Source organism: Azonexus fungiphilus (assembly GCF_003634965.1).
Lineage (GTDB): Bacteria > Pseudomonadota > Gammaproteobacteria > Burkholderiales > Rhodocyclaceae > Azonexus > Azonexus fungiphilus.
In genome coordinates, this window is sequence record NZ_RBXP01000004.1 from 1 (window position 1) to 84386 (window position 84386).

An 84386-nucleotide genomic window follows, 5' to 3' on the forward strand; every position below is an offset into this window, starting at 1 on the left:
TGATAGTGAGCACCTCGCTCGCGAAAGTAGGTCACCGCCAGGCTCCCATTTCTCAAACCCCCTCGCACCCAGTGCCAGGGGGTTTGGCCGTTTACAAAAAAAATTTTGGCGAGTTCGGGTGCCGTGTTGAAATAGGCACATCGATCACGATTCAAGGAGCGGCGATGGCGACGGCAATTCTGGGCGGAGGATGCTTCTGGTGCCTCGATGCAGTTTTTCGCCGTCTTCACGGCGTCGACCGTGTCACTTGCGGATACGCCGGCGGGGCGCATTCGGCGCCTGATTACGAATTGGTCTGCTCCGGAACAAGTGGCCACATCGAGGTCGTGTCGATTGAGTTTCGGCCCGATCTGATCAGCTTCAGGCAACTGCTCGAAGTGTTTTTTTCAATCCATGACCCGACAACGGTGGATCGGCAAGGGAACGATATCGGCTCCCAGTACGCCTCGGTGATCTTTTACACCGAGGCGGCTCAACGATCTGAGGCCTTGATGCTGATCGCCGAACTGGATGCCGGCCAGGTCTTTCCGGGCTCTGTCGTTACTCGCTGCGAGGCGGCTCCAGTTTTTCACCCTGCCGAGTCCTATCACCAGAATTATTATTCAGCGCACCCGGAACAGGCTTACTGCCAGTTCGTGATCGCCCCGAAGCTGGCGAAGCTGCGGCACTTTCTTGCTGACCGCCTCAAGGGCGATTGAGAAAATCCAGCAGGTCGCGAGTGAAGCGTTCACGCTGCCATTGATGCGGGGAGTGATCCGTTCCCTCGTAGATGTGCAGGATGGATTCGGGAATTCTGCCGGCCACGTAGTGAGCTGTCGCCGTGCTGTAGAAATTGCTTTCACCGCCGTAGACGAGCATTGCCGGAACGTCGATACGGGCAAGTACATCACGGTAGTCGGCGGCGGTGAGGCTGGCCCAGCAGGCAATCAAGGGGCCTGCCGCCTGGTCGCGGAGCGCGCTGCGTGAGCGTTGCCATCCGGCGGCGTTGGCCAGGTACTTTTCACGAGCCCGCTGGTTGAGTCCGAACGCGGTCAATTTGAGGACAGCTTCCGCGAAGTCCTCATGCAGCGAAGCCATCATTGCTGCCGCCTTGTCGGCGTCAAAATCGCCATAGATGCCATGCGACCATTCGGCGTCGGTCATCAGTTTTGGCGACTGGTCAATGATGCAGACGCGCGACAGGCGCTCGGTGCCAAAGTCCCGGATGTACTGCCAGAGCGTGAGGGCCCCCATCGAGTGTCCGACCACCGCGGCTTTTTTCAGAGCGTAGTGATCGAGCAGGTTGGCCAGGTCGCGTGCCATGCGTGCGGCAGTGGGCGGCGCGCCATCAACGAGAGGATGGCCACCGTGGCCGCGGGCATCCCAGCGGTAGATTCGGTGCGTCGGATGCAGGCCATCGAGAAAGGGGAACCACTCTTGATGGCTGGCGGTCCAGCCGTGCAGCATGACCAGCGGATCTCCGTCGCCGGATATCTTGAGATGAATCCTGGTGCCGTCGTCGGCCTGGAAGTGGGTCATGGTGCAGCATCGAGAAGCAGAACTGGCGGCTAGTATAATCGGAGCACAATCAATACGGAGGAGTATGGCGATGTTCGATTGGCGGGATTACGGGAACGGCATCATTGCGTTCGATGCTGGCTATGTCAGGCCGATTCTGGCGGCGATCCACATGGTCGTTGACCATGGCAGGGTTGCCTTCATCGATACCGGCAGCAACGATTCGCTGCCGAACGCTATCGCAGCCTTGAAGAAGGTCGGACTTGACGAAAGTGCGGTCGATTTCGTCATCCTCACGCATATCCACCTCGATCACGCAGGCGGTGCCGGGAGCATGATGCGAGTCTTTCCCAATGCCCGCCTGGTCGTTCATCCGCGGGGCGCCAGGCACATGGCTGAGCCGTCGAAACTGGTCGCGGGGGTTTCCGCGGTCTACGGTCCGGAATACGTAAAAAACATCTACGGGGACATCCTGCCGATTCCGGCCGAGCGCATCATTGAGGCCGGTGACGGACAGGTCGTCACCGTTGGCCAACGCCCGCTGCAGTGCATTGACACTCCGGGGCACGCCCGCCATCACATCTGTATCGTTGATGCGCAGGCGCATGCCATCTTCACCGGTGACATGTTTGGCCTTTCCTACCGGGAGCTCGATGTCGATGGCCGCCCATTCATCTTCCCGACGACCACGCCGACACAGTTCGAGCCGGAGGCCATGCGCGATTCGATTGCCCGTCTGCTCGCCTTCGAGCCTGAAGCGATGTACCTGACCCACTACAGCCGTGTGCCCGATGTTGCTGACCGCGGCCGCGATCTGCTGCGTCACCTCGACGTCCTGGTCGGCATTGCCGAGCGTGAGGCGAATGCCGGTGAGGCCCGGCATGACAGGATCAAGCAAGCGATGACCGAGTACCTGTTCGGTGAGATTCGTACGCACGGCTGCCAGCTACCGGAAGCGAGCCTGCAGGAAATCTGGGCCACCGATCTCGAGCTCAACGCCCAGGGACTTGGCGTCTGGCTCGATCAGCGTGCTTCCTGACGCCTAGCTGCCTGCAATAATCCGGCGGATGGCCTCGCTGGCCGCGGCCATCCCGAAGACCGAGGTGACGCAGACCGAGGAACCGAAACCGGCGCAGTTGAGACCGCTTGGTGCGGCATCGACCGTGCAGCTGTTGTCCTTGGCCGGATAGCGCAGAGGCTCGGTCGAATAAACAGCCGTGACCCCGAACTTGCCCTGGCGCGGGAATCCGTGGTCGCGCCGCAGGCTGGCGCGGACCTTGGCGAGCAAGGGATCCTGGACGGTCTGGCTGAGGTCGGCGAGCCGAACCTGGGTCGGGTCGGTCTGGCCGCCAGCGGCGCCGGCGACGATGATCGGCAGGCGCCGCCGCTTGCAGTAGGCAATCATCGCCACCTTGACCCTGGCCTGGTCGATGGCATCGATGACGAAATCAAAGTTGTCGCCAAGCGTCGTCTCCAGGTTGTCCGGGGTGACGAAATCCTCGATGCAGCGCACCGTGCAGTCCGGGTTGATCTGTGCAATCCGTTCGGCCATGGCGTCGACCTTGGCTTTGCCGTAGATGTCGCCGAGGGCATGGATCTGGCGGTTGGTGTTCGATTCGGCGACCATGTCGAGATCGATCAGCGTCAGCTGGCCGATTCCGGTACGTGCCAGTGCTTCTGCGCACCAGGAGCCGACACCACCGATGCCGACCAGGCAAACCCTGGCCTGCGTCAGGCGCTGATAGCCTGACTCGCCGTAAAGGCGTCCGACGCCGCCGAAGCGGCGATTTTCCACTGCATTCATGAATCAGTTTTCTATGGTCTTGCGGATCACTGCGTTGAACGGAGCGATCCATTCCGGCGCGAACTGCTTGTCGCAGGCGTTGATTTCGGCGATGGCGCGGAGCACCGAGCGGTTCTTGCCGCGATGGATATGCTTGAGCATGACTGCCTCGAAGGCATCGACAATCGCCAGTATCTTGGCGCCGGGACAGATTTCGGCAGCGCTCAGCTGATTCGGGTAGCCGCCGCCGTCAGGCATCTCGTGGTGCTGGGCGACCATTTCGGCGGCCGCTTGCCAGCCATGCATCCGTTGCAGCAGGCCGGCCGCGTAACCGGGGTGGTTGCGCAGCAACTGCTTGTCGGCATCGGTCATCCTGCCCACCTTGAGCCATGTGCTTTCCGGCAGCAGCATCATCCCGACATCGTGGAGGTAGACCGCCGCCTCGAGTTGCAGGGGATCGACCTGGGCGCCGCCGGCCTTGTTGGTCTCGAGGGCCAGGCGCAGGATGCGCATCGTTCTGCCCTTGAACAGAGGCGAGCGGCTTTCGAACTGCAGTGCCAGCGAACGGAAGAACTGCAGGTCATCGGTGGCGCCGGTATGTGGCGTCTTGTCGGCTGCCGATTTCGGTGCCCGCGCCGACATCCCGGTGATCACCGGCGGAAAGCCGGTGACGCTCTCGATCAGTTCGGCGCAGCTCGCATCGAGTTTTTCCGGCGCTGCGCGGGCAGTCAGTTCTAGGCCCTGAACAAGATCGAGCAGGCGCAGGTTTTCCAGCGGCTTGTGCGCTAGGACGGCGTCGGTTGCCAGCTCGAGGCGGTCGATTGCCAGCAAGATCAGTTCTGCGAGCAGGTCGGAAAAGACGATCTCGCCTTCGCGAAAGCGCGACATCATCGATTCGATCGGATGGGCGATGGCGATGCCGAGCTCGAACTTGCACAGTGCCGCATCGCCCTTGATGTTGTGGATGGCGCGGAACAGATCGGCGGTAATCTCGCGATCGCCCGGTGACTTCTTGAGGCGGGCGACATCGCGTTCGACCTCCGGCGCGCGGTCGGTCAGCGCGTCGGCGAATTCTTCCAGTGCTTCCCGATCCTGGATCGCCGGGGCAATGATCGCGCGAATGTCCATCCCTGTCTCCCTGTGCTTTTAATGGTGTCGAGTTTAGCAAAGGCACCGGGCCTCAGGGGCGCCGTTACGCCCTTTTTGGCCTTGACTGGGCACCGCCCGGCACCTAAGATTCCGCGCTTCTTCCCGAGATCGACCACCGTGACCCTGGAACAGCTATACGCCCTGATCGGGCCCGATATGAAGGCCGTCGACGCGGTCATCCGCGAACGCCTGCATTCCGACGTGGTGCTGGTCCGCCAGGTAGCCGAGTACATCATCAACAGCGGTGGCAAGCGGATGCGCCCGGCGCTGGTGCTGCTCGCCGCCGGGGCCTTGGGCTACCAGGGCCGCCACCACCACGAACTGGCGGCGGTGGTCGAGTTCATCCATACCGCGACGCTGCTGCATGACGACGTGGTGGACGAATCCGAACTGCGCCGCGGGCGTGACACCGCCAACGCCGCCTTTGGCAATGCCGCCAGCGTGCTCGTCGGCGACTTCCTCTACTCGCGCGCCTTCCAGATGATGGTCGCGATCAACGACATGCGCGTCATGCAGGTGCTTTCCGATGCGACCAACGTCATCGCCGAGGGTGAAGTCCTGCAACTGATGAACTGCCACGACGCAGATGTGGACGAAGCGCGCTACATGCAGGTCATCCATTACAAGACGGCCAAGCTGTTCGAAGCCGCCGCCCAGTTGGGGGGCATCGTTGCCGGCGCGGCACCTGATGTCGAAGCCGCCTTGGCCCGCTATGGCATGCATCTGGGCACGGCTTTCCAGCTGGTGGACGACGTTCTCGACTACTCTGGCCAGGAGGCCGATACCGGCAAGCATCTTGGCGACGATCTGGCCGAGGGCAAGCCGACCTTGCCGCTGATCTATGTGATGCAGCACGGCACGCCGGCGCAGGCCGCCTGCGTGCGCAAGGCGATCGAAGAAGGCGGTCGTGACGATTTCCCTGCAGTGCTTGCCGCAATCCAGCAGAGTGGTGCCCTGGCCCATGCGCGCAAGCGTGCCGCCGAAGAGGGCGAGCTCGCCAGAGCATCAATTTCTGCGCTGGGGGATTCAATTTACAAAAAAGCTCTGCTACAATTGTCCTTCTTAGCAGTTGAGAGAAATCACTAGGTTTCTCGGATCGTCGGAGTGTAGCTCAGCCTGGTAGAGCACTGCGTTCGGGACGCAGGGGTCGCATGTTCGAATCATGTCACTCCGACCACTTAAAACCCTCGTAAATCAATCGATTGCGAGGGTTTTTTGTTTTCGGCGGCAGCGCATTGCTGCGCCATCGATTCAGCTGCGCAGGTGGCCCAGGCTGATCGCCGATGAATCCTTGATTTCCTCCATCACTGCATAGCTGTGGGTTTCCCGGATGCCGGGGACCTTGCCCAGGACTTCGCCGAGGAAAGTGCGGTAGGCGGCCATGTCGGCGACGCGGACTTTCAGCAGGTAGTCGAAGCCGCCGGCGACCATGTGGCATTCCTGGATTTCCGGGATGTTGAGCACGGCGGCGCGGAATTTTCCGAAGGTTTCTTCCGAGGTGCGTTCAAGCAGAACCTCGATGAAGGCGGTCAGCCCGAGCCCGAGTCGGGGCGCCGAGAGATGGGCCGAATAGCCGGCGATGATGCCCTCCGCTTCCAGCGACTTGACCCGCTCCAGGCAGGGCGTCGCGCTCAGGCCGACCTGTCTGGCCAGCGCCACGTTGGTCAGGCGGCCCTCCTTCTGCAGGGTCTCCAGGATGTCGATGTCGATCTGATCGAGCTTGCGCATGGGTTTTGCCACAACAAGAAAGCGTGAGCGCGGATTATCGGTGAGCGTGTTCACCTTGGCAATTTGTCCGGTATCGGCATTGTCCTCTAGTTGAATATTCTGCAGCACCGCATTTTTTCGAGTGTTTCCGGTGATTGTTCAAGGATGTGACAGCGTATTTAGTGAAATATCCTGTTCGGAAATTTTAATCTGGTTTAATGTACTGAAAATACAGTTTGTTCTGGTTGTTTGTTGTTGACTTGTTGCTTTTTTAAAGAATACCATTCCGGAAAATTCTGTTTTTCTGGTGTGGTTCTCTGGTGGAGGCGGTCAATGCAGGTCAATCATTCTGTTCTGGTGGTCGGGTGCGGCAACATGGGCGCAGCCCTGGCCGGCGGCTACGCGGCGGCGCATCCACAGGCCCGGGTCGTGGCGGTCGATCGCGAGCCGCTGCGGGCACGTTCGCTGTTGCCGGCGAACAGCGGCGTGGTGGTGCTCGATACCGTCGCGGCGCTGGCCGACTGGCAGCCCGATCTGGTCATCCTGGCGCTGAAGCCGCAGGTGCTCGGTGATGTGCTGCCCGAACTGGTCGGCCGCTGCGCTGGCGCGCTGGTTGTTTCGATTGCTGCCGGCACCAGCCTGGGCCGTCTGCGCCAGTTGCTCGGCGGGCAGCGTCGGCTGGTGCGCGCGATGCCCAACCTGGCGGTCGTCGTCGGTTGCGGCATGAGCCTGCTGCACGCTGGGCGCGACGACTTGTCGGCGGCCGATGCGGCCCTGGCCGAGGCTTTCTTCGCTACCGTCGGTGCCACTGCCTGGGTTGCCGACGAAGCGATGATCGATGCCGGGACTGCGGTTGCCGGTAGCGGTCCGGCCTATTTCTTTGCGCTGGTCGAACACCTGGCGGCGGCCGGTGTCGGCGAGGGGTTGCCGGCTGAACTGGCCGCCCGCCTGGCGCGTCAAACCTGCATCGGCGCGGCTGTCTTGCTCGCCGCTGATCCGCGTGCGCCGGGCGAACTGAAGGCGGCGGTGTGCAGCCCGCGTGGCACGACCGAGGCCGGGCTGGCGGCGATGGAAGGTGCCGGCGGCCTGCCCGCCGTGGTGGCGGCCGGCGTGGCTGCGGCGCATCGCCGGGCGCGCGAGCTGGCGGCGGACTGAAGCGAGGGAGTACGGACGATGAACGAGATTCTCAGACAAGCCATCCGCGCCGCCCACCGCCGCGATGAAAGCCAGTGCGTCGCCGCCCTGTGCGACGAAGTCCGTGCCCTGCCGCGCGATGCCGGCCAAGTCGCCGATCTCGCCCGGCAACTGGTCGAGGCCGTCCGCCGGCAGCGCCGGCATGCCAGCGGCGTCGACCACCTGATGCACGAATTCTCGCTGTCGAGCCAGGAAGGCGTCGCCCTGATGTGCCTGGCCGAGGCGCTGTTGCGGATTCCCGATGCACTGACGGTCGACCGCCTGATTCGCGACAAAATCAGCCGCGGCGACTGGGCGGCGCATCTTGGCGGCAGCCCCTCGCTGTTCGTCAATGCCGCGACCTGGGGCCTGCTGCTGACCGGCAAGCTGGTCGCCACGCACAGCGAGAACGCGCTCGCCGGCGCGCTCGGGCGGCTGATCGTCCGCGGCGGCGAGCCGCTGATCCGCAAGGGCGTCGACTTCGCGATGCGCCTGCTCGGCCAGCAGTTCGTCATGGGCGAGCAGATCGAGGCGGCGCTGCAGCGATCGGCGGCCAACGAGGCGCGTGGTTACGGCCACTCCTTCGACATGCTCGGCGAAGCCGCGTTGACCGAGGCCGACGCCCGCCGCTACGCCGATGCCTACGCCCAGGCCATCCATGCCATCGGCCGCGCCAGCGGCGGTCGCGGTCCGGTCGCCGGGCCCGGCATCTCGATCAAGCTGTCGGCGCTGCATCCGCGTTACCAGCGCAGCCAGCGCGAGCGCGTCAGCAGCGAACTGCTCGCCCGGCTGAAGGCGCTGCTGCTGCTGGCCAAGGGCTACGACATCGGCGTCAACATCGACGCCGAGGAGGCCGATCGCCTCGAACTCTCGCTCGATCTGCTCGAAGCCCTCGCCGGCGACCCCGAACTGGCCGGCTGGCACGGCCTCGGCTTCGTCGTCCAGGCTTACCAGAAGCGCTGCCCGGCGCTGATCGATGCGCTCATCGACCTCGCCCGGCGCAGCCGGCGGCGCTTGATGATCCGCCTGGTCAAGGGCGCCTACTGGGATAGCGAGATCAAGCGCGCCCAGGTCGACGGCCTGGCCGACTACCCGGTCTATACCCGCAAGACGCACAGCGATCTCGCCTATCTCGCCTGCGCCGGCCGTCTGCTGGCGGCGCCGGACGCCATCTATCCGCAATTCGCCACGCACAACGCCCACACCCTGGCCAGCATCTACCAGATGGCCGGCGCGCGCGGCGTGCGCGACTACGAGTTCCAGTGCCTGCACGGCATGGGCGAGCCGCTCTACGACAACGTCGTCGGCGCCGACAAGCTTGCCCGGCTGTGCCGCATCTATGCCCCGGTCGGCACCCACGAGACGCTGCTGCCCTACCTGGTTCGCCGCCTGCTCGAGAACGGCGCCAACAGTTCCTTCGTCAACCGCATCGTCGATGACGCGGTGTCGATCGACGAACTGGTCGAGGACCCGCTGCTCGCGGTCGCCCGCGAGGGCGGCACGCGGCACCCGGCGATCCCGCTGCCGCCGGCGCTGTACGGCGGCGAGCGGGTCAATTCGGCCGGCGTCGACCTGGCCGACGAAACGACGCTGGCCGAGCTGGCCCGCAGTTTCGCCGCCGGCGCCGGCAAGCGCTGGCAGGCCGTGCCGCTGGTCGGTGGCCACGCCGTGGTTGGCCAGCCCGGGCTGGCGGTGAGCAATCCGGCGGCGCGCGGCGAGATCGTCGGCAGCGTCGTCGAGGCCACCGTGGCCGACGTCGCGACGGCGGCGGCGATCGCCGAACAGGCCAGCGCCGGCTGGCATGCGACGGCGCCGGCGCAACGGGCGGCGATCCTGTTGCGCGCCGGCGACCTGCTCGAGGCGCGGCGCGACGAGATTCTCGCGCTGTGCATCCGCGAAGCCGGCAAGACCTGGCCGAATGCCGTCGCCGAGCTGCGCGAGGCCGTCGATTTCTGCCGCTATTACGGTCAACAGCTGAAAACCGGCAATTTCCGCGACAGCGCGACGCCGCCCGGGCCGGTGGCCTGCATCAGCCCGTGGAATTTCCCGCTGGCGATCTTCGTCGGCGAAGTCTCGGCGGCACTTGCCGCCGGCAGCCCGGTGCTTGCCAAGCCGGCCGAGCAGACGCCGCTGATCGCCGCGCTGGCAGTCGAGGTGCTGCACCAGGCCGGCGTGCCCGGCGAGGTCCTGCAGTTCCTGCCCGGTCGCGGCGACGTCGTTGGCGCCGCCCTGACTGCCGACGCGCGGGTGCGCGGCGTGGTGTTCACCGGCTCGACCGAGGTCGCCCGGCTGATCAACCGCAACCTGGCGCCGCGTCCCGGTGTCCGCCTGATCGCCGAAACCGGCGGCCAGAACGCGATGATCGTCGATTCCTCGGCGCTGCCCGAGCAGGTCGTCCAGGATGTCCTGCAGTCGGCTTTCGACAGCGCCGGCCAGCGCTGTTCGGCGCTGCGCGTGCTGTGCCTGCAGCAGGACATCGCCGGGCGCGTCAGCGAGATGCTGAAGGCGGCGATGGCCGAGCTGGTGATCGGCAATCCGGCGGCGCTCGCCACCGACGTCGGCCCGGTCATCGACGAGGCGGCACGCGCCGCGCTCTGCGCGCACATCGAGACGATGCGCCGGCGCGGCCGGCCGGTACACCAGCTGCCCCTGCCCGAGGCCTGCGCCGGCGGCTGCTTCGTGCCGCCGACGCTGATCGAGATCGAATCGCTGGCCGACCTCGAGGCCGAGGTCTTCGGTCCGGTCGTCCATTTGCTGCGCTTCGACGGCCGCCAGCTGCCGGCCCTGGTCGAGGCCATCAACGCCACCGGCTACGGCCTGACCCTGGGCATCCACAGCCGCATCGACGAAAGCATCGACGCCATCGTCGCTGCCGCCCGCGTCGGCAACATCTACGTCAACCGCAACATGGTCGGCGCCGTCGTCGGCGTCCAGCCGTTCGGCGGCGAAGGGCTCTCCGGTACCGGGCCGAAGGCCGGGGGGCCGCTTTACCTGCCGCGCCTGGCCGAGACGCCGGTGCTCAGCGCGCTCGATCTCGGCGCGCCGCCACCGCCGCTGGCCGGTGCCCTGGCCGCGCTCGCCGAGTGGGCGGTCGCTGTCGGCGACGACTTCATCGCCCGCCGTTGCCGCGAGGCCGCTGCCGACAGCCTGCTCGGCGTCAGCCTCGCCCTGCCCGGGCCGACCGGTGAAAGCAACCGCCTGTGGTTCGCGCCGCGCGGCCGGCTGCTCTGCGTTGCCGCCGGTGAGACCGGGCTGCTCGCCCAGCTGGCTGCGGTGCTGGCGACCGGCAACCGGGCGGCGCTGGTCGACGGCGATCCGGCGCGGGCGCTGCTCGCGCGCCTGCCCGAGGCCTTGCGCCAGGCGATCGAGCTGCGTGGCGAAGGCGATTTCGCCGGCCTCGCCGGCGTCCTCGTCGAACGGGGTGGGGCGGCGACGCTGGCGCCGCGCCTGGCCGCCGGCGACGGTCCGCTGCTGCCGCTGCTGGTGGAAACCGCCGAGGCTGGCCGCTACCCGCTGTACCGCCTGCTCTGCGAACGCGTGCTCAGCATCAACACCACCGCCGCCGGCGGCAATACGACGCTGATGACGCTCGGCGCCTGACGGCTATCCCTGCGCCGGCAGGCGGACGTTGGCGAGATGGCGCAGGAATTCCTGTTCGAGCGCCGGTGCGGTCGCCTCGAGCAGGAAGTTGCGGAAGCTCATGCCGGCCGGCAGCAGCCGCTTGGCGTTCATGTGCACCACGTACCAGGTACGCTCGACCGGCGTGCCGATCACGTCGAGCAGGCTGATCTCGCCGGTCTTCAGCTCGAGCGGCAGGGTGTGCAGCGACAGCAGGCTGATGCCCATGCCGGCCATCACCGCCTGCTTGATCGTCTCGTTGCTGCCCAGGCTGATCGTCCGTGCCGGCGTGAACAGGTGGTTCTTGAACATCTCCTCGGCGACCCGCCGCGATCCCGAGCCTTCCTCGCGCAGCAGGAAGGTCTCGCGGCGCAGTTCGTGCATGTCGAAGCGGCGCGCGTCGCGCAGCGGATGGTCGGCCGGCGCGATGAGCACGTAGGGGTGCTGGGCCATCGGTTCGCCGTGGGCGTCGATCTCGACCGGGATGCGGCCCATCACGGCGAGGTCGATGGCGTTGTCCTGGAGCTTCTGCAGCAGCGCGGCACGGTTGCCGACGGTGAACTGGACGTCGATGCCCGGGTGCGCCTGGGCGAACTTGGCGAGCAGGCGCGGCATGAAGTACTTGGCGGTACTGACCAGACCGACCGAGATCTGGCCGCTTTCGGCGCCGGCCAGCGAATGCAGGCTGGCCTCGGCGTCCTTGATCTCGCCGAGGATGCGCAGCGCGTGATGGACCAGCAGCTCGCCGGCACCGGTCAGTGCGACGCCGCGGCCCATGCGTTCGAACAGCGGCAGGCCGACGTTGTCCTCGAGCTGTTTCAGCTGCATCGAGACGGCCGGCGGCGTCAGGTGCAGTTCCTCGGCGGCGCGCGCGTAGCTGAGGTGACGGGCGGCGACGACGAAGATCTGCAGCTGGCGCAGCGTCAGGTTGCGGACGAAGTTCATGGTTCGCTGAATCCGGCGGGATTGAAGTGAAGTGATCGCTGACTTTAGTGTTTCGTCATCGGCGCGTCAAACCCCATGAAAAACCCCGCCGCAGCGGGGTTGACCGTCAGCGTCAGGCAGCTGGCCGCAGGACCTGGCGCCAGCCGGGATAGAGCAGGTCGGCGTCGTGCGGGAAGGACTCGAAGGCGCGGGCGAATTCGTGATGCTCACGCGCCCACTGCAGCGGATCGGCGCCGGCCTTCCAGCATTCGTAGGCCTGGCGCAGCGAACGGGCGCCGGCGGCCGGGCTGTCGAGGTGGCCGTAGGAACCGCCGCCGGCCGTGTTGATGACGTTGCCGTGGCCGAGGTTGTCGAAGAAACCGGGCAGGCGCAGCGCGTTCATGCCGCCGGAGATGATCGGCACGGTCGGTTTCATGCCGTACCAGTCCTGGGCGTAGACCGGCCCCTGGTAGCGGTCGCGCTCGATGATGTAGGCGCAGGCGCGGTCGTCCTTCTCGCCCTCCATCTTGCCGTAGCCCATGGTGCCGACGTGGATGCCGGAAGCGCCCTGCAGGCGGCTCATCTTGGCCAGCACGTAGGCGCTGTAGCCGCGCTTGCTCTGCGGGCTGGTGACGGCGCCGTGGCCGGCGCGGTGGTAGTGCAGGAACTGGTTGGCGAAATGCCGGCGCGCCGTGGTGATCATGCCCGGCCCGCCGACGTAGCCGTCGACCAGGAAGGCCACCTTGTCGGCGTCCGGCCCGAAGGTCTCGAGGATGTATTCGCCGCGCGCGATCATCTCGTAATGGTCGTCGGCGGTGATGTTGGCAGAGAACAGCTTGGCCTCGCCAGTCTCGTCCATGGCCCGCTTCATCGCGTCGTAGACGAGCGGGATGGTCTGCTTCATCGGGGCGAAGGTCTGGTTGCCCTGCGGCTCGTCGTTCTTGATGAAGTCGCCGCCCAGCCAGAACTCGTAGGCGGCGCGGGCGAAGGGCTCGGGACGCAGGCCGAGCTTGGGCTTGATGATCGTGCCGCTGATGTAGCCGCCATCGACCACCGGCCGGCCGAGCGTGCGCCAGAGGTCGGCGATGCCCCGGCTGGGGCCGTCGAACAGCTCGATGGCGCGGCGCGGCACGTGGAAATCGACCATCTTGGCGTACTCGATGTCGCCCATGCCCTGGTTGTTGCCGATCGTCAGCGTCAGGAAGGAGACCAGCATCATCCGGCCGTCGATCAGGTTGCGGTCGAACAGGTCGAGCGGATAGGCGATGCGCATGTCTTCGTTCGCCGCGTCGATGTAATAGACCAGCGCATCGACGCCGCGCGTGAAGTCGTCGGTGGTGCTGACCTCGACGTTGGTGCCGGTCGAGGACTCGGCGGCGAAGTGAGCGGCCGCTTCGAGGTAGCCGTGGCCGGCCTTGGGCTTCATCCGGTAGGCGCAGAGGATGTGCCGGCCGCCGGCGATCAGCTCGGCTTCCTTGAGGCTCAGGTCGGCATAGCGCTTCGATTGATCCATCTTTTGTCTCCTTGGTGTGTTCGCCGGGTGGCTGGAATGGAGACCATCTTAGGAAGGACAAAAGATAAATAACAGTCACGTGTTTTTATGGGATTGTTCAGCAATTTCTTATTGTTTTGCCGCCCGCAGACCGGGAACTTCCCGTCGCCAGCCGGTCTAAGCCGCTCCAATCGATCAATAACCTTTTCTGCGGGGTGTTAAATGGATGAGCTTTCCCTGATGGGCATCGGCTTTGCCGTGGCGATTTTCGGCATGGCCTGTTTCATGGCCACGAAGCTGGCGTCGAAAAAAGCCTATCACTGAAAGAAAGCCGGGGTTCCCCGGCTTTTTCACACCGTCTCGGCCGGCGGGCTGAAGAAACGGACGGTGTTGCGCCCGGCATCCTTGGCCTCGTACATCGCCAGATCGGCCTGCTTGAGAATTTCGTCGGGATCGACGCCGTTGCCGATGAAGACGCGGATCCCGATGCTCGCCGAGCAGCGGTGTTCGATTTCCTGCCCGGCCAGGCCGCCGTGCTCGACGCTCAAGCGGTAAGGCTCGGCCAGCCGGCCGCGGAGCTTCTCGGCAATCGTCGCCACCTGCTCGCGCGACACGGCGGGATCGCGATCCAGCTCGCGGATGATCACGACAAACTCGTCGCCGCCGAAGCGGGCGACCGTATCCGTTTCCCGCACCCCGGCTTTCAGGCGCCGGGCCGCTTCGATCAGCAGCAGATCGCCCGCTTCGTGGCCATGCAGATCGTTGAGCGGCTTGAAATTGTCCAGGTCGAGAAAGAGCAGCGCGCCGAAAACCCCCGTACGCCGGCTCGACGCCAGGCTCTGCCCGAGGCGATCCTCGAGCAGGCGGCGGTTGGGCAGGCCGGTCAGCGGATCGTAGAAGGCCAGCTGCTGGATCTGGTCCTGCAGCCGCTTGCGTTCGGTCGTCTCGCGGCTGATCCCGTGGTAACCGGTAATCCGCCCATGCGCGTCGCGCTCCGGCTTCGACAGCACCTCGCCCCACAGCAGCCGGCCGTCCTTGCAGCGATGCTGGACCTCGAAAGTGACCGCGCCGCTGATCGTTCCTCCCGCCTCCCTTTCCTGGCGCTGCTGGATGAGCTTGGTCACCGTTGCAATGCCCTCGTCGGTGAACATCTCGAAAACATGGTGGCCGATCACCTCGTCCGCCCTGAAACCGCGCAGTTTCTCGTCGGTCGGGTTGATGTAGGTGATGAACAGGTTCCGGTCGGCGCGCCAGATGACATCGGAGACGTCCTCGGTCAGCCGCCGGAACAGCGCTTCGCTGGCCCGCAGCGTCACCAGCTCGCGGCGCATCCGCGCCAGCGTCGCGAGCAGAAACAGCAGAACCGCAAGCAGCAGCACGCCGCCCCCGAGCACCAGCATCCCGTCCAGCATCACCAAGCAGCCTCCCTGTTTCGAACCCCGATTCCCGTCGCCCCGGCATGTCGGCAAACCGGCAGATGCCGCGAAGGTGCGCTGCACCGGGCTCGCGGGTCGAGTTTTGTGTCGGCGCATCGTACCGCAGGGAAGGGGGCGCTGGCGACTTTCGGCAAAGGACGGCGAAGCCAAGCAACCAGCCCCCGGGCTAGTCACAGTCCCCCGCGCTTGAGCGCAAACCCAGTTCCGCCAGCGAACTCCCCGCCAAGCCCTGCAACACTTGCCACGCCCCGCGGAAATCCTGGCCGCGGGTGTATTCGCTGACCGTGACGACGCAGCGCAATCCAGCGGCCAACGCCGATTTCAGGCCGATTTCCGAATCTTCGATGGCCAGGCAGGCGGATGGCGGCAGGGCGAGGCGGTCGAGGACCCACTGGTAGATGTCGGGGGCCGGCTTCTTGGCCGGGACGATGTCGCCGGCGCCGATGACGTCGAACCAGCCGGGGGCGTCGGGGCCGAGGTTGGCGCGGAGCAGCGCGTCGACGTTTTCCGGCGTGGTGGTGGTGGCGATGGCCAGGCGGAGGCCGGCCTGCCGGGCTTCACCGATCAGGCGGGCGATGCCCGGGCGCAGCGGCAGCTGGCCCTGGTCGGCCAGGCGCAGGTAGTGCGCGGTCTTGATCCTGTGCAGTTGGCCGACCAGCGCGTCGAAGTCCGGGCGGGCGGCGATGGCCGGGGCGTAGTGCGTGGCGTAGTGGCGGATGCGCTCCTTGCCGCCGGTGATGGCGAGCAGTGCGCCGTAGCGCTGTTCGTCCCAGTGCCAGGCCAGCCCGCAGTCGCGGAAGGCGGCGTTGAAGGCCGGGCGATGGCCGTCGCGCTCGGTTTCGGCGAGCGTGCCGTCGACGTCGAAGATCAGTGCTTGCAGGGTAGCCATGGCGACAGCCTAGTGCCGGCGGACGGCGGAGGCCAGTCAGGTTTTCTGACTGCCGGGATCAGTTGCGTTTAATAAAGCGTAACTTATCAACCTATTAAGAAAGTCTGACTGTCCCTTAATTATCAAGTCACTTATCTTGGCTGCCATGGCGATAAGCCAACCATGAGGGGAGAGCAGACCATGTTATTCGGACGCACCACGCTGTCGAAGTTCGTCATCGAGCAGACCCGCGGCCAGCACAGCGAGATGGGGGCGCTGCTGATCGACGTCGCGGCGGCGGTCAAGGGCATTTCGGCGCTGGTCGGCAAGGGCGCGCTGTCCGGCGTCGCCGGTTCGGCGGCGGCGATCAACGTCCAGGGCGAGGAGCAGAAGAAGATCGACGTGCTCGCCAACGAGGCCTTCCTGCGTCACTGCGAATGGGGCGGCCAGCTCGCCGGCATGGCTTCCGAGGAACTCGAGGAGCCGTTCCGGATTCCCGACGACTACCCGCGCGGCCGCTACCTGCTGGTCTTCGATCCGCTCGACGGGTCGTCGAACAGCGACGTCAATGTCTCGGTCGGCAGCATTTTTTCCATCCTCGCACGGTCGACCGCCGGCGCGGCACAAAAACCGGATTTCCTCCGCCCCGGCCATGAGCAGCTTGCCGCCGGCTACGCCATCTATGGCCCGGCGACGATGCTGGTGCTCACTGTCGGTACCGGTACGCACGGTTTCACGCTCGATCGCGAGAGCGGCAATTTCATCCTCACCCATCCGGCGATCCGGATTCCGGCGGCGACCCGCGAGTTCGCCATCAACACCTCCAACGAACGCTTCTGGGAGCCGCCGGTGCAGCGCTACGTCGGCGAATGCAAGGCCGGCAGCAGCGGCATCCGCGGCGTCGATTTCAACATGCGCTGGATCGCCTCGATGGTCGCCGAGGTGCATCGCATCCTGATGCGCGGCGGCATCTTCATGTACCCCAGGGACAACAAGGACCCGGCCAAGCCCGGTCGCCTGCGCCTGCTCTACGAGGCCAACCCGATGGCGATGCTGGTCGAGCAGGCCGGCGGGGCGGCCAGTACCGGGCGCGGGCGCATCCTCGACGTAGTGCCGGACGCGCTGCACCAGCGCCTGCCGGTGATCCTCGGCTCGCGCGAGGAGGTCGAGCGGCTCGAACGCTACCACCACGAATACGACACCGGGGCCGACCGTCCCTTCGTCTCGCCGCTGTTCGCCGAACGCTCGCTGTTCCGCGACTGAGCCGCCGCATTCCATCTTCCGGGGAGTCCCGCCATGTCCGTCAAGCATCCGATCATCGCCATCACCGGCTCCTCCGGTGCCGGTACCAGCACGGTGATGCAGAGTTTCCAGCACATCTTCCGGCGCGAGAAGATCAACGCCCAGATCGTCGAGGGCGATTCCTTCCACCGCTACGACCGGCTCGCCATGCGCGCCGAGATGCAGGCGCAGGAAGCTGCCGGCAATCTCAACTTCAGCCATTTCGGGCCGGACGCCAACCTGCTCGCCGAACTCGAGCAGCTCTTCGTCGATTACGGTCGCGCCGGCAGCGGCAAGGTGCGCAAGTACCTGCACGATGCCGGGGAAGCCGAACCCTGGGGCCAGGAGCCGGGCACCTTCACGCCCTGGCAGGAGATTCCCGGCGACACCGACCTGATGTTCTACGAAGGCCTGCACGGCGCCTGGGCCGGTGACGGCATCGACATTGCCGCGCAGGTCGACCTTTGCGTCGGCGTCGTCCCGATCATCAACCTCGAGTGGATCCAGAAGCTGCACCGCGACCAGAAGCTGCGCGGCTACTCGCAGGAGGCGGTGACCGACACCATCCTGCGCCGCATGCCCGACTACGTCAGCCACCTCTGCCCGCAGTTCAGCCGCACGCATGTCAATTTCCAGCGCGTGCCGATCGTCGATACCTCCAATCCCTTCATCGCCCGCGACATTCCCAGCGCCGACGAAAGCATGGTGGTGATCCGCTTCGCCAACCCCAAGGGCATCGACTTCCAGTACCTGCTCAACATCCTGCACGGCAGCATGCTCACCCGCCCGAACACGCTGGTCGTCCCTGGCGGCAAGATGGGCCTGGCGATGCAGATGATCTTCACGCCGATGGTCCTGCGCCTGATCGACCAGAAGCGCCGTGCCTGACCCCGAGGAGACGACCATGGAACGTGACCCGACCCCGCTCGCGCTGCGTCGCGACCTCGCCAACGCCCTGCGCTTTCTCACGGTCGACGCCGTCGAACAGGCAAAATCCGGCCATCCCGGCGCGCCGCTCGGCATGGCCGACATCGCCGAAGTGCTGTGGCGCGACCACCTCAAACACAACCCGGCCAACCCGCAGTGGCCCGACCGCGACCGCTTCGTGCTGTCGAACGGCCACGGCTCGATGCTGCTCTACGCCTTGCTGCATCTGAGCGGCTACGCGCTGGCGCTGGATGACCTGAAAGCCTTCCGCCAGTTCGCCAGCAAGACCGCCGGCCATCCCGAAGTCGGCCACACGCCGGGTGTCGAGACGACCACCGGGCCGCTCGGCCAGGGCCTGGCCAACGCGGTCGGCATGGCGCTCGCCGAGAAGCTGCTGGCGCAGCGTTACAACCGGCCGGGGCACAACATCGTCGATCACCGCAGCTGGGTCTTCCTCGGCGACGGCTGCCTGATGGAAGGGATCAGCCACGAAGCCTGCTCGCTGGCCGGCGTCTGGGGCCTCGACAAGCTGGTCGCCTTCTACGACGACAACGGGATTTCGATCGACGGCCACGTCGACGGCTGGTTCCGCGACGACACGCCGGGCCGCTTCCGCGCTTACGGCTGGCAGGTCGTCGGCCCGGTCGACGGGCACGACGCGACGGCGCTGGCGGCGGCGATTGCCGAGGCGAAAGCGGTGCGCGGCAAGCCGGTACTGATCGTCTGCCGTACCCGGATCGGCCACGGCGCGCCGAGCAAGGCCGGCACGCACGACGTGCATGGTGCGCCGCTCGGCGCCGGCGAGATCGCCGCGATGCGCGCCGCGCTGAACTGGCCGCATCCGCCCTTCGTCGTGCCGGAGGCCCTGCGCGCCGCCTGGGACGCCCGTGCCGTCGGCGATCGCGCCGAAAGCGCCTGGCGCGCAAGCTTTGCCGCCTACCGCCGGCAGTATCCGGAACTCGCCGCCGAGTTCGAGCGCACCCAGGCCGGCGGCCTCCCCGAAAGCTGGCCGGAAATCCGCGGCGAACTGCTGGCGGGCGCAGCAGCCAAAAGCGGCGGCATCGCCAGCCGCAAGTCCTCGCAAAATTGCCTCGATTTCCTGGTCGACCGTCTCCCCGAACTGCTCGGCGGCTCGGCCGACCTGACCGGCTCCAACCTCACCGCCGGCCGGGGCAGCGTCGCCTGGCACGCGGCCGGCGAGCGGACGCCCAACTACCTGTCCTACGGCGTGCGCGAATTCGGCATGAGCGCGGTGATGAACGGCGTCGCCCTGCACGGCGGCCTGATTCCCTACGGCGGCACCTTCGCCGTGTTCTCCGACTACGCCCGCAACGCCATCCGCATGAGTGCGCTGATGCAGCAGCGCGTCGTCCATGTGCTGACGCACGACTCGATCGGCCTCGGCGAGGACGGCCCGACGCACCAGCCGGTCGAGCACCTCGGCAGCCTGCGCCTGATTCCCGGGCTCGACGTCTGGCGCCCGTGCGACGAACTGGAAACGGCGGTCGCCTGGGCCGAGTCGCTGCAGCGCGGCGACGGCCCGAGTGCGCTCTTCCTGTCGCGCCAGAACCTCGACCAGTGCGGCGGGGATCCCGGCCGCGCCGAGGCCATCGCGCGCGGCGGCTACATCCTGCGCGAGGCCGACGGGCCGCTGCAGGCGGTGATCATCGCCACCGGCTCGGAAATCGGCATTGCCCTGGCGGCGCAGCGCGAACTGGCGGCGCAGGGCGTTGCCGTGCGCGTCGTCTCGATGCCCTGCTGCGAACGCTTCGACCGCCAGCCGGGCGCCTGGAAGCGCAGCGTCCTGCCGCCGGAGGTGGTCCGCGTCGCGATCGAGGCGGCGCATCCCGACCCCTGGCGCAAGTATGTCGGGCTGGCCGGCGAGGTTCTCGGCATCGACGGCTTCGGCGCCTCGGCCCCGGCCGCCGATCTCTACCGGCATTTCGGCCTGACCGCCGCCCGCCTGACCAGCGTCGTGGTCGAGACGATCGCCCGCGAGAGCGCCAGCGACGGCGATTTCTGACGCTGACGGTCGACCCCAGTTTTTTCGCAAAAATCAGGAGACAACCATGCCCATCCGGGTGGCAATCAACGGCTTCGGCCGTATCGGGCGAATGGCCTTGCGCGCCATCGCCGCCGAGGCGGAATTCGCCGATCTCGAAGTGGTCGCGATCAACGACCTGCTCGAGCCCGACTACCTCGCCTATCTGCTGACGCACGATTCGGTGCACGGCCGTTTTGCCGGCGACGTCAGCGTCGACCGTGACACGCTGGTGGTCGACGGCCGGCGCATCCGGCTCAGCGCCGAGCGCGATCCGGCGGCACTGGACTGGGGCGGCGTCGGCGTCGACCTGGTGATCGAGGCCACCGGCTTCTTCCTGACCGAAGAAAGCTGCCGCGCCCATCTGAAGGCCGGCGCCCGCCAGGTGGTGCAGTCGGCGCCGGCCAGGGACGACACGCCGATGTTCGTCTATGGCGTCAATCACGCCGACTACGCCGGCCAGCCGATCGTCTCGGCGGCGTCGTGCACGACCAACGGCCTGGCGCCGGTAGCCAAGGTGCTCAACGACCGTTTCGGCATCCGCCGCGGCCTGATGAGCACGGTGCACGCCGCCACGGCCACGCAGAAGACCGTCGACGGCCCGTCCGGCAAGGACTGGCGCGGCGGGCGCGGCATCCTGGAAAACATCATTCCGTCCGCGACCGGCGCGGCCAAGGCGGTCGGCAAGGTGATCCCGGCGCTGAACGGCCGGCTGACCGGCATGGCTTTCCGCGTGCCGACTTCCGACGTCTCGGTGGTCGACCTGACCGTCGAACTGAGCCGCGAGGCGAGCTACGCGGAGATCTGCGCAGCGATGCGCGAGGCCGCCGGCGGTGCGCTCAAGGGCGTGCTCGCCTATACCGATGCAGCGGTGGTCTCGACCGATTTCCGTGGCTGCCCGCAGCCCTCGGTGTTCGACGCCGGCGCCGGCATCGCGCTGGATGCGAGCTTCGTCAAGGTCGTCGCCTGGTACGACAACGAGTACGGCTATACCTGCAACCTGCTGCGCCTGGCTCGCCACATCAGCCAGCCGGCGCTGCACTGAGGAGACGACGATGGCCCTGATTTCCCTGCGCCAGTTGCTCGACGACGCCGCCGAGCACGCTTACGGTCTACCCGCGTTCAACGTCAATAATCTCGAGCAGATCCAGGCGATCATGCAGGCCGCCGAGGCCTGCGACAGCCCGGTCATCCTGCAGGCCTCGGCCGGCGCCCGCAAGTACGCCGGCGAGCCTTTCCTGCGCAAGCTCGTCGAAGCCGCCATCGAGCAGTACCCGGAGATTCCCGTCTGCCTGCATCAGGACCACGGCGCCTCGCCGGCGGTCTGCCAGCAGGCGATGCGCAGCGGCTTTTCCAGCGTGATGATGGACGGTTCGCTGGGCGAGGACGGCAAGACGCCGACCAGCTATGCCTACAACGTCGCGACGACCGCCAGGGTGGTCGAGATGGCGCACGCCATCGGCGTCTCGGTCGAGGGCGAACTCGGCTGCCTGGGCTCGCTGGAAACCGGCGAGGCCGGCGAGGAGGACGGTGTCGGCGCCGCCGGCAAGCTCGACCACTCGCAACTCCTGACCGACCCCGACGAAGCCGCCGACTTCGTCGCCAGGACCGGCGTCGACGCGCTGGCCATCGCCATCGGCACCAGCCACGGCGCCTACAAGTTCACCCGCCCGCCGACCGGTGAAATCCTGGCCATCGACCGCATCAAGGCGATCCATGCGCGCATTCCCGATACCCATCTGGTCATGCATGGCTCGTCGTCGGTGCCGCAGGAATGGCTGGCGACCATCCGCCAGTACGGTGGCGCGATCAAGGAGACCTACGGCGTGCCGGTCGAGGAAATCGTCGAAGGCATCCGCCACGGCGTGCGCAAGGTGAACATCGACACCGACATCCGCCTGGCGATGACCGGCGCGATGCGCAAGGCGATGGCCGAGAAACCGGAGGAATTCGATCCGCGCGCCTTCCTGAAAGCCGCCGTGGCCGCCGCCCGCGACCTCTGCCGGGCGCGTTTCGAAGCCTTCGGTTCGGCCGGGCGGGCCAGCCGGATCAAGCCGCTGCCACTGGCGGCGATGGCCGGACGCTACCGCTGACGCCGCGACTGCCGATCTCTGCACGACCTCCGGTCGTTTTGCGCCCCGCCCGCCGGGGCGTCTTTTTGCCCGCCTGCGCTATCATCGTCCTCCGCCTGTCGCCTCCGCCGCCCAAGGAAACCGCATGAAATTCCGCTCCATCACCTTCGACCTCGACGGAACCCTGCTCGACACCGTTGCCGACCTGGCCGAGGCCTGCCGGCTGATGCTCGCCGAACTCGAGGCGCCGCCACGCAGCGAAGCCGAGATCCGCCGCTTCGTCGGGCGCGGCATGGTCGTTCTCGTCGAACGCTGCCTGACCTGGACAACGCCGCCCGACGCAGCGCTGCTGGCGCGCGGCATCGCTGCCTTCCAGCGCCACTATGCGACGGTCAACGGCCGCCTGGCGCAATTTTTCCCCGGCGTGCGCGAAGGCCTCGCCGCCTGGCAGGCGACCGGCCTGCCGCTGGCCGTGGTGACCAACAAGCCGGCCGCCTTCACCGGACCGCTGCTCGAACGCACCGGCATCGCCCATTACTTTTCCGCCGTCGTCTCCGGCGACACGACGCCCCACCGCAAACCGCATCCGGCACCGCTGCTGCACGCCTGCGCCGCCCTCGGCGTCGACCCGGCCGCCAACCTGCACATCGGCGATTCGAAACACGACATCGAAACCGCCCGCAACGCCGGCTGTGCCGTCTATTGCGTGCCCTACGGCTACAACGAGGGCGAGCCCCTGCGCGCCGCCGACTGCGACGCCCTCGTCGCCGACCTCGGCGTGGCGCTCAGGTTGGCGCACAGCGCCTGAGACCGGCGTCGGCAAATGAAAACAGCCACCCGCAGGTGGCTGTTGACGGTCGACCGTGAAAAAAGCCGAAAAACCGTTTATTTGACGATCTGGTTCAATTCGCCCCTGGCGTAACGCTCGGCCATCCGGTCCAGCGACAGCGGCTTGATCTTGCTCGCCTGGCCGGCGCAGCCGAAGGCTTCGAAGCGGGCGAGGCAGATCTTCTTGGCGGCTTCGCGGGCCGGCTTGAGGTAGTCGCGCGGGTCGAACTTGGACGGGTTCTCGAACAGGTAGCGACGGACCGCGCCGGTCATCGCCAGGCGGATGTCGGTGTCGATGTTGACCTTGCGCACGCCGTGCTTGATGCCCTTGACGATCTCCTCGACCGGCACGCCATAGGTTTCCTTCATGTCGCCGCCGAACTGGCGGATTTCCTCGAGCAGTTCCTGCGGCACGCTGGAGGAGCCGTGCATGACCAGGTGGGTGTTCGGGATGCGAGCGTGGATCTCGGCGATGCGGTCGATGGCGAGGATGTCGCCGGTCGGCTTCTTGGTGAACTTGTAGGCGCCGTGGCTGGTGCCGATGGCGATGGCGAGTGCGTCGCAGTTGGTCTGGCGGACGAAGTCGGCGGCCTGCTCGACGTCGGTCAGCAGCTGTTCGCGGGTCATCACGCCGTCGGCACCGTGGCCGTCTTCCTTGTCGCCCTTCATCGTTTCGAGCGAGCCGAGCACGCCCAGTTCGCCTTCGACCGAGACGCCGATGCTGTGCGCCAGTTCGGTCACCTTGCGGGTGACTTCGACGTTGTATTCATAGCTGGCGACGGTCTTGCCGTCGGCTTCCAGCGAGCCGTCCATCATCACCGACGAGAAGCCGGACTTGATCGCGGCCATGCACACCGCCGGGCTCTGGCCGTGATCCTGGTGCATCACCACCGGGATGTGCGGGTAGGCTTCGAGGGCGGCCAGGATCTGGTGGCGGAGGAAGGGTTCGCCGGCGTATTTGCGGGCGCCGGCCGAGGCCTGCATGATCACCGGGGCGTCGAGCTGGCTGGCCGCTTCCATGATCGCCCAGACCTGTTCCATGTTGTTGACGTTGAAGGCGGGCAGGCCGTAGTCGTGCTCGGCGGCATGGTCGAGCAGTTGGCGCAGGGAAACGAGCGGCATGGGAACTCCTGTGTTCGGTAAGTTTCGGGGTCAGCCCGGTATTTTATTACGGTTGGGTGCTCAGGTGATCGCCGACGCGGACGATCTTCAGGGTATTGGTACCGCCGATGCTGCCGATCGGCTCGCCGATGGTGAGCACGATCAGGTCGCCGAGTTCGACCACGCCGCGTTCGATGAGCAGGCTTTCGGCCTCGGCCAGCAGTTGCTCGCGCTCGGTGTGCTGCTGCTGCATCAGCAGCGGCCGGACTTCGCGGAACAGGGCCATGCGCGACAGCGCACCGGCATCCGGCGTCAGCGCGTAGATCGGCACGCCGCAGTTGAGCCGGCTCATCCACAGCGCGGTCGAGCCGGACTGGGTGAGCGAGGCGATGGCCTTGACCTTGAGGTGGTGCGCGGTCCAGATCGCGGCCATGGCGATCGACTGGTCGATGCGGGTGAATACGCGGTCGAGGAATTCGCGGTCGAGGGTGACCTCGCTCGAGCGTTCGGCCTCGACGCAGATGCGGGCCATCGACTCGACGGTCTCGACCGGGTACTTGCCGGCGGCGGTTTCGGCCGAGAGCATCACCGCGTCGGTGCCGTCGAGCACGGCGTTGGCCACGTCGGAGACTTCGGCGCGGGTCGGTACCGGCGAGTGGATCATCGATTCCATCATCTGCGTCGCGGTGATGGTCAGCTTGTTCTTGTCGCGCGCCATGCGGATCATCTTCTTCTGCAGCGCCGGCACGGCGGCGTCGCCGACCTCGACCGCGAGGTCGCCGCGGGCGACCATGACGCCGTCGGAGGCGTCGAGGATCTCGGCCATGTTGGTGACCGCTTCGACGCGTTCGATCTTGGCGATCAGCACCGCCTCGCTGCCGGCAGCGCGCAGCAGCTGGCGCGCCATGTACATGTCGGCGGCGCTCTTGGGGAAGGAGACGGCGACGAAATCGACGCCGATCTCGGCGGCGGTCTTGATGTCGTCCATGTCCTTGGCGGTCAGCGCCGGCGCGGTCAGGCCGCCGCCCTGGCGGTTGATCCCCTTGTTGTTCGACAGCTCGCCGCCGACCAGCACGCGGGTGTGGATTTCCGTGCCGCGGACGGCGTCGACCGTCAACTTCAGGCGGCCGTCGTCGAGCAGCAGGATGTCGCCGGGGCGGACGTCCCTGGGCAGGTCCTTGTAGTCGAGGCCGACCCGCTCCTGGTTGCCGAGCTTGCAGGCGGCGTCGAGGATGAAGGTATCGCCCTGGGCGAGCGCGATCTTGTTGTTCTCGAACTTGCCGACGCGGATCTTCGGTCCCTGCAGGTCGCCGAGGATGCCGACGACCCGGCCGTGCCTGGCGGCGGCGGCGCGGATGCCTTCGGCACGCGCCTTGTGGTCGGCGGCGCTGCCGTGCGAGAAGTTCATGCGGACGACGTCGACGCCGGCCTGGACCATGCGTTCGAGGACTTCCGGCGTCGACGACGCGGGGCCGAGGGTGGCGACGATCTTGGTATGGCGGGTCATGGTCTTTGTCTCGTGGTTTTAGGCCGGGTCGGCAGGCTCGCCGGCGTGTTTGCGAAAACGTTCTTCCATCTGCGTCAGCGGCAGGCCGAAGCGGAACTGCTGTTCGAACAGGCGCAGCAGCGGCAGCACCTGCAGGCCGGCCTGGCCCAGTTGGCCGGCTTCGCTGGCCTGGCGCAGCTGGGCCTGCAGGCGGGCGAAGGGGTCGTCGGCCGGCGGGTCGCAGGCAACGACCTGGCCGCCGGGCGTCTGCCGGGCCAGCTCGAGGCGCTGCAGCGCCAGGTTGATCAGCTGGGCGGCGCTGCGGCCGCGGTCGGCGGGCAGGCTGGCGATACCGGCGCTGACGCCGAGCTGCATGCGCTGCTCGCCGATCTGGATCGATTGCTCGCCGAGCGCCCGGCAGACGCGCTGGGCGAAGGCGGTGGCGGTGGCCAGGCTGGTGCCCGGCGAGACGATCACGTAGGCCGAGGCGCCGGCGTGGCCGATGCTGTCGTGGCGGCCGATCTTGCCGCGGACGACGCGGGCGATGCGCTCGCCGATCTCGAGCATGCTGCTTTCGCCGAAGCGCTCGCCGATGGCCTTTTCGTTCTCCAGGCCGAAGGCCAGCACGCAGGCCGGCGTCGCCTCGTCCTCGGCCATCCCGTCGCAGAGCTTGCGGCAGACCTTGGTCCGTGTCGCGAACGGCGCCGGCGGCGGGCTGCCGCCCTCGACCGGTTCGGCGATCTCGGCGGCGATGTCCCAGTTGACCAGGCGGCCGATGCGCTGGCGGATCTCGTTGCCGGCCATGCCGCGCACGATGAAGTCGCTGACGCCGCGGCCCTTGGCCTGTTCACGGTTGGGGGCGGTTTCGTCGCGCGAGATGAGGAGGAAGAAGGGAATGTCGGCGAGCCGGCGCAGGCGGTTGTCGCGCAGCCGGGAGAGCAGCTCGTAGCCGCTCGCCCGCTCCAGGTTGATGGCCGAGACGACGGCGACGATCGAGGCGTCGAGGACCAGCGTCTGCCAGGCCGATTCGCCGTCGCTTTCCTCGCGGATCTCGAAATCGTCGCGCAGGTGCTTGACCAGCGCCGTCCTCGCGACGCGCGACGGATCGGCGATCAGGATGCGCCGCTTCTCGGTCATCGGGCTCAGCTCGCGGCGCGCTCTTCGAGCACGGCGATGGCCGGCAGCGTCTTGCCCTCGAGGAATTCGAGGAAGGCACCGCCGCCGGTCGAGATGTAGCCGACATCGTCGGCGATGTGGAACTTGGCGATGGCGGCCAGGGTGTCGCCGCCGCCGGCGATCGAGAAGGCTTCCGAGTGGGCGATCGCCGAGGCCAGCATCTTGGTGCCGCCGGCGAACTGCGGCAGTTCGAAGACGCCGACCGGGCCGTTCCAGACGATGGTGCCGGCGTTGGCGACGATCTCGGCGAGCTTGACGGCGGTCTTCGGGCCGACGTCGAGGATGCGGTCGTGGGCGCCGACATCGTCGATCGAGATCTTGTTGGCGCGGGCCAGGGCCGAGACTTCGTCGGCGACGACGACGTCGGTCGGCAGTGGCACTTCGGCGCCGCGTTCCTTCATCATGTCCATGATCGCGTGCGCTTCCTTGACCAGGTCGGGCTCGGCCAGCGATTCGCCGATGCGCTTGCCGGAAGCGAGCAGGAAGGTGTTGGCGATGCCGCCACCGACGATCAGCTGGTCGACCTTGTCGGCCAGCGACTTGAGGATGGTCAGCTTGGACGACACCTTGGAACCGCCGACGATCGCCACCAGCGGCCGCTTCGGCGCGTGCAGGGCCTTGCCCAGGGCGTCGATCTCGGCGCCCATGAGCACGCCGGCGCAGGCCACCGGTGCGTACTTGGCCATGCCGTGGGTGGTCGCTTCGGCGCGGTGGGCGGTACCGAAGGCGTCATTGACGTAGATGTCGCAGAGCTTGGCCATCTTCTGGGCGAGCTCGTCGTTGTTCTTCTTCTCGCCCTTGTTGACGCGGCAGTTCTCGAGCAGGACGACCTCGCCCGGCTTGACCTCGAAGCCGCCGTCGACCCAGTCGGCGATCAGGCGCACCGGCTGGTGCAGCATCTGGCCGAGGCGCACGGCGACCGGCATCAGGCTGTCGTCGGGATTGAGCTCGCCTTCGGTCGGCCGGCCGAGGTGCGAGGTGACCATCACTGCCGCGCCCTTCTCCAGGCAGTAGCGGATCGACGGTAGCGAGGCGCGGATGCGGGTGTCTTCGGTGATGTTGCCGGCTTCGTCCTGCGGTACGTTGAGGTCGGCGCGGATGAAAACGCGTTTGCCGGATACATCGAGGTCGGTCAGCTTGATGACGTTCATGGTCTTCTCCAAGGGTTTATTGTCGGTAATCGGTCCAGCGGCTCGCCCAGTGGCCGGCAACGTCGATCAGCCGGTTGGCGAAGCCCCACTCGTTGTCGAACCAGACGAAGAGGTTGAGCAGGTGGCCGCCGGCGGCGCGCGTCTGGCTGCCGTCGACGATCGCCGAGTGCGGGTCGTGGTTGAAATCGATCGAGGCGTGTGCCGCTTCGGAATAGGCCAGCAGCCGCGCCAGCGGGCCGGCGGCAGCGTCGCGCAGGAGGCGGTTGGCGGCGGCCGCGTCGAGCGGCCGGCGGGTGGTCAGGGTCAGGTCGATGGCCGAGACGTTCAGCGTCGGCACGCGGATCGCCTTGGCGCTGACGCGCCCGGCCAGCCCCGGCAGCAGGCGTTCGACGCCGCGCGAAAGGCCGGTCGACACCGGGATGATCGACTGCATCGCCGAGCGCGTGCGGCGCAGGTCGGCGTGGTGGTAGCCGTCGATCAGCGGCTGGTCGTTCATCACCGAGTGCAGCGTCGTCAGCAGCACCTGCTCGAGGCCGCAGGCGCGGTCGAGCAGGTCGAGCACCGGCACCACCGCGTTGGTCGTGCACGAGCCGGCCGAGACCAGGCGCTCGCCGCCGTTCAGCGCGTCGAGGTTGACGCCGTTGACGATGGTCGCATCGACGTCGTCGGCCGAGTGGCCGGGGTGCGAGAGGAGCAGCCGGGGACAGCCGGCGGCGAGAAAACGCTCGAGTTCGGCGCGTCGACCGTAGACGCCCGAACATTCGACGAGCAGGTCGATGCCGAGGCTGGCCCAGTCCACGGCTTCCGGCGTCTCGGCGTGGCTGACGGCGATCTCGCGGCCGCCGACGCAAAGTCGGCCGGGGGCGGTTGAAACGCTGCCGGGAAAGCGGCCGTGGGTCGAGTCGTACTCGGTCAGGTAGGCCATGCTCGCCAGGTCGGCCGGTTCGTTGATGGCGACGACGGCGAGGCGGTCGCTGACGGTCGACGCCTGCAAAGCGCGCAAAAAGCAGCGACCGATGCGGCCATAGCCGTTGATGGCGAGACGAAGGGGCGAACGGGAGCCGGGCACGCAGTCCAACCGGAGAAGGAGAATGTCGGGATTTTACCGCGTTGCCGCCCGAAAACCGAGGGCTGGCGGCGTTGCCGACGGCATGGTCGCCGGCAATTCCTGCCGATTGCTGCCGCCATCCGCCGCCACAAGGCCGGAAATCGGCCGGCTGGGCGCGGGTACGCTCCTTGCATGATGGCGTCGTCGAAATTTTTCTGCGAGGACAGGATGAAGATCGCCAACGATTACATGGTCACCCCGGCGGGCGCGGTCGGCAGCGGCGGCGCGGCGCAGGCCGGCGATTTCGCGGCGGCGATGGCGCAGGCCCGCGCGGCCCGGCAGGCGGCCGAGGAGAGCACCGCCAGCAGCCAGGAGAAGCAGCCGCCAACCGAGGCCGAGCGCATCGCCGCGGCGCGCGAGGCACGCGCGGCGCTGCGCCAGGAGCTGGTCGATTTCCTGGAGAAACCGCTGGAGGTTCATCTGCGCGAGGCGGTGATGAAGGAAATGGGCATCACCGAGGAGGATCTCGCGGCGATGACGCCGACCGACCGCCTGGCGGCCGAGTCGATGATTGCCCAGAAGGTGCGCGAGCGGCTGCTCGAGCGCAAGGACGACGGCGAACGGGCGGCGACGGGTGAGACCACCCTGCAGGCCGGCAGCGAGGCGATCGCCGCGCCGGCGGTCGAATTCACCGCCGACCGCCTGGCCGAGATCATGACCAACAGCATGGCGATGGTCGGCCGCCAGGCCTGAAAAAGCCCCGGATCTTGCGGTCGACCGTGAAATCCGGGCAAAAATGCCGGCGCTTGCCGGTTCAGCCGCGATCGGGCGCCGCGGCCGGTTGCCGGCGCAGCTGGTGCAAGGCCTTGTCGAGCGCCGCGCGCAGGCGCGGGCTGTGCAGGCAGATACCGCCGAGGAGACCGATGACGGCGCCGAGCGTGGTGTCGAGAAAGCGCGCCTGCAGCAGCGGGCCGCTGTCGATCTGGCCGAGCTGCGCCGCTTCGGCAAGGAAGATGGTCAGCGGCGTGATGAAGATCACCGCCAGCCCGTAGTGGCGCACGACCAGGATCTCGATGGTGAAGGCCAGCAGCATCAGCAGCAAGGAAATGCGCCACGGATCGAGCGGCAGCATCAGCAGCGTCCAGGTCAGCAACAGCCCGACGGCGGTGCCGAGAATCCGGTGCACCTGTTTGCGCCAGACGGCGCGCAGGCTCATTCCCTGGATCACCGCCAGGCAGCTGACCGGCACCCAGTAAGGGCGTTCGAGTGCGAGCAGCTGGGCGGCAGCGAGCGCAAGCGCGACGAACAGCCCGATCAGGACGCTGTCGACGAGGATGCAGGCGAAGTCCGCCGGCACCGGTGTCGGGTTCGCCGGTGCTGCTTGCCGGCGCAGGCTGTGGATGGCGTGGGCGAAGGCGATCAGGCAGCCGAGCAGGCTGCCGAGCGTGATCAGGCCGACGAACAGCGGCACTTGCAGCAGGTCGATCGGGGCGTAGGCGCCGATCGCCGCGGCCATCACGAAAAACAGGCTGCCCGGAGGACCGATCCGGTAGAAGCGGCAGATCATCGTCACCAGGACGGTCAGCCCGCCGAGCAACGGCACCAGCAGGACAGGCAGGAAGTGCGCCGCCAGGCCGAAGGCGTAGCAGGCGCTGAGGCCGAAACTGCAGGCCATCAGTTGCAGCATCCGGTGCGCCAGCGCGCTGTCCGGCGCATACAGGAAGACCAGGCCGCCGAGCGAGGCCGTCAGCCCGTAATCCATGCGCCCGAACCAGGCGCCGATGAACAGTGGCAGGCCGCTGGCCAGTGCCGCACATAAAGGCATCGGCCAACGCCGGTCGCTCGGCGCGATGGCGCCGAGGTCGCGGAGTTCGGCCTGGACCCGGTGACCAATCCGCTGCCAGCGTTGTCGGTTGTGCATGCTCGATCCGTCTGCGTTAACGTAAAACCGCCGGGCAGGCCGGCGGTTTTGTCATGTCGGTCCGGGGACCGGTTTACTTGGCAGCCATCCAGGCGCGGGCGGCGTCGAGCATGCGGCAGGAGTAGCCCCACTCGTTGTCGTACCAGGCCAGCACCTTGACCAGCGTCGAGCCGTCTTCGGCCTTGAGGACGCGCGTCTGCGTCGCGTCGAAGGTCGAGGAGACGGTGGTGTGGTTGAAGTCGGACGACACCAGCGGCTCGGTATTCACCGCCATGATGCCCTTGAGCGGGCCGTTGGCCGCCTTGGTCATCAGTTCGTTGATCTCTTCCTTGGTGGTGGCGCGCTCGGCGGTGAAGGTCAGGTCAACGAGGGAGACGTTGATCGTCGGCACGCGCAGCGCGAAGCCGTCGAACTTGCCGACCAGTTGCGGCAGCACCAAGCCGACGGCCTTGGCCGCGCCGGTCTTGGTCGGGATGATGTTGGCGGCAGCGGCGCGGGCGCGGCGCAGGTCCTTGTGGCGGACGTCGACGGTGACCTGGTCGTTGGTGTAGGCGTGCACCGTGGTCATCAGGCCGGACTTGATGCCGATGGCGTCGGACAGCACCTTGGCCACCGGGGCCAGGCAGTTGGTGGTGCACGAGGCGTTGGAGACGACGCTCATGGCCTGGGTCAGGATGCCTTCGTTGACGCCCATGACGATGGTGCCGTCGACGTCGTCGCCGCCCGGGGCTGAGATCAGCACGCGCTTGGCGCCCTGTTCGAGCAGCGCCTGGGCCTTGGCCTTGGAGGTGTAGGCGCCGGTGCATTCGAGCAGGACGTCGACGCCGTGGTCGGCCCAGTTGATGTCCTTGGGGTTCTTGGTCGAGTAGAAGGCGATCTTCTTGCCGTCGATGATGATGCAGTTCTCACCTTCGGTTTCGACGGAGGTGCCGAAGCGGCCGTGCGTCGTGTCGTACTTCAGCAGGTGGGCGTTGGTCGCCAGGTCGCCGGAGGCGTTGATGGCGACGACGTCGAACTCGTTCTGCAGGCCCTGCTCGTAGATCGCGCGCAGCGTGCAGCGACCGATGCGACCGAAACCGTTGATTGCAACCTTGATAGCCATGGATGTTTTTCCTCTTTGCGTTGGTATTCGTGATCAGGACAGCAGTGCTTTCGCCGTCGCGACGACGTTGCCGACGGTGAAGCCGAACAGGTCGAACAGCTGGCCGGCCGGTGCCGATTCGCCGAAGCGGTCGATACCGATCACCGCGCCATGCAGGCCGACGTACTTGCGCCAGAAATCCGGGTGCGCCGCTTCGATGGCGATGCGCTTCTTGCAGCTGCCGAGGACCGAAGCCTTGTACTCGTCGCTCTGGCGGTCGAAGACGTTGGTGCAGGGCATCGAGACGACGCGTGCGGCGATGCCTTCGTTGGCCAGTGCGGCCTGGGCGTCGAGCGCCAGCTTGACTTCGGAGCCGGTGGCGATCAGCGTCACCTGGGCGTCGGCGTTCTCGGCCAGCACGTAGCCGCCCTTGGCGATGTCGGCGTCGGCGGCATTCTGCGTCACGGTCGGCAGGTTCTGCCGCGACAGGGCGAGCAGGCTCGGCCCGGTTTTACGGTCGACCGCGGAAATCCAGGCAATTGCGGTTTCCGTCGCGTCGGCCGGACGCCACACATCGAGGTTCGGGATGATGCGCATCGACGGGATGTGCTCGACCGGCTGGTGCGTCGGGCCGTCTTCGCCGAGGCCGATGGAGTCATGGGTGTAGACCATGATCTGGCGCTGCTTCATCAGCGCCGCCATGCGGATGCCGTTGCGCGCGTAGTCGGAGAAGACGAGGAAGGTGGCGGTGTAGGGAATCAGGCCGCCGTGCAGCGCGATGCCGTTGGCGATCGCGGTCATGCCGAATTCGCGCACGCCGTAGTAGCAGTAGTTGCCGCCTTCGGTGCGGGTGACGCCCTTGCTGCCCTTGACGAAGGTCAGGTTGGAGCCGGCCAGGTCGGCCGAGCCGCCGAAGATTTCCGGAATCGCCGGAACCAGCGCGGCGATGGCGTTCTGCGAGGCCTTGCGGGTGGCGATGTTCTCGGCCTTGTCGCGGCAGGCCTGCAGGTAGGCGGCCTTGGTCGCTGCCCAGGTGGCCGGCAATTCGCCCTTGATCACGCGGCGCTCGAATTCGGCGGCCAGTTCGGGGAATTCGGCCTGGTACTTGGCGAAACGGCGTTGCCAGTTTTCCTCGAAGGCGGCGCCGCGGACCTTGCCGTTCCAGGCGGCGTAGACCTCGCCCGGGATTTCGAAGGCCGGATGATTCCAGCCGATGTAGGCGCGGGCGGCGGCGATTTCATCCTTGCCCAGCGGCGCGCCGTGGCAGTCGTGGCTGCCCTGCTTGTTCGGCGAGCCGGCGCCGATCACGGTGCGGCAGCAGATCAGGCTGGGCTTGTCGGTCACCGCCTTGGCGGCGAGCAGGGCGCGCTCGATGGCTTCCGGGTCATGCCCGTCGACATTGGGCACGACGTGCCAGCCGTAGGCTTCGAAGCGCTTCGGCGTGTCGTCGGTGAACCAGCCTTCGACGTGGCCGTCGATCGAGATGCCGTTATCGTCCCAGAAGGCGATCAGCTTGCCCAGGCCGAGCGTGCCGGCGAGCGAGCAGGCTTCGTGCGAGACGCCTTCCATCAGGCAGCCGTCGCCGAGGAAGGTGTAGGTGTGGTGATTGACGATGTCGTGGCCGGGGCGGTTGAACTCGGCGGCGAGCACCTTCTCGGCCAGCGCGAAGCCGACGGCGTTGGTGATGCCCTGGCCGAGCGGCCCGGTGGTCGTCTCGACGCCCGGCGTGTAGCCGTACTCCGGATGGCCCGGCGTCCTGGCGTGCAGCTGGCGGAAGTTCTTCAGGTCGTCGATGCTGACGTCGTAGCCGGTCAGGTGCAGCAGCGCGTAGATCAGCATCGAGCCATGGCCGTTCGAGAGCACGAAGCGGTCGCGGTCGGGCCACGCCGGATTCGCCGGATTGTGGCGCAGGTGGCGACGCCACAGCACCTCGGCGATTTCGGCCATGCCCATCGGGGCACCCGGGTGACCGGAGTTGGCCTGTTGCACGGCATCCATGGCCAAGGCGCGGATGGCGCCGGTCAGGGGATTGAATTTGGGAGGGATGCTGACGCTCATGATCCGGAAATCCAGCCTGCTGAAAAGCTGGAATTATCGGCGAAAAGCACTGTTTTGGATAGGCTTGTGCCGCCGCCGGGCGAGTCCGGAAGACGTCCGCACCAGGCGGGGCGGACGTCTGCGCGGGCGCTCAGGCTGCGTGGTAGGCGCTGACGCGCTCGACTTCCTGTTTCGAGCCGAGGATCACCGGGACGCGCTGGTGCAGGCTGTCGGGGACGATCTCGAGGATGCGCTGGCGACCGGTGGTGGCGGCGCCGCCGGCCTGCTCGACGAGCAGTGCCATCGGGTTGGCTTCGTACATCAGGCGCAGCTTGCCGCCCTTGTCGCGGACCTTTTCGTCCATCGGGTACATGAAGATGCCGCCCCGGGTCATGATCCGGTGCACGTCGGCAACCATCGAGGCCACCCAGCGCATGTTGTAGTCCTTGCCTAGGGGGCCGGTCCGGCCGGCGACCATCTCGTCGACATAACGCTTGACCGGCGCTTCCCAGAAACGCTGGTTCGACATGTTGATTGCGAATTCCCTGGTTTCGACCGGGATCTGCACGTTTTCCTGGGTCAGCACGAACTGGCCCTGTTCGCGGTCGAGCGTGAACACTGCGACGCCGTCGCCGACGGTGAGGACGAGCAGGGTCGTCGGGCCATACACCGCGTAGCCGGCTGCGACCTGGGCGGTGCCCGGTTGCAGGAAGGCGGCTTCGGCCGCTTCGGGGGTGCTCAGGTCGGCGCCGTCCGGGCATTTCAGCACCGAGAAGATGGTCCCGATCGAAACGTTGACGTCGATGTTCGACGAGCCGTCGAGCGGGTCGAAGGTGAGCAGGTACTCGCCCTTGGGGAAGCGGTGCGGGACCAGGTGGGGCAGGTCCATTTCCTCGGAGGCCATGGCTGCCAGGTGGCCGCCCCATTCGTTGGCTTCAAGCAGGATTTCGTTGGAGAGGACGTCGAGCTTCTTCTGCGCCTCGCCCTGGACGTTGTCGCTGCCGGCTTCGCCGAGGACGCCGCCGAGGCCGCCCTTGCCGATGGCGATCGAGATCGCCTGGCAGGCGCGCGACACGACTTCGATCAGGAACTTGAGGTTGGACGGGATGCGGCCCTTGTTGCGGTGCTCTTCGGTCAGATAGCGAGCCAGCGTGCGCTGTGCCATGGAAACTCCGGACGGGAAAATGGAAAAAAGGGATTTTACTCCGCCCGCTCGGCGGCGTGCAGGAAGGCGAAGGCGCCGGCGTTGTTCAGCGGTTTGCTGAACAGGTAGCCCTGGACCTCGTCGCAGCCGTTGCTGCGCAGCAGCTCGAGCTGGTCCTCGGTCTCGACGCCTTCGGCGATGACGTTGAGGCCGAGCGAATGGGCGAGTGCGATGGTGCCGAAGGCGATCGCCCGGTCGTTGAGGTCGTGCTCGATGTCGCGGACGAAGGAGCGGTCGATCTTCAGGTGGTCGATCGGGAACAGCTTGAGGTAGGCGAGCGACGAATAGCCGGTGCCGAAGTCGTCGATCGCCAGGCTGATGCCCATGCGGCCGAGGCGCTGCAGGATGTGGATGGCTTCCTGCGGGTTTTCCATCACCGAGCTTTCGGTGATTTCGAGTTCGAGCAACTCGGCCGGCAGGCCGGATTCGGCGAGCGCGCCGGCGACCGTTTCGCAGAAATCACGGCGGCGCAACTGGCGGGCCGAGACGTTGACGGCAACGCGCAGCGGCGGCAGGCCACTGTCGATCCAGTGCTTCATCTCGCGGCAGGCGGTGAGCATGACCCAGTCGCCGATCTCGACGATCATCCCGGTTTCCTCGGCGACCGGGATGAAGCGGTCGGGCGAGATCATGCCGTCGACCGGGTGGTGCCAGCGCAGCAGGGCTTCGACGCCGGTCGGCCGCGATCCGTCGGCGCGGAACTGCGGCTGGTACACCAGGGCCAGTTCGTTGCGGCTGATCGCGTGGCGCAGCTTGCGTTCGATGTCCAGGCGCTCGGTGGCGATCTGGTTCATGTCGGCGGCGAAGAACTGGTAGTTGTTCCGGCCGGCCGACTTGGCGTGGTACATCGCGGTGTCGGCGTTCTTCAGGATGCTGTCGCCGTCGGCGCCGTCGTCGGGGAAGAGGCTGATGCCGATCGACGGGCTGGTGTGCAGTTCGTGGCCTTCGGCCTCGATCGGCGTGCTCAGCGCGTTGACGATCTTGCTGGCGACCAGCGCGGCGTCGCCCGGGTTGGCGATGCCGGGCAGGATGACGACGAACTCGTCACCGCCGAGGCGGGCCACGAAATCGGTTTCGCGGACGACGCCGGACAGCCGACAGGCGACCTCGCGCAGCATCTCGTCGCCGACCTGGTGGCCGAGCGTGTCGTTGATGATCTTGAAGCGGTCGAGGTCGATGAACATGATCCCGACCTTCCATTCGTGCCGGCGTGCTTCCGGCAGCAGCTGGCCGAGGCGCATCAGCAGCGCCAGCCGGTTGGGCAGGCCGGTCAGCGAGTCGTGCTGGGCGATGTGCTGCATCCGCGCTTCGGCTTCCTTGCGCTCGGTGATGTCGGCGAAGATCCAGATGTAGTGGCGGGGCAGGTTGTTGCCGCTGTCCTCGACGCGGTTGACGCGCAGGCTGGCGGGGAAGCTCTGGCCATCGTGGCGGCGCATCGCGATCTCGCCGCGCCAGCTGCCGTGAAGGACCAGGCTGGCGTGCAGCTGTTCGCGCTTCCACAGGTCGTCGGCCTGGATCAGGTCGAGCACCGAGGCGCCGCAGAGCTCGTCGGCACTGCGCACGGTCATGCCGGTCGCGGCCGGGTTGACCGAAAGGATCCGGTGGTTTTCGTCGCTGACGACGATGCCGGCCGGCGTGTGGTTGAACACCACCTGTGCCAGCTGTTCGCGTTCGGCGCTGGCGCGGCGCTCGCTGACGTCGGTATAGACGGTGACGATGCTGCCGTCGTCGAGCGGCACGCCGCGGACGTCGAGGGTCTGGCCGTTCGGCCGGGTGCGTTCGAAATGGTGGGCGACCGGGTGGCGGGCGCGGGCCAGCAGCGCCCGGACGATCGATTCCGGATCGCCCGGGCCGTATTCGCCGCGCTCGGCGTTGTAGCGGAAGATCGCCTCGATGGTCGTCGGTGGCTTGGCGAACAGTTGCTCGGGCAGGTCGAGCAGCTTGAGGAACTCGCGGTTGTGCAGCAGCAGGTTGAGCTTGCTGTCGAACAGCGTCACCGCGCAGGGAATTGCTTCGATCACCGTCTCCAGCAGGGCGTGCTGGTGGCGCAGTTCCTCCTCAGCGGTCTTGCGCTCGGTGATGTCGGTATAGGTAGTGATGAAGCCGGCGAGCACCCCGTCGATCAGCAGCGGTTCGCCATGGACCAGGTGGGTGCGGCCGCCCGGCCGGGTGCGTTCGAAGCGGTGCGGCTGGAAAGCCATTGCCAGCGCATTGAGGCGCTCGACGTGGTGTTCCGGATCACCCGGCCCGTATTCGCCACGCTGCGCCGGTATCCGTACCAGGTCGGCGAAGCTGACGCCATCGACGACCAGCCCGGGTGGCAGATCGAGCATTTCGATGAACTCGTCGTTCCACACGCGCAGGCGCAGCGCTTCGTCAAAGACGCTGATGCCCTGCGGCAGGCTGGAAACCACTGCCTGCAGGTAGGCGAGGCGCCGCCGCGAATCGTCGGGAGCGGAGTTGGGCGTGTCGATGTTCACGTCAGTGGCGGATTGGCGGATGTCGGGTCAATGATAGCCGAATGGCATGGTCAGGTTTCAGGTCTCGCGCCACTTGATCGAGCAGCCGATCGACGCGTGCTGATCTGACGGTCCACGCCCGGTTTCGGCAATTTTTCGCAGGGCCGCGAAAAGTTCGCGCGGGGCGTCGGCCGGTGCCGGGTTTTTGCCCGAGGCGTCGAGTCGACCGCGATATTGCAGGGTGAGCCCGGCGTTGTAGCCGAAGAAGTCGGGCGTGCACACCGCGCCGTAGGCACGGGCGACCGACTGGTCGGCATCGAGCAGGTAGGGAAAGGGGAAGTCGAGCTCCCTGGCCCAGCGTTGCATGTTGGGAAAGGCGTCGTCGGGATAGGCTTCGGTATCGTTGCTCATGATCGCCGCGCAACCGATGCCGAGCCCCTGCAACTCGCGGCAGTCGCGGAGCAGGCGGTCGATGATCGCGCGGACGTAGGGGCAGTGGTTGCAGATGAACATCACCAGCAGCCCGTTCGGGCCGCGGCAGTCGGCCAGCGTCCAGATCCTGCTGTCGGTGCCGGGGAGCGAAAAATCGATGGCCGGCCGGCCGAATTCGCAGACCGGCGGATTGAGTGCGACCATGATCCTCCCTTCGACAACGTGTTTCACCGCATAATAGCATCGATGAATCTGCCCCGTTTCTATTGCCGGGAGGCCCTTTCGCCGGGCGCCCACGTCGAGTTGCCCGAGCCGGTTGCCCGCCACGCCGTGCGCGTCCTGCGCCTGCCGCCGGGGGCGCCGATGGTGCTGTTCGACGGCCGTGGTGGCGAATACCTGGCGCACATCGAGCGCATCGAGAAAAACCGCGTTTTCGCCGAGCTGGCCGACTGGCGCGACGTCGAGCGCGAATCGCGGCTGGCGGTGACGCTGGTGCAGGCGCTGCAGGCCGGCGACAAGATGGATTTCACGATCCAGAAGGCGGTCGAGCTCGGTGTCCGCGACATCGTTCCGGTCGACAGCCGGCGCAGCGTGCTCAAGCTGGCCGGCGACCGTGCCGGCAAGCGCGTTGCCCACTGGCAGGGCGTTGCCGCCTCGGCCTGCGAGCAATGCGGGCGCAACCAGGTGCCGCTGGTGGCGCCGCTCGAGCGCCTGGAGCAGTGGCTGGCGCGGCCGGCCGACGGCGGCCTGCGCCTGATGCTGGCGCCGGATGCCGAGGAAACGCTGGCCGACCTGGTGCCGGCGACGCGGGTGCAGTTGCTGATCGGGGCCGAAGGGGGGCTCGATCCGCAGGAAATGATCGCGGCGCGGCAGGCCGGATTCCGGGCGGTACGCCTGGGGCCGCGCGTGCTGCGCACGGAAACGGCAGGGCTGGCGGCGCTGGCGGCGTTGCAGGCGCTCTGGGGGGATTTCAGGGAGGGGTAGAAGATGTTCGAATCGGCGGAACTCGGTCACGAGATCGACAAGGAAACGTTCAAGCAGGAGGTGCCCAAGCTGCGCGCGGCGCTGCTCGACGTCCAGTACGACGTCCTGCAGAAGAAGGAATTCCCGGTGGTCATCCTGATTTCCGGGGTCGACGGCAGCGGCAAGGGCGAAACCATCAACCTGCTCTACTCATGGATGGACCCGCGTCACATCTCGACGCTGGCCTTTTCCGCGCCGAGCGACGAGGAGGCCGAGCGGCCGGCGATGTGGCGCTACTGGCGCGCCCTGCCGGCCAAGGGCAAGGTCGGCATCTTCGCCGGGTCGTGGTATTCGCAGCCGATCGCCGATCGCATCACCGGCGCGTTGCGCCGTTCCGAACTCGACGAGCGACTCGACGACATCAACCGCTTCGAGGCAATGCTGGTCAACGAGGGGGCGCTGGTCCTCAAGTTCTGGTTCCACCTTTCGAAGGACGGCCAGAAAAAGCGCCTCAAGGCGCTCGAGAAGGACCCGCGCACTGCCTGGCGGGTGACCCAGGAAAGCTACGACCGCCTGAAGACCTACGACAAGCTGCAGGATGTCGCCGGGCACGTGCTGCGCGTCACCAATACCGCCAAGGCGCCGTGGATCATCGTCGAGGGCACCGACGACGCCTACCGTTCGCTGACGGTCGGCCGGATCGTCCTCGACGCCATGCAGCGCCGTCTGCAGCAGCCCCTGCAGCAGGTACCGGTGGCGCCGCCGATCGTGCATCCGATCGACCGCAAGAACGTGCTCAGCGAACTCGACCTCGACCAGAAGCTGGGTAAGAAGGACTACGAAAGCCAGCTGGCGAAGTACCAGTCGCGCCTGTCCGAACTGGTCCGCGACCCGCGCTTCACCGAGCACCATTCGCTGGTGCTGGTCTTCGAGGGCTCCGACGCGGCCGGCAAGGGCGGCAGCATCCGCCGCGTCGGCGCGGCGATGGATGCCCGTCAGTACCAGATCGTCCCGATCGCTGCGCCGACCGAGGAAGAGCGCGCCCAGCCCTACCTCTGGCGCTTCTGGCGCCACCTGCCGCGCACCGGCCGGGCGACCATCTTCGACCGATCCTGGTATGGGCGGGTGCTCGTCGAGCGGGTCGAGGGGTTCTGTTCCGAGGCCGACTGGCTGCGCGCCTACGCCGAGATCAACGACTTCGAGCACCAGCTGGTCGAGGCCGGCGCCGTCGTCGTCAAGTTCTGGCTGCAGATTTCCGCCGACGAACAGCTGCGTCGCTTCAAGGAGCGCCAGGACACCGAGTTCAAGCGCTTCAAGATCACCGACGAGGACTGGCGCAACCGCGAGAAATGGGACCAGTACGTCGCCGCCGTCTGCGACATGGTCGACCGGACCTCGACCGGCCTGGCGCCGTGGACCCTGGTCGAAGCCAACGACAAGAACTTTGCCCGCGTGAAGGTGCTGAAGACCGTCTGCGAGCGTCTCGAAGCCGCCCTCAAGGGCGCAGGAAAAAAGAACTGACATGAGCGACACGCCGTACGACGACCACTTCGTCTCCTGGTTCCGGGCCGTCACGCCCTACATCAACGCCTTCCGCGGCAAGACCTTCGTCATCGCCTTCGGCGGCAAGGCGATCGCCAGCGAGTTCATCAAGACGCTGGCCTACGACGTCAACCTGCTGGCCAGCCTGGGCATCCGCCTGGTGCTGGTGCACGGGGCGCGGCCGCAGATCGAGGAAGAGCTGCGCGAGAAGAACCTGGAGTCGCGATACCACCGCGGCTATCGCATCACCGATGCGGAGACCCTCGACTGCGTGCTCGACGCGGTCGGCAGCGTGTACCTCGAGATCGAGGCGATGCTGTCGCAGGGGCTGCCCAACACGCCGATGGCCAACAGCCGGATCCGCGTGATCGGCGGCAATTTCATCACCGGCCAGCCGATCGGCGTGCTCGACGGGATCGACATGCACTACGCCGGCAAGGTGCGCAAGGTCGACAGCGAGGGCATCAACGCCCAGCTCGGCTTGGGCAACATCGTGCTGCTCAACTGCGAGGGGCCGTCGCCGACCGGCGAGATCTTCAACCTGCAGATGGAAGAGGTCGCCGAGGCGATCGCCGTCGCGATCAAGGCCGACAAGCTCGTCTATCTCACCGACAGCCGTGGCGTTACCGACGAATCCGGCGAGCTGCTCGACGCGGTGACCGCCGACGAGGCCTCGCAGCTGCTGCGCGACGCCGGCTGGCTGAGCAACGACATCATGCGCTACCTGCCCTGCGCGGTGCGGGCCAGCCGCGTCGGCGTCGGCCGTGTGCACCTGATCGGCTACACCCAGGACGGCGCGCTGCTGCGCGAGCTGTTCACCCACGACGGCGTCGGCACCGTGGTCACCCGCGAATCGCTGGAAAACATCCGCGAGGCCAAGCCCGACGACATCGCCGCGCTGATCGCCCTGATCGAGCCGATGGAGCAGGAGGGCATCCTCGTGCACCGGCCGCGCGAGCTGCTCGAGCGCGAGATCGAGCAGTTCTCGATCATGCTCCACGACGGCATCATCGTCGGCTGCGCCGCGCTCTACCAGCACTCGCCCGAGGAGGCCGAGCTGGCCTGCCTGGCGGTCAGCCCCGAGCACCGCGAATGGGGCTACGGCGAGCAACTGATGGAGCGCATCGTCCGCCGCGCCAAGAAAGCCGGGATCAAGCGCCTGTGCGTGCTGACCACGCGCACCGAACACTGGTTCGTCGAGCGCGGTTTCAAGCTGGGCACGGTCGACGACCTGCCGGCGGCAAAAAAGGAGATGTACAACTACCAGCGGCGTTCGAAGGTCCTGTTCAAGACCTTATAATGCGGCGAAGTCTTTCCACGGAGTAACACATGGCACGTACCGTCAATTGCATCAAGCTCGGCCGCGAGGCCGAAGGCCTCGACCTGCCGCCCTATCCCGGCGCGCTCGGCCAGCGCATCTTCGAGAATGTCTCGAAGGAAGCCTGGCAGCAGTGGATCAAGCTGCAGACGATGATCATCAACGAGAATCGCCTCAACCTGGTCGATGCCCGCCACCGCAAGTACCTCGCCGAACAGGTCGAGAAGCACTTCTTCGGCGACGGTGCCGACCAGATCCAGGGCTACGTGCCGCCGCAGTCCTGAGCCGGCGACGACGCAAAAGCAAGGCCCCCGCCGCGGCGGGGGCCTCGTCGTTTACGGCGTGCGCTTCAGTAGCGGAAGTGACCGATCGCGTAGAGGACGATGCCGGCACTCGGCAGCAGCACGCCGCCCAGCCATAGCCAGGCCAGGCGGATGGCGTTGTCGATGCTGGCGCTGTCGCCCTCGAGTTCGCTGGGTGCCAGCCAGGTATCGCCGTTGCCGGTGGCGAGCCTGAGTCTGGCGGTGTCGTGGTGCTGCTGGTGGGCGCTTGCTTGCATGCACGGCTCCTTTTGTCATGTCCCTGTTGGCATGGCGATGATATACCGGATGCGTTTTTTGGCAATGACGAAGCGATTTTTTTCCGCTTTCAGGCCGCCCGTTCGAGCAGCCAGGCCACCACCAGGCCGCCGCTGACGGCCAGCGTCGCCGACCACAGGCCGGCCTGCTTGAGGCGCAGCAGTTGTTCGTCGAGAAACTGTTCCATGCCGTCGAACAGTTCGGGAAAGCTGGCGATGTCGCGCTGCTTGTTCATGCTTGGCTCCAGTGTCAGAGGGTTTTGCCGAGGCGCTGCAGCAGGTTCCAGGCGGCCTGGCGCTGGCTCGTCTCGTGGTTGATGCGGGTTTGTTGCCGGCCGAAGGCGTCGCGACTCTGGCGGTCAAGGCGGGCCGCCTCGATGCTGCGCACGCAGCGCCAGCGATGGCCGGCGCGGGTCGGATAGAGGCGCATCTGGTCGCGCGGGTGATGCACCCGGCAGCAATAGCAGTACTGCAGGTCGTCGGTCATCGCAGGCGTCGTCGTCATGGTCGTGGACAGGGCGTTGCAGGCGCTGCCAGCATGCCGCCCCTTGATTACATCGACATGACAGCGGCGATGGTCGTGGCGCCGGGTGTCACCGAACTGAAACATGCGCCGCCTAAACTGGGTTTCCCGTATCCGTTTCCCCGGCCGCCATCCATGCTCTCCCTGATCGACAACGAAACCGCCGAACTGCGCGACATCCTCGCGCGCGGCCTGCTGGTGCCCGTCTTCCAGCCGATCGTCGATTTCCGGGCGCGGGCGGTGTTCGGCTACGAAGCGCTGATCCGCGGCCCGGAAGGCAGCCGGCTGCATGCGCCCGACGCCCTCTTCGCCGCCGCCAAGCGCGCCGGGCTCGGTCTGGCGCTCGAGCACGCCTGCCGCGAGGCCAGCCTGCGCGGTTTCGCCGGCCAGGCCCTGGTCGGCCGCCTGTTCCTCAACGTCACCCCGGGTTGCCTGCTCGATCCGCTGCTGATGAACGGACACACCCAGTCCTTGCTGCGCGAGCTTGGCCTGCCGGCCAACCGGATTGTCCTCGAGCTGACCGAGAACCAGCAGATCACCGACCTGCCGGGCATCCAGGAGGCCCTGCTGCACTACCGCGGGCGCGGCTTCCAGATCGCCATCGACGATCTCGGCGAGGGCTTTGCCAACCTGCGCATGTGGTCGGACCTGCGTCCGGAGTTCGTCAAGATCGACAAGCACTTCGTGCGCGGCATCGCCGACGACCGGATCAAGTACCACTTCGTCCGCGCCATGCAGGATCTGGCCGAGATCTGCAATGCCTCGCTGGTTGCCGAGGGGATCGAGTCGGTCGAGGATTTCAACTGCATCCGCGACATGGGTATCGCCTGCGGCCAGGGTTTCTTCATCGCCAAGCCGGCGGTGACGCCGCCGCGCCAGCTGCCGCAGACGGTTGCCGGCGCGCTCGACCAGCGCCGGGTCTCGGTGACGCCGCTGGCCGCCGGGCCGGGCAAGCTGCCGACGGCGCGGACCCTGCTGCGACCGATCGAGCCGTTGCCGCACACCGCCACCAACGATGTCGCGATCGCCCGTTTCGAAGCCGATCCCGAGCTCTATGTGCTGCCTGTGGTCAATGGCGGCCAGCCGGTCGGCATGCTCAACCGGCACAGCCTGATCGACCGCTTTGCCAGGCCGTTCCGGCGCGAGCTCTATGGCAGCAAGAGCTGCGAGCTGTTCATGGATCACGCGCCGCTGATCGTCGACCAGCAGGCGAGCATCCAGGAACTGGCGCTGATGCTGGCGCTGGCGCCCAAGCACTACCTCTACGACGGCTTCATCGTCACCGGCGACGGGCGCTACCTCGGTGTCGGCAGCAGCCAGGACCTGATGGGCACGATCACCGAGATGCAGATCAGCGCCGCCCGCTACGCCAATCCGCTGACCCAGCTGCCGGGCAACGTGCCGATCAACGAGCACATCGACCGGATGCTCACCGCCGATGCCGAGTTCGTCGCCGCCTACATCGATATCGACAACTTCAAGCCGTTCAACGACAACTTCGGCTACCGGCGCGGCGACGACCTGATCCAGACGCTCGGCCAGCTGGTCTGCGAGGCCGTCGATCCGCGCAACGACTTCGTCGGGCACATCGGCGGCGACGACTTCTTCGTCGTTTTCCAGAGCCACGACTGGGAAATGCGCTGCTGGCAGCTGGTGCGCGGCTTCGCCGAGCGCATGGAGGCGATGATCGCGCCCGAGGAGCGTGCGCAGGGCGGCTACATGGCCGAAAACCGGCGCGGCGAGCTTGGCTTCCAGAGCCTGCCGACCTTGTCGATCGGCGCCGTGCGCGTTGGCGCCGGGCATTTCGAGTCGCATCGCGAAGTCGCCGCCGCCGCCTCGGTGGCCAAGAAGCAGGCCAAGAAACGGGCCAAGGAACCGGGCGGCGTCATCGGCGGCAGCGTCTTCATCGAGCGCCGCCGGCCGAATGTCGACGGTGGCGGCCCGGTCGTTCGCCAGCTCAACTGAAACGCTTTTTGCCTGGATTTGACGGTCGACCGTCGAATCCAGGCAAAAAAGCACCCGGCCGCAGCCGGGTTGAAAGGAAGAGAGACGGGGTTGGTCCTGTCGCTCAGGCGGCGTTGCGGCTGCGCCGCCGCGGCGCGCGCGGCTCGCCGAGCGCGGCCGAGAGCTGGCGCATCTCGAGGCTGGCCTGTTCGACCCCCTCGATGGCGGCGGCATTGATTTCCTGAAGTGTCTTCTCGGCGCCGACCAGCGTCTTGCGCAGCGCACCGAGCGCGAGCTCGGCCTCGGGCGGGCTGTTTTTCTCGGCGTGGCGAAGGCTGGCGAAGACGATTTCGTCGATCACCCGGATCTGTCCTTCGCTGGTCCGCAGCAGCGCTTTCTGGGTATCGCCGACGATCGCCCAGGTGCCCTCGAGCAGTTCGCTGCTGCGGGCCAGTGCATCGAGCCAGAGGCTGGCGGGAAAGCGGGTCAGCGATTCGACCTGGCCGTGGCCGAGCGCCGACCAGTGGCGGCTGCCCTGCTCGATGCTGGCGCGGCCGGTGGCGGCGAGCAGTTCGTTGAGGCGCTGGCCGCCGTGGAGCAGGCTGGCCGAAAGGCCGAGCAGGTGGTTCAGCGCGTGTTCGCGGCTGGCGGCGATTTCCTGAGCGGACAAGAACATGGGGCGCTCCCGGCGATTGAGTCCGGCCAGCCTAGCGCCCCGATGTGACAGGCCGATGACTCAGCCGATGCGGCGTACCCCGGTGTCGGTGCCGAGCAGCAGCAGGTCGGCCGGGCGCATCGCGAACAGGCCGTTGGTGACGACGCCGACGATCTGGTTGATCTGCGCTTCCAGCCCCTTGGGATCGCTGATCGAGAGACCGCGGACATCGAGGATCAGGTTGCCGTTGTCGGTGACGAAGCCTTCGCGCAGCACCGGCGTGCCGCCGAGCTTGGTCAGCTGGCGGGCGACGTGGGCGCGGGCCATGGGGATGACCTCGACCGGCAGCGGGAACTTGCCCATGGTGTCGACCAGCTTCGAGCCATCGGCGATGCAGACGAAGCGCTCGGCGACCGCGGCGACGATCTTCTCGCGCGTCAGCGCGCCGCCGCCGCCCTTGATCATGTTCAGGCCGGCGTCGATCTCGTCGGCGCCATCGACGTAGATCGGGATGCAATCGACGTCGTTGAGGTCGAGCACGGCGATGCCGTGGCTCTCGAGGCGCTTGCGCGTCGCCTCCGAACTGGCGACGGCGCCGCGGTAGCGGTCCTTGTGCGCGGCCAGCGCATCGATGAAGAAGTTGGCGGTCGACCCCGTGCCGACGCCAATAATCGCGCCGGCCGGCGCCTGTTCGGCGACATGGTCGGCCGCCGCCTGGGCGACCGCCTGCTTGAGTTCGTCCTGGGTCATGGCAATTCTCCGTGAATGGTGTTGGCGCGCATTTTACCTGTCAAAAAACTTTAATCTTGTGACAGCGAGGAATCGCTAAACTGCGCATACCGTTTTCATGGGAGAGCAGTGATGACCGACAGCAAGCAGGCGCCCAAGCGCCAACCGGCGAAACCCGCCACCCGCCAGCCCGCCGCCAAGCCGGCAGCCAAGCCCGTTGCCAAGCCGGCACCGGCCGCCAAGGCCGCCGCGCCGGCGACCGTTGCCGCCACCGTCCGGGCACGCTCGCCGCGCAAGGCCCCGGCCGTCGCCGAGACGGTTGCCCGGCACCAGAAGGAACTCGCCGCCGCGCTCGAGAAGGCCGAGGCGATCAGCTACGAGCCGGCGCCGGCGGCGAAGGCCAAGCCGGCCAAGGCAAGCAAGCCGGCCAAGGTCAAGAAGGCCAAGCTGGTACGCGACAGCTACGCCATGCCCGAGGCCGAATACGCCCAGATCGCGGTGCTCAAGAAACGCCTCGGCGCGCTCGGCAGCGAGATCAAGAAGAGCGAACTGCTGCGCGCCGGCATCGCCGCGCTGGCGGCACTCAACGACACCGAACTGAAGGCGGTGACCGACCGCGTCGAACGCATCAAGACCGGCCGGCCGAGCAAGAAGTGATCGGTGCGGGCGATCCCGTTCGCCCGCTGGTGCAGCCCCAGGACGCCGGACGGGGCTGCCTAGAGCCAGCTCTCGATCCTGGTCCGATCCGGGACGCCGCCGGCGTGCACCACCTTGCCGTCGACAACCACGCCGGGCGTCGACATCACGCCGTATTTCATGATTTCCGGCAAATCCTCGATTTTCGTGATGTTGACCGCAACATTGCGCTCGCTAGCGACTTCCTCGATCAGCTTGACCGTGGTGCGGCAGTTGGCGCAGCCGGTACCGAGTACCTTGATGTCCTTCATGGCATCTCTCCTTAAAGAATGAAGTTGAACAGGTAGCCGACGATGACGATGCCGCTGGCGACGATGGCGGCATAGATGGCGATCAGCTTCAGCTTGAGCGCCTTCCTCAGGATGATCATTTCCGGCAATGACAAGGCGACCACGCTCATCATGAACGCGAGCAGCGTGCCCATCGCCGCGCCTTTGCCGTAAAGCGCCTCGACGATGGGAATGACGCCGGCGGTATTGGTGTACATCGGCACGCCGATGCCGACTGCTGCCGGCACCGCCCACCAGGCATCCTTGCCCATCAGCGTCGCCATCAGTTCCTGCGGTACGTAGCCGTGGATGCCGGCACCGATGGCGATGCCGACCATCACGTAAGGCCAGACGCGGCCGACGATTTCCTTGACGCTGGCCCAGGCCGAGGCGAAGCGTTCGGGCCAGGTCGGCGTGGCCATTTCGATGTCCAGCGCACCGTTCTGCTGGATGACGACGACCCAGTCTTCGAGCAGGTGCTCCAGATCCATCCGTGCCAGGATCATGCCGGCGCTGACTGCCAACGCGATGCCGAAGCCGAAATACAGCGCCGCCACTTTCCAGCCAAACATCGCGAACAGCATGACAACGGCGATCTGGTCGATCATTGGCGCTGCGACCAGGAAAGTCAGCGTGATGCCGAGCGGCACACCGGCCGACAGGAAGCCGATGAACAGCGGCACTGCGGAGCATGAGCAGAACGGCGTCACCGCGCCGAGCAGGGCCGCCAGCAGGTAGTTGACCGAGGCTGCGCGGCCGGCCAGCAGCGCCCGCGTACGTTCCGGCGTGAAGAAGGTATGGACGATGCCCATGACGAAAACGACGCCGGTCAGCAGCAACAGGACTTTCGGCGTGTCGTAGAAGAAGAAATGCAGTGCCTCGCCCAAGCGGGTGCTGCGGTCGAAACCGAGCAGGCCGATGATCCGGTCGGCGAATTCGACCAGATGGCTGTAGCTGGCAATCCACAGCACCGCGCCGAGCGTGATCAGGGCCAGCCAGGCGGGGCTGCGGGTCGGTGGAAGCAGGCGGAAGGCGGACATGGTTTTTCCCGGAAATGCGTGGTCGACCGTGAAGACGGACGAACCGGGAAAAAGACGCAGGCGCTCAGTCGAGAGGTGGCCGCGGGATGAAACCGGCCACCTGGCCGGCATCGTCGAAGCAGACCTGGCACCCCTCGACCAGGCGTGCCCGCAGACGCAGACGGGCACGCTGCAGGCGCGACTTGGCGCCGGACAGCGAGATGCCGAGTCGTTCGGCCAGCGCCTGTTGCGGCTGGCCGGCGATGTCGCAGAGCTCGATCGCCAGGCGGTCGCTGGCCGAGAGTTCGGCCAGCGCGCGCGGCAGGCACTGGCTCAGCTGCTCGACCGGTGCCGGCAGCTCGTTGTCGGCAGCGGCCAGATCGTCGGGCAGTTCGACTTGCGGGTGACGGGCGCGCAGGCGGTCGGTCAGCGCATTGCGCGCGACCTGAAACAGCCAGGCGCGCGGGTTGTCCAGCCGGCAGAAGGCGTCGCCCTGGCGCAGGGCGCGCAGGAAGACCTCCTGCAGGAGGTCCTCGGCCTCGGCGTCGCCGTCGAGCCGGTGGCGCAGCCAGCCGTGCAGTTCGCCACGCGTTTCGCGCCAGGCGCGGCTCAGGCAGGGGCGGTCGGGAGCGACCGCTTGGCCGGATGCAATCATCGATGCGACAGCGGTTTTTCGTACCAGGCCCGGGTCGAATTGACCATCCTTACCAGCCAGAGCATCACCGGCACCTCGATCAGCACGCCGACGACGGTGGCCAGCGCGGCGCCGGAGTCGAAGCCGTAGAGGACGATGGCAACGGCGACGGCGAGTTCGAAGAAATTCGAGGCGCCGATCATCGTCGCCGGGCCGGCGACGTCGTGCCGGACAGCGAACTTGCGGCAGAGCCAGTAGCCGATGGCGGCGATCAGCAGGCCCTGCAGCAGGATCGGCACGGCGAGCATGGCGATGATCAGCGGCTGCTTGACGATGGCCTCGCCCTGGAAGGCAAAGAGCAGCACCAGGGTCGCCAGCAGCGCCGCGATGGTGAACGGTGCGATACGGTCGACTGCCTGTTTGAAGGCATTTTCACCGCCACGCAGGAAATGCCGGCGCAGCGCCTGGGCGATCGCCAGCGGGATGACGATGTACATCACCACCGACAGCAGCAGCGTGTCCCAGGGCACCGGGATCGCCGAGACGCCGAGCAGCAGCGCGACGATCGGAGCGAAGGCGAAGACCATGACGAGGTCGTTGAGCGCCACCTGCGAAATGGTGAAGTTGGCGTCGCCTCGGCACAGGTTGCTCCAGACGAAGACCATCGCCGTACATGGCGCCGCGCCGAGCAGGATCAGGCCGGCGATGTAGCTGTCGAGCTGGTCGGCCGGCAGCCAGGGGGCGAAGACATGGCGGATGAACAGCCAGCCGAGCGCGGCCATGGTGAACGGTTTGACCGCCCAGTTCACGAACAGCGTGATGCCGATGCCGGCCTTCTGCTCGCGGACCTCGCTGATCGAGGCGAAGTCGATCTTCATCAGCATCGGCACGATCATCACCCAGATCAGCAGGCCGACCGGCAGGTTGACCTGGGCGTACTCGATCCGCCCGAGTGCCTGGAAAGCCGCCGGAAACCACTGGCCGAGCAGGATGCCGGCGACGATACAGAGCACCACCCAGAGGCTCAGGTAGCGCTCGAAGAAGCCGATCGGCGCTCCGGCCGCCTGTTTCGCGGCAACACCGCACTGCGCGCTCATGCCGATGCCTCCGCATGGATCTTGCGCGCCGCGTCGCGGACTTCGACGGTCGACAGGCTTGCCAGCGGCAATTTGACGAAGGCCTCGACGCGCTCGCGCAACTGCGCATAGGCTTGTTCGAAGGCTGCGCGGCGGGCTTCCAGTGGTTCGACATGCGCCGGATCAGCGATGCCCCAGTGCGCAGTGGTGGGGTGGCCAGGCCAGATCGGGCAGGTTTCGCCGGCCGCCGCGGCGCAGACGGTGAAGATGAAGTCGATCTGCGGTGCGTCGCCGCCGACGAACTCGTCCCATGACTTGCTGCGCGCCTCGGGCAAGGGGATGCCGTGCTTCGCCAGGGTCTCCAGTGCCAGCGGATTGACCGTGCCGGTCGGCCGGCTGCCGGCCGAAAAGGCGCGGATGCGGCCGCCGCCGAGATGGTTGAACAAGGCCTCGCCGAGGATGGAGCGGGCCGAGTTGCCGGTGCATAGCACCAGCACGTTGAAGGGTTTGCGGTTCATGCTTTCTCCGTCGGCGTACAGGCATGTTGCTGCTCGCCGCAGGGCAGGCCGGCGCAGCAGTGCTCGGTCAGGTAGCCGAGCAGGTCGTTCATCGCCGGATAGTCGGCGATGTAGAAAATGAAGCGCCCCTCCTGGCGGCTGGCGATCAATCCGGCACGGCTGAGCTCCTTGAGATGGAAGCTGAAGCTGCCGTTGGCCTCGGTGTCGAGTTCGGCGGCCAGGTCGGCGACGCAGAGCCCGCCCTTGCCCGCCTGGACCAGGCGACGATAGACGCGCAGCCGGGTTTCATGAGCGAGTGCCTTGAGTGCGGTGGTGGCAAGTTCGATATCCATATTTATAGAATAATCGAAATGATGATCTGCGGGCAAGGGCGACCGGCTGCGCTCGCCCTTGGCGCGCTAAACGCAGAAGCGCAGCGTCGATTCGCGCAGGCGGTCGGCCAGGGCGGCGACTTCGTCGGCGTTGGTCGACGAGGACTGGGCGGCGCGGGCGCCGCGTTCGATCATCTGCGCCATGCGTTCGGTGTTCTGGGCAATCTGTTCGGCGGCCAGGCGTTGCTCGCCGAGGACGTCGACGATCTCGCGGGCGGCGACCGCCGAGCGTTCGCAGAAATCCTCGATGCGGGCGATCGCGCTCTCCGCCTGCGCGGCGAGCTCGGTGCCGCGGCGCGAGCGTTCGGCGGTGGCGGCGACGGCACCGCTGCTGCGCGCGGCGGCATCGCCGAGGCGGCCGACCAGGTTTTCGATCATGCGTGTGGTGTCGGCGGTGCGGGTGGCCAGCTTGCGCACCTCGTCGGCGACGACGGCGAAGCCGCGGCCGCTTTCGCCGGCGCGGGCGGCTTCGATCGCGGCGTTGAGCGAGAGCAGGTTGGTCTGTTCGGAAATCTCCTTGATCTCGCGGGCGAAGCCGGAAATCTGCTGGGTGTGCTGCTGCAGCTCCTGCATCGAGGCCGCCGAGCTGCGTGCCTCGCCGGAGATGTTGCCGATTTCCTGGATCGCCGCCTGGATGATGCGCCCGCTCTCGCCGGCGGTTTCCCGGGTGACGCGGGTGGCGTCGGCGGCGCTGCCGGCGCTTTCGGCCATCACCGCGATGGCCGTGGTCAGTTCCTCGATCGCGGCGGTGATCATCGCTGCCGAATCGCTTTGCTGGCTGTTGGTCTCGGCCACTTCGCGGGTTGCCTGGCGCAGTGCCAGGGCGTTGCCGGCGGTGGTTTCGGCACCGAGCTTGACCTCGCCGATCAGCCGGCGCAGGCGTTCCTGCATGTCGTCGATGGCCGCCACCAGCGAATGCGCGGCGGCCTTGCCGCTGCCCAGCGTGCGGCTCAGGTCGCCGTCGGCAACCCGGCGCGTCGCCGCGACCACCGGTGCCAGTTCGCCGCCGAGGCGGCCGAGAATGTTGCGGCCGATGGCCAAGGCGAGGATCAGGAAGGCCGCCGAGCCGGCCAGGCCGACGGCGAGCACCAGCGCCGCCGCTTCGGCAAAGCGGCGGTCGGCCAGCGCGGCGGCAGTGGCGGCACTGTCGCTGCTGGCCGCGGCGATTGCCGCGAAGGTTTCGGCAAGGGCGGCGATCAGCGGCGTGTCGGCGTCGCGGATGCCGGCATCGACCATCTGGATGTATTTCGGCTCGCCCGGCGAATTGCCGGCGAGGACGTCGTCGTAGAGCCGGTTGAGCTCGTCGGCCAGCGGGCGCAGCTCGGCGATCCGGCCGGCGGCCGGCAGGCCGGCGGCCGGCAGGCCGGCACGCTGCAGCGCCTCGAGCTGGTCGAGGGCGGCGGCGAAGGCGCGCCGGCCGGCGTCGAACTCGGCCCTGCCCTTGTCGAACTCGCTGCTCATGAAGCTGCGCAGCATCATTGCGTTGAGCCCGCGCTGCTGGGCCTGAAAGGCGTTCTGGGCGGCACTGACGCCGGCCAGCGCCTGGCTCGCCCGGGCGACCTGGCCGGCTTCCTCGTGCACGTCGTTGCGGAAACCCTGCAGGCTGAGCAGCGCGGTGAGCAGCAGCGCGATGCCGAGACCGCCGCCGACGCCGACCAGGGCGAGGATGCCGCCGCGGATGGAGAGTGAATTGATAAATTTCACAATCAAATCGCCTTAAATGACAAAGTCGTCAGCGTATACCCCGAATATTTCAGGCGTTTTGCGGTGCCAGGGGGGCGGCGACGCTTTGTTACAGCCTGTCATCCGGCTGTAACAAACGCTGGGTAACCTGCGTCCTGTCACTACTTCCACCCAACAGGAGTCCATTCATGTTCAAGCAGTCCAAGCTCGTTTCCGCGCTCGCCGTTGCCGGCGTCGCCCTGTTTGCCCAGGCCGCTCACGCGCAGGTCGTCAAGATCGACGGCTCCTCGACCGTCTACCCGATCACCGAAGCCGTCGCCGAAGATTTCCAGAAAGCCAAGAAGAACGCAGTCAAGGTGACGGTCGGCATTTCCGGTACCGGTGGCGGCTTCAAGAAGTTCTGCCGTGACGAGACCGATTTCCAGAACGCCTCGCGTCCGATCACCGCCAAGGAAATGGAAGACTGCAAGGCCGCCGGCGTCGAATACGTCGAAATGCCGGTCGCCTACGACGCGCTGACCGTCGTCATCAACCCGAAGAACAGCTTCCTCAAGCAAGCCACCGTCGAAGAGCTGAAGAAGCTGTGGGAACCGGCTGCCCAGGGCACGATCACCAAGTGGAACCAGGTCAACCCGGCCTGGCCGGACGCGCCGGTCAAGCTGTTCGGCGCCGGCGCCGATTCGGGCACCTTCGAATACTTCACCGAAGCCATCGTCGGCAAGGCCAAGTCCTCGCGCGGCGACTACACCGCTTCCGAAGACGACAACGTGCTGGTCCAGGGCGTCTCGCGCGACGTCAATGGCATCGGCTACTTCGGTTACGCCTACTACGCCGAGAACATGTCTCGCCTGAAGGGTCTGCCGATCGTCAATCCGAAGACCGGCAAGGCGGTCGAACCGTCCGGCGCCAACGTCGAGAACGGCAGCTACGTGCCGCTGTCGCGCCCGATCTTCGTCTATGTCAAGGCCAAGTCGCTGCAGAAGCCGGAAGTCCGCGAGTTCCTCGAGTTCTACATGAAGAACGCCGAGAAGCTGGTCCGCGAAGTCAAGTACGTGCCGCTGCCGAAGGCCGCCTACGAAGGCAACCTGAAGCACGTCAAGGACAAGAAGTACGGCACCGTGTTCGGTGGCAAGAACGAAGTCGGCATCACCATCGAAGAGCTGATGAAGCGCGAAGCCAAGATGTAAGCAGCACCTGACGGACCCTTCGGTCCGTCGCCGCAAGGGGCCGGTCCGCATGGGCAGGCCCCGTTTCCGAAAGGAACCTTCAAGTGAATCACGCCATGTCCGCAAATTCCGCCTCCGACCTGCCGCAGGTCAGCGACCGCCTGGCCAAGAACGCCATGCGCCACGTCAGCGAGCGCCTGATCGAGAGCGTCCTCTTCGCCGCCGCCGCGGTGTCGGTGCTGACGACGATCGGCATCGTCTATGTGCTCGTCACCGAGTCCATCCATTTCTTCCAGAACGTCAGCATCGTCGAGTTCCTCACCGACACGCAGTGGACCCCGCTGTTCGACGATGCCCACTACGGCATCATGGTGCTCATCTCGGGCACCCTTGTTTCTTCCGGCGTGGCGCTCGCCGTCGCCATCCCGATGGGCACGATCATCGCGATCTACCTGTCGGAGTTCGCCAATCCCAAGGTCCGCGAAGTCGCCAAGCCGGTGCTTGAACTGCTCGGCGGCATTCCGACCATCGTCTTCGGCTATTTCGCGCTGTTGATCGTCACCCCGCTGCTGCAGAAGATCTTCCCGGAGCTGCCCGGCTTCTCGCTGCTCTCGGCCGGCCTGGTGATGGGCATCATGATCGTTCCCTACATCGCCTCGCTGTCCGAGGACGCGATGCGCGCGGTGCCGATGAGCATGCGCGAAGGCTCCTACGCGATGGGCGCGACCAAGCTCTACACCGCGATCCACGTCGTCGTCCCGGCCGCCGTCTCCGGCCTGGCCGCTTCCTACATCCTGGGCATCTCGCGGGCTGTCGGCGAAACCATGATCCTGGCGGTCGCCGCCGGCATGCAGCCGAACCTGACCTGGAATCCGATGGAACCGGCCGCGACGATCACCTCCTACATCGTCCAGGTGGCGCTCGGCGACCTGCCGCACGGCTCGATCGGCTACCAGACGATCTTCGCCGCCGGCCTGACGCTGCTGCTGATCACGCTGCTCTTCAACATTCTCGGCCAATGGCTGCGCCGTCGCTTCCGTGAGGCTTACTAACATGCAACCGATGACTACCGAACAAATCCGCGTGCTGATCGCCCGCGGCAAACTCAAGGACACGGTCTTCCAGGCCCTCGGCATCATCTGCCTGGCGATCGGCCTGCTGGTGATCTTCCTGCTCGTCGGCGACATGCTGATGCGCGGCCTCGACCGCCTCAACCTCGAATTCTTCACCGAGTTCGCCTCGCGTCGCGCCTCCCAGTCCGGCATCCTCTCGGCCTGGGTCGGCACGCTGCTGGTGATGCTGGTCACCGCCGCCGCCGCCGTGCCGCTCGGCGTCGCCGCCGGCATCTACCTCGAGGAATACGCCAAGCGCAACTGGATCACCGACATCATCGAGATCAACATCACCAATCTCGCCGCCGTCCCGTCGATCGTCTATGGCCTGCTCGCGCTCGGCATCTTCGTCTACACCTTCGGCTTCGGCCAGAGCATCCTCTCGGCCGGCCTGACGCTGGCGCTGCTCATCCTGCCGATCGTCATCGTCGCCACTCGCGAGGCGATCCGGGCGATCCCGTCGATGATCCGCGAAGGCTCGATGGCGGTCGGTGCGACGCGCTGGCAGACCTGCCGCTACCACATCATCCCCTACGCCATGCCCGGCATCCTGACCGGCGTGATCATCGGCCTCGCCCGTGCGATCGGCGAAACCGCCCCGATCATCACCATCGGCGCGCTCACCTTCATCGCCTTCCTGCCGCCGGTGCCCTTCACCGCCACCGGCATGGATGGCGCGTCGGCCGGGCTGTTCGACTGGGTGATGTCGCCCTTCACGGTGATGCCGATCCAGATCTTCAACTGGACCTCGCGTCCCGACCCGGCCTTCGAGGTCAACGCCGCCGCTGCCGGCTTCGTGCTGATGGGCATGGTCCTGTCGATGAACGCCGTCGCCATCTGGTTGCGCTACCGGATGCGCAAGAACATCAAGTGGTAAGTGCACGGTCGACCGCCGGAAACGCCGAAAAACCGAATTTCGAAATGGAACCGCAAATGCAAACTCACGACAAACCCCAACTCAAGGCCGAGGCCCGCAACCTCAACTTCTACTACGGCGAAGCCAAGGCCCTGAAGAACATCAACATGCCGATCTACGACAAGAAGGTCACCGCGCTGATCGGGCCTTCGGGCTGCGGCAAGTCGACCTACCTGCGCAGCTTCAACCGCATGCACGACCTCTACCCGGGCAACCGCTACGAGGGCGAGATCCGCTTCTACCCGGACAACACCAACCTGCTGTCGCCGGAAGTCGATCCGATCGAAGTGCGGATGCGCGTCGGCATGGTCTTCCAGAAGCCGAACCCCTTCCCCAAGACGATCTACGAGAACGTCGCCTACGGCCTGCGCGTGCGCGGCGAGAGCAACAAGCGCATCCTCGACGAGAAGGTCGAGCAGGCGCTGCGCGGCGCCGCCATCTGGGAAGAAGTGAAGGACCGCCTGCAGGACCTGGCGCCGAACCTTTCCGGCGGTCAGCAGCAGCGCCTGTGCATTGCCCGCGCGCTGGCCACCGATCCCGAACTGCTGCTCTTCGACGAGCCGACCTCGGCGCTCGACCCGATCGCCACCGGCGCCATCGAGGAACTGGTGCACGAACTGAAGAAGCGCGTCACCATCCTCATCGTCACCCACAACATGCAGCAGGCAGCGCGCGTTTCCGACTACACCGCCTACATGTACCTGGGCGAGATGATCGAGTTCGGCAAGACCGATGAAATCTTCATCAAGCCGAACGACAAGCGTACCGAAGACTACATCACCGGCCGCATGGGCTGAGGAGAACGAAAATGCCTGATTCCCTGCACGTATCCAGCCAGTTCGACGAGGACCTCGCCCGCCTGCGCACGCATGTGCTGCAAATGGGCGGCCTGGTCGAAACCCAGATCTCGTCGGCGATCGATGCCTATTCGACGGGCGAGGTCGCCAGCGTCAAGAGCATCATCGAGACCGACCGCAAGGTGAACGACCTCGAGAAGGCGATCGACGACGACTGCGCCCACATCATCGCCAAGCGCCAGCCGACCGCCTCCGACCTGCGCCTGGTCCTCGGCATCAGCAAGATCGTCACCGACCTCGAACGCGCCGGCGACGAAGCCAAGAAGATCGCCAAGGGCGTCCGCCGCATCTACGAAGCCGGCCACATGCCGACCCAGTACGGCGTCGGCATCCGCCACCTGGCCGAAGCCGCGCTGACGATGGTGCGCCAGGCGCTCGACGCCTTCGCCCGGCTCGACGGCAAGCTTGCGCTCAGCGTCATCCGTGCCGACGAGGACGTCGATGTCGAATTCAAGTCGATCATCCGTCAGTTGATCACGCACATGATGGAAGACCCGCGTACCATTACGACCTCGATCGACATCATCTCGATCTCGCGGGCCATCGAACGCATCGGCGACCATGCCAAGAACATCTCCGAGCAGGTGGTGTTCGTCGTCGAAGGCCGCGATATCCGCCATGACAAGGAGGCCATCAAGTGACACCGACGATTCTGGTCGTCGAGGACGAACCGGCGATTCAGGAACTGGTTGTGATCAACCTCAAGCACGCCGGCTTCCTCGCCGTGCGTGCCGCCAGCGCCGAAGAAGCCGATTCGGCGATCCGCGCCGCGTTGCCCGACCTGGTCATTCTCGACTGGATGCTGCCCGGCCAGTCCGGCGTTGCGCTGGCCAAGAAGATCCGCGGCGACGAACGCACCCGCGAGATCCCGATCATCATGCTCACCGCCCGCGTGCATGAAGAAGACAAGGTCCAGGGCCTCGACGCCGGCGCCGACGACTACGTGACCAAGCCCTTCTCGCCGAAGGAGCTGGTCGCCCGCGTCCGCGCCGTGCTGCGCCGCCGCGCCCCGCACCTGGCCGGCGAAGCGGTCGAGGTCGGCGACCTCCAGCTCAACCCGGCGACCCATCGCGTGCTCGCCGGCGGCCAGCCGATCGAGCTCGGGCCGACCGAGTTCCGCCTGCTCTTCTTCTTCATGACCCACGCCGAGCGCGTCTACACCCGCGCCCAGCTGCTCGACGAAGTCTGGGGCGACCACGTCTTCATCGAGGAGCGCACCGTCGACGTCCATATCCGTCGCCTGCGCGCCGCCCTCGAATCGACCGGCCACCACGAGCGGGTCGAAACCGTGCGCGGCACCGGCTACCGTTTCCGGGGAGCCTGACGGCAGTGCAGCGAGCCCTGGCTTACGGCGCCTTCACCGCCGTCATTGCATTCCTGCTCGGTTATTTCGGGGAAACCTGGATGGGCTGGGTGCTCTTCTACATCGGCCTCAGCGTGCACCTGGCGATGCACTACCGCAACTTCTCGCGCCTCGAACGCTGGTCGCACAAGCCGGTGCTCGACGCCAGCCTCGAAGGCGACGGCGAGTGGGATGCGGTCTTCCGCCGCCTCTACCGCCACGAGAAGGAACTGCTCGAGAAGATCGAGCACCGCGAGCGCGATATCGCCCGCCTGATTGCCGCCGTGCATGCGATGAACGACGGCATCGTCCTGCTTGACGGCGAGTTCCGCATCCAGTTCTGCAACAAGACCGCCGAGCGCCAGCTCGACATCGACAGCAGCACCGACCGCGGCGCCGCCATCGCCAACATCGTCCGCCAGCCGCGCTTCATCGACTACCTCGGCAAGGGCGATTTCACGCGGCCGCTGGTGCTCCGCCTCGACCGCTACTTCGAGCGCGTGCTCTCGCTCTACCTGATCGCCTACGCCGAAGACCACTGGCTGCTGCAGGTCAAGGACATCACCCAGACCGACCGCCTCGACAGCATGCGCCGCGACTTCGTCGCCAACGTCTCGCACGAGCTGCGCACGCCGCTGACCGTGCTCTCCGGTTTCGTCGAGACGCTGCAGGAAATCGAACTCGACGCCGACTCGCGCCGCCACTACCTGCAACTGATGGGCGAGCAGTCGCAACGCATGCAGTCGATCGTCCAGGACCTGCTGACGCTGTCGTCGATCGAATCGGCACCGCCGCCGGAAGACCAGCCGGTGGACATGGCCAGCCTGGTGGACAAGCTCTACCGCGACGCCGTCGCACTCTCCGCCGGCCGCCACGACATCCGCCTCGACAGCGACGGCCAGGGCGACCTGCTCGGCGCCGAATCGGAACTGGTCAGCGCGCTTGCCAACCTGGTCGCCAATGCCGTCCGCTACACCCCGGCCGGCGGCACGATCACGCTGATCTGGAAAATCTCCGCCGAAGGCGCCGAATTCGCCGTCCAGGATACCGGCATCGGCATCGACCCCAAGCACATCCCGCGGCTGACCGAACGCTTCTACCGCGTGGACCGCGGCCGCTCGCGCGACGCCGGCGGCACCGGCCTCGGCCTGGCGATCGTCAAGCACTCGCTCAACCGCCACCAGGCAACGCTCGAGATCACCAGCAAACCCGGCGAAGGCAGCCGCTTCGCCACCCGCTTCCCGGCCAGCCGCGTCACCGGCCTCTGACCCCCGACGTTGACGGTCGACCCGGCAAAAATGCCGAAAACCGGACGTCGACCGTGAAATTTGCGGGAGCTCTTGCGACGACGTCCGGCGCGATGCGAATGCCGGATGTCGGGCTCGTTGCCCTCACAAGCGCCAGAGATAGAAGGCTGTGGTCAGAAAAATGAGCGCCGACAAAAAGCTGATGCTGGGCCAACCCGGCCGCAAGAGCAGGCTCTTCTCCGGACGCCCGGGGTTGTAGTAGATGGCGACCCGCCCCGTTTCGTCGGGGCAGACCTGCGCCGGCAGCAGTTTCGCCGTGTTCCTGAGCATGCCCGAGGCCGACATTTTCCATATCGAGATGCCTTGGCCCGTATAGGACCGGCCATTCACCTCATACCGATAGAGTGCCGAAGGAACGTAGTCCTGGTCTCGGGTGCCAGGATCGGGGCCGCCCAGCGGACGAATGCCAAGGTCGAGAAGCTGCCCTTCCACCTGCGGCCACCGGCGAACGCGCAGTGCATGCCACAGCGAACCGGCGAGGACGACGAGCACATACAGCGTCGCCCAGAAGTGGATGCCCTGCAACTCCTTGCGGAGCGCCAGATCGAGCATGCGGTGAAGATAGTCGAGCATGGTTTTTGATGCTTAGCTTAGCTTTGAGCGGCCTGCGCGGCTTTTTGCACAGGTCCCGAGGAATGGTGGAGTGGGTGTCGTGTGATCACACTAACCCGATACCTATAGTTGAACTGAAATCTGCCAGTTCATTGATTTTGTCCGTGCCAAAATTTCGGGTACTGAAGTAAGAAGTAGCTCTCCCGTCACATTGTTGTACAGCGCAACGCGGTGCCTTTCTTTCAACGCGTCGGCGGCGGCTATTTCTCCTTCAGTTAGCGCGAAAAAGAAACCAGTAAAGCCAGGGCGAACCCGCTCTTGGTTAGCGGTCTTGATTTCGATAAAGGTCATTCTTGGCAAAGCAGAACGGACCGCAACGGGATTGGTGAAGTCAATTTCCTCAGCAGTTGGAAAAGCAACAGCGTCAAAGCTGGATCCTTTGATCACCACGCCAATTTCAGCCAAGGCGGACAACAAAACCTTCAAGCCAGCACCTCGTGGCCGAGGGACCCAGTGTTCCATTTCTGCCAGTGCGCTCAACTCGCCGGACGCACCGCTTTGATTTGCCATTCGCGTTAGGTGTTGACGCTTAGCCTTGATGACTTCAATAGGATTCATCGAAATGCCCAACGTGCTAGCTCAGTGGCCCGAAGTCGGCTTGCTAGCGAAGCGTCCCTCTGGCGCGGCGGGTTAGGCTGATAGCCCAAAGCGTAAAAGTCGGTACTTGCGAGACGTTGGTTAAGCATTTGATTTGTCGTGATTTGCTACCCGAAAGTTGAATATTGCAACCACGATACCAATGCAACCCAAAACAGAAAATAAGACTACCTCACCCCAAGCGCCGAACAGGCTGGAAAAGGTATTGTGAAGCCAAGCCCAACGGCCTGTCGTAGTCGAAGACGTGGGGGCGGTATAGGAAAGCGAAGCGAGCAAAAAGAAGACGCTCGATAGGCCAAGCCATAGATTTCCTTTTTCCTTCTGCGACATGCGGCTCATAGTGGTCTAACAGTTATTTCCCAGCAAAAACGTCCGGGTCATCAGCAATAACACGGGCGCGACTGGGGCACTTGTAAGGGTTTGAATGACATGGAGATTATCTGAAGCCCATCTCCTGATCAATCATCCGCCACATCCGGCAGTAGCCTGCCGCCGCCCGCCCGCACCGTCGCCTTTCATCATCGCGTCACGGCGCTGTCACGAAGCCTTCATCCGGGCTGGCTATCGTCGGCGCATGCCCAAAGTCAGAAGCCTGTTCCTCTCCGACATCCACCTCGGCACGCGGGCGTGCCAGGCGGAGCGGCTCCTTGATTTCCTGCGCGAGCACCCGGCCGAGCAGACTTTCCTGATCGGCGACATCGTCGATTTCTGGGCGATGAGTCGCAGCATCTGCTGGACCCAGGCGCAGAACACCGTCGTCCAGAAACTGTTGCGCCGGGCGCGTGCCGGCGAGCGTGTCGTCTTCATCCCCGGCAACCACGACGAGGTGTTGCGCGAATACTGCGGCATCGTCTTCGGCGAGATCGAGGTGGTCGACGAGATGGTGCACGAAACCGCCGACGGTCGCCGTTTCCTGCTCATCCACGGCGACCAGTTCGACCAGGTGACGCGCCATCACCGCTGGGTCGCGGTGCTGGGCGACAAGGCCTACGACCTGCTGGTCCGCCTCAACCACTGGCTGTCGTGGATCCGCCGCAAGCTCGGCCGGCCCGGCTACTGGTCGCTGGCCGGCTACGCCAAGCGGCGGGTCAAGACGGCGCTCAATTTCATCTTCGACTTCGAGGAATCGGCCGTCCATCACGCCCGCGAGCGCGGCCTCGACGGTGTCATCTGCGGCCACATCCACTGGGCGACGATGCGCGAGATCGACGGCCTGGCCTACATCAACTGCGGTGATTGGGTCGATTCCTGCACGGCCATCGTCGAGCATTTCGACGGTCGCCTCGAACTGGTTGCCTGGGGCGCCGGCAGCGCCCTTCCCGAACCCCGGCGGCTGGCCGCCCCGGCCGCAGGGCCGGTCAACGAAAGCGAAACGGCAGAGGCCTGAAATGCGCGTATTGATGGTGTCGGATGTCTATTTCCCGCGGGTCAACGGCGTATCCACGTCGATCGAGACCTTCCGCCGCACGCTCGCCGGCGAAGGCGTCGAGGTCCGCCTGGTGGTGCCGCGCTACGGCGACGAGCCCGAGGCGCCGGGCATCGTCCGCGTCGCCGGGCGGCCGGTGCCGGGCGACCGCGAGGACCGGCTGGTCGGCTGGCGGGCGATGCACGCGGCGGTGCACGCGGCAGCGGCCGAGTGCGACGCGATCCACATCCAGACGCCCTTCGTCGCCCACTACGCCGGCCTCGCCGCGGCCCGTCGCCACGGGCTGCCGGTGCTGGCCACCTACCACACGCTGTTCGAGGAGTACGTCGAGCATTACGCGCCCTGGCTGCCCGCCGGCTGGCTGCGACGCCAGGCGCGGGCGCTGTCGCGGCGCCAGTGCAACGGGCTCGACGCGGTTGTCGTGCCGTCGCGGGCGATGCGCGACCGGCTGCTCACCTACGGCGTGCAGCGGCCGCTGCACGTGCTGCCGACCGGCATCCCGCTCGGCCAGTTCGCCGCCGGCGACGGCGCCGCCTTCCGTGCCGCCCACGGCATCGCGCCGACGCGGCCGGTGGCGCTGTTCGTCGGCCGCGTCGCCCACGAAAAGAACATCGGCTTCCTGTTCGAGGCGCTGCAGCATGCGCATCGCCTGCAGCCGCAGATCCTCCTCGTCGTGGCCGGCGAGGGGCCGGCGATGCCCGAACTGCAGGCGCGCGTCGCCGCCCTCGGGCTGACCGATTCGGTCCGCTTCATCGGTTATCTCGACCGGCGCAGCGCGCTGCCGGCCTGCTACGCGGCGGCCGATGCCTTCGTCTTCGCGTCGCGCACCGAGACCCAGGGCCTGGTCCTGCTCGAGGCGATGGCCGCCGGCCTGCCGGTGGTCGCGCTGTCGGCGATGGGCACCGCCGACATCCTCGATGACGGCCGCGGCTGCCTGACGCCGCCCGACGACCCGCAGGCTTTCGGTGAGGCGCTCGGCCACCTGCTCGCCTACCCCGGGGCCTGGGGCCACCTGGCGCGCTCGGCGCTGGACTGCGCACGCGACTGGTCGGACACGGCGATGGCGGCGCGGCTGGCGACGCTCTACCGTCAGCTGGCGACGGCGAAAAATGCCCGTTTTGCGGTGTCGACCGCAAAACCCGCCTGAATCCGGGAGAACGCCCGATGCTCGAGATTGCCTTCGTCACCGAAACCTACCCGCCGGAAGTCAATGGCGTCGCCATGACCGTCGGTCGCCTGGTCGGCGGCCTGCGCGAACGCGGCCACCGCGTCGAGGTGCTGCGTCCGCGCCAGGGCGCCGACGATGCTGCCGGCGAGCACGATTTTCCGTTGCCGGGGGCGCCGCTGCCCGGCTATCCCGGGCTGCGCCTCGGCCTGCCCGCCGGGCGCGCGCTGCAGCGCCGCTGGCGCGCCCGCCGGCCGGACCTGGTCCATGTCGTCACCGAAGGGCCGCTCGGCTGGTCGGCGGTGAGCGCCGCACGCCGCCTCGGCATCCCGGTGACTTCGGGCTTCCACACCAACTTCGACCGCTACTGCGTGCATTACGGCGTCGGCTGGTTGCGCCCGGCGCTGGCCGCCTACCTGCGCACCCTGCACCGGCGCACGCTGGCGACGCTGGTACCGACCGCGGCGCTGGCCGCCGACCTGGCCGGCGAGGGCGTGCCCGGCGTGCGCGTGGTCGGCCGTGGCGTCGATGCCGGCCTGTTCGACCCGGCCCGGCGCAGCGCCGCCTTGCGCGCCGCCTGGGGCGCCGGCGAGGCCGACCCGGTCTGCCTTTACGTCGGCCGGCTGGCGCCGGAAAAGAACCTGGCGCTGGTCGAGCGCTGCTTTGCCGCGCTCCGTGCCGAGCATCCCGGGGCGCGCCTGGTCTGGGTCGGCGACGGGCCGTCGGCGGCGCGTCTGACGGTCGACCACCCGGAACAGCATTTTTCCGGCATGCGCCACGGCGAGGACCTCGCCGCCCACTACGCCAGCGCCGACCTGTTCCTCTTTCCCAGCCTCAGCGAAACCTACGGCAACGTGGTCGCCGAGGCGATGGCCAGCGGCCTGCCGGTGGTTGCCTACCGCAGCGCGGCGGCGGCCGAGCTGATCGACGATCGCGCCAACGGCCTGGTTGCGGCGCCCGGCGACGAGGCCGCCTTCATCGCCGCCGCCCGCTGGGCGCTGGCCGATCGCCCGCGCCTCGCCGGCATCGCCGGGCGGGCCCGCGCAGCGATGCTCGGGCGCAGCTGGCCGGCGGTTGTCGCCGCCTTCGAGCGGGTCGCCCGCGAGGCGATCGACGGCTATTCCTGAAGGATGCGGATATCGACCAGCGCCGGGTCGTCGGCGTGTTCGACCAGCAGGCGGCGGACGCGATCCTGCCAGGCTGCGGCGAACTGCCGGCGCTGCGCAGCGTCGGCACTGCCGTCGAGGATGGCGGCGAGCAGCGTGGGCAGCGCCGGATCGCCGGCGACACGGTCGAGCTTGAGCTGGCAGTCCACCGCGCGTCCCGAATCGAGCCGGGTGAAGGCGATGCCGGCGACGTCGGCGACCCCGTAGCGGAGCAGGTCGCGGCGCCCGTGGCGGCCGCCCAGCCCCTTGAAGCCGCCATTGCCGGCGGCCCCGGTGAGCAGCCCGACAACGCTGCCGATGACGCCGGCGACGCCCTGCTCGAGGCGCTCGGGCAAGGCTACGGCGATCCGTCCGCGCTCCGGCAGGCGCTGGCCGTAGAGCACCTTGAGCGCCCGCACCGTGAGCAGCCAGGCGCCGGCCACCGTCGGGCAGGCGTGGCCGGCCAGGCGCACGGCGTCGGCGAAGTGGTAGTCGATCAGGCCGTCGGCCGGGGCGCCAAGCAGTTCGGCGAGCGGGTCGTGGACGCGCAGCGGCGGAATGGCGGCGAAATAGTCGGGAAAGCTCATCGCGGTCTCCAGGTGACGGCGGCGATTTTGGCGCCTCGCCGGGCTGCCGGCCTTGATCCGGATCGCCTTTCTCAGGCGTTCGACCAGCGCGCCAGTGCTTCCCTGAGCGCGGCGTTGTTCACCGGCTTGGCCAGGTAGTCGCTCATGCCGCAGGCCAGGCAGGCCTCGCGGTCGCCCTGCATGGCGTTGGCCGTCATCGCGATCACCGGCAGCGTCCGCGCCGCGTCGCCGGCCTCGCCGGCGCGCAGCCGGCGGGTCGCCTCGAAGCCGTCCATGAGCGGCATCTGGCAGTCCATCAGGACGATGTCGAAGGCTTCCTCGCGCAGCCGCGCCAGGGCTTCGGCGCCGTTGCCGACGGCGGCGTGGTGGCAGCCGAAACGGTCGAGCAGTGCACCGGCAACCTTCTGGTTGATGGCGTTGTCCTCGACCAGCAGCACGCGCAGGCCGGCGCGGATTTCGCCACTGGCGGCGGCCGCCGGTTCGGCGACCGGCGGGGTGGCGGCGATGCCGACCGGTACTTCGCAGCGGAAGGTGCTGCCCTGGCCGGGCGTCGATTCGACGGCGATGCGCCCGCCCATCAGTTCGAGCAGGCGCTTGCAGATCGACAGGCCGAGGCCGGTGCCGCCGAATTGCCGGGTGGTCGAGGCGTCGCCCTGGAAGAACGGCGAGAACAGCCCGTCGACGATCTCCGGCGGCATCCCGATGCCGCTGTCGGCGACGCTGATCAGCAGCATCGTCGCCGCCGGCTGGCCGGCTATCGGCCGGCAGGCGAAGTCGACGCGGACGCCGCCGCTGGCGGTGAACTTGACGGCGTTGCCGACCAGGTTGATCAGGATCTGGCGCAGCCGGCCGGGGTCGCCGACCAGGCTGGGCGGCAGGTCGGCGGCCAGGTGGCCGTCGAGGGCGAGGTCCTTGAGCGTCGCCTGGTGGCGGAGCAGGGCCAGCGTGTCGTGGAGGATCTCGGCCGGCGAGAAGGCGATGCATTCGAGCTGCAGCTTGCCGGCTTCGACCTTGGAAAAGTCGAGGACGTCGTTGATCAGGCCGAGCAGGCCGTCGGCGCTGTGGCGGATGGTTTCGGCGTAGTCGCGCTGCTCGGGCGCAAGCGGCGTCGCCAGCAGCAGTTCGGCCATGCCGATGACGCCGTTCATCGGGGTCCGGATCTCGTGGCTCATGTTGGCCAGGAAGCTGCCCTTGGCGACGCTGGCCGCCTCGGCGGCAACGCGGGCGCGCTCGAGTTGCTCGACGGCGCGCATGCGCTCGATGACGGCGCCGGCCCAGCGCGCCAGCAGCAGCATGAACTCGATGTCGGACGGGTCGAAGTCGTGGTCGCGCGGCGTTTGCGACGAGAAGTTGAGGGTGCCGTAGAGGCTGCCGTCGACGCGGATCGGGGCGCCGAGATAGGCGGCCAGCTTGAAGTCGCGGAAGCAGGGATGCTCGCGGAACTCGGACTCGCCGGCGTTGGCCAGCTGGAAGAGGGCATCGCGGCGGATGATCTCGCTGCAGTAGGTGTCGCCGAGCGGGAATTCCTGGTGGTCGGCGAGCGCCTCGCCGGGGCTGACCTGGACGTCGATGCGGTAGAGGTCGTGATCGACGTCGATGTGGCTGATGATCGCGAATTCCAGGTGCAGGTGCTGGCTCGACAGCTGCAGCGCCCGACGCAGCGTTTCGCGCGGACTCAGGCCGCTCAGCGTCGAGATCTCGTTGAGCGCGCGCAGCGCCGCCAGCTGGCGTTTCAGGCGCAGGGCCTGGAGGCGCTGCTCGGTGATGTCCTCGAACACGCCGAGGTAATTGACCAGCCGCCCGGCGCTGTCGCGGACCACCGAGATGGTCAGCCATTCCTCGATCAGGCGGCCGTCCTTGCGCCGGTTGACGATGTCGCCACGCCAGATGTCGGCGCTGGCGATCTGCTGCCACATCGCCCGGTAGAAATCGGCGTCCTGCTTGCCCGACGCGAAGATTGCCGGCGTGTGGCCGATCAGTTCGTCGGCGGTGTAGCCGGAAACCTGCTCGAGTTGCGGGTTGACCGCCAGAATCCGCTGTTCGGCGTCGGTGACGAGGATGCCGCTGGTGCTGTTCTCGAAGACCTGGGCGGCGAGCTGGCGCTCGTGGTGGAGCCGGGCTTCGTCGATCAGGCCGCGACGGATGCGGCCGATCAGCAGGCTGCTCAGGATCATGATCACGAGCAGCGCCAGCGCGGTGATTGCCAGCGTCGTCCGGGCTTCTTCCTGCCAGCGGGCGAGGGCGCCGTCGTGGTCGACATGGACGAGGACGAACAGCGGGTAGCTGCGCGAGGCGCGGTAGGCGGTCAGCATCGGCCGCTCGCGTTCGCGGTCGTCGCTGAGGCTGCCGATCTCCTGATCGCGCATCGCCGCCAGCGGCGCACCGTCGAGATGGCGGCTGCCGGGCATCAGGTCGTCGCGCGACGAAAGCATGACGATGCCCTGGTAGTCGAGGATCTCGACCAGCGTCAGGTCCGGGCTGACATGGTGCGAGAAGTGGTTGAGGAAGTAGTCCGGGTTGACCGTGGCGATGAACTGCAGGCGCTGGCCGTCGACCTCGCTTTCGCGGACCAGCGGGAAGAAGTTCGGGCTGTCCGGCGGAATCGGCGAGCGGGCCGTGGTCGGGGTGCCGTCGGCCAGGTCGCGGCCTTGCCAGGGCGGGCCGAGGCGCAGGAAGCCGGCGGTTTCGCCGCTTTCGCGCGGCGGCTGGAAACTGCTGCTGTCGACGTGGCGGCCGATGTTGTCCGGGTTCGAGCTGGCCAGGATGCGGCCGTTGCGGTCGGCGACCGAGAGCGAACGCAGGAAGAGCAGGCGGCCGAGCGTGCGTTCGAGTTGCTGCGACAGCTTGACGCTGTCCGGGCGCGGCCCGTCGAGCAGTTCGGGCAGGCCCTGCAGCGTCAGCTCGGTCGAGGTCAGCGTCTGCGTCAGCTGCTCCTCGAAGACGCGGGCGTTGGCGCGGGCCGCATTGAGATGCTCGGCGAGCGCGTCCTGGCGCAGCCGGTAGATGTGGGTCAGGCTGCCGCCGAGGATGAGCACGAACAGCGCTGCCTGCAGGCCGATCAACAGCCTGGTCAGCATCGCGGTCCGGCGGTCCGGCGGCATCTGCATCGGTGTTGTCAGTCGAGGACGACGATCGGCGCCAGGCCGTGGCGCTCGGCGTAGGCCTTGAGTTCGCCGCTGCGCTTGGCGCGGCCGAGGAAGTCCTCGACCCGGGCGTGCCAGCGGTCGTCGCCGGGGCGCATCGCCCAGCCGTAGGCGGTCATGTGATAGCTGCCTTCCGGCTTGATCAGGCGGGCCCAGTCGGTGGTCCTGAGCATGCGCAGGCTGAACGGGAAATCGGTCATGAAGACGTCGGCGCGGCCGGCCTCGACCTCGCGTTCGCGGGCGTGCGGCGTGTCGAGCACGCGCAGCGTCGCCGCCTTCAGGCGCGCCTTCATCACCGGCTCGTGCAGCGTGCCGCGGGCGACGGCGACGACCACGCCGGGCTGGTCGATGTCGCTCCACTGGCGGATGCGCCGGTTGCTCTTGCTGGTGATCGCGTAGATGTCGCTGGCCAGGTGCGGCTTGGTGAAGCGCAGTTTTTCCTGGCGTTGCGGGGTGATGCCGATGGCGAACATGGCGATCTCGCAGCGTTCCTGGGTGACGTCGTCGATCAGCCGGGCAAAGGCGCTGTCGACGAACTCGACGTCGACGCCGAGATCGCGTCCGAGCGCCTTGGCCAGGTCGATGTCGATGCCGGACAACTGGCGGGTCTTCGGGTCGCGGTAGCTGATCCCGAAATAGTCCGGCCAGATGCAGACGCGCACCGACTTGCTGGCGGCAATCCGCTCCAGGGCAGCGCTCTGGGCGGCGGCCGGCAAGGCCAGCGCGAACAGCAGGGCCGCGAGGAGGGATTTTGCTTTCAGCATTTTTGCCACCTGAATAATAATTTTGGTGACTTTAGTGTAACAAAAACCCGCCGGCAGCAGGGTCAATCGCGCTCGATCAGCTCGACCTTGTAGCCGTCCGGGTCCTCGACGAAGGCAATCACCGTCGTGCCGTGCTTCATCGGGCCGGCCTCGCGCACCACCTTGCCGCCGCGCGCCTTGATCGCGGCGCAGGCCGCGGCGGCGTCGGGCACGGCCAGCGCGATGTGGCCGTAGGCGTTGCCCAGCTCGTAGCTGGCGGTGTCCCAGTTGTGCGTCAGTTCGAGCACGGCCTGGCTGTCTTCGCTGCCGTAGCCGACGAAGGCCAGCGTGAAACGGCCGTCCGGGTAGTCCTGGCGGCGCAGCAGCTGCATGCCGAGGATTTCGGTGTAGAAGGCGATCGAGCGGTCGAGATTGCCGACGCGGAGCATGGTGTGCAGGATGCGCATGGGGTTCCTTTCAGAAGTGGGGGAGTTGCCGGCCGAGCCGGCGCAGGTCGAGGCGCAGGCGGCGCCAGTCGGGGCAAAGCTGTTCGACGACAGACCAGAAGCGCGGGCTGTGGTTCATTTCCTTGAGGTGGGCCAGTTCGTGGCAGACGACGTAATCGACGATCGCCGGCGGCAGCAGCACCAGGCGCCAGTTCAGCGCGATGTTGCCGCGCGCGCTGCAGCTGCCCCAGCGGGTGCGCGCCGACGACAGGCGCAGCGGCGGCACGGCGACGCCGAGGCGCGGCGCGTGCACCGCCAGGCGTTCCTGGAAGTGGGTGCGGGCGTGTTCGCGCAGGGCGGTTTCCAGCACTTTTGCCGGGTCGACCGTCAACGGCACGGTCAGGCGGATTTCGTCGCCGGCGAACTGCCAGCGGGCACGGGTGCCGTTCGCCAAGCTGACGGTCAACGCCTGGGCGAGGACAAAAATGCGGCTGCCGTCGGCGATCTCGAGCCGGGCCGGCGGTGGCCGCTCGCGCCAGGCGGCGAGCTTGTCGAGCACCCACTGGCCGTGTGCGCGGATCAGCGTCTCGACGTCGTGCAGGCTGGCACGCAGCGGGGCGCCGACGCGCAGGCCGCGCTGGTCGATGCTCAGGCCGATGCTGCGCCGGCTGCTGCGGCGCAGGGCGTAGGCGATGCGCTGGCCGGCGAGGACGATCTGCTGCGCCGACTCAGGCGGACGTGGCGGCATCCGGATAGCGGTGCGGCGAGAGGCGGCGCATCTCGGCCTCGATCCAGTCCTCGACGCGCTGGTTGACCTCGGCGTCGCTCATGCCGCTGGCGTCGAAGGCCGGGCCGATGCTGATGGTGACGGTCCCGGGCGTCTTCAGGAAAGCCTGGCGCGGCCAGTACTCGCCGGCGTTGTGGGCGACCGGCACGACCTGGCAGCCGACGTGCGTCGCCAGGTAGGCGCCGCCCGGCTTGTAGCGCCGCTTTTCGCCCGGCGGCACGCGCGTGCCCTCGGGGAAGATGATCACGTAGAAACCCTGCTTGAGGCGCTCGCGGCCCTGGGTGACGACCTGGTCGAGGGCGTTCTTGCCGGCGGCGCGGTCGATCGAGATCATCTTCATCGCCGCCAGCCCCCAGCCGACCAGCGGCAGCCTGAGCAGTTCCTTCTTCAGCACGAAGACGCAGAAGGCGCCGTCCGGCACACAGTCCTGCAGGGTCATCGTTTCCCACGCCGACTGGTGCTTGGCCATGATCACGCAGGCTTCGGCCGGCATGTTCTCGCGGCCGATCACCCGCGCCCGGATGCCGAGCAGGTGCTCGACGCCCCATTGCGTGCCGAGGCGCCAGACGCGGCCGAAACGGTAGGCCCAGACGCCGCCGAGCAGCGGCCCGGCGATCATCACCAGCGGCGCGCTGAGCGCCGACCAGACGATCACGTAGGCCATGAACAGGGTGGAGCGGACTGCGTTCATTTCTTTTCCTTGGTTTCCCGGCTGAGCAGGTGGTCGACCGCCGCCGCGAGGTTGGCGAAGATCAGCGTGCCTTCGGGCAGGCCGCCCTCGTCGCGCGTCTTCTCGCCCTTGCCGGTGAGCACCAGCAGCGGCTGGCAGCCGGCGGCGGCGCCGGCCTGCAGGTCGCGCAGCGAGTCGCCGATGGTGGCGACGCCGTTGAGGTCGGCGTTGAGCGTCTCGGCGATGCGCTTGAACATGCCCGGCTTGGGCTTGCGGCACTCGCACTTCGAATCGGCGGTGTGCGGGCAGTAGAAGATCGCGTCGATCCGTCCGCCGAGTTCGAAGGCCGCCTTGTGCATCTTCTTGTGGATGCGGTTGAGCGTGTCCATGTCGAACAGGCCGCGGCCGATCCCCGACTGGTTGGTGGCGACGACGACGCGATAGCCGTTCTGCTTGAGCCGCGCGATCGCTTCCAGGCTGCCCGGGATCGGCTTCCATTCCTCCGGGCTCTTGATGAACTGGGCGGAATCGAAGTTGATCACGCCGTCACGGTCGAGGATCACGAGTTTCATGGGCGCGGCTTTCGCGGAATCAGGCGGACAGCTTGGACAGGTCGGCGACGCGGTTCATCGCCGCGTGCAGCATGGCCAGCAGGCCGAGGCGGTTGGCCTTGAGCGCCGGGTCGTCGGCATTGACCATGACGCCGTCGAAGAAGGCATCGACCGGGGCGCGCAGCCGGGCCAGGACCTGCAGCGATTCGCTGTAGTCGCCGGTGAGGAAGGCTGCGTCGGCCTGCGGCACGACCTCGACCAGTGCCGCGTGCAGCGCGCTTTCGGCGGCTTCGCGCAGCAGCGCCGCATCGACGCGGGCTTCGACGCCGCCGTCGGCCTTCTTCAGGATATTGCCGACCCGCTTGTTGGCGGCGGCCAGCGCGGCGGCTTCCGGCAGCGCCGAGAAGGCGCGCACCGCGGCCAGGCGCTTGACCAGGTCGCCCAGGCGTTGCGGCCGCTGGCTGACCACGGCGTCGACTTCCTGCGCCGTGTAACCCTGCTCGCGCAGGCTGCCGGCCAGGCGTTCGTAGATGAAGTCGGCGAGCGCCTGCGGGTTCGGGGCGAAGCCCTCGATGCCGTTGAACTGGGCGAAAATTGCCGTCAACAGGCTGTCGACCGCCAGATTCAGGTCGCCCTCGGCGAGCATGCGGATGACGCCGAGCGCGTGCCGGCGCAGCGCGAAGGGGTCCTTGTCGCCGGTCGGGATCTGGCCGATGCCGAACATCCCGGCCAGGGTTTCCAGCTTGTCGGCCAGTGCGACGACCGTGCCGACGCGACCGCGCGGCAGGCTGTCACCGGCGAAGCGCGGCTTGTAGTGGTCTTCGATGGCATCGGCGACGTCGCCGTTGAGGCCGTCGTGCTGGGCGTAGTAGCGGCCCATGATGCCCTGCAGCTCGGGAAACTCGCCAACCATGTCGGTGAGCAGGTCGGCCTTGGCCAGCACCGCCGCCTGTTCGGCGTGCTGCACCAGTTCGCCGCCGCCGAGCGCTTCGGCGATGGCGCGGGCAATCGCGGCAACGCGCTGGACGCGCTCGCCCTGGGTGCCCAGCTTGTTGTGGTAGACCACCTTGGACAGGCCGATGACGCGGCTTTCCAGCGACTTCTTGCGGTCCTGGTCGAAGAAGAACTTGGCGTCGGCCAGGCGCGGACGGACGACGCGCTCGTTGCCGCCGATCACCGCGCTCGGGTCGGCCGGCGAGATGTTGCTGACGACGAGGAACTTGTTGGTCAGCTTGCCGGCGGCGTCGAGCAGCGGGAAGTACTTCTGGTTGGCCTTCATCGTCAGGATCAGGCATTCCTGCGGCACGGCGAGGAATTCTGCCTCGAACTGGCCGACCAGCACGTTCGGACGCTCGACCAGCGCGGTCACCTCGTCGAGCAGGGCATCATCCTCGATCGGCTTGCCGCCGGCCTGGGCGGCGGCCGCTGCAAGCTGGCGGACGATCTCGGCGCGGCGCTCGGCGAATGAGGCGATCACGGCGCCGTCCTTGAGCAGCGTCGCGGCGTAGCTGTCGGCGTCGGCGATCACCACTGGATCGATGGCGGCTTCGAAGCGGTGGCCCTTGGTCTGGCGGCCCGAGTCGAGGCCGAGCACCGAAACCGGCACGACCTCGGCGCCGTGCAGCGCGACCAGCGCGTGCGCCGGACGCACGAAATTGACGCTGCGCCAGCCGTCCTGCAACTGGTAGGTCATCACCTTCGGGATCGGCAGCGCGGCGAGCGCAGCCTCGATGGCCTTCTGCAGGCCGTCGGCCAGCGACGCGCCTTTGGCCAGGCTGTCGTAGAAGAGGATCTCGGCCTTGCCGTCGTTCTCGCGGCGCAGGCCGGCCACGGCACTTTCATCGGCGCCCAGCGCGGCCAGCTTCTTGAGCAGGGCGGGCGTGGCCTGGCCGTTGGCGTCGAGGCCGACGGCAACCGGCATCAGCTTCTGCACCACCGGCTTGTCGGCGGCGACGGCGAGCACGTCGGTGACGTGTGCAGCGAGACGGCGCGGCGAGGCGTAAGCGGTCACTTTTGCGGTCGACGCTGCCAGACCGGCATTTTTCAGGGAATTCGCCAGTGCGGCGGCAAAGGCTTCGCCGAGCTTCTTCAGCGCCTTCGGCGGCAGTTCTTCGACGAAGAGTTCAACGAGGAGGTTCTTGGCGGTCATCTCAGGCGGCTTTCTTGGCGTTCTGTTCTTCGAGCTTGGCGAGGACTTCGCTGGCCCAGTCGCGCGGGGCCATCGGGAAACCGAGGCGGGCGCGCGATTCGAGGTAGGCTTGCGCGACGGCGCGTGCCAGGTTGCGGATGCGGCCGATGTAGGCGGCGCGCTCGGTCACGGAAATCGCGCCGCGCGCGTCGAGCAGGTTGAAGGTGTGCGCGGCCTTGAGCACCTGTTCGTAGGCGGGCAGCGCCAGTTGCGCGCCCATCAGGTGCTGCGCCTGCTTCTCGTGCGCGCCGAAGGCGTGGAACAGGAAATCGACGTCGGAATGCTCGAAGTTGTAGGTCGATTGCTCGACTTCGTTCTGGTGATAGACGTCGCCGTAGGTCAGGCCGTCGGTCCAGACCAGGTCATAGACGTTCTCGACGCCCTGCAGGTACATCGCCAGACGTTCGATGCCGTAGGTGATTTCGCCGGTGATCGGCTTGCAGTCGATGCCGCCGACCTGCTGGAAGTAGGTGAACTGGGTCACTTCCATGCCGTTCATCCAGACTTCCCAGCCCAGGCCCCAGGCGCCCAGCGTCGGGTTTTCCCAGTCGTCCTCGACGAAACGCACGTCGTTCTTCTTCAGGTCGAAACCAAGGGCTTCGAGCGAGCCGAGGTAGAGTTCGAGGATGTTGTCCGGCGCCGGCTTGAGCACCACCTGGTACTGGTAGTAGTGCTGCATGCGGTTGGGGTTCTCGCCGTAGCGGCCGTCCTTGGGGCGGCGCGACGGCTGCACGTAGGCGGCCTTCCACGGCTCCGGGCCGATGGCGCGCAGGAAGGTGGCGGTGTGGCTGGTGCCGGCGCCGACTTCCATGTCGTACGGCTGGAGCAGGGCGCAGCCCTGGGCGCTCCAGTATTGCTGCAGACGCAGGATGATTTCCTGAAAGGTCGGTTTCTTGGGGGGCGTCATTGGCGGCATTCGAAAATCGGAAAGTTTCGATTTTACTCGGTTTTGCCTTGCCCTGGCCCGTCTGCCGGGCCAGGGCGGGTCCCCGGGCGGGCGCCCTGACGCCCGCCTTGGCCTCGCTTAGAGGCGGAAGCGGCCGACTTCCTGCTGCAGCTTGCCGGCCAGTTCGCTGAGGTGACCGGCGCTGCCGTTCATCCGGTCGGCGACGGTTTCGGTTTCCTCGGCAACGGTGGCGGCGGATTCGACGCGGCGGGCAATATTCTGCGCCGAGGCCGATTGTTCCTTGACTGCGTCGGCGATGCTGCGCACCGACCCGGCGATTTCGCGGGTGGCATGTTCGATCCGCTCCAGCGCGCTTTCGGCGTTGGCGCTGGCGGCGCTGCCCTGGCGGGCTTCGCTCACTGCCTGGCCGATGACATCGCGGACGCTGTTGACGCCGCTGCCGACCCGTCCCAGGATCTGGCCGATCTCCCCGGCCGAGTGCGCCGACTGCTCGGCAAGCTTGCGGACCTCATCGGCGACGACGGCAAAGCCGCGACCGACTTCGCCGGCGCGTGCGGCCTCGATTGCCGCATTCAGCGCGAGCAGGTTGGTCTGTTCGGCGATCTGGCGGATGGCGGTGACGACCTGGCCGATCTCGGCCGAGTGCGCACCCAGCGCCTCGACCTCGGCGAGCGCGGCGCCGACCTGCTGTTCGACGCGACGCATGGCATTGATCGCTTCGAGCGTGACCTGGCGTCCAAGCTGGACTTCACCGACCGCGCCGCCGGCCGAATCGTCTGCCTGGCGTGCCGAATCGGCGACCTGGTCGATCGATACCGAAAGCTGCTCGGAACTGGCGCTCATGTCGCTGAAGGTCTCCGAGAGATTGCCGACCGCATCGCGCAGGGCATGCGCCGAGGTCGCCATGTCGCGCGCCGAGCCGTCCAGGCTGCCGGCCGAATTGCCGAGGGTTCCGACCAGTTCGGCCATTGCGGAGGCCGTGCCGTTGACCTGGCGGGCTACCGCGTGGATCTCGTTGCGGGAATCTTCGGGGACGTCGATGCGCTGGCCCAGTTCTCCTGCGCCCAGCGCCGAGAGTCCGGCGGTGACATCGGCCAGCGGCGCCAGCTGGCGCCGCATCAGCAAGGTTATCGCGCCGACCAGCAGCAGCGAGAAGGCGAACAGGGCGACCAGGATTCCGTTGCGGATATTGTCGAAGGGGGCGGTGAATTCGTCGCGCCAGGATCCGACCGCGACAATCCAGTGAAGATCGGGGACTTCGCGGAAGACGACGATCTTCTCGCGCGGGCTGCCGTCCTGGTCGAGCCAGTCGTAGAGCATGGTGCCGTTGCGTTGGGCCAGCAGCTTTTCCATGATCTCCTTGGCGGCGGTGTTGCCGACTTCGGTCAGCAGCTTGCCCTCGAACTTCGGATGGACGACGAAGCGGCCTTCCTTCAGGTCGCCGATTGGCTGGGCAACGATATAGGGATAGCCGCTCTTGCCGACGACAATCGAGCGCAGCTTGTCCTTGAGCATGGCGACGTTGGATTCGGCATCAAGGCGCATCGTCACGATGCCGATGATTTCCCCGCGCGCGTCCTTGATCGCCTTCGCCGCCAGGGCATACATGCGGCCCGAGCGCTCCAGCGTGCCGGCGTAGTTTTCGCCGGCCAGCACCTGGCGTGTGTAGTCGTCGGTGACTGCCTGGCCGTCGCGGTATTTGCCGTTCTTGTCCTTGAGCAGGGTTGTAGCGCGGTAGAAGGTGTCGCCGTCACGGATCAGGAAGGACGGTTCGTGACCGACATTCTGCTTGCGGAACTCGTCGAGGTAGGCCTGGTTGGAAATGCCATGGATGTTGCCGAACATCAGTTCGGGGCGTTGCCCGTCGCCGAGCGTGACGCGCTGTCCGGTCAGGCGTGCCGGCGGCAGGTCGTTGATGAGCTGGTCGAGGGCGAAGGTGGCGCGCTGCTCGAGGCTGTCCTGGGCATATTCGAGGGTGCGGGTGATCAGGTCGGTTTCGACGTTGAGGGCGGCTTCGACTTCCTGCAGGGCGACCTTGCGGATGTGGCTGGAAAGATAGATGCCGAGCAGGAGCATCGCACCAAGGCTGAGACTGAGGATGCCGAGAAGAACCTGCGTGGACATCGGCAGGCGGGAAAAACGCTGGAACATGTAGACCTCTTGAGTATTGCGCTGTTATTTAAATTTCAAAAATTAGAAAATTATTATTTGTTTAACAAAATATCATGTTTCAAAAAGTCGATTTTTGACTTTGCTCAATGACAGCGCCGATCGTCGTTCTCGCCAGGCAATTAAAGACGGATGGCAATGCCGCCGACCCGGCGGGCGGGCCCCGGAAAGGACGCTTCCCAGTCGCCACGGGGGATTGCGCATTTTCCGGGTAGAGGTTGACTTCCTCCAATAAATCAATAGAATGCGCGCTCCATGTTGCGGTGCAATACCGGTGTTTCCCGCCTTCCGGCCAGACTCGGCCCCTGGAAACCCTGCTTCCTCCTGCGGAGGAATGAGCCGGTGTCGTACCCCCCGTAACCGTTCGCCGATGCTTTTTGTCGGTGGCAACAGTGAAGGAGGGCGCATGTTCGCTTCGCAGTTCCTTTTCCCCGCCGTGCAGCGGGTTGTCGCGGCCGTCTCGCACGTCGTCCGCAAATTCTTGATGCTGGCCGGGCTGGTTTTCGTGCTCGGGCTGGCCGGTAGTTACCAGGGCCATGGCGGCCTGGTCGATGGTTTCCGCGCGATGTTCCCGGCCGGCGTCAATGCCAGCGAGCGCGAGTTGCCGGTGGCCGCCGACACGCAGCCGGTGGCGCTCGACCAGGTGCGCCTGGTGCCGACGATGCAGCAGGCGCTGCAATATGTCGCCCGCCGTTACCGGGTGTCGCATGAAGTGCTGCTGCCGATCTTCGTCACGGCGCAGGACAGCGCCCGCGAGCTTGGCCTCGATCCCTTGCTGATCGTTGCCGTGATCGGTGTCGAATCCGGTTTCAACCCGTTCTCGCAGAGCGTCGTCGGCGCCCAGGGCTTGATGCAGGTGATGCCGCGCTTCCATGCCGACAAGCTGCCGGATGATGCCGGCGAGCTGCCGTTTTTCGACCCGGTGACCAACGTCCAGGTCGGTGCCCGCATCCTGCGCGAATCGATCGCCCGCAACGGCGGCCTGATTCCCGGCCTGCAGCAGTTCGGCGGCGCCAGCAACGATCCCGAGCAGCGTTACGCGGGCAAGGTGATGGCCGAGCGCCAGCGTCTCGAGGCGGCGATCCGCCAGCATGCGCGGCAGAGTGCCTGATCGACGTATTTCAATGTAATATTCGCCCCCTCTTCACGGGGGTGACGATGAAATCTGTTTCGCTTGCCGGGGCTGCACTGCTCTTCTGCGGCGCCCTGGCCGGGGTGCCGGCGCAGGCCGAAGAAGGTCTCGGGGTCGGGCTGACGCCGCTCGCGCAATGCGGCGCACCACTGGCGCTCGATGCGCCGTTCGAGATGGCGAGCCGGATCGTCGAATTCCAGGCCTTGACCGAGGAAGTGCTGAGCCTGCGGGCGAGCGCGATCGATTACCTCGACCTCCTCAAGGCCCGCGATGCGCGCGGCGAACCCCTGTCCGGCGGTGATCTGCGCCGCCTCAACGAGGGCGCGGCGACCTTGCTCGACCAGCGGCGGCGCCTGCTGGCCGTGGCCACCGAACGCGAATGCTGGCTCGACCAGCCGATCCCCGACGATCCGGCGCGCGCACGGGTGCAGGCGGCCGGCGTCGCGATCTCGCTGGCGGCGGCCTTGATGCTTTACGACAACTACCTGTCGGCAGTCGGCCTGTACCGCGCCAATCCCTTCCTGCGCCAGCACCTGAACAGCCGCGACAGCGGTTTCGCGATTCCGCGCGGGGCGCTCAACCGCATTGCGCTGTCCTTCAATTCGGCCGTCAATCGTGCCCGCACCCGGCGCGCCGTCGATTGGTACGAGGCGCACGCCGGCATGCTGGCCGGTTCTGCGGATGACGGCGAGCGCTACCTGTCGGCGCTGATCGAGCAGAGCCCCTCCTACCAGATGGTGCGCCAGGTGAAGCCGCTCGGCTACGTCGGCAACATGCTCGGGTTCTTCAGTGCCTTCTCGGTCGACACCCTGAATCGTCTGCAGAAGGAGGGGGTCAATCTGTCCAGCCTGCTGTTCGGCAATGCCGCCGGCCTGGTCGAGACCCGGCGCGGCAAGCTCGACGGCCAGGCGCCGGTGCTGGCCAAGCTGGCGGGGACGGTGCAGGCCGGCGACGTGCTGCTCGAAAAAACGCCCTTCCGGCTCACCGATACCTTCATTCCCGGCCATTACGGCCATGTCGCGGTCTGGGTGGGCAGCGAGGCGGAACTGCGCCAGCTCGGCATCTGGGAGCACCCGGTGGTTCGCCCGCATCAGGCCAAGATCCGGGCCGGACGCGGCGTCGTCGAGGCGCTCCGCGCCGGGGTCAAGATGAACACCCTGGCGCATTTCCTCAATATCGACGACCTTGCCGTCCTGCGCCCGCGCCGGATCGACAGCGGAGCCCGTGCCGAAGCCGTACTGCAGACCTTGCGCCAGGTCGGCAAGGCCTACGATTTCAACTTCGACGTCGAGTCGACCGATCGCATCGTCTGCTCGGAGCTCGTCTATCACGCCTACGGCGATGTCCGCTGGCCGACCCGGCGCCAATTCGGCCGCGTCACCATCAGCCCCGACAATGTCGCCGCCGAAGCCACCGGCGACGGCAGCTTCGCCGTCGAATTGCTCTACCACGATGGCAAGGAGCAGGTCGCCGAGCGCGGCGAGTTCCTGCGCAGCCTGCTGAAATCGGAGGTCGTCAGGATGGCGCGCGGCGAGACCGGCGCCCGCTGAGCTTTCAGCGCCGCCGGCCCGGGCGGGCGGCCAGCAGGAGCAGGGCGATCAGGCCGAGGGCGCCGAGGTTGCCCCAGTGGTTGTAAGGCGTCATGCCGGTGTAAGCGCGTACTTCGCCGCTCAGGACGCCGGTCGTGAATGGCGGTAGCGCAGCGCTCAGGTTGCCGTGGGCGTCGATGATCGCGGTCATCCCGGTATTGGTCGCGCGCAGCGTCGGGCGGCCGGTTTCGGCCGAGCGCATGCGGGCGATCTGGAGGTGCTGCGGTTGTGCCAGCGAGCGGCCGAACCAGGCGGTGTTCGACAGGTTGGCGAGAATCCCGGCCTGCGGCAGCGCCGCGATGATCTCCTCGCCGAAAACATCCTCGTAGCAGATGTTGACCGCCACATCGTGGCCGGCGACGCGCAACGGTGCCTGCCGGGCCGGGCCGGCGGTAAAGCTGCTCATCGGGATGTCGGCCTGGGCCATGAACCAGGCAAAACCGGCGGGGATGAACTCGCCGAAGGGGACCAGGTGGCTCTTGCTGTAGGTCTGCGTCGGAGCGGCGCCGAGGCTGAGCGCGCTGTTGAAGTAGGCGCCGTCGAGGTCGCCGGTCAGGGTGCCGACGATCAGGTCGCCGCCCTGGCGTGCGGCCAGGGCTTTCAGTTCGTCCAGATAGCCGGGCGGCAGGCGGTCGGCGAAAGCGGGCAGGGCGGTTTCCGGGAGCAGGGTGAGTTGCGCCGGATGGGTGGCGACCAGTTCGCGGTAGAGGCTCAGCGTGCGGTAGAAGGCTTCCGGCTGGAACTTCATCTGCTGCGGGATGTTGCCCTGGATCAGGGCGACCCGCAGTGGCTCGCCGACCGGCTCGGTCCAGTCGATCTGGCGCAGGCCGAAGCCGGCAGCGACGCAGGCGGCGAGCAGCGGCAGGCCGATCCGCCAGCGCAGCAGCGCAGCACCGAGCAGGGCGACCAGCAGCGACAGGCCGTAGACGCCGAGCAGCGGGGCGAAGCCGGCGAGCGGGCTGGGCGGCGCCTGGGTGTAGCCGAGTGCCAGCCACGGAAAGCCGGTGAAAATCCAGCCGCGCAGCCAGTCGACCGTGGCGATCAGTGCTGCGAAGTAGAGCATCTGGCGCCAGTCAGCTGCCGGCTGCCAGCGCTTGAAGGTCCAGCCGGCCAGTGCCGGGTAGAGCGCCATCGTCGCGCAGAAGATCAGTGTCGCCGGGCCGGCCAGCCACCAGGGCATGCCGCCGAAGACCGAAAGGCTGACGAAGATCCAGGAAACGCCGGCGACGAAGAAGCCGAGGCCGAACAGGAAGCCGGCGGCAGCCGCACGGCGCGGCGTCGGCGCCCGGCGCAGCAGGAAGAACAGTGCCAGCCAGGGCAGCGGCGCCAGCCAGAAGAGGTCGAAGGGGGCGAAGCAGAGCACGCCGGCGGCGCCGGCGGGCAGCGCGGCCAGCTCAGACCGGCGCATCGTCGCCGACGGGGCGGGCCTTGGGGGGATCGACCAGCAGCGTGTACAGCCGGCGGCTGTCGGCGCGCAGCACCTGGAAGCGGACGCCGTCGATCTCCAGGGTTTCGTTGCGCTTGGGCACGCGGCCGAGGTGGCGCAGGACGAGGCCGCCGACGGTGTCGAATTCCTCGTCGGAGAAGGCGGTCGAGAAGGCGGCGTTGAAGTCCTCGATCTCGGTGCGCGCCTTGACCCGGTAGCGGCCGGCGGAGTCGAGGCGGATGTTGTCGTGGGCTTCGTCGAAGTCGTATTCGTCCTCGATGTCGCCGACGATCTGCTCGAGCACGTCCTCGATGGTGACCAGGCCGGCGACGCCGCCGTATTCGTTGACCACGATCGCCATGTGGTTGCGCGAGACGCGGAACTCGCGCAGGAGCACGTTGAGGCGCTTCGATTCAGGGATGAACACGGCCGGACGCAGCCAGTCGCGCAGCGAGAAGTTCTCTTCGGTGTGGATGCGCAGCAGGTCCTTGGCGAGCAGGATGCCGAGGACGTTGTCGCGGTCGCCGTCGACGACCGGGAAGCGCGAGTGGGCGGCCTCGATGACCACCGGCACGATTTCGGCGAGCGGATCGTCGATGTCGATGACGTCCATCTGGGCCCGCGGGATCATCACGTCGGTGACGCGGGTTTCGGAGGCCGCCAGTGCGCCTTCGATGATGGTCAGCGCGTCGGCGTCCATCAGGTTGCGCTCGTAGGCGGCGTGGAGGGTCTGCATGAGCTGGGCGCGGTCTTCGGGTTCGCGCAGCAGCAGGGAGGTCAGGCGTTCGATGAAACCGGGTTTACTGTCACTGTCCATGATCGTCAGGCGGCGGATTCGTTCCCGTAGGGATCGGGGTAGCCCAGTTCCGCCAGTATTGTCCTTTCTTCGTCTTCCATTTCAAGGGCTTCGCCGTCGTCCTCGTGGTCCCAGCCCTGCAAATGCAGCATACCATGCACCGTCAGGTGGGCGTAATGCGCCGCCAGCGGCTTGCCTTGCTCGGCGGCCTCGCGGGCGACGACCTCGGGGCAGATGACCAGGTCGCCCATCACCAGCGGTTCGCTTTCGTACGGAAAGGAGAGCACGTTGGTCGCGTAGTCCTTGCCGCGGTATTCGGCGTTCAGCGCCCGGCCTTCGTCGGCGTCGACCAGGCGGATGGTGACCTGGCCGCCACCGATCAGCGCCGCCCTCGCCCAGCGCACGAAATCCGCCCGCAAGGGTAGGCCTTCGCGGTTACAGGCATATTGCACCGACAGGTTAAGACGATTGCTGATGGCGTTTTTCATAGGCTTCGACGATGCGGGCGACCAGCGGGTGGCGCACCACGTCCTCCTTGCGGAATTCGGTAAAGGCGAGGCCGCGCACGTCGTGCAGGACCTCCATGGCTTCCTTGAGGCCGCTCTTCTGGCCCTTGGGCAGGTCGATCTGGGTGATGTCGCCGGTGACCACGGCCTTGGCGCCGATGCCGATGCGGGTCAGGAACATCTTCATCTGCTCGGGCGTGGTGTTCTGCGCCTCGTCGAGGATGACGAAGGCGTGGTTGAGCGTGCGGCCGCGCATGAAGGCCAGCGGCGCGATCTCGATGGCGCGCTTTTCGTAGAGCTTGGCGACACGGTCGGCGCCCATCAGGTCGTAAAGCGCGTCGTAGAGCGGGCGCAGGTAGGGATCGATCTTCTGCGTCAGGTCGCCGGGCAGGAAGCCGAGGCGTTCGCCGGCCTCGACGGCCGGGCGGGTCAGGATGATGCGCTGGACCAGGTCGCGCTCGAAGGCATCGACGGCCGAGGCGACGGCGAGGTAGGTCTTGCCGGTGCCGGCCGGGCCGATGCCGAAGGTGATGTCGTGTTCCTGGATGTGCTTGAGGTACTCGACCTGGCGCGGCGTGCGGCCGTGCAGTTCGTTTTTGCGGGTAATCAGCTGTGGACCGTCAACCGGCGAGTGGGCCGCGGCGATCCGGCGTACCGGCGCATTGGTCAGCTCGACCAGGCCGAGCTGGATTTCGTCGACCGACAGCGGCCGGCGGGCCAGTGCGTAGAAGTGGCGCAGGGCGTCCACGGTCAACTGGGCTTTTTCGCCGGAAACCGAGAAGCGCTCGCTGCGCCGGCGGATGACCACGTCCAGCCCGGTCTCGATCTGCCGGATGTTCTCGTCGAGCGGACCGCAGAGGTTGGCGAGCAGGGTGTTGTCCACCGGCGCGAGGGCGAACTCGAGCGGCCGGGACTTGGGGGCCCTAGTTTTCGCGGATGACAATTTCGCCTCGCAGGCTGTGGGACAGCGACTGGGTGATCCTGACATCGACGAACTGGTTGACCAGGCGCGGGTTGCCGACGAAGTTCACGATGCGGTTGTTGTCGGTGCGCCCGGCGACCTCGTTCGGGTCCTTCTTCGACGGCCCTTCGACCAGCACCCGCTGGATGCTGCCGACCATGCCTTGGCTGACCGCCTGCGCCAGTTCGTCGATCCGCTGCTGCAGCCGGGCCAGGCGCGCCGACTTGACCTCGGCCGGCGTGCTGTCTTCGAGCTCCAGCGCCGGCGTGCCCGGGCGCGGGCTGTAGATGAAGGAGAACGACGCGTCGAAGGCGACGTCGTCGATCAGCTTCATCGTCTTCTCGAAATCCTCGTCGGTCTCGCCCGGGAAGCCGACGATGAAGTCGGACGACAGCGAGATGTCGGGACGGGCGGCGCGCAGCTTCCTGACTACCGACTTGTATTCGAGCGCCGTGTAGCCGCGCTTCATCGCCGCCAGTACGCGGTCGGAACCGGACTGCACCGGCAGGTGCAGGTGCGAGACCAGCTTGGGCACCTTGAGGTAGGTGTCGATCAGGCGCTGGCTCATCTCGCGCGGGTGCGAGGTGGTGTAGCGGATGCGCTCGATCCCCGGCACTTCGGCAATGTACTCGATGAGCAGCGCCAGGTCGGCCTTCTCGTCGGTGCCTTCCATGTCGCCGCGGTAGGCATTGACGTTCTGGCCGAGCAGCGTGACTTCCCTGACGCCGTGCGCGGCGAGGTCGGCGACTTCGGTGAGGATGTCGGTGAACGGCCGCGAGACTTCGCCGCCGCGGGTGTAGGGAACGATGCAGAAGGTGCAGAACTTGGAGCAGCCTTCCATGATCGAGACGAAGGCGCTGGCGCCCTTGACCTCGGCCGGCGGCATCGAATCGAACTTCTCGATCTCGGGGAAGGAAACGTCGACTGCCGCCTTGCCCTTGCTCTTGCGTTCGGCAATCAGCTGCGGCAGCCGGTGCAGCGTCTGCGGCCCGAACACGACATCGACGTAGGGCGCGCGGGCGACGATGGCGTCGCCCTCCTGGCTGGCGACGCAACCGCCGACACCGATCACCAGGTCGGGATTCTTCTGTTTCAGGTGGCGGACCCGGCCGAGATCGTGGAACACCTTCTCCTGCGCCTTCTCGCGCACCGAGCAGGTATTGAAGAGGATGATGTCGGCTTCCTCGGGGTTGTCGGTCTTGACGATTCCGTCGGCGGCGTTGAGCACATCGGCCATCTTGTCCGAATCGTACTCGTTCATCTGGCACCCGAAAGTGCGGATGAATAGTTTCTTGGGCATGGGAAAACTTTTTAAAATCAGTGGCGCGGCTTCGGCAAGCCGCACGCGGAAAAGTTGCGCATTATAACGCGGTTGACCGCGCCGCCGCCGGCCAACTATAATTCGCGCCCTCTAAGCGTGGTGATGTAGCTCAGACGGTTAGAGCGATGGATTCATAACCCATAGGTCGGCAGTTCGATTCTGCCCATCACCACCAGTAATACATGCGAAAGCCCAACCTTAACCGGTTGGGCTTTTTGCTTTCCGATGCGGTAGCCGTTGAGGTGGCGCAAGCGCTGTCGTAGCCTGCTGGCGATGTCCCGCGGGGGGGGGGGGGGGGGGTTTGGGGCCGGGGGTTGCGCCCCCCCCCCTTTGGCGGCCGGAGGGAAGGGGGGGGTGTGGGCGGGCGGTTTTGGCAAAAAACCTTTCCCAAAACCACGGGGCCGTGGCGA

At 66.8% G+C, this 84386-nt stretch carries 78 protein-coding genes and 2 tRNA genes; 32 read left to right on the forward strand and 48 right to left on the reverse strand.

The window, feature by feature from the left end; genetic code table 11:
• The coding region (msrA, locus tag DFR40_RS01885) for a peptide-methionine (S)-S-oxide reductase MsrA (protein ID WP_425453923.1) at positions 1 to 698 on the forward strand (698 nt) is incomplete at its 5' end.
• Here msrA and DFR40_RS01890 read toward each other — a convergent pair.
• Complete coding sequence (locus DFR40_RS01890) at positions 685 to 1518, reverse strand: alpha/beta fold hydrolase (RefSeq protein ID WP_121456806.1); 834 nt, start codon at positions 1516 to 1518, stop codon at positions 685 to 687. The two genes, msrA and DFR40_RS01890, sit on opposite strands and share 14 nt — an antisense overlap.
• Positions 1519 to 1588: 70 nt before the next feature.
• Between DFR40_RS01890 and DFR40_RS01895 the strand changes: the two genes are divergently transcribed.
• Positions 1589 to 2536: an MBL fold metallo-hydrolase gene (locus DFR40_RS01895; protein WP_121456877.1), complete on the forward strand. Its 948-nt coding sequence runs from the start codon at positions 1589 to 1591 to the stop codon at positions 2534 to 2536.
• 3 nt (positions 2537 to 2539) lie between these two features.
• On the opposite strand, the gene tcdA is transcribed toward DFR40_RS01895, so the two are convergent.
• Both tcdA and DFR40_RS01905 read right to left on the reverse strand, forming a co-directional pair.
• A complete protein-coding gene (tcdA, locus tag DFR40_RS01900; protein ID WP_121456807.1) occupies positions 2540 to 3301 on the reverse strand; it encodes a tRNA cyclic N6-threonylcarbamoyladenosine(37) synthase TcdA in 762 nt (253 codons plus the stop codon).
• 3 nt (positions 3302 to 3304) lie between these two features.
• Complete coding sequence (locus DFR40_RS01905; RefSeq protein WP_121456808.1) at positions 3305 to 4408, reverse strand: HD domain-containing phosphohydrolase; 1104 nt, start codon at positions 4406 to 4408, stop codon at positions 3305 to 3307.
• A 138-nt stretch (positions 4409 to 4546) separates the two neighbouring features.
• Here DFR40_RS01905 and ispB point away from each other — a divergent pair, with 138 nt between their 5' ends.
• Together ispB and DFR40_RS01915 are read left to right on the forward strand one after the other, a co-directional pair.
• Complete coding sequence (ispB, locus tag DFR40_RS01910) at positions 4547 to 5515, forward strand: octaprenyl diphosphate synthase (protein WP_121456809.1); 969 nt, start codon at positions 4547 to 4549, stop codon at positions 5513 to 5515.
• Positions 5516 to 5529: 14 nt separating this feature from the next.
• A tRNA-Pro gene (locus tag DFR40_RS01915) sits at positions 5530 to 5606 on the forward strand.
• 74 nt (positions 5607 to 5680) lie between these two features.
• On the opposite strand, the gene DFR40_RS01920 is transcribed toward DFR40_RS01915, so the two are convergent.
• Positions 5681 to 6157: an Lrp/AsnC ligand binding domain-containing protein gene (locus tag DFR40_RS01920; RefSeq protein WP_121456810.1), complete on the reverse strand. Its 477-nt coding sequence runs from the start codon at positions 6155 to 6157 to the stop codon at positions 5681 to 5683.
• 312 nt (positions 6158 to 6469) lie between these two features.
• Here DFR40_RS01920 and proC point away from each other — a divergent pair, with 312 nt between their 5' ends.
• Positions 6470 to 7291: a pyrroline-5-carboxylate reductase gene (gene proC, locus DFR40_RS01925; protein WP_121456811.1), complete on the forward strand. Its 822-nt coding sequence runs from the start codon at positions 6470 to 6472 to the stop codon at positions 7289 to 7291.
• A gap of 18 nt (positions 7292 to 7309) precedes the next feature.
• Positions 7310 to 10909, forward strand: coding sequence for a bifunctional proline dehydrogenase/L-glutamate gamma-semialdehyde dehydrogenase PutA (gene putA / locus DFR40_RS01930; protein WP_121456812.1), 3600 nt, complete (start codon positions 7310 to 7312; stop codon positions 10907 to 10909).
• Positions 10910 to 10912: 3 nt separating this feature from the next.
• On the opposite strand, the gene DFR40_RS01935 is transcribed toward putA, so the two are convergent.
• The 4 genes from DFR40_RS01935 to DFR40_RS01950 all read right to left on the reverse strand — a co-directional run bounded on the left by DFR40_RS01935 (position 10913) and on the right by DFR40_RS01950 (position 15668).
• On the reverse strand, positions 10913 to 11872 hold the full coding sequence (locus tag DFR40_RS01935; RefSeq protein ID WP_121456813.1) for a LysR family transcriptional regulator: 960 nt from the start codon (positions 11870 to 11872) through the stop codon (positions 10913 to 10915).
• A 112-nt stretch (positions 11873 to 11984) separates the two neighbouring features.
• Positions 11985 to 13364, reverse strand: coding sequence for a ribulose-bisphosphate carboxylase (locus DFR40_RS01940; protein WP_121456814.1), 1380 nt, complete (start codon positions 13362 to 13364; stop codon positions 11985 to 11987).
• A gap of 329 nt (positions 13365 to 13693) precedes the next feature.
• Positions 13694 to 14755 (reverse strand): sensor domain-containing diguanylate cyclase, encoded by a 1062-nt coding sequence (locus tag DFR40_RS01945; protein ID WP_245985579.1) that lies wholly within the window; start codon positions 14753 to 14755, stop codon positions 13694 to 13696.
• Positions 14756 to 14945: 190 nt separating this feature from the next.
• A complete protein-coding gene (locus DFR40_RS01950; RefSeq protein WP_121456816.1) occupies positions 14946 to 15668 on the reverse strand; it encodes an HAD family hydrolase in 723 nt (240 codons plus the stop codon).
• A gap of 180 nt (positions 15669 to 15848) precedes the next feature.
• On the opposite strand from DFR40_RS01950, the gene DFR40_RS01955 reads away from it, so the two are divergent.
• The 6 genes from DFR40_RS01955 to DFR40_RS01980 all read left to right on the forward strand — a co-directional run bounded on the left by DFR40_RS01955 (position 15849) and on the right by DFR40_RS01980 (position 22776).
• Positions 15849 to 16910 carry a class 1 fructose-bisphosphatase gene (locus DFR40_RS01955; RefSeq protein ID WP_121456817.1) on the forward strand — a complete coding sequence of 354 codons (1062 nt, stop codon included), beginning with the start codon at positions 15849 to 15851 and terminating at the stop codon, positions 16908 to 16910.
• Positions 16911 to 16943: 33 nt separating this feature from the next.
• Positions 16944 to 17816, forward strand: coding sequence for a phosphoribulokinase (locus tag DFR40_RS01960; RefSeq protein WP_121456818.1), 873 nt, complete (start codon positions 16944 to 16946; stop codon positions 17814 to 17816).
• 16 nt (positions 17817 to 17832) lie between these two features.
• Positions 17833 to 19878 (forward strand): transketolase, encoded by a 2046-nt coding sequence (tkt, locus tag DFR40_RS01965; protein WP_121456819.1) that lies wholly within the window; start codon positions 17833 to 17835, stop codon positions 19876 to 19878.
• Between the two features lie 46 nt (positions 19879 to 19924).
• The gene (gene gap, locus DFR40_RS01970) at positions 19925 to 20941 is read left to right on the forward strand and encodes a type I glyceraldehyde-3-phosphate dehydrogenase (RefSeq protein WP_121456820.1); all 1017 of its coding nucleotides are present in this window, start codon (positions 19925 to 19927) and stop codon (positions 20939 to 20941) included.
• A gap of 10 nt (positions 20942 to 20951) precedes the next feature.
• Positions 20952 to 21989 carry a class II fructose-bisphosphate aldolase gene (gene fba / locus DFR40_RS01975; RefSeq protein WP_121456821.1) on the forward strand — a complete coding sequence of 346 codons (1038 nt, stop codon included), beginning with the start codon at positions 20952 to 20954 and terminating at the stop codon, positions 21987 to 21989.
• Between the two features lie 124 nt (positions 21990 to 22113).
• The gene (locus DFR40_RS01980) at positions 22114 to 22776 is read left to right on the forward strand and encodes a phosphoglycolate phosphatase (protein WP_121456822.1); all 663 of its coding nucleotides are present in this window, start codon (positions 22114 to 22116) and stop codon (positions 22774 to 22776) included.
• A 77-nt stretch (positions 22777 to 22853) separates the two neighbouring features.
• On the opposite strand, the gene fba (DFR40_RS01985) is transcribed toward DFR40_RS01980, so the two are convergent.
• Genes fba (DFR40_RS01985) through DFR40_RS02005 form a run of 5 tightly spaced genes read right to left on the reverse strand, consistent with a single transcriptional unit; the run spans position 22854 to position 28779 of the window.
• Complete coding sequence (gene fba, locus DFR40_RS01985; protein ID WP_121456823.1) at positions 22854 to 23918, reverse strand: class II fructose-bisphosphate aldolase; 1065 nt, start codon at positions 23916 to 23918, stop codon at positions 22854 to 22856.
• Between the two features lie 46 nt (positions 23919 to 23964).
• On the reverse strand, positions 23965 to 25404 hold the full coding sequence (gene pyk, locus DFR40_RS01990; RefSeq protein WP_121456824.1) for a pyruvate kinase: 1440 nt from the start codon (positions 25402 to 25404) through the stop codon (positions 23965 to 23967).
• Between the two features lie 18 nt (positions 25405 to 25422).
• Positions 25423 to 26520 (reverse strand): diguanylate cyclase, encoded by a 1098-nt coding sequence (locus DFR40_RS01995; RefSeq protein WP_121456825.1) that lies wholly within the window; start codon positions 26518 to 26520, stop codon positions 25423 to 25425.
• 5 nt (positions 26521 to 26525) lie between these two features.
• A complete protein-coding gene (locus tag DFR40_RS02000; RefSeq protein ID WP_121456826.1) occupies positions 26526 to 27710 on the reverse strand; it encodes a phosphoglycerate kinase in 1185 nt (394 codons plus the stop codon).
• A 16-nt stretch (positions 27711 to 27726) separates the two neighbouring features.
• Positions 27727 to 28779 carry a type I glyceraldehyde-3-phosphate dehydrogenase gene (locus tag DFR40_RS02005; RefSeq protein ID WP_121456878.1) on the reverse strand — a complete coding sequence of 351 codons (1053 nt, stop codon included), beginning with the start codon at positions 28777 to 28779 and terminating at the stop codon, positions 27727 to 27729.
• A gap of 207 nt (positions 28780 to 28986) precedes the next feature.
• Between DFR40_RS02005 and DFR40_RS02010 the strand changes: the two genes are divergently transcribed.
• Entirely contained in the window at positions 28987 to 29511 is a 525-nt protein-coding gene (locus DFR40_RS02010; RefSeq protein ID WP_121456827.1) for a hypothetical protein, read from the forward strand.
• A gap of 61 nt (positions 29512 to 29572) precedes the next feature.
• Here DFR40_RS02010 and DFR40_RS02015 read toward each other — a convergent pair whose 3' ends face one another.
• The 6 genes from DFR40_RS02015 to DFR40_RS02040 all read right to left on the reverse strand — a co-directional run bounded on the left by DFR40_RS02015 (position 29573) and on the right by DFR40_RS02040 (position 38096).
• Positions 29573 to 30679 carry an FUSC family protein gene (locus tag DFR40_RS02015; RefSeq protein ID WP_121456828.1) on the reverse strand — a complete coding sequence of 369 codons (1107 nt, stop codon included), beginning with the start codon at positions 30677 to 30679 and terminating at the stop codon, positions 29573 to 29575.
• Positions 30680 to 30752: 73 nt separating this feature from the next.
• Positions 30753 to 31781 carry a type I glyceraldehyde-3-phosphate dehydrogenase gene (gap, locus tag DFR40_RS02020; protein ID WP_121456829.1) on the reverse strand — a complete coding sequence of 343 codons (1029 nt, stop codon included), beginning with the start codon at positions 31779 to 31781 and terminating at the stop codon, positions 30753 to 30755.
• Positions 31782 to 31814: 33 nt separating this feature from the next.
• Positions 31815 to 33818 (reverse strand): transketolase, encoded by a 2004-nt coding sequence (gene tkt, locus DFR40_RS02025; protein ID WP_121456830.1) that lies wholly within the window; start codon positions 33816 to 33818, stop codon positions 31815 to 31817.
• A gap of 130 nt (positions 33819 to 33948) precedes the next feature.
• Positions 33949 to 34962 carry a class 1 fructose-bisphosphatase gene (locus DFR40_RS02030; protein WP_121456831.1) on the reverse strand — a complete coding sequence of 338 codons (1014 nt, stop codon included), beginning with the start codon at positions 34960 to 34962 and terminating at the stop codon, positions 33949 to 33951.
• A 35-nt stretch (positions 34963 to 34997) separates the two neighbouring features.
• The gene (locus tag DFR40_RS02035) at positions 34998 to 37481 is read right to left on the reverse strand and encodes an EAL domain-containing protein (RefSeq protein ID WP_245985575.1); all 2484 of its coding nucleotides are present in this window, start codon (positions 37479 to 37481) and stop codon (positions 34998 to 35000) included.
• A gap of 57 nt (positions 37482 to 37538) precedes the next feature.
• A complete protein-coding gene (locus tag DFR40_RS02040; protein WP_121456832.1) occupies positions 37539 to 38096 on the reverse strand; it encodes a thioredoxin family protein in 558 nt (185 codons plus the stop codon).
• A gap of 42 nt (positions 38097 to 38138) precedes the next feature.
• Here DFR40_RS02040 and DFR40_RS02045 point away from each other — a divergent pair, with 42 nt between their 5' ends.
• The 4 genes from DFR40_RS02045 to DFR40_RS02060 are packed head-to-tail and all read left to right on the forward strand — an operon-like array spanning position 38139 to position 41999.
• A complete protein-coding gene (locus DFR40_RS02045; RefSeq protein ID WP_121456833.1) occupies positions 38139 to 38876 on the forward strand; it encodes a 16S rRNA (uracil(1498)-N(3))-methyltransferase in 738 nt (245 codons plus the stop codon).
• A gap of 3 nt (positions 38877 to 38879) precedes the next feature.
• Positions 38880 to 40376: a polyphosphate:AMP phosphotransferase gene (pap, locus tag DFR40_RS02050; protein WP_121456834.1), complete on the forward strand. Its 1497-nt coding sequence runs from the start codon at positions 38880 to 38882 to the stop codon at positions 40374 to 40376.
• Between the two features lies 1 nt (position 40377).
• Complete coding sequence (gene argA, locus DFR40_RS02055) at positions 40378 to 41697, forward strand: amino-acid N-acetyltransferase (protein WP_121456835.1); 1320 nt, start codon at positions 40378 to 40380, stop codon at positions 41695 to 41697.
• A 29-nt stretch (positions 41698 to 41726) separates the two neighbouring features.
• Positions 41727 to 41999, forward strand: coding sequence for an oxidative damage protection protein (locus DFR40_RS02060; protein ID WP_121456836.1), 273 nt, complete (start codon positions 41727 to 41729; stop codon positions 41997 to 41999).
• A gap of 65 nt (positions 42000 to 42064) precedes the next feature.
• Here DFR40_RS02060 and DFR40_RS02065 read toward each other — a convergent pair whose 3' ends face one another.
• The 3 genes from DFR40_RS02065 to DFR40_RS02070 all read right to left on the reverse strand — a co-directional run bounded on the left by DFR40_RS02065 (position 42065) and on the right by DFR40_RS02070 (position 42902).
• Positions 42065 to 42274: a hypothetical protein gene (locus tag DFR40_RS02065; RefSeq protein ID WP_121456837.1), complete on the reverse strand. Its 210-nt coding sequence runs from the start codon at positions 42272 to 42274 to the stop codon at positions 42065 to 42067.
• A gap of 89 nt (positions 42275 to 42363) precedes the next feature.
• Positions 42364 to 42528, reverse strand: a complete 165-nt coding sequence (locus DFR40_RS17100; RefSeq protein ID WP_170160136.1) for a hypothetical protein — start codon at positions 42526 to 42528, stop codon at positions 42364 to 42366.
• Positions 42529 to 42542: 14 nt separating this feature from the next.
• Positions 42543 to 42902: a hypothetical protein gene (locus tag DFR40_RS02070; RefSeq protein WP_245985576.1), complete on the reverse strand. Its 360-nt coding sequence runs from the start codon at positions 42900 to 42902 to the stop codon at positions 42543 to 42545.
• Positions 42903 to 42950: 48 nt separating this feature from the next.
• Here DFR40_RS02070 and DFR40_RS02075 point away from each other — a divergent pair, with 48 nt between their 5' ends.
• Positions 42951 to 44780: a GGDEF domain-containing protein gene (locus tag DFR40_RS02075; RefSeq protein ID WP_121456838.1), complete on the forward strand. Its 1830-nt coding sequence runs from the start codon at positions 42951 to 42953 to the stop codon at positions 44778 to 44780.
• A gap of 103 nt (positions 44781 to 44883) precedes the next feature.
• Here the strand turns inward: DFR40_RS02075 and DFR40_RS02080 are convergent, their stop codons facing one another.
• Complete coding sequence (locus tag DFR40_RS02080; protein ID WP_121456839.1) at positions 44884 to 45435, reverse strand: hypothetical protein; 552 nt, start codon at positions 45433 to 45435, stop codon at positions 44884 to 44886.
• A gap of 60 nt (positions 45436 to 45495) precedes the next feature.
• Positions 45496 to 46164: a ribose-5-phosphate isomerase RpiA gene (rpiA, locus tag DFR40_RS02085; RefSeq protein WP_121456840.1), complete on the reverse strand. Its 669-nt coding sequence runs from the start codon at positions 46162 to 46164 to the stop codon at positions 45496 to 45498.
• A 111-nt stretch (positions 46165 to 46275) separates the two neighbouring features.
• Between rpiA and DFR40_RS17105 the strand changes: the two genes are divergently transcribed.
• On the forward strand, positions 46276 to 46800 hold the full coding sequence (locus DFR40_RS17105; protein WP_170160137.1) for a hypothetical protein: 525 nt from the start codon (positions 46276 to 46278) through the stop codon (positions 46798 to 46800).
• 59 nt (positions 46801 to 46859) lie between these two features.
• Here the strand turns inward: DFR40_RS17105 and DFR40_RS02100 are convergent, their stop codons facing one another.
• From DFR40_RS02100 to DFR40_RS02130, 7 genes are all read right to left on the reverse strand, one after another.
• Entirely contained in the window at positions 46860 to 47090 is a 231-nt protein-coding gene (locus tag DFR40_RS02100; RefSeq protein ID WP_121456843.1) for a thioredoxin family protein, read from the reverse strand.
• Positions 47091 to 47101: 11 nt separating this feature from the next.
• The gene (locus DFR40_RS02105; RefSeq protein ID WP_121456844.1) at positions 47102 to 48148 is read right to left on the reverse strand and encodes a permease; all 1047 of its coding nucleotides are present in this window, start codon (positions 48146 to 48148) and stop codon (positions 47102 to 47104) included.
• A 64-nt stretch (positions 48149 to 48212) separates the two neighbouring features.
• Positions 48213 to 48782 carry a sigma-70 family RNA polymerase sigma factor gene (locus DFR40_RS02110; protein ID WP_121456845.1) on the reverse strand — a complete coding sequence of 190 codons (570 nt, stop codon included), beginning with the start codon at positions 48780 to 48782 and terminating at the stop codon, positions 48213 to 48215.
• Positions 48779 to 49858 (reverse strand): ACR3 family arsenite efflux transporter, encoded by a 1080-nt coding sequence (gene arsB / locus DFR40_RS02115; RefSeq protein WP_121456846.1) that lies wholly within the window; start codon positions 49856 to 49858, stop codon positions 48779 to 48781. The genes DFR40_RS02110 and arsB overlap by 4 nt, the downstream gene beginning before the upstream one ends.
• Positions 49855 to 50355, reverse strand: a complete 501-nt coding sequence (locus tag DFR40_RS02120) for an arsenate reductase ArsC (protein ID WP_121456847.1) — start codon at positions 50353 to 50355, stop codon at positions 49855 to 49857. The genes arsB and DFR40_RS02120 overlap by 4 nt, the downstream gene beginning before the upstream one ends.
• A complete protein-coding gene (locus DFR40_RS02125) occupies positions 50352 to 50687 on the reverse strand; it encodes an ArsR/SmtB family transcription factor (RefSeq protein WP_121456848.1) in 336 nt (111 codons plus the stop codon). The genes DFR40_RS02120 and DFR40_RS02125 overlap by 4 nt, the downstream gene beginning before the upstream one ends.
• A 66-nt stretch (positions 50688 to 50753) precedes the next feature.
• Positions 50754 to 52430: a methyl-accepting chemotaxis protein gene (locus DFR40_RS02130; RefSeq protein ID WP_121456849.1), complete on the reverse strand. Its 1677-nt coding sequence runs from the start codon at positions 52428 to 52430 to the stop codon at positions 50754 to 50756.
• Between the two features lie 167 nt (positions 52431 to 52597).
• Here DFR40_RS02130 and DFR40_RS02135 point away from each other — a divergent pair, with 167 nt between their 5' ends.
• The 7 genes from DFR40_RS02135 to phoR all read left to right on the forward strand — a co-directional run bounded on the left by DFR40_RS02135 (position 52598) and on the right by phoR (position 59070).
• On the forward strand, positions 52598 to 53596 hold the full coding sequence (locus tag DFR40_RS02135) for a PstS family phosphate ABC transporter substrate-binding protein (protein WP_121456850.1): 999 nt from the start codon (positions 52598 to 52600) through the stop codon (positions 53594 to 53596).
• A gap of 95 nt (positions 53597 to 53691) precedes the next feature.
• Complete coding sequence (pstC, locus tag DFR40_RS02140; RefSeq protein ID WP_121456851.1) at positions 53692 to 54627, forward strand: phosphate ABC transporter permease subunit PstC; 936 nt, start codon at positions 53692 to 53694, stop codon at positions 54625 to 54627.
• Position 54628: 1 nt separating this feature from the next.
• Positions 54629 to 55564, forward strand: coding sequence for a phosphate ABC transporter permease PstA (gene pstA / locus DFR40_RS02145; protein ID WP_121456852.1), 936 nt, complete (start codon positions 54629 to 54631; stop codon positions 55562 to 55564).
• Between the two features lie 56 nt (positions 55565 to 55620).
• On the forward strand, positions 55621 to 56400 hold the full coding sequence (gene pstB, locus DFR40_RS02150; protein WP_121456881.1) for a phosphate ABC transporter ATP-binding protein PstB: 780 nt from the start codon (positions 55621 to 55623) through the stop codon (positions 56398 to 56400).
• Positions 56401 to 56411: 11 nt separating this feature from the next.
• A complete protein-coding gene (gene phoU / locus DFR40_RS02155) occupies positions 56412 to 57101 on the forward strand; it encodes a phosphate signaling complex protein PhoU (protein WP_121456853.1) in 690 nt (229 codons plus the stop codon).
• Entirely contained in the window at positions 57098 to 57784 is a 687-nt protein-coding gene (phoB, locus tag DFR40_RS02160) for a phosphate regulon transcriptional regulator PhoB (protein ID WP_121456854.1), read from the forward strand. Before phoU ends, phoB begins: the two co-directional genes overlap by 4 nt.
• Before the next feature lie 5 nt (positions 57785 to 57789).
• Positions 57790 to 59070 (forward strand): phosphate regulon sensor histidine kinase PhoR, encoded by a 1281-nt coding sequence (phoR, locus tag DFR40_RS02165; protein WP_121456855.1) that lies wholly within the window; start codon positions 57790 to 57792, stop codon positions 59068 to 59070.
• A 123-nt stretch (positions 59071 to 59193) separates the two neighbouring features.
• On the opposite strand, the gene DFR40_RS02170 is transcribed toward phoR, so the two are convergent.
• Complete coding sequence (locus tag DFR40_RS02170; protein WP_121456856.1) at positions 59194 to 59682, reverse strand: DUF3592 domain-containing protein; 489 nt, start codon at positions 59680 to 59682, stop codon at positions 59194 to 59196.
• A gap of 102 nt (positions 59683 to 59784) precedes the next feature.
• Positions 59785 to 60279, reverse strand: coding sequence for a hypothetical protein (locus tag DFR40_RS16880; protein WP_147431273.1), 495 nt, complete (start codon positions 60277 to 60279; stop codon positions 59785 to 59787).
• 613 nt (positions 60280 to 60892) lie between these two features.
• Between DFR40_RS16880 and DFR40_RS02175 the strand changes: the two genes are divergently transcribed.
• The 3 genes from DFR40_RS02175 to DFR40_RS02185 are packed head-to-tail and all read left to right on the forward strand — an operon-like array spanning position 60893 to position 64036.
• Positions 60893 to 61705: a UDP-2,3-diacylglucosamine diphosphatase gene (locus tag DFR40_RS02175; protein WP_121456857.1), complete on the forward strand. Its 813-nt coding sequence runs from the start codon at positions 60893 to 60895 to the stop codon at positions 61703 to 61705.
• A 1-nt stretch (position 61706) separates the two neighbouring features.
• Positions 61707 to 62891 carry a glycosyltransferase gene (locus DFR40_RS02180; RefSeq protein ID WP_121456858.1) on the forward strand — a complete coding sequence of 395 codons (1185 nt, stop codon included), beginning with the start codon at positions 61707 to 61709 and terminating at the stop codon, positions 62889 to 62891.
• Between the two features lie 17 nt (positions 62892 to 62908).
• Positions 62909 to 64036, forward strand: a complete 1128-nt coding sequence (locus DFR40_RS02185) for a glycosyltransferase family 4 protein (RefSeq protein WP_121456859.1) — start codon at positions 62909 to 62911, stop codon at positions 64034 to 64036.
• Here DFR40_RS02185 and DFR40_RS02190 read toward each other — a convergent pair.
• The 10 genes from DFR40_RS02190 to DFR40_RS02235 form a co-directional block, all read right to left on the reverse strand.
• Positions 64027 to 64641 (reverse strand): hypothetical protein, encoded by a 615-nt coding sequence (locus DFR40_RS02190; protein ID WP_121456860.1) that lies wholly within the window; start codon positions 64639 to 64641, stop codon positions 64027 to 64029. The two genes, DFR40_RS02185 and DFR40_RS02190, sit on opposite strands and share 10 nt — an antisense overlap.
• Positions 64642 to 64712: 71 nt before the next feature.
• Positions 64713 to 67748 carry an ATP-binding protein gene (locus DFR40_RS02195; RefSeq protein ID WP_121456861.1) on the reverse strand — a complete coding sequence of 1012 codons (3036 nt, stop codon included), beginning with the start codon at positions 67746 to 67748 and terminating at the stop codon, positions 64713 to 64715.
• 8 nt (positions 67749 to 67756) lie between these two features.
• Entirely contained in the window at positions 67757 to 68548 is a 792-nt protein-coding gene (locus tag DFR40_RS02200; RefSeq protein ID WP_121456862.1) for a substrate-binding periplasmic protein, read from the reverse strand.
• Positions 68549 to 68610: 62 nt separating this feature from the next.
• Complete coding sequence (gene gloA / locus DFR40_RS02205; protein WP_121456863.1) at positions 68611 to 68994, reverse strand: lactoylglutathione lyase; 384 nt, start codon at positions 68992 to 68994, stop codon at positions 68611 to 68613.
• Between the two features lie 10 nt (positions 68995 to 69004).
• A complete protein-coding gene (locus DFR40_RS02210) occupies positions 69005 to 69721 on the reverse strand; it encodes a M48 family metallopeptidase (RefSeq protein WP_121456864.1) in 717 nt (238 codons plus the stop codon).
• On the reverse strand, positions 69702 to 70451 hold the full coding sequence (locus DFR40_RS02215) for a lysophospholipid acyltransferase family protein (RefSeq protein WP_121456865.1): 750 nt from the start codon (positions 70449 to 70451) through the stop codon (positions 69702 to 69704). The genes DFR40_RS02210 and DFR40_RS02215 overlap by 20 nt, the downstream gene beginning before the upstream one ends.
• Positions 70448 to 71002, reverse strand: coding sequence for a D-glycero-beta-D-manno-heptose 1,7-bisphosphate 7-phosphatase (gene gmhB / locus DFR40_RS02220; protein ID WP_121456866.1), 555 nt, complete (start codon positions 71000 to 71002; stop codon positions 70448 to 70450). The genes DFR40_RS02215 and gmhB overlap by 4 nt, the downstream gene beginning before the upstream one ends.
• Positions 71003 to 71021: 19 nt before the next feature.
• Positions 71022 to 73130, reverse strand: a complete 2109-nt coding sequence (gene glyS, locus DFR40_RS02225; protein WP_121456867.1) for a glycine--tRNA ligase subunit beta — start codon at positions 73128 to 73130, stop codon at positions 71022 to 71024.
• Between the two features lies 1 nt (position 73131).
• Positions 73132 to 74085 carry a glycine--tRNA ligase subunit alpha gene (glyQ, locus tag DFR40_RS02230; protein ID WP_425453924.1) on the reverse strand — a complete coding sequence of 318 codons (954 nt, stop codon included), beginning with the start codon at positions 74083 to 74085 and terminating at the stop codon, positions 73132 to 73134.
• A gap of 108 nt (positions 74086 to 74193) precedes the next feature.
• Positions 74194 to 76227: a methyl-accepting chemotaxis protein gene (locus DFR40_RS02235; protein WP_121456869.1), complete on the reverse strand. Its 2034-nt coding sequence runs from the start codon at positions 76225 to 76227 to the stop codon at positions 74194 to 74196.
• Positions 76228 to 76651: 424 nt separating this feature from the next.
• Here DFR40_RS02235 and DFR40_RS02240 point away from each other — a divergent pair, with 424 nt between their 5' ends.
• Positions 76652 to 77356 (forward strand): transglycosylase SLT domain-containing protein, encoded by a 705-nt coding sequence (locus DFR40_RS02240; RefSeq protein ID WP_121456870.1) that lies wholly within the window; start codon positions 76652 to 76654, stop codon positions 77354 to 77356.
• Positions 77357 to 77403: 47 nt separating this feature from the next.
• Entirely contained in the window at positions 77404 to 78927 is a 1524-nt protein-coding gene (locus tag DFR40_RS02245) for a YiiX/YebB-like N1pC/P60 family cysteine hydrolase (protein ID WP_121456871.1), read from the forward strand.
• Between the two features lie 4 nt (positions 78928 to 78931).
• Here the strand turns inward: DFR40_RS02245 and lnt are convergent, their stop codons facing one another.
• From lnt to miaB, 5 genes are read right to left on the reverse strand one after another with little or no spacing between them, the layout of a single operon-like run.
• Positions 78932 to 80374, reverse strand: a complete 1443-nt coding sequence (gene lnt, locus DFR40_RS02250; protein ID WP_121456872.1) for an apolipoprotein N-acyltransferase — start codon at positions 80372 to 80374, stop codon at positions 78932 to 78934.
• Entirely contained in the window at positions 80361 to 81209 is an 849-nt protein-coding gene (locus tag DFR40_RS02255) for a CorC family transporter (RefSeq protein ID WP_121456873.1), read from the reverse strand. The genes lnt and DFR40_RS02255 overlap by 14 nt, the downstream gene beginning before the upstream one ends.
• A 5-nt stretch (positions 81210 to 81214) precedes the next feature.
• Positions 81215 to 81676 carry an rRNA maturation RNase YbeY gene (gene ybeY / locus DFR40_RS02260; protein ID WP_121456874.1) on the reverse strand — a complete coding sequence of 154 codons (462 nt, stop codon included), beginning with the start codon at positions 81674 to 81676 and terminating at the stop codon, positions 81215 to 81217.
• Positions 81648 to 82577 (reverse strand): PhoH family protein, encoded by a 930-nt coding sequence (locus tag DFR40_RS02265; protein WP_245985578.1) that lies wholly within the window; start codon positions 82575 to 82577, stop codon positions 81648 to 81650. The genes ybeY and DFR40_RS02265 overlap by 29 nt, the downstream gene beginning before the upstream one ends.
• A gap of 40 nt (positions 82578 to 82617) precedes the next feature.
• Complete coding sequence (miaB, locus tag DFR40_RS02270) at positions 82618 to 83955, reverse strand: tRNA (N6-isopentenyl adenosine(37)-C2)-methylthiotransferase MiaB (protein WP_121456876.1); 1338 nt, start codon at positions 83953 to 83955, stop codon at positions 82618 to 82620.
• 119 nt (positions 83956 to 84074) lie between these two features.
• On the opposite strand from miaB, the gene DFR40_RS02275 reads away from it, so the two are divergent.
• Positions 84075 to 84151 (forward strand) — tRNA-Met (locus tag DFR40_RS02275).
• Positions 84152 to 84386: the final 235 nt, after the last annotated feature.

Coding starts and splice junctions, on each gene's coding strand:
- DFR40_RS01890 (WP_121456806.1), bottom strand. CDS start 1,518: ATGACCCACTTCCAGGCCGACGACGGCACCAGGATTCATCTCAAGATA.
- DFR40_RS01895 (WP_121456877.1), top strand. CDS start 1,589: ATGTTCGATTGGCGGGATTACGGGAACGGCATCATTGCGTTCGATGCT.
- tcdA (WP_121456807.1), bottom strand. CDS start 3,301: ATGAATGCAGTGGAAAATCGCCGCTTCGGCGGCGTCGGACGCCTTTAC.
- DFR40_RS01905 (WP_121456808.1), bottom strand. CDS start 4,408: ATGGACATTCGCGCGATCATTGCCCCGGCGATCCAGGATCGGGAAGCA.
- DFR40_RS01920 (WP_121456810.1), bottom strand. CDS start 6,157: ATGCGCAAGCTCGATCAGATCGACATCGACATCCTGGAGACCCTGCAG.
- proC (WP_121456811.1), top strand. CDS start 6,470: ATGCAGGTCAATCATTCTGTTCTGGTGGTCGGGTGCGGCAACATGGGC.
- putA (WP_121456812.1), top strand. CDS start 7,310: ATGAACGAGATTCTCAGACAAGCCATCCGCGCCGCCCACCGCCGCGAT.
- DFR40_RS01935 (WP_121456813.1), bottom strand. CDS start 11,872: ATGAACTTCGTCCGCAACCTGACGCTGCGCCAGCTGCAGATCTTCGTC.
- DFR40_RS01940 (WP_121456814.1), bottom strand. CDS start 13,364: ATGGATCAATCGAAGCGCTATGCCGACCTGAGCCTCAAGGAAGCCGAG.
- DFR40_RS01945 (WP_245985579.1), bottom strand. CDS start 14,755: ATGCTGGACGGGATGCTGGTGCTCGGGGGCGGCGTGCTGCTGCTTGCG.
- DFR40_RS01950 (WP_121456816.1), bottom strand. CDS start 15,668: ATGGCTACCCTGCAAGCACTGATCTTCGACGTCGACGGCACGCTCGCC.
- DFR40_RS01955 (WP_121456817.1), top strand. CDS start 15,849: ATGTTATTCGGACGCACCACGCTGTCGAAGTTCGTCATCGAGCAGACC.
- DFR40_RS01960 (WP_121456818.1), top strand. CDS start 16,944: ATGTCCGTCAAGCATCCGATCATCGCCATCACCGGCTCCTCCGGTGCC.
- tkt (WP_121456819.1), top strand. CDS start 17,833: ATGGAACGTGACCCGACCCCGCTCGCGCTGCGTCGCGACCTCGCCAAC.
- gap (WP_121456820.1), top strand. CDS start 19,925: ATGCCCATCCGGGTGGCAATCAACGGCTTCGGCCGTATCGGGCGAATG.
- fba (WP_121456821.1), top strand. CDS start 20,952: ATGGCCCTGATTTCCCTGCGCCAGTTGCTCGACGACGCCGCCGAGCAC.
- DFR40_RS01980 (WP_121456822.1), top strand. CDS start 22,114: ATGAAATTCCGCTCCATCACCTTCGACCTCGACGGAACCCTGCTCGAC.
- fba (WP_121456823.1), bottom strand. CDS start 23,918: ATGCCGCTCGTTTCCCTGCGCCAACTGCTCGACCATGCCGCCGAGCAC.
- pyk (WP_121456824.1), bottom strand. CDS start 25,404: ATGACCCGCCATACCAAGATCGTCGCCACCCTCGGCCCCGCGTCGTCG.
- DFR40_RS01995 (WP_121456825.1), bottom strand. CDS start 26,520: ATGACCGAGAAGCGGCGCATCCTGATCGCCGATCCGTCGCGCGTCGCG.
- DFR40_RS02000 (WP_121456826.1), bottom strand. CDS start 27,710: ATGAACGTCATCAAGCTGACCGACCTCGATGTATCCGGCAAACGCGTT.
- DFR40_RS02010 (WP_121456827.1), top strand. CDS start 28,987: ATGAAGATCGCCAACGATTACATGGTCACCCCGGCGGGCGCGGTCGGC.
- DFR40_RS02015 (WP_121456828.1), bottom strand. CDS start 30,679: ATGCACAACCGACAACGCTGGCAGCGGATTGGTCACCGGGTCCAGGCC.
- gap (WP_121456829.1), bottom strand. CDS start 31,781: ATGGCTATCAAGGTTGCAATCAACGGTTTCGGTCGCATCGGTCGCTGC.
- tkt (WP_121456830.1), bottom strand. CDS start 33,818: ATGAGCGTCAGCATCCCTCCCAAATTCAATCCCCTGACCGGCGCCATC.
- DFR40_RS02030 (WP_121456831.1), bottom strand. CDS start 34,962: ATGGCACAGCGCACGCTGGCTCGCTATCTGACCGAAGAGCACCGCAAC.
- DFR40_RS02040 (WP_121456832.1), bottom strand. CDS start 38,096: ATGGTCGCACTCAATCCGCCGGTCTGCGAATTCGGCCGGCCGGCCATC.
- DFR40_RS02045 (WP_121456833.1), top strand. CDS start 38,139: ATGAATCTGCCCCGTTTCTATTGCCGGGAGGCCCTTTCGCCGGGCGCC.
- pap (WP_121456834.1), top strand. CDS start 38,880: ATGTTCGAATCGGCGGAACTCGGTCACGAGATCGACAAGGAAACGTTC.
- argA (WP_121456835.1), top strand. CDS start 40,378: ATGAGCGACACGCCGTACGACGACCACTTCGTCTCCTGGTTCCGGGCC.
- DFR40_RS02060 (WP_121456836.1), top strand. CDS start 41,727: ATGGCACGTACCGTCAATTGCATCAAGCTCGGCCGCGAGGCCGAAGGC.
- DFR40_RS02065 (WP_121456837.1), bottom strand. CDS start 42,274: ATGCAAGCAAGCGCCCACCAGCAGCACCACGACACCGCCAGACTCAGG.
- DFR40_RS17100 (WP_170160136.1), bottom strand. CDS start 42,528: ATGAACAAGCAGCGCGACATCGCCAGCTTTCCCGAACTGTTCGACGGC.
- DFR40_RS02070 (WP_245985576.1), bottom strand. CDS start 42,902: ATGTTTCAGTTCGGTGACACCCGGCGCCACGACCATCGCCGCTGTCAT.
- DFR40_RS02075 (WP_121456838.1), top strand. CDS start 42,951: ATGCTCTCCCTGATCGACAACGAAACCGCCGAACTGCGCGACATCCTC.
- DFR40_RS02080 (WP_121456839.1), bottom strand. CDS start 45,435: ATGTTCTTGTCCGCTCAGGAAATCGCCGCCAGCCGCGAACACGCGCTG.
- rpiA (WP_121456840.1), bottom strand. CDS start 46,164: ATGACCCAGGACGAACTCAAGCAGGCGGTCGCCCAGGCGGCGGCCGAC.
- DFR40_RS17105 (WP_170160137.1), top strand. CDS start 46,276: ATGACCGACAGCAAGCAGGCGCCCAAGCGCCAACCGGCGAAACCCGCC.
- DFR40_RS02100 (WP_121456843.1), bottom strand. CDS start 47,090: ATGAAGGACATCAAGGTACTCGGTACCGGCTGCGCCAACTGCCGCACC.
- DFR40_RS02105 (WP_121456844.1), bottom strand. CDS start 48,148: ATGTCCGCCTTCCGCCTGCTTCCACCGACCCGCAGCCCCGCCTGGCTG.
- DFR40_RS02110 (WP_121456845.1), bottom strand. CDS start 48,782: ATGATTGCATCCGGCCAAGCGGTCGCTCCCGACCGCCCCTGCCTGAGC.
- arsB (WP_121456846.1), bottom strand. CDS start 49,858: ATGAGCGCGCAGTGCGGTGTTGCCGCGAAACAGGCGGCCGGAGCGCCG.
- DFR40_RS02120 (WP_121456847.1), bottom strand. CDS start 50,355: ATGAACCGCAAACCCTTCAACGTGCTGGTGCTATGCACCGGCAACTCG.
- DFR40_RS02125 (WP_121456848.1), bottom strand. CDS start 50,687: ATGGATATCGAACTTGCCACCACCGCACTCAAGGCACTCGCTCATGAA.
- DFR40_RS02135 (WP_121456850.1), top strand. CDS start 52,598: ATGTTCAAGCAGTCCAAGCTCGTTTCCGCGCTCGCCGTTGCCGGCGTC.
- pstC (WP_121456851.1), top strand. CDS start 53,692: ATGTCCGCAAATTCCGCCTCCGACCTGCCGCAGGTCAGCGACCGCCTG.
- pstA (WP_121456852.1), top strand. CDS start 54,629: ATGCAACCGATGACTACCGAACAAATCCGCGTGCTGATCGCCCGCGGC.
- pstB (WP_121456881.1), top strand. CDS start 55,621: ATGCAAACTCACGACAAACCCCAACTCAAGGCCGAGGCCCGCAACCTC.
- phoU (WP_121456853.1), top strand. CDS start 56,412: ATGCCTGATTCCCTGCACGTATCCAGCCAGTTCGACGAGGACCTCGCC.
- DFR40_RS02170 (WP_121456856.1), bottom strand. CDS start 59,682: ATGCTCGACTATCTTCACCGCATGCTCGATCTGGCGCTCCGCAAGGAG.
- DFR40_RS16880 (WP_147431273.1), bottom strand. CDS start 60,279: ATGAATCCTATTGAAGTCATCAAGGCTAAGCGTCAACACCTAACGCGA.
- DFR40_RS02175 (WP_121456857.1), top strand. CDS start 60,893: ATGCCCAAAGTCAGAAGCCTGTTCCTCTCCGACATCCACCTCGGCACG.
- DFR40_RS02180 (WP_121456858.1), top strand. CDS start 61,707: ATGCGCGTATTGATGGTGTCGGATGTCTATTTCCCGCGGGTCAACGGC.
- DFR40_RS02185 (WP_121456859.1), top strand. CDS start 62,909: ATGCTCGAGATTGCCTTCGTCACCGAAACCTACCCGCCGGAAGTCAAT.
- DFR40_RS02190 (WP_121456860.1), bottom strand. CDS start 64,641: ATGAGCTTTCCCGACTATTTCGCCGCCATTCCGCCGCTGCGCGTCCAC.
- DFR40_RS02195 (WP_121456861.1), bottom strand. CDS start 67,748: ATGCAGATGCCGCCGGACCGCCGGACCGCGATGCTGACCAGGCTGTTG.
- DFR40_RS02200 (WP_121456862.1), bottom strand. CDS start 68,548: ATGCTGAAAGCAAAATCCCTCCTCGCGGCCCTGCTGTTCGCGCTGGCC.
- gloA (WP_121456863.1), bottom strand. CDS start 68,994: ATGCGCATCCTGCACACCATGCTCCGCGTCGGCAATCTCGACCGCTCG.
- DFR40_RS02210 (WP_121456864.1), bottom strand. CDS start 69,721: ATGCCGCCACGTCCGCCTGAGTCGGCGCAGCAGATCGTCCTCGCCGGC.
- DFR40_RS02215 (WP_121456865.1), bottom strand. CDS start 70,451: ATGAACGCAGTCCGCTCCACCCTGTTCATGGCCTACGTGATCGTCTGG.
- gmhB (WP_121456866.1), bottom strand. CDS start 71,002: ATGAAACTCGTGATCCTCGACCGTGACGGCGTGATCAACTTCGATTCC.
- glyS (WP_121456867.1), bottom strand. CDS start 73,130: ATGACCGCCAAGAACCTCCTCGTTGAACTCTTCGTCGAAGAACTGCCG.
- glyQ (WP_425453924.1), bottom strand. CDS start 74,085: ATGCCGCCAATGACGCCCCCCAAGAAACCGACCTTTCAGGAAATCATC.
- DFR40_RS02235 (WP_121456869.1), bottom strand. CDS start 76,227: ATGTTCCAGCGTTTTTCCCGCCTGCCGATGTCCACGCAGGTTCTTCTC.
- DFR40_RS02240 (WP_121456870.1), top strand. CDS start 76,652: ATGTTCGCTTCGCAGTTCCTTTTCCCCGCCGTGCAGCGGGTTGTCGCG.
- DFR40_RS02245 (WP_121456871.1), top strand. CDS start 77,404: ATGAAATCTGTTTCGCTTGCCGGGGCTGCACTGCTCTTCTGCGGCGCC.
- lnt (WP_121456872.1), bottom strand. CDS start 80,374: ATGCGCCGGTCTGAGCTGGCCGCGCTGCCCGCCGGCGCCGCCGGCGTG.
- DFR40_RS02255 (WP_121456873.1), bottom strand. CDS start 81,209: ATGGACAGTGACAGTAAACCCGGTTTCATCGAACGCCTGACCTCCCTG.
- ybeY (WP_121456874.1), bottom strand. CDS start 81,676: ATGAAAAACGCCATCAGCAATCGTCTTAACCTGTCGGTGCAATATGCC.
- miaB (WP_121456876.1), bottom strand. CDS start 83,955: ATGCCCAAGAAACTATTCATCCGCACTTTCGGGTGCCAGATGAACGAG.